Below are 110665 nucleotides of genomic sequence, written 5' to 3' on the forward strand. Positions count from 1 at the left end.
GCCCGCCAGCTCCTCGGCGTACGCGGTCAGCAGGCGGGACCGCACTTCGGGTGCCAGGTCCGTCCGCCCGAGCAGACGGCTGAGGCGTTCGACGATGGGCCGGTCCACGGTGCCGTACGCGCGGGCCTGCCAGGGCGTGGGCTCGGTCCAGGCGGTGAACGCGGCGATCATCAGGTCGTCGCGTCCGAGGGACTCGGCGAGTTCCACGGCCCGCCGCCGCGTGTCCCGTGCCGCCGCCACCGCCCCGGCCCTGATCTGCGCGCGCAGCAGCCTGCCGAACAGGTTGATGCGTTCCTCCGGTTCGGTGGAGTTCGCGACCGCGTCGGCGAGGAGGGCGGCGGCCACGTCGTGCGCGTAGCGCGCCTCGGCCAGCTCGGCGGCCCGCACGCAATAGCCGACGGCCTTCGGTGACCCCGCTCGTGCGTGGTGATGGGCCAGCGCGGCGATGTCGCCGGTGCCCTCCAGCGCCTCGGCGATCCGGGCGTGCATCCTGGTGGCGCGCAATCGGCTGGCGTCGGCGACCAGCGTGTCTCTCACCAGCGCGTGAACGAACCGGACGCGCCCCGGCCCCGGCTCGTCGAGCAGCCCGGTGATGACGCCCGCGTCCAGCGCGTCCAAGACGCCGTCCTCATCCGTGTCGGCGGCTCGCACGAGGACTTCCACCGAGCTCTCCCGCCCGGCGACCGCGGCCAGCCGCAGGACGGGCACCGCACCGTCGGGAAGCCGTGCGAGCCGCCGCCGCAGCACGTCCCGTACGCCCTCGGGGACCTCGGAGAGCGCGACCAGCGCGCCCTCGCCGTTCAGCAGCCGCGCGCTCTCCCGCACATAGAACGGGTTGCCGCCGGTGCGTTCGGCGATCCCCGCCACCGTCGCGTCGTCGGCCTCGCTTTCGGCCCGTACGAGCTCGGCCACCGCCGCGCCGTCGAGCCCGGGCAGCGCGATCCGGAGCGGTGTGGTGCGGGCGAGCGCGCCCAGCGTCTCGGTGAGGTGCTCGCTCTCGTCCTGGCGGTACGCCGCGACGACCAGGATCGGGGACCGCACACCGACGCCGCCGCCGAACAGCCCCAGCGTGGCCGTGTCCGCCCAGTGCAGGTCGTCCAGCACGACGGCGACCGGCCGTTGCGTGGCGGCCGCCGCGAGCCAGCCCCACACGGCCCGGCGCAGCCGGAACAGCCCGGCGGCGGCGTCGCCGTCCACCGGCATGGAGTCGGAGAGCAGCGGCGTCAGGTCTTCCGCGAACTCCCCCGGAGGAACGGTCGCGGCGACGGCCCGCAGCGCCTCGACCCACGCCCACGCGGGCGGCGCGCCCTCGACCTCCGGACAGCGCCCGGCGGCGACGAGCCAGCCGTCGCGTTCCAACCGCGCGCCGAGGTGCTCCAGGAGCGTCGACTTGCCCAACCCCGCTTCCCCGGTGACAAGAGCGACGCGCACCCCGTCGGCGGCAGCCTCACCGGCGGCCGACACCAGTGCGGCGAGCTCGCCTTCCCGTCCCACGAACGAGGCCGCGCGGTGCGGGGACACGTCGTGCCGGGACGCGGCATGCAGGGTCGCGTCGTGCGAGGGCGAGGGCGAGGGCGAGGGCGGGGGCGCGGTGGCCGGGGGTGGGGGGACGGCCGTGCGCAGGATGTCGATGCGCTGGGCGAGGATCGCCTCTTCCAGGGCGACCAGGTCGGGGCCGGGGTCGAGCCCGAGTTCGTCGGCGAAGGTGGCGCGGGCGCGGCGGAGCGTCGCCAGGGCGTCGGCCTGGCGGGCGCTGCTCCACAGCGCCAGGGCGTGCAGGCGCCAGCCCTCTTCGCGCAGGGGTTCGTCACGGGTGAGGCGCTCGGCCTCGGGGGCCACCGAGGCGGGGTCGCCCGTCCGCAGGCCCGCCGCGACGTGGAGCTCGCGAGCGACCAGGCGCAGCTCGTTCAGGCGGGCGGTCTCGGCGGCGGCCCACGGCTCGTCGGCGACCTCGGCGAACGCGGGTCCCCGCCACAGGCCCAGCGCCTCGGCCAGCCGGGCGCGGGCGGCCGGAGGCTCGGTGAGCATGCGGGCCTCGTCCAGCAGGTCCTCGAAACGCCACGCGTCCACCGACTCCGGCGGCAGCCGCAGCGCGTAGCCGGGGGAGGCGCTCACCAGGAGGCGGGCCGGGGTCCGGGGCGGGCGGCCGGGCTCCAGCAGCCGGCGCAGGTTGGACACGTACGCCTGCAGGGAGGCCAGCGCGCGGGAGGGCGGCTCGCCGCGCCAGAGATCCTCGATCATCCGGTCGACCGACACGACCTGTCCGCGCGCCGCGACCAGGAGGGCCAGGACGCCGCGCTGCCGCGGCCCGCCCAGCGGAACGGACTCGCCGTTGACCTCGGCGCCGAGGGAACCCAAAACCCGGATCAAGACCATGACGGGGGACATCGTACGCACGCGGATCTTCCAAGTCGCCTCCAAGTCCCTTCCAAACACCCGGGAGCAGCCTTGACACGTCGAACCGATGAAGGGCAGGAACGGGATGAGCGTCAACACCCAGGACATGAAGATCGTCCACCGCGTCTTCCGCCGGGAGTCGCGACTGCTGGTGGAGCTCGTCGCGGCGGTGCCCCCGGGGGACACCGCTCGCGCCAAAGTGATCGCCGACCACTTCCGCGACTACCGGCTGGGCCTCCACAACCATCACGAGGGCGAGGACGAGCTGCTCTGGCCGCCGCTGCTGTCCCGGGTGGACCTGGAAGCCGACATCGTGCTGCGCATGGAGGCCCAGCACGAACGCGTCGCGGCCACGCTGGCCAGGCTGGACGCGGCGATCCCCGCATGGGAGGCCACCGCCGGGGCGGACGAGCGCGACACGCTCGTGGCGGCCCTGGCCGACCACCGGGCCGTACTCCTCGAACACCTCGACGACGAGGAGGCCACCCTCCTTCCGCTCGCGGCCGAGCACATCACCGAAAAGGAATGGGCCTCACTGGGCGACCACCTGGTGGCCAACACGCCCAAGCTCACCCTGCTCACCCTCTTCGGCCTCGTCCTGGAGGACGCGAACCCGGCCGAGCGCGCCACGCTCCTTTCCGTCCTTCCCGTTCCGGTACGCGGCGTCTGGCACATCATCGGCCGCCCCCGCTACGCCCGCCACATCCGCCGCGTCCGCGGCTGAAACCTGCTCGGTCCGAACCTCGAAGGAGAACGACCATGTCGTTGAAGAACATCAACACCGTCCTGGCCACCGCCGTCGTCCTGTTCAGCTTCTACCTCGGGATGTCCTTCCTCCTGGCCCCCGAGACGTCCGCCCCGGGCTTCGGCCTGCCGACCTGGCCCTCCGGCGACGGCGGCGGCTTCCTCAACGTGAAGGGCAACCGCGAGAACGCGATGGGCCTGGCCATGGGCGTCCTGCTGGTGACGGGCCAACGCCGCGCCCTGGGCTGGGTCCTGCTGATGGTGGCCGTCGCCCCGTTCGGCGACATGATCACCGTCCTGACCCACCACGGTTCCATGGCCGCCGCGTTCGGCATCCACGGCCTGACCTCGGCACTGATCGCGGTCACGGGCCTGCTGATCCTCCGCGAGACCGGCAGGGCGCGCGAGGTCCCCGCTCCTGCGCCCGCCCCCCAGCCCGCCTGACATCCGCACACCCCGAAGGGGATGGCCCGGCCACATGGCCGGGCCATCCCCTTGTCTGTCAGCTCCCGCCGGGGAAGGCCCTGCGCGAGCGGCTGCGCTGCAGGAGGTCTGAACGGTCGGCGCCAACCGCCGGCGCAAGCCGCTGGACCCGGCCGCGTTCATCGACCGATCGCGCGGCGAGATGGCGACCGTGCTCGACGGATTCGATACGTGCCGGACCTGGACACCGCGAACCGGCGGGCGAAGGCGACCCGAAAGAGCGGTGCCCGCGATGTGATCGTGTGGAAGACCGGCACCGCGCCCGGCCCCGGTGTTCCTCACCGACCGCAAGGCGCGCCCCTCGGTGGCGCTGGTCGACGCCGCCCCCTCCCGCACCAGCCGCGCCCGGCTGCCGTACCGGCGGGCAGCGGAGGCGTTCGAACAGCACACCACCGACCTACCGGGCGGGCCGGTCTGACCGCCGAGGACGGAGCCTCCACGCCGACGCTGATGGCGTTGTCCGGGCACACCTCGGTGCGATCACTGGCCGAGTACGCCCGGGCGTCGGTCAGGGCGCTCGGCCGGGCGCAGAGCTGGGGGTCGGCGATGACCGAGCCGGACCACGCGGTGGTTCAGTAGCGGCCCTACGCAAGGTGCTGGGCCCCACTGGTCCTTCAGAGTAGTCGTTGAAAGATCAACGATTAGCCGTGTCGGCGCTGGCAGAGGTAGGTACGTGCGGGCCGCTGGTCGCCGAGCGAGATGCCCGGCGCTGTAACTGTGTGACCAGGCGTTTGCGAAGGTGAAATCGAGACCCGGTCGGCGGCGCTCGGACCCGCCGAGCACGCCGTGCTGCGTTCGGAACGCGAGGACTGCCTGCGGACGCAGATCGCGCACCGATGAGGTTCCCGCGCCGCACCCGTCTGTACGTGTGAGATCGACTCACGGGAGGTCGGCACGATGCGGAAACTGATCTTCGGCATGAACGTGACCCTGGACGGCTACACCGCCGCGACCGGCGACGACATCGGCTGGAGTGGGGGCGAGGGACCGGACTCGTCGCCGAGCGCCGAGCTGTTCCAGTGGTGGTACGACCAGATGCGGGCGAGCGAGCTGTCGCTGTACGGGCGCAAGCTGTGGGAAGCGATGAGCTCTTACTGGCCGACCGGCGACCAGCGGCCCGGCGCCACCCCGGCGGAGATCGAGTTCGCGCGCCTCTGGCGGGACATGCCGAAGGTGGTGTTCTCGTCGACGATCGACAAGGTCGACTGGAACACCCGCCTGGTCACCGGCGACGCGGTCGCCGAGATCACCCGGCTCAAGGCCGAGGACGGCGGCCCGATGGACATCGGCGGCGCGACGCTCGCCGGGGCGGCCATGCGGGCCGGGCTGATCGACGAGTACGCGCTGGTCACCGTGCCGGTCCTGGTGGGCGGCGGCACGCCGTTCTTCACCGCGCTGGACAGCTGGGTGAACCTGAACCTGGTCGAGACGCGGTCATTTCCCGGCGGCGTGGTGATGGCCCGATACGAGACGAGGCGATGAGGGAACTGTTGACCGACTCGCTGAAGACGAGGACGACGGCCTCGTTGATCGTGACGGTGTTCTTCGGGCATCAAGACGCCCCGCCGGCAACGCCGGCGGGGCGGTGACGCCGGCCCGTGCGCTGGACTCGTCGACGACGGGGACCGTCTGATCACAGTGCTGCGGGCAGGCCCAGCCATGGTTTGTCGGTTACGTCGAATCCGGTGAGCTCGGTGATCTTCCCGTCGACGATCCGCAGGACCGCGATGGCGAACAAACGGTGTTCCGGGTCGTCGGGGGTGCGGAGGTACAGCGCGGCGGCAGGCATGCGGTTGACCGTCGTGGCGATGCAGCGCCAGTCTTCCTTGCCGCGCTGGAAGAGCCCACTGGAGACCCAGCCGTCCACCGCGTCCTTGGCGGTGACGATCAAAGTGCCCGGATCGGGCAGCATCGCGAAGCGCAGGTCGTCGCGCAGCAGGGCCATCAGCCCGTCGAGGTCGTTGCGCTCATGGGCGTCCATATACGACTTCACCACGCCGCGCTCGTCATCCGACAGCTCGTGCGTGGCGGGGCTCCGCCAGTCGAGGCGGCGGTCGGGCAGCTGCTCGCGCATCGTCACGCGCGCCCGCTGCAGTGCGCTGGTCACCGATGCGACGGTCAGTTCAAGGGCGTCGGCGGCCTTCGACGCCGGCCAGCCGTCATTTGGCGGGGTGGCGGAGCCAGATGCGGATCGAGGCGACGTCGATGGTGCCCTGGTAGATGCGTTCTCTCTTGTCCTAGCGGGTGGCGACGGCGCGGTGCTGGCGGAGCTTGTTGACGCAGCGTTCGACGGTGTTGCGTTCTTTGTAGGCGTCACGGTCGAAGACCGGCGGCCGTCCGCCCTTGGAGCCGCGGCCGGCGCGATGGGCGGCCTGGTCTTTCTTGACCGGGATAACGGCCTTGATACCGCGTCGCCGCAGGTAGCGACGGTTGGCGCGGGAGGAATACGCCTTGTCAGCCAAGGCGCGTGCCGGCTTCTTGCAAGGACGGCCAACGCCGCGGCGCGGGATGCGGATGGACTCCATCAGCGCGATGAACTTCGGGCAGTCGGCGTGCTGGCCGGGCGAGGTGAGCCGGGCGATCGGACGGCACCGCCGATCGGCGACCAGATGAATCTTCGTGGTCAGACCACCCCGGGACCGGCCAAGCGCTTCGCGACCGCCGTTCGTCATCCGTTCGTGATCTTTACCGGCCCCTTTTGGGTGATGTCGACGGCCGGGGCGTGCCGCGCCCCGGCCGCGTGCTGGTGCGCCCGCACGATCGTGGAGTCGGCGCTGACCGTCCAGTCCTCGCCCTCGGCTTCGTCGCACCCGGCGCGCAGCCCGTCCAGGATCTGTTCCCACGTCCCGTCCAGGGACCACCGGCGATGCCGGTTGTAGACCGTCTTCCACCTGCCGTAACACGGCGGCAGGTCCCGCCAGGCGCAGCTCGCCCGGGTCCGGAAGAACACCCCGTTGATCACCATCCGATGATCGCTCCACCTAGCCCCGTGCACGTTCTGCATAGGGAGCAGCGGCGCCAGCCGCGCCCACTCCTCGTCCGTCAGGTCATGACGCTTCAGACGCTCCTCATCCACACGGATCATCTACAACAAACCGCCATCAAAGATCACGGGACACGCCCTAGTTGAGTTCGACCTTGCATTTGTCGCAGCGCTCCTTGAATTCGCTCCACTCTTCGGCGGTGACCTGGCTGTGCTCGGCTTCTGGCGCTACGACGGGTGCTTTTGACGGACGTGTCATCAGCCGCAGACGAGACGCCTTTCGCGTGATCTGCCGCGTCTGGGCCGGGGCCGGACAGTCGCCCGGCCCCGGACTGGTCAGCTGCGGCCGAGCATCTCGGCGGTGAGGACGTTGCCGCCGACCCCCCAGCCGCCGTCGGGAACCTCGTCGACGATGACCAGGGTCGTCGCCCTGGCGCGCTCGCCGTACACGTCGGCAAAGGCGTCGGTGACGGCGTCGACGAGCTTCTTCTTGGACTCGGGGGTCAGGGTGTCGGCTGGGACCTTCAGGTTGGCGAACGGCATGATGACGACCTTTCTCGTGGTGGTGGGTCACAGTGAGGCGGTCGAGGACAGCAGGTCCTCGATGCCTACGCGTTGGTAGAACTCGGCGCGGATCCGGTCGGCGACGACGGAGACCACCTCGCTGCCGTCCTTGCTGGGGTCAACGTGGCTGCGGAACGGCCGCCGGTTCGCTGGGGACCGACGATGCGGACGATCTCGTCGGCGACGGACTCCGCTCTGGCTTCCGGTGGGATCAGGCGGTTCAGCCGGTCGGCCAGGTCGGCGCGGAGCTCGCCGTAGGGCTTCTCGTACGCCTTGTCGCGGGCCGCGTCCGATGGCCCGCCGGCATTGGTGAAGTGGTTGGTGCCCGAGGTGAAGGTGCCGGGGACGACGATGGAGGTCCCGATGCCGAACCGGATGAGCTCGGCGGCGTAACTTTCCGCGAGGGCGTCCATGGCGGCCTTGGCCGCGAAGTACGGGGCGAGGAACGGCGGGTGACCGCCGCGGGTGAAGGAGCTTCCCACCCACACCAGCAGTCCGGAGCCCTGGCCGCGCAGGTGCGGCAATGCGGCGCGGTTGACCCGCTGGGTGCCGAGGACGTTGACGTCGTAGACGGCGGCGAGGTCCTCGGCCGTGAACGCCTCGGCCGGGCCCAGGACCAGGTGCCCCGCGTTGTGGACGACCACGTCGAGGCGGCCGTGCCGGTCCAGGACGGTGCTGATGGCCAGGTCGGCGGACTCCTGTGACCGCACGTCCAGCTCGACCGCCGACAGTGCGAGGCCCTCTTCGGCGGCGAGACGGTGCAGGGCGGCGACGGCGGGCGCGTTGCGGTCCGCGGTCCGCCTCATGCCGGCGGCGACGGTGTGCCCGTTCCGTGCCAGGGCCACGGCCGTCAGCCGGCCGAATCCGCTGGAGGCCCCGGTGACGACGATGACCTGAGGGGCGGCGGCCATCAGACGATGCCGCCGTTGGCGCGCACGACCTGCCCGTTGATCCAGTGCCCGGCCGGACTCGTCAGGAAGGAGACGACCTCGGCGATGTCCTCGGGGGTGCCGAGTCGCTCCAGTGGCGGCTGCTTGGCGAGCCGCTGGATCGTCTCCTCGTCCTTGCCGTCCAGGAACAGCTCGGTGGCGGTCGGGCCGGGCGCAACGGCGTTGACCGTGATGTCGCGCCCGCGCAGCTCGCGGGCGAGCACCAGCGTCATCGCCTCGACGGCGCCCTTGCTGGCGGCGTACGCCCCGTAGCCGGGGAACTGGAGACCGACCACAGAGGTGGACAGGTTGACCAGCGCGCCCCCGGCGCGCACGCGGCGGGCGGCCTCGCGGGCCATCACGAAGGTGCCGCGGATGTTGGTGCGGTGCAGGGCGTCCAGCTCGTCCAGGTCCAGGTCGGCGATCGGCGACAGCGCCAGCCGCCCGGCCGAGTTGACGACCACGTCGACCCCGCCGAAGGACTTCTCCGCCGCGTCGAACATCTCCGCGACGGCGGCCTCGTCGGCCACGTCGGCCTGGACCGGGATCGCCCGGCCACCGGACGCCATGATCTCCTCGACCACCCGTACCGCGGCGGAGGTCGCTCCCTGGAAACCCACCGCGACCGCGCAGCCGCGCGCCGCCAGCGCCACCGCGATCGCCCTGCCTATCCCGCGGGAGCCGCCGCTGACGACGGCCACACGCTGATCACTCATGGATGCCCCCTTTGGCCGTATCGTCGATACGAATTGTCCGTATCGACGTTATGGCCACGACCATACAGACCCGTATCGGCGTTAGCAACCGGCGCTATCATTGATCTCATGACGGAGACCGACCCGCTTCGCGCGGCGATGATCGAGGCCGCGGAGCGGCAGCTGGCGTCATCCTCCGACCACGAGATCGCCACGCGCGCGGTCTGCGAGGCGGTCGGGGTGAGCCAGCCCGTGCTCTACCGGCTGTTCGGCGACAAGCGCGGGCTGCTCGACGCCGTCGCCGACCACGGGTACGAGCGGTACACCGCGCTCAAGGCCGCCCAGGAGCAGACCGGCGACCCGGTCGCCGACCTGCACGCGGGCTGGGACGGCCACATGGCGTTCGCCAGGGCGAACCCGGCCCTCTACCAGCTGATGTTCACTCCGCGGCCGTGGTCGCACTCGACGGCGCGAGAACGCGTGATGGACCTGCTGATATCGGCGCTCACCCGGTGCGCGGCGGCGGGCGCGTTGAAACTCGAACCGCGGACGGCCGCTCAGCTGATCCTGTCGGCCAACATCGGGACCGCCCTGGACCACATCGCCCGGCCCGCCCTGTTCGACGACCCCGCACTGTCCCACCGCATGCGTGACGCCGTGTTCTCCCACGTCCTCACCACCACGCCCGCCCGGCGCGACACCGACCCGCTGCAGGCCGCCGCGCTGCGCCTGCAGGCGCAACTCCAACTCGGCGGCACCGAGGCCCTCGAACCGGTCGAAACCGCTCTCCTCCAACGGTGGCTCGAACGCATCACCCACCCCTGACCGGCGAAGCGTCGTGCGGATCCTGAACCTCGGAGGAAGTGATCGGCCCGCGCGGAGGACGAGTAAAGAAACGTGAGCGGCGTGGTGCCACGCCGAGCGTCACTCCCCGTTACGGGTGTGCTGGTCGACCATGACCACCAGGGTGGAGAGGAGGTCCTCGGCGGACAGGTGCCCGTTGGCCTCCATATCCGCGAACCTGTGGCGCGCCGTGCGCCGACCAGGTCCCCGACGGTGGCGAGGAACTCGTTCATGGCGCGGTCGGCGGCCTGGGTCGCCGCGCGGATGGCGGCCGGATCGCCGACCGGGGCCGCGAACATCAACCGGTACAGGTGTGGCTGACGGCGGCCGATCGTCATCAGCGCCGACAGGGCGGGGGGCAGCGTGTCGCCTGGTGGCAGCCCCGGAACGGCGCCGGCGGCCTCCACCTGGTCCGCCAACCGGTCCAGGGCTTCGGCCGCGACGGTGTCCAGCAGGGCTCACCCCCTGTCGGGACGGCCAAGGGACTGTTGTACTTCACCGACGGATCCCTCGCTTATGCCGGGCACTACCTTCACGAGCGCGGCCACCCCGTGCACACCCACAGCTTCGTCGAGAGCGCCGTCGTCATCGGCGGAGAAGGGATGCACCGCTCCCTGGACGGTCGCAGGAAACCCCAGGTCGGAGAGGTGATCTTGCTGCGTCCGGGAGTCTGGCGCGGGTGAGCGTGGACCGGCATCGGGGAGACATCATCGGGCGGCTCACGCTGTTCCTCAGCCACCTCGCCCGAGCCGTCGCCGAGCAACGCGACGCCGAGGCAGGTCCGACCCACCCTGCGGTGGTGGAGGCCATGCGGCTGCTGGAGGCCCGTCCCGCACACCGCTGGTCCCTCGCCGAACCCGAGTGGATCGACGTCCTGGGCGACGCCGACCGCCGCGGCCTGACCCCGCTCTTCCACACCAACATGACGCCCTACGGCGACATCCAGCTCAACCTCGACCGTCGCCTCACCCTCACCGCTGCCCCCGCCCCGGCCGAGAGCCAGACCGAAGCACAGACCGACAGCGCCGCCACCTAAGCCGCCAGTCACCCACCGTCACAATCGTTCTTCCCCAAAGAGTCCGAACCGGCCAGATTCCAGATTGTGTCCGGCTCCACCGAAGGCATTTCCGCAGCTCCCAGACCTGGAGTGCGATCATGAGGGATTTAGGCCGTGTTTCAAAGCCCTGGCCCACGGCGCTCGCCTGGCGGCTCGCACCTCACCAGGGCTCGGCGAGCGCGACATCGCTTCGCGATCTGACCTGCGGGCCCTCGCCTCCGGCGTCGGGCCCGCAGGTCAGGTAACGCGCTCGCGTGCGCGGCTGAGGCCCACTTTGAAACAGGCCCTAGTCCACGATTCGACACCGCGTCCATGCGCTGAAACCAGGGTCACCAGCAGTCACCCGAACCACCGCGACTACCGGTTGTAGCCACCCGGCAGAAGGCGCTCTGGCCTTGTGCGCGAGAACCGGCACCGTTTGTCGACGGCTTCGGACACCAGTTGGTGATCGACGAGGCGAGGGTGTCGATGAGATTCAGCACCACATCGGCCCCAGGCGGAGCCCGGGCTGGAGGGTCACTGCGGGGCGGCGAGGAACCAGGCGATGACCTCAGTCGTCTCAGGCTCCACCGTGACCAGTGTGCGACCGTCGTGGGTGAAGGCCGCGACAAGGAAGCGCGCGTCTTCCATATGCCGGGTCCACAGGATGCGGCCCTCGGCGTCCACCACGGTGGCGTGCTCATCGTCGGTGGCCAGCACGCACAGCCCGTTCCAGGACCAGTTCACGGCCTGGCACGTCCCACTGATCGGGATGCTGTGTGAGGGGCCGGTTCGGGTTCGGATCACCTCCACCACGCCGTCGCCACCGACGGCGACCGCATCGCCGTCGGGTGCGTAGGCGAGTACACGGGCGCCGGGCGCCCCGCTACGGTGCCGGGCCACGACCTTGCCCGAAGGCACATCGTGGATGAGAACCTGGTCGTCGGCGCCGATGTAGGCGAGGCTCTGCCCGGAGTGATCCAGGTTGGCACCGCCCCGGATCGGGACGGTCGCCGCGAAGATGATCTCGCCCGTCTCGGCCTCGGCCACGACGACGCGTTCGCAGGTGGCTTGTTCGGGTTCGGGCTCCCATGGGTGCGCACTCACCGCGACGACCCGGCGTCCGTCGCCGCTGAAGCCGATGTGGGTGAACAGCTTGCCGTCGCCCCAGGCGGCGTCTGTTCCGGCGGACCAGGCCATGGTCATCTCGCTCGTCTGCCAGACGATCGCCTTCAGGTCGGTCGAGGCCGCGACCGCGACCAGCGAGCCATCGGGGGAGAAGGCGATCTCATGGCCGTCGCCGATGGAGCGGCGGTCCTTCTCCAGATCACGCCAGTGCCACTTCCCGGTCGCGGCGTCGAACAGGCACAGCCGGCCGCTTTCGGTGTTTCCCTGGGACAGGGTGGTCAGCGCGAATTGCGCCAGATCCGAGGCTGCCGAGATGGCTTCGATGCCCGAGCTGAAGTCTGGCTGGTTCTCGGTGTCGAGGTCTGGGCCTTCGTAGGCGGTCGGATCGCCCAGCCAGTCGGGGTCCACGTACAGAGTTCGATAACGGAGGGCATCGCCGTCGGTCATGATCGCAATTGTTCCACCGTGAGAGAAGGCTCAGCTTGCGTCCTTACGAGGCTCGGGCCACGCCGACCTCAGCGCCTTGGTCACAGTCCACCGTCCGACGCCGTACTTGTGCAGCGCCCGGCCCGACATCCCCGCAGCAGAGTCACGGCGGATCGCCGTGTACAACGCGACCTTGTCTGCCGACGGCGCCATGGCGTCCTCCTCGCAGGGGAGCAGCACCTGAATCCTTGCACCGCAACCACCACCGTGGAGTCAAAACTCATCGACACCGCGAACCTGCTCACTCGGCCGCAGTCACAGCTGACCGACAAACGCGGTCACTTCTCGGGGGCAAAGCCAGCGCTCGGCACTCAGATGACGTCTGGTGGCAGCTTCCTTACCGGTAGGCCGCAGAGGTCGAGGCGCGGCCCAAGCGGGAGCGGAACAGGCCCGCGAGGAGGATCGGAACGGTCAGTAGCGGTAGGAGGCGTTCCGGCTGCTCAGCAAAGCGGTGTCACTCGATCACACCGGACAGAGGTGGTCACTCTGTCTGGTTTGGCGTCGACGGGCGCCCACCGGTTCCGTGAGAACCTGGACGCGCTGCTGATCGTGGACGGCTGGAGCGACCGGGCGCCGTAGGAGCCCGACCCCACCGCGGTATCGGTCCCGTCGGCCTGGCCCAGGCTTCCGACTGGTTCGCCGCCTGTCCTACCTGCACTGAACTGTTTGCCGAACTACAGGCCGAACTGGATGCCGCACGGCGGTCTGGGGTCAGCGACAGGCCCGGGAGCAGGCCCGGCGCGCGCGGTTGCAGCAGCTGGAGGCGCTGGCGGCCGACCCGCGGGGCCCACCTTCGCCACCCTGGCCCTCTCCCCGGGTCGAAGGCCCCGAGGCTCATTTCGTCCCATACGTAATGGGCGGTGGCACCGACGCCAAGCCGTTCCATCGCATCGGCATCCAGGGCTTCCCATTCGCGCCGCTGCTTCTCACGCCCGACCTGGACTACTTCGGCATGTTTCACCGGGTGGGCGAACGGGCCCCGGTCGAGGGCCTGGGCTTCGGCACCCGGGTCCTCGACCGGTTCCTCGACGTCCGCTGGCCTACCACACCTCCACGTCGGCGCCGGTGACGGCCAGCCGAAGGGCGCTCAGTGCGACCCAGGGCCGGTCGAGCGAGGAGATGCCGCCGTCGTCAGGCTGGGGCAGGAGCGGAAGCAGGTCCAGGGCCGCCGAGAGGTGACCGGCTCTGGCGGCTTGGCGGATCAGCGTGGCCGTATCTGCCTGCCGTTTGGCGCGCGGAAGCTTCAGCAGTTTGGCATGGGCTTCGGTGAGGGCGGTGAGGTCGCTTTCCGAGGGTTTGGTGGGGCGGCCTCCGGCGTTCCGCCGGGCCTCGGGTAGGCGCTCCTTGACGTACCAGTTGTGCCGCTCACCCCACTCGGCCAACAGCTCCGGCTCGCCACAGCCGACGAACACTTCGGATGCCTCCGGCTCGTTGAACCAACCGGCGCCGAGCAGGTCGCGCGCGAAGCCGGTGTGGCCGCCCCGCAGCAGGAAGGACAGCCAGGGAGCGCTCATTCGGCTGTGCTTGGGCGGCCCATCCGCGGCCGCCAGCAACGTACGGGCCTCCCCCTCGCGGCCGGCCGCGGTGAGCGCCCGCGCGACGTGCAGGCGTTCCTCGGCCGAGTCTGCGACCGTGTCCAGCGCGCGTCCGAACCACCGGTCCGCGTCCGTGTCGTCGCCCACGGCCGCGCAGAAGCCGCCCATCGCCGCGTTGAGCGCCGGCGACGTGCGCCACGAGGTGGGGTCGTGCGCCGCGACGAGGGCCCGCGCGTCGTCGGCCTGTCCGGCGACCGCGAGGATCATCGCGGCGTAGGCGGCGGCGCGGGGCGCTTGCGTGTCGGGAAGCGATCGGATCAGCGCTTGCGCCGCCGCGCTCTCGCCTCGTCGCGCTCTCATGACCGCCGCCTCCTGGAGCGCATCCGGCAGCCAGGTCGTCCATCGCTTCGGCGAGAGCTTGGCGACCGCCGCGCTGAACGCCTCGAACAGGTCGTCCATGGATGCGGTGTTGGGTGGCGGCCACGCCGCCGGCGGTTCTGGCGCGGTCAGGGTACGTCCGTGGAAGGCCCAGAGCCTGCCCGAGGTATGCGCCTCCAGGTGCTCCAGCGCGGCGGGGACGTCCGGCACGATGCGGGGCATGCCCCAGCGCAACGGCCAGGCGAAGCGCCGGTCGACCGTCCACGCGAGCATCGCGTCCAGCTCGTTCTCCCGGCCGGAGGGTGCGATCACCGTGCCCTCCTCGAAGGCCACCGCCCAGGTCTCGCCGTCGAGCGCGAAGGTGGGGTCGGGCGCCGGGCGCATGCGTCTCCACAGATCCCTGCCGTCGAGTTCGAGCGGCCGGGCCGCGGGTGGTTCTCGGAGCGTGGACAGGTCGCCGATCGTCTCGCCCGTCGCGGCGCGCACGAATCGCAGGGTCGTCTCACCTGCCATGACGACCACGTCGTCCGCTCCCCACAGCACGCCACGCGTGCCCGCCGGGACATCGAGGGTGCGCATCCGCTCGGGGCCCTCGCCCAGCGACCAGATCTCGATCCGGCCATCGGCGGTCAGGCAGGCGGCACGCGTCCCGTCCGGTGCCCACGCCCAGGGCCTCAGGTCCGCGGTGTCCTCCCACCGGCTGGGCGGCAAAGTGACGTCGAGGTCGTAGCGGTGCTCCCCGGAGGCGTCGATGATGCCGACGACGGGCCTGGCACGGCCGTCTTCGTCCTCGGGGACCACGACCGCCAGCCGGTCGGTTCCCCAGGAAAGAAAGGCCGCCCCCGGGTACGCGGGGCGCTCGGCCAGCGGCTGGCCGGTCAGTGCATCGGCGATGACCAGGCCGCTCGCCGAGTGCACGGCGACGAGCCGCTCGTTGGTGCTCCACTCCGGCGGTGCCGCGAAGCGGTCGTCCGTCGGCAGGAGCCAGGACACGCCCCCGGCGGCGACATCGATCGACAACGCCCAGTGGTCCCGCAGATGGCCGTAGATGCGTTCACCGTCGCGTGACCAGAAGACCCGTTCGAAGAAGAGCTCCTCGGCGTCGAGCCGCGCCCGGTCCGCCGCCGAGAGCCGCTTGGTCAGGCCCATCCCCCGCTGGTTGAGTCCATGCCGCCGCGAGCCGCTCAGCAGTCCCATGACGAGCCCGTGGATGTCGTGGTCGGTGCGCCGGACGTGGAACGCGCGGGTGCCGTCGGGATGGAGGGCGAAGCCCGACGGCCTGCTGTTGCCGTGGGCGGGCATGACGGCGAGCGGCTCATGTCTGCCGTCGAAAGGGTTCCAGGCGCCCACCATGTCGGTGTTGTGGCAGACCGCGATCCGGGACGCGTCGGCCGACCACTGGATCGTCCGGCCGTACGCGGGCCACCCGACTCCGCCCTTGACGCGGTCGATCACGTTGACGCATCGGCCGGTGGTCAACTCCCAGATCTGCAGGGCGCCCCCGTCTTCGTAGTCGTCGCCGCACCAGCTGCCGATCGCGAGATAACGTCCGTCCGGGCTGAGCGCGTGCGCGGTCATTTCGACCCGGTGCACGTCGGGATGGCGCAACAGCGCGCCGCCGGCCCTGAGTCGTTCTGTCGCGAAGCGGTGCGCCTCGGTCACGCCGTGCGTTCGCTCCAGCTCGGCCAATGCCGCGCGAAGTGGCGGCAGATCGCGAGCGGGGGCGAAGGCCGCCCAGTCCGCCGCCCGCAGCGCCGCGAGGAAGGACTCGGGATCCCCATCTGCCGCAGGCGCCGCGAACGGGGCGGCTCCCTCAGCGGGCTCGGCGGGCGCCTCGACGGCGAGCTCCCCGCCAGCCAGCACCGCCGCCAGATCCTCCTCGTCATACACGGGAACGCCCCGCGCCGCCGCGGCCGCGACCTTGGTGCCCGCATCACTGCCGGCGAAGACCAGGTCGGTCTTGGCGGACACCGAGCCGGTGACCCGCGCGCCCATGGCCTCCAGTTCGCGCTTGGCCGCCGAACGCGAGAGCCCGCCGAACTTCCCGGTCAGCACGATCGTCTTGCCGATGATCTCCATGAGCCATGCAGACTAGGGAAGATCACCGACACTTCGCCGGGATTGCCGCAGTCCTGCTCCCCCTGCCCATCACCTGGCATCGCCCCGCTCCTTCAGCGATGGCCCGCCCTCCCCGCCAACAATCAGAGCGAAAAGGTGTTCGTGCGCGGCCCGAAGCCAGGCGAGCAACGGGCCACGGAACTCGGCGAAGAGGCGATCGGTGCGTTCCAGGGATGGCCGGTGCAGGACCGTCCGGCCCGCGCGTCAGGCGCGCGGGTGGCTCTGACCCCGCCAGATGCATATATCGGTGTCGGTGACCGGGCGTGCGGTGACGAGGTTCCCCGGTACAGGATCGTCGGCGGCGAGGTTGCCCGCGTGTTGATCTTCGACACCAGGCCGATGAACAGATCGACCAGCGCGTCGATGATCTCCGTCGTCCGTGACCACGCCAGCGCGGCCACCAGAGACAAGCGGACCGGCGGCCGGTTCGCTGCCAAGTCCGAGGGATGCGAGGCCATCGCCCGCCACGAGGCCACCAGCCGATCGGAGTACCCGCCGAACAGCGGCCGGAGTGGAGCTGATCTCGTCCCCACCTGCCCCCGCGTCCGGGAGCAGGTCACGTACTCCTGAACAGCCGGTCCAGATGCACGTCGATCGCGGCGAGCGCGTCCTGGGGCTCGATCACGTGGAGTTCGATCAGGGGGGTGAAGCCGGTGAGGGCGAGGAGCAGGTTGGTCTCGGTCGCCGGATCGCGGCCGGAGTCGATGTGCCCGTCGGCGATCGCCTGGCGGACCAGCTGCTCGACGAGGGCCCGCCCCTGGACGAGGCCGCGGCGCGCCTGCTCGTGCACGGCCTCGTCGTGCAGCGCCTCCAGGACGTAGGCGGCGCTCATCCGGCTGGTCGCGCGGGCGTCGGCGTGCAGGGGGAGCATTTCCGCGAGCGTCAGTCGCAGCACGTCACGGGGATGCGGACGGTCACCGAGCTTTTCGAGCCCCTGCTGTACGCGCACCGAGGTCTGCTCGGACGCGAAGTCCATGGCGAAGGAGAGCATGGCGGTCCGGGAGGCGAAGTAGTGCTGCAACTGCCCGAGTGACATGCCCGCCTCCTGCGCCACCACGCGCATCGTCAGCTGTGTGACGCCGCGCTGCTCCACCACCCGCCACAGTGCGCGGGCGATCACTTCGCGGCGTTCGCGGTGGTCCACCTGTTTCGGCATCTCCGGCCCCTCCCTCGTCTCCCGGGACTGTTTCAATACAGTTGACATAATACACCTGACCCATAATCCTGGGGTCCACTCGAAGGAAGGAAATCGTCATGTCCGAACAGCCGAAGGTACGGACCACGGAAGGCCTGGTGCAGGGGCGCTGGCGGCAGGGGCACGCGGTGTTCCGCGGCATCCCCTACGCCCGGCCCCCGGTCGGAGCGCTCCGGTTCGCCGCGCCCGCGCCGCCGCACCGCTGGGAGGGGACGAGGCAGGCGGTCGAGTTCGGCCCCATGGTGCCGCTGTCCCTGCCGATCGACGTGTCCCCGCAGGGCCCCGATTGGCTGACGCTCAACGTGGGCACTCCGGACCCCGGCGCGGCGGGACTGCCGGTGCTGGTGTGGATCCCGGTGGGCGGCTACCTCTCGGCGGCGTCGAGCGACCCGATGTTCGACCCGGCAGCGCTGGCCGAGGCGGGAGTCGTCGTGGTGACCATCAACTGCCGCGTGGGCGCGGAAGGGTTCGCGTTCCTCGACGACGTGCCGCCCAACCGCGGATTCCTCGACCAGATCGCGGCGCTGGAGTGGGTGCAGCGCAACATCGTCGCCTTCGGAGGCGACCCCGGCCGGGTCACCGTGGGCGGGGTGTCCGCAGGGGCGGGCTCGGTCGCCGCCCTGCTGACGATGAAGTCCGCGCGCGGCCTGTTCCGGCGGGCCATGGCCCATTCGGTGCCGGGGCTGTACAGCACCCCCGCGCTGGCACGGCAGGTCACCGCCGCGTTCGCGGACCGGCTCGGCGCGGCGGCCCCCACCGCCGAGGCCCTGCGTGACATCGACCCGTGGCACCTGGCCGCCGAGCTCACCTCCTTCAACGCCGGCCTCCACGCGCACCGGGAGAGCTGGGGACGCCTCACGGAGACCGGCACCGCGCTGTGCCCCGTCGTCGACGGCGAGGTCCTCCCGGAAACGCCCTGGCCCGCGCTGACCGGCGCACGCGCGAGCGGGACCGAACTGCTCGTCGGCCACGCCCGGGACGAATTCCGGTACTTCAGCGTCATGAGCGGACGGTACGGCACCTTCACCGAGGAGGACGCCCACGCAGCCCTGGAACTGCTCGCCCCGCAGCCGGACGGCGCGCGGGCCTACCGTGCCGCGTTCCCGCAGGCAGGCCCGGAGGAGCTGGTGGAGACGGTGTACTCCGACGCCCTCTTCCGCATGCCGTCACAGAAGCTGGCCGAGGCGAACGCCGCAGCCGGCGGCACCTCGTACCTGTTCGAACTGTGCTGGGTTGCCCCGGTCCTCGGCGGCGTCCTGGGTGCCTGCCACAGCCTCGACATGCCCCTGGCGTTCGGCACGCTGGACAGCCCCGTCGGCACCCAGCTCATCGGCGAGGAGCCCACTCCCGAGGCCGTCGCGCTCTCCCGCGAGCTCCAGGAGGTATGGGTCCGCTTCGTCACCACCGGCGACGCGGGCTGGTCCGCCCACCGGCCCGGCGGGCACCTCACCCGCGTCCTGGACAACGGGTCGAAGACCCTGCCCTACCCCGAACAGGCATCCCGCCAGATCTGGGAAGGCCACTTCCCAGCCCCCTTCGATCTCCCGTAATCGTCCGGGTCGGCTCCTCCGACTGCGACGCCGCGACTCACCTGCCCATCGGGGGCGGCGCGAATCGGCGTACAGCCGGGCAACACCCGTCCCGCTTGGCATCATCGAGAGCCGGGGGAGGGCCCAGGTCACGGATGATCCCGGCCAGGGCCCGGATGGGTTCGCTCTCCGCCTCCCTCCGCCACACCAGCGGCTCCAGATCGGTGACCGGCAGGTAGGCGATGTCCGGCCGTGCCCAGTAGCGGGTGACGTGGGCGGGGAAGAGCGCCACGAGCCCGTCCACGCCGACGAGGGTCATGGCCTCTTCCGCGTCTCGCACCACGGGGTCGTGCTCGATCTGACGGCCCCGTCGGGTGAAGCGTGGGGCGTGGACGTCGTACCAGTAGCCGGGCCCGGTGTCGGCGTGCGGATGCTGGAATTCGGAGATCATCTCCAGTGAGACCGCCACTCGCGGGGCGTGCCGGTGGTGCCCTGGCCGGCGAGCCGGACGCGTTCCATGCTCTCCTTCACCTCGGTGTAGAGCGGTCGAAGCTCTCCGCACTCCAGGCAGTGCCGCCGCCGCTCTCCTCGGGCCGGCGCGGCGGGGGTCTGCCCGGACGGAGGGCGGACCGCCAGCAGTTCCTCGTTGTGGGGTGCGGCTCGATGCGGTGGTCGGGCTCGGTCAGCGCCTGGGCGGCGCGGACGGGGAACACCGCGCAGCCGACGGCGCACAGCACGGCGCGGACCTGCTCGGCCTCCCAGTCCCGCGCCGATCACAGCGGCCGCGCGTCCACCACGTACCGAACTCCGGTCCTTCTTCCTGGCACTGGCGACGTGGACCCAGGCGCTGCCCGTCGCCGGCTCGATGGTGTTCGGCGGCGCTCCCGATTCGCAGGATCTGCGCGAACGGATCGCGAACGCCGTCGAGGCGCTCGTCGGATCTCGCCGATGAATCCGCGGAGGACCCGTCCCGGAGCCCGGCGCGGTGGGCCTCCGCCGGTGACCAGAGCGCGCCGGGCGGTCGCCCGGCCCCGCCGTGGCGCGGTGCGGCGCCGGCCCGGCGGGGCGTCGGGCCAGGGGTCAGCCCTTGCCGAAGAGCGCGGCGGGGAAGGCGCCCGCCGCCCGGAGGGAAGCGGTGAAGGCGCCGGCCAACTCGGTGAGGCGGGCGGTGGCGGCCGGGCCGAGGTGGTCGTAGGGGGCGGCGTCGAGACGGTCGGTGAGCGCCTCGACCTCACCGCGCAGGGCCGCGCCCGCCTCGGTGAGGTCTCCCGCCTCGTCCAGGAGGCCGCGCTCGCGCAACCGGCCGCCAGCGGCGGACCACTGCTCCGCGGACCAGCCGCGCGTCTGCATGAACACCGCCGAGGTCGGCGCCCTGCCGGTGGCGTTGTGCAGGACCAGCGCCTCGAGTCCGGACAGGTCGGCGACCGTCAGGGCGGCGAGGTGGCCGTCGCCGCGGTGCTCGCGCAGCAGCGTCGCTGCGTGCCACAGGGCCAGGTGCGGTTCCCCGGGCACGGGCAGGTCGGCGTTCGCCGAGTACAGCGCCCGCGCCTCCCGGCGGCCGGCCTTGGCGGCGCGCAGCGCCAGCTCGGCCGCCTCGACCATCTCCTTCGAGGCCAGAGCCTCGGCCCCGAGCAACCGCCGCAGCGTCCGATCCGCACCGCGCAGCCGGGCCGCCAGCACCGCCTCCGGCGTGGCGATGCGCCACGCGGCCGGGATGTACCGCCGCACATGCTCGTGGTCGAAGTTGTAGAACGTGGCCGTGACGGTTCCCGCGTCGACCGTTCCGAGGGGGGCCGCGCGGCCCGCGTAGTAGACCATGGGGCCGCGCTCCAGCCCGAGCGCCGCAAGTTCGCCCTGCCGCTCCGGAGCGAAGTAGACGCAAGAGTGCAGGGGGGCGACGGCGTCATGGCAGCGGCGTCCTGCGGTCGCCTCGAGCGAATGCGCGCGGCCGGACCCTCCAGTGCCCGTGGACATGGGGCCTGGACGGGCCGGATCGGTGAAGAGCATCAGGCTTCCTTCTCCGAGCAGCCGGTCAGCCCGGCCGCGGTAAGGGTGAGGTGCCGGGTCAGGACCTCGGCGGCGGTGTCGGCGTCGCGGGCCAGCGCCGCCTCCTCCAGGCGGCGGTGCTCGGCGACGGCGTCACGGTCGGGGACGCGGAGCGCCGACAGGCGGCGGGCCAGCTCGCTCCCGGTCCACATCCGGTCGAACGTCTCCAGCAGGACGGGGTTGCCGCACCCCTCCAGCAGGGTGCGGTGGAAGACCCGGTGGGCCTCGGCCCAAGCGTCGCTGTAGTACTCGCCCTCCTCCGGGACGTGCGTCGGGGTGCGGGCGAGACGGTGGTGCGCGGCTCGTACGCGGGCCTCCCAGTCGACGTCCCCGCGCTCGATGGCCATGCGCAGCATGGCAGGTTCGATGGTCCGGCGGGCCTCCGCGATCTCCTGCCAGCGGCGGTCGGAGACCGCCGGGACGGCGAAGCCCCGGTTGGGCAGCCGCTCGGCGAGGCCCTCGCCGACCAGCCGCACGAGCGCCTCGCGCACGACGGCCAGGCTCACACCCTGCTGCTTGGCCAAATCCTGCGGTTTGAGGGCGGTGCCGGAGGCGTGCTCCCCGTGCATGATCGCGTCCCGCAGCCGAGCGTGGACCTGCTCGGAGAGCATCTGCTTCCCCGACGAGGCCGAGGAGTGGATCGTCTGACTCATGGCACCATCATAGACGATCCAGTAGATAATCGATTATTTTGATGGCGGGCGGAAGACGCGGCCGCCCCACGGCACGACCTGAAAGGGAACGACAGATATGAGCGCCAACGACCCGTTCGCCCGCCTTCCCGAGGCGGCGTCCTTCACCGTGACCAGCACCACCGTCGCCGACGGTGCCGCCTGGTCGCCCGAGCAGCTCTCCTCGGGCGTCCCCGGCGGGAAGGACGTCTCCCCGCAGCTGTCCTGGAGTGGCGCACCGGAAGGCACCAAGAGCTACGCCGTCACCATCTACGACCCCGACGCACCCACCGGGTCGGGGTTCTGGCACTGGGCGGTCGCCGACATCCCCGCCACCGTCACCGAGCTCCCCGAGGGCGCCGGTGACGACACCGGCTCGGGCCTGCCCGAAGGCGCCTTCCAACTGCCCAACGACGCCCGCGCGGCCCGCTACATGGGCGCCGCCCCGCCGGCGGGGCACGGCCCGCACCGCTACTTCGTCGTGGTGCACGCCCTCGACGTCGCCTCCATCGGCGTCCCGGCCGACGCCACCCCGGCCCTCCTCGGCTTCACCATGGCCGGCCACATCCTTGGCCGCGCGTACCTGACCGCCACCGCCGAGACTCCCGCCTGACAGCCGGGACGGGCCCCGGCCAGGGTCGGGGCCCGTCCTAGATCGTTGATGGGAAATTGCTGAACCGGGTGCGGGCATGAGGAAGGACGCCCATGGTCGGTGTGTGAAAACAGACTTGGACGCCCTTGTGACCGCACTCTACGTCCACCTGGACGACCACGTCCTGCCCTTGCGGCAACCACTGCCCCGGCGGGGCCGGCCTTCGGTGTTGACTGATGCCGAGTTGGTCTGTGTCGCGGTCGCCCAGGTGCTGCTGGGCTGCGATACCGAACGCCGCTGGCTGCGCCTGGCCCCGGCCCGGATCGGGCACCTGTTCCCCCGGCTGCCCTGCCAGGCCCAGTACAACCGGCACCTGCGCGATCGGGGGCCGGTGTGGGCGGCGGTCGCGATGTGGCTGGCCCGCCTCACCCCCACCTGGCACGAGCGGCTGCGGCTGATGGATGGCACCCCGGTACGCTGCGGCGCCTCCCGCGTCACGGTCCACCGCTCAGCCCTGGGCGAGATCGCCGGCTATGGCCATGACACCTCCCATCACGCCTTCTCCTGGGGTGCCAAGCTGATGCTGGTCACCACCGCCGACGGTGCGGTGACGGCGTTCAGCCTGGCCCACCCCAAGGAACTGGACGAGCGCAAGCAAGCACTGCACCTGCTGCAGGTGCGCCCGCCCGCCGAGAGGCCGTGCCCGATCGTGTGCGACATCGGCTTTGCCGGGACCGGCATCGAAGCGATCGCGGCGCGGCTGGGATACCGGTTGATCCGTCCCCGCCACCACGATGAGCCGCACCCCAGTCCTGGCCGTGCCTTTCCCGCCTGGCTACGCCAGCGCATCGAGGCGGTCATCTGGACGTTGAAGAACCAACTGGGCCTGGAACGCCACCAGGCCCGCACCACCGAAGGTTTGTGGGCACGCATCAGCCAACCCATCGTGGCGCTCAACGCCGCCATCTGGCACAACTGGCTCACCGACCAGCCCACCAAACACTCACTGACCGCCTACGACCACTGACCAGCACCAACATTTCCCATCAACGATCTAGGTCCTGCTGGCCGAGCTGCACAGCGCGGGCAGGCTGGACTGGTCGCGGACGGTGATCGACAGCTCGCACGTACGCGCGCTCAAGGGCCGCCTAAAACCGGCCGGAGCCCGGTCGACCGCGGCCGAAAGGGCTCCAAACACCACGTCCTGACCGACGCCTGCGGCACACCGCTGGCCATCTCACTGACCGGCGGCAACCGCAACGACGTCACCCAGCTGCTGCCGCTGCTGAACAAGATCCCGCCCGTGCTGGGGCGGGTGGGACAACCTCGTCACAGACCAGGGCGACTGCTGGCCGATCGGGGCTACGACCACGACAAATACCGGCGCCTGGTGTGGAGGAAGGACATCCGTCCCCTCATCGGCCGCCGCAGCACTCCGCACGGGTCCGGGCTGGGCGCCCAGCGCTGGCGGCTGTTCACCCTTCCTCACGCCCAAGATCCAAGCGGCAAAGCACCCGCCAGCGGACAACAGTGATCCTTGGCAACCTCGACATCGGCCCGAGACGGTCGCGTCCGCTGATTTCGGCCTCATGATGGGGCAGTGCGCAGAATGGTGCGCGGTTGCCTCAGCAGCGGGGCGAAGGCTTTTTCGGCTGCGCCGATGAGAGTGGCATGCCGAAGGTCGCCTGTGACGATGTCGATCTGGCCGGCGCGAGCGACGGTGGAGGAGGCCATCAGCCCATCGCGCACGAAGTCCTTGGCGGCGCGGTACAGGTCGGCTAGAAAGCCCATGAGTACCACGCGTTCCGGGGCGAGTGTGTTGACGAGGCTGGTCAGCCCCGTCACCAGGTGGCTGGCGGTGAGGTGAATCGCCTCCTGTGCGGCACGGTCACCGGCCGCGGCGTCATCGAAGATCTCAGTGACGGGGTCTTCACGGCCGGGGTGGCGACGCGGGCCAGCGGCACGGAGCAGTGCACGCGAGTCGGCGTACATTTCCAGGCAACCGCGCGCACCGCACGGGCATGGCAGTCCCCCTGGCTCGACGATGATGTGGCCGGCTTCCAAGGCGTGGCCGCCCCCAGTGAGCGGTATGCCCGCGTCGATGAACCCGCCGCCGACGCCGACGCGCTCGCTGCTCAGAGCCAGCATGCTCGCGACACCGCGACCAGCCCCGTAACGGAACTCGGCCAGGGCGGCCAGAGTTGCGGCCCGCCCCACGGCAACGGGGACGCCGATCGGCGCCATGCCGCCCAGTTGCTGTGCGAGCGGCACTTCGTTCCAGCCCAGATGCAAGGCGGACCGGACGAAGCCGTCAGGTTCCCTGACGAAGCCAGGCGTCGCAACGCATACCCCAACGCATCGACGCTCGGTCCACAATGCCGCCTTGGAGACCGCGTCCGCCAGCGCCGGTATGAGGGTGGCGGGGTCGGCCTCAGAACCGTCCAGAACGTGCTTGCGGACGCGACTGATCCTGCGGTCCAGACCGACGAGGCCGACCGTTATCCGGTCCACACTCAACTGGACGGCGACGGCCACGGGCCCGTCGGGATTCACCTCGACGACAGGAGACGGCCTGCCGCGTCCGGGTGGGGCGCCGGGGGAGCCGCGTGGCGGTTCGCCGATGCGGACCAGATCCAGCGCCGTCAGGTCGCCCAAGGCGGTGCCCACCGCGCTCGCGGCCAGGCCGAGTTCGGCCGTGACCGCGGCGCGGGTCAGCGGGCCACGCCGATGCAGCAGCGTCAGGACGCGTCCGGCCGCCGGCCCGCCGTCGTCACCGGTATCCGGCACACCGGTCGCAACCAAGAGTCCTCGCCTCCACGCCTGTATTTTTTCTCTAAGGGAAGATAATATACGTTGATCAACTTTGATGATGTACACGCCTAGCAAGGGGAGCCTGATGGTCATGATCCTCGCCAACGCCCGCGTGGTGACACCCGACCGGCTGCTGGATCCCGGTTGGGTCACCCTGGACGGTCACCGGATCTCGGCCGTGGGAGACGGGGAGCCGCCTCGGTCGGCCGACACCGAGGTTCATGATCTCGGATCGGACTACGTGCTGCCCGGGTTCGTGGATCTGCATATGCACGGCGGCGACGGCGCTCAGGTCACCACGGAGGATCCACAGGAGATCCTACGCGCGATCACGTTTCACCGCCGTCACGGAACCACGCGGACACTGGTCAGCCTCGTCACCTCACCGGTCGAGGAGATGGCGGCCGCGGCCCGCACGGTGGCCACCCTCATGCGGTCACCCGACCCGCTGCACCGGTCGATCGCCGGAATCCACCTCGAAGGGCCCTTCCTCAACCCCAACCACCGGGGCGCCCATCACAATGACTACGTCCTCGCACCGGACGTCAACGCGTTGCGGCACCTGCTCGCCAGCGGCGACGGCGCCGTCCGCACCGTCACCCTCGCCCCCGAACTGGACGGCGGGATGGACCTCGTCCGCGAAGTCGTCGCCTCCGGCGCGGTCGTGGCGATAGGGCACACCGACGCCAGCTACGACGAAGCACACCAGGCATTCGAGGCCGGCGCCAGCATGGCCACCCACCTGTTCAACGCCATGCGACCGTTCCACCATCGAGACCCAGGTCCGGCCGGCGCCGCACTCACCCACGACAACGTCACCTGCGAGCTCATCAACGACGGCGTCCACTTGCACAGCGCGACCACACGTCTCGCGTTCGCTGCCGCCGGCGCTGAACGCATCGCCCTGGTCACCGATGCCACCCCGGCGGCCGGAGTGAACGACGGACGGTTCAACCTGGGACCGTTGCCCGTCCTTGCCCGCGACGGAAAAGTCACCCTGCTCGACGGGATCACCAACGCCGGCAGCACCCTCACCATGGACCGCGCGCTACGGCATGCCGTGCAGTGCGTCGGGATTCCCATCACCCAAGCCGCCGTCGCCGCCGCCACCACGCCGGCGCGCATGCTCGGGCTGGGAGAACGCGCCGGGAGTATCGAGCCCGGCAAGGACGCCGACCTCGTCGTCCTAACGGACGACCTGCGGGTCCGCACGGTCATTGCCGACGGCGCGGTCGTCCACGGAACACTGGCAACGAGCGCCGACGTCGCCCCGGGCGGAGCGGCGTAGCGCCCGGCGGGCGGATCCGTCCGACCCAACGGATCCCACGAAAGCCCAACACCAGGGAGCGGCCGGAGCACCGCAGCAGGACACCGCGGCGTGCGACTGGTGCAGGCGTCCAGGCGTTCGTCTTCGTCTGATGACAGGCGCCGCCCGCGGCCAATGACCTGGGCGTGACCAGGGCGCCGGGACGGCGGCGATCCATCGGTATCGCAGCCCAGCAGGACCTGGGCGACCGCGACGCAGACCAGCTCGGCATCGCTCAGCGTCCGGGGCCGCCAACCAGGAGATTCAACTACTCAAAAGACCCGTCCGCTGCGGCCCGCGCCCGCAGAGTCTATGCGTCACGCCACGGCCTCGACGAGCTCTGTCAGGGGGCGCACAGGGCGTGGTCGATGAGGGTGGCAGAGGTCTTGAACTGCTGGATCGGGGACTGGTCGGGTCCTAGGCGGCTGGTGTAGAAGACGGTGGCGGCGCGGTGGCCGTCGGGAGACACGGCGTTGTCGATGATGTAGTTCCAGTTGCCCCCGCCGTGAAACCAGGCCCATTTGCCGCAGGGCAGGCGGCGCTTCATGAGGCCCAGGCCGTAGGCCGCCTCGCGCCAGACTTCCCGGAATGGCTTGGCCGGGACGGTGCGCTGCATCTGCCTCAGTTGAGCCGGGCGCAGCAAGCGGCCGCCCAGGAGAGCTTGCAAGAACCGGTTGACGTCGCCGGTCGTGCTGACAAACGACCAGTCCGGGTGGCCCGAGGCGATGGTGGACACGTCGGTCTCCGGGCCGCCGGGAACGAGCCGGCGGTAAGCGGTCATGCCAGGCTGGGGCAGGTGGGCGGAGGTGCCGGGGATCAGGGTGTGCCGCAGGCCGAGGGGCTCGATGATCCGCTCGTGGACCTCCTGCTGCCAGGGGCGGCCGGTGGCCTTCTCGATGGCCATCCCGGCCAGGATGTAGTTGGTGTTGGAGTAGGCCCAGCCGCGGCCCGGCTCGAACGCGCGACGGTGCTGCAGCGCCATCGCCACCAGCCGTTCCGGTGGGTAGGTCCGGAAGCGTTCGCGCTGAAACTCGTCCGGAGTACGGGCCTTTTGCACCGGGACGTCGTCGAGGTAGTCGGGAATGCCGCTGGTGTGGTTGAGCAGCTGCCGCACAGTGATCTTGGTGCCGTCGTTGCCGTTGCCTCGCACCAGTCCGGGCAGCCAGCGGTCGATGGTGTCGGTCAGCGCGAGCCTGTCCTCGCCGACGAGCTGCAGGGCGACAGTCGCGACGAACGTCTTGGTGGTGCTGGCGATCCGGAAGTAGGAGTCGGCCTGGACGGGTGCGCCGGTCTTCAGGTCGGCGACGCCGCTGCGGGCGACGACCCGGTCACCGGGGGTCCGCACCTCCGCGAGCACTCCGGCGGCGCCGGTCTCTCTCAGCGTGTCGGCGTCGCGCTGCAGTTGAGTTTCATCGATGTTGAGGGCGAACGCCGTCGTTCCCGACAGCACTGCGGACATTCCGGCAAGCGCCGGCACCAGCAGACGTTTCTTCGATGTCGTGAGCATGCCTCGGACGTTAGGTCCAGCGGCCGGACGGGCACGATACCGCCCGCTGCCGGAGAGCAGGTACAGCCTGCTGTAGTGCGCCCGTTCGCCGTCCGGCGGGCCGCGAGCATTCAAGACTGCTCTGTGCAAGGGCTTCGCCACTGCTGACAGCTCATTCGATGGCTTCAATCTGCGGTCCAGTCAGACAACCAGTACCTGACCGGCTCGCCGCCCCGGCGGGCCACTGGACGATCAGCCACTGCTCGGCGATGACGCCATCGGCGTCCGAGCGCGGCCGTCGGCCCGCGACCCGGACCCGCAACAGCACAAACCGGGCCCGCAACGGCCCGCGTACCCTGTGGCGCCAGGTCAGCGTGCGGGCCCGGCCCCGCCCGGCGGCCAGCACATGCTCACGCAGGCTGACCGACCGGTAGCGGTAACGCGGCAGCGGACGTCGCCCGCGACCACCGTAGGGCGGGGGCTGCGGCCGGACCGCCGCGCCATAGGTGGTCAGCTCGCCGGTGACCTGCACCGCATAGATCGTTGATGGGAAATTGCTGAACCGGGTGCGGGCATAGCGAAGGGCGCCCATGGTCGGTGTGTGAAGACAAACCTGGACGCCCTTGTGACCGCACTCTACGTTCATCTGGACGATCACGTCCCGCCCTCACGGCAATCGCGGCGGCGAGGCCGTCCCCGGACGCTGACCGACGCCGAACTGGTCTGCGTCGCGGTCGCCCAGGTACTGCTGCGCTGTGACGACGAGCGTCGCTGGCTGCAGGTCGCACCCAGGCGGATCGGGCACCTGTTTCCCCGCCTGCCGTGCCAGTCGCAGTACAACCGGCATCTGCGGGAGCTGGGCCCGTCCCTGACCGCGGCGGCGCTGTGGCTGGCTCGGGCCACCCCGTCATGGTGGGACCGCTTGCGTTTGATGGACGGTACCCCGGTGCGCTGCGGCGCCTGTCGGGGCACGGTGAACCGTTCAGACCTGGGCGAGGTCGCTGGCTATGGCCATGATACCTGCCACCATGCCTTCTCCTGGGGCGCCAAGCTGATGCTGATCACCACCGCCGACGGGGCGGTGGCGGCGTTCAGCCTGGCCCACCCCCAGGGAACCGGATGAGCGCAAGCAAGCTTTGCATCTGCTGCACGTGCGCCCGCCCGCCGAGGGGCCGTGCCCGATCGTGTGTGACAAGGGCTTTGCCGGTGCCGGCATCGAGGCGGCCGCGGCTCGGCTGGGACATCCGCTGATTCGACCGCGCCGCCACGACGAATCCCACCCTGGCCCTGGTCACCCTTTTCCCGCCTGGCTGCGCCAGCGCATCGAGGCGGTCATCTGGGCCTTGAAGAACCAGCTCGGCCTGGAACGCCACCATGCCCGCACCACCGACGGTTTGTGGGCACGCATCAGCCAGCGCATCCTGGCGCTCAACGCCGCCATCTGGCACAACTGGCTGATCGGCGCACCCGTCAAACGATCGCTGACCGCCTACGACCACTGACCAGCCACAACATTTCCCATCAACGATCTAGGGGGCGAAATGGGGAGGCGGAAATCTGGATCGGACCTGATTGGATCGGCGGCCCATTCCAGCAGGTCGAGCACAAGATTCTGATTCGATCGACCCCGGGGGCGCAATCAACCGACTCCGCCCCCGATCGCTGCATCAGCGATGCCCGCCACCAGACGCATCCGAACGAAAAGTCACGCCACCGTCAGCCGCGACGACCCACTAGCGCGAAATTTCGTTCCGATGCTGGTCGGCCCCCGGACCTGACCTCGCCGCGAGCGTGATGTGACAGGGAATGACCCATTCCCTGTCACGACCGCATCCGGCCGCGCCTGGCATCTCCGTTCCCACCTGGCCTGCCGGTAGCGGCCCGTACCGTCGAAGGCAGCACATTCCCTGTCACACCCGCCAGCCAGGAGCCGACGTGCGCGTTCCCGCCACGCCCGAGCACAGCGCCACCGCCGCAGACCCTCCAGGAGGCGACCTACCGACAGTCCGCCGATCCGCGCGACGCCGACCGCCGGCCGTGGGGATCTGGAGCCATGCGGAGCAGATGCCGTGAGCGGCCCCGAGGAGCACAGCCCCGGCGACGACCATCCCCCCGCCGAACCATCCGACCCCATCGGTCCGGGTGGGACTGATCCGGACGAGCCGGCGCGACACGATGGCGGGCAGGGCGGCACCGCACGCCCCCCGGCCATCGCCAGGCGGCGCCGATCGCTGCCGAGGCGGTCCCGAGTGCGGATCACAATGCCGACCCAGGCCGACCTCGACCGGCTCCCCGCCCAGGTGCGGATGGAGCTGCGCAACCAGCAGCGGGCCGAACGGCATCAGTGGCTCAACTCGCTGGGAATCTTGTTCGGTGTGCTGTTCACCGCGGGCACCCTGGTCTTCACCGGTCTAGCCTGGCGCACCGCCCAAAAAGACCTGCGCACCTCCCAGGACAACGTGCGAATCGCCAGGGAAAGCCAGCTCACCGACCGCTACGCCAAGGCTCTCGAACCCCTCGCCGACGACAACATCACCATCCGCCTTGGCGCCATCCACGCTCTCAACCGGCTCCTGGCCGACTCCCAACGCGACCGCGCCGCCATCACCGCCGTACTGGCCGGTTTCATCCGCGACCGAGCGCCCGCCCCCACCACCAAGGGCAAAGGCCTTCCCTTGGATCCCTCGGTCGACATCGCCGCCGCACTCACCACCCTGGCCAACAACCCCCACCCCGTCCCGCCCCTCGACCTACACCGCATCCGGAGCCCCAACATCGATCTCGGCAACGCCCGCTTCAACCAAGCCGACCTCGGCGGCGCGGACCTGCGCGGCTCGTACCTGGGCAACGCGTACCTGATCGAGGCGTATTTGGGCTACGCGGACCTGCGCGACACGGACCTGCGCAGCGCGCACCTGACCGGCGCGTACCTAGTCAACGCGGACCTGACCGGTGCGTACCTGCGCGGCGCGCGCCTGAGTGGCGCGAACCTGAGCCAAGCGCGCCTGGGCTTGGACCGGGGCAGCGGCGTGTCCCACTTCGTGAGGAGATCTGGGGGTGATACGGACCGGAGCCTTGGCACAGACCTGCGCAGCGCGGACCTGCGCGGCGCGGACCTGAACAACGCGGACCTGCGCGGCACGGACCTGCGCTACGCGAACCTGCGCAACGCGAACCCGAGCGGCGCGGACCTGCGCGGCGCGGACCTGCGCGGCGCGGACCTAACCAACGCGCCCCTGAACAACGCGGACCTGCGCGGCGCGGACCTGCGCGGCGCTCGCTTTTCCGTGGGCGTTGACGAGATCCGCCAGGTGGCGGTGACCGACAAGACGACCCGGTGGTGATGCCGGGCCGTCTCGACCACGACGATCTGGACAGCTCTGCTGGGCAGTGGGAAGGCGGTCGGCAATCAAGACCATCGACGAGCACCCCGGTACGTTCGGTTCCCAGAGTGCTGCTGCCGTGGCCGAATCAGGAGATGGCCGGGTGCGCACCAACCCTGCGGGCCCGGCGGTCCTGATCGCCGCGAACAGGGTGGCAGAAGTGATGATCAACTCCAGGGACGACCAGAATCGTACCCGCGGCCTGGCCGGCCATCTGGGCCACAGCCCAAGAACGGTACCCCGCAACGACGGTGAGCTACACACCCGCCTTCGGCCGCGGGGTTCCCGGATCTGATGACCGCTCGCGCCGTTCCTGTCGCCAGTGTCACCCTGGCCGAGGCGGCCGACGCGTTCTTGGCCCGCCGCGACCTGGACGCCGACACGCTGCGCTCCTACGGCCAGACGATGCGGCGGCTACGCCGCGAGTTCGGAGACCCCGCCCCCCTGGCCCAGGTGACCGCCGAACAGACCGCCACACTGTTCGATCACGCGTGGGGCGACGCGGCCGCCCGCACCTGGAACCGGCACCGCTCGGCGCTGCGTTCCTTCTGCGCCTGGGCGGCCGCACCCGGCCGCGGCTGGATCACCACCGACCTGGCCGCACTCATCGAACGACGCCCCGAGATCCGGGACCGCACCCGCGCCATCGACCGGCACATCATCACCGCGCTGCTGGATCGCCGCGACGTGCCACTACGCGAAAAGACACTCTGGCGGCTGGCCTACGAATCGGCCGCCCGCGCCGATGAGGTCCTGGCACTCAACATCGAGCACTTGGACCTGGACAACAAACGCGGCCGCATCCTCGGCAAGGGCGGCACCACCCGCTGGATCCACTGGCAGTCCGGCACCACCCGCCTGCTCCCGCGCCTGATCAACGGCCGCACCAGCGGCCCGCTGTTCCTGGCCGACCGGCGTCCCGCACCCGCACGAATGCCTGCAGACGCTGATCTGTGCCCCCACACCGGCCGCGGCCGGCTCTCCTACGAACGCGCCGAGTACCTGTTTAAACAGAGCACCAAGAAGCACGACCGGCGCAAACGCGGCTTCACCCTCCACCAGCTCCGCCACTCTCGCCTCACCCACCTGGCCGAGGACGGCTGGTCCGCCCCGATGCTGATGGGCCTCAGTGGCCACGCCAACATCCGTTCCCTGGCGATCTACACCAACGTCACCGCCGAAGCCGTCGGCGCCGCCCTCGCCAAACAAGACCCCACCCGCCGACACCGCTGACCGCACTTGCCACATCAGTACAGGTCAGGGATATTCGTTGGATTTTCGGCGCGTACTACCGGGAGTCGGGACGTACTGCACCTGTCCCGGCGGGTGTGGCTCGTTCCCAGTGGACCATCCGCGCAGCTCAGCAAGGCGTCTTCGGTGCCCGAGGGCGCACAACAATGCGAGCTCATCTGCCTACTCGCCCCACGGGTCTTCGACCTTCCCTTGGGCGTCCAATCCGAACCGACGCAGGCGTCCAGCCCCTTCCTGGTCACCCGCCCGGCGATACATCAGCACCAGCTCCCCCCAACGCACTGGCGTCCCCGGCGTCAGCGGCTTGCCAGGGCAATTGTTCGACCCTTTCCTGGTCACCGGCCCAGTAGTGCAGCAGCGCCAGCTCCGCCAACGCTCTGGCGGGGGCGGCTGTGCGTCTACTCCCAGCTGAAGTCCTGCTCCTCCTCCGAGGCCGCCGCGATGATCGAAGGGCTGCTGCGGCACGGCACCGACGCCGAGATCGACGCCAGCTACACCGACACCCACGGCGCCACCGTCGGCGGCTTTGTCGGCTTCGCCTTCACCGAGCTGCTGGGATTCAAACTGCTGCCCCGGCTGAAGAACCTCGGCGGCATCCAGCTGTATGCCCCACCGCCGACCAGGCTCGCTGACCGCAGCTGGCCAACGTCCTCAAGCAGCGGCAGCCGCGCCAGGCGCTTGCGGCCGTTCGACATCACCCTGCCCAACACGACCATGACCCGCACCGCCTACACTGCCCTGCTGGTCCAGATCAACGCCGCCCTGCGCGACAGCCGATGACGTCCAACCAGCCGCTGGGCGTCGCTGGTGGCTGGTTCTTCAGCGGCGGGAGAACTCGGTTCTGATCTTGCTCGACCAGATGAACGGCTGGGCGCCGAGCCAGATCAGGCCCAGCAGCATGAGGGGGGCGATGAGGGGGGCGTTGTGGTCTGAGTCCAGATCCAGCCCCGACCCTGCCATCTCGTAGATGGGCACGACCCAGAGCAGCGCCACCAGGCCTTCGACGAGCACGACCGCAGTGAGCAGGGCAGAGCGGGCGGACGGGTTCGTCACCTGTCCGGCGAGCGAGGGGTTCACCGCGGTGAAGGCGATCATGAACGCGATCGTGCTCAGCACCCAGGAGATCTCGAATCCGACATGGGGCTCGACGACCGGGACGTCTCTGGCCCACCCCCGTCCGTACACGACGAGGGCCTCCAGGTGAAGGCAGCCGAGGATCGCGAACACCAGGGCGAGGACGAGCGCTGGCCGGTGCGGCAGGAACCACAGCCCACACATGACGATGAACGCCACGCCCACGGGCAGCAACAGCATGATCGTCTCGTCCGCGTACAGCTCGATGGGGTTCTTTCCACTGGTCCCCCTCCACGGCCCCAGCATGAAGGTCAGGGCGGCGAGCGCAGCGCACAGCAGGGCGGCTCTGACGAGCCTTGTTCGATGACGCCGGAGCGGGACGTCGCTGGTAGGCGGCTGGAGAACGGTGGTTCGTGGTAGCCGGTGACGGATGGGCGGCCCGACGTCGGCCGTGGTGGCGGGCGCGGGGTTCAGCACGGTGTTGAGCAGATCGCGGACCTGGGTGGGGGAGAGCCGTTCGTTCGGATCTTTGCGCAGCAGACCGTTCAGTACCTGCGCCAGCGGGCCTCCGCACCGAGGTGCGGGCGGCTGCTGGGTGGCGATCGCGACGAAGACCGCTCCATGGCTGGGCCCGTCGAACGGGCGGTGGCCCTCGACAGCCACGTACAGGGTGGCGGCCAACGACCACAGGTCCGAGGCCGGGGTGACCGCCTTGCCCTCCACCTGTTCGGGGGACATGTAGGCGGGAGTGCCCAGCACCATGCCCGAACGGGTGATGGTGACGTCGCCCTCCAGTGCGGCGATGCCAAAGTCGGTGAGCAGGACCCGGTCGCCTTCCAGGAGCACGTTGGCGGGTTTGACATCGCGGTGGACCACGCCTTGGGCGTGGGCGGCCAAGAGGGCGTCCAGCATCGCCAGCCCGATCGCGGCGACCTGGCCTGGAGGAAGCGCCTTGCGCTCGGCCAGCAACTGTTCGAGGGAACGGCCGCGGACGAGTTCCATGACGATCCAGGGACGGCCGTCGTCGCCCATCACCCGGTCATGGACGGTGACGATGCCGGTGTGCCTCAGCCGAGCGGCGGCGCGGGCCTCGCGTTCCATCCGGGCGTACCAGACACGGCGCTCCTGGTCGGTGACCTGTTCGGGCACCCTGAGTTCCTTGATGGCGACCTCGCGGTCGAGGTCGATGTCATGGGCGCGCCACACCGAACCCATCCCGCCTTGGCCGATCCGGCCGAGATTCCGGTACCGACCCGCCAGCACCCCGTCACCGTCCCAACCCATGATCGGAATCTATCGCCCTAGAACGGCCCGAAGAAAGCGATCCGACCAACTAGCAAACATCTATGTCTGTATGGCGACCCGGCGAGGCCGCCCGACGGGGACAAGCGTTTGGCCGAACTTACAGGAGCCCGCGTCCTGGCCGAGATCGGCGACGACCGCACCAGCTTCGCCGACGCTCGCGTGTTGAAGGCCTATGCCGGGTCGGCCCCGGTCACCTGCGCCTCGGGCCGCAGCATCACCCACCAGGTCATCAAGAACGACCGTCTGGCCGTAGCCGGGTCCGTCTGGGCATTCGCCGCCTCCACCAACCACCCGCCGGCCCGCGCCCACTACCAGCAGCGCCGCGACCGCAGCAGCCGACACCCGGCCACCCTGCGCCAACCTGTTCAACCGGATGCTCGGCCAGCTCTTCCACTGCCTCCAGACCAGGCAGCTCTACGACCCGGTCAAGGCTTCATCGCATCCGCCACAAGCACTGTCTGCCCCCAGAACGACATCGAGATCCTCTCCTCAGCGCCGTCGAGGGTCCTCAACGTGGATGACCCGTAGCTGGATGCTGTCTTGGTTATGCGCCTGTTGTGCATGCGCGAGAACCACAGCGTCGCTCTTGTCGACAGCCCCATCAGGACTGACGTAGCTGTAGAGGCCAGGATAAAGCCCGGTGACCGTCCAGCCCGAGCCGTACTCAGGGGGAAGTCGATGATCCCGAAGGATCGTGCAGGCCTCCCGTCAGGAACAGTGCCATGCTCGCGGAGCACTTCGATCGAGTGAGTTTCCAGATCATCCACCGGATTCGGCACGAACAGGCAGGTTCCGTAAGCGAACAAGCCCCACGGCTTGGACTTGATGACGATCTGTCGCCAGCGTTCGATCAGTTCCATAGGCGCCATAAGGTGGGTCTTCCGGGGACTTGATCAGGTCGCTAACCGTTTAGTGCACTTGACGCCTTAGGTTCTGTCGTCAAAGTGGATGCGGTCGGCTGGATTGCTGGCGATCCTTGAAAGCATGGTTCGTCGCCCGTGAGCTGAGCGATGCCGAGTGGGAAGTGCTGGAGCCGTTGCTGCCGCGGCAGCGGATGGGCCGTCCCCGGGCCGATGACCGGCGGATGTTGAACGGGATCGTGTGGAAGTTCCGCACCGGGGCGCCCTGGCGGGATGTGCCTGAACGCTATGGCTCCTGGGCCAGTCTGCACACCCGGTTTCGCCGGTGGGCCGCCGATGGCACCTTCACGGCCATGCTGCAGGCCGCCCAAGCCCGCGCCGATGCTGAGGGGGACATCGACTGGTTGGTGGCGGTGGACTCCACCATCGCCCGGGCTCACCAGAGCGCCGCCGGGGCCCGAAAAGGGGGCGCCGCCACCGGGCGCTTGGACGATCACGTGGCGGACTGACCAGCAAAATTCACCTGGCCTGCGACGGACGGGGCCGCCCGTTGGCGCTGGTGGTGACCGGCGGCAACGTCAATGACTGCACCATGTTCACCGCGGTGCTGGAGCAGATCCGGGTGCCGCGTCCGGGACCGGGGCGGCCCCGCACCCGTCCAGACCACATCGTGGCCGACAAGGGCTACAGCAGCCGGGCCATCCGTTCCCACCTGCGGCGGCGCGGAATCGGCGCGACGATCCCCGAACGCGCCGACCAGGTCGCGAGCCGGGTCCGCCGCGGCGCACGCGGCGGACGACCCCCAAGCTTCGACCCCGAGGTCTACAAACGCCGCAACGTGGTGGAACGCTGCTTCAACCAGCTCAAACACTGGCGCGGCATCGCCACCCGCTACGACAAGACCGCCGAGTCCTACCAGGCCGCCATCACCCTGGCCGCCGTGCTGATGTGGCTATGAACTTTGACGACACAACCTAGCGCCATCGAAGGTCTTGCTCCCGCCGCGCCAAACGTCGCCTGGAGTGACCGAGCAGGGTCGATCCGGCGAGTGCGCAGGCGGAGATAGGTCAGTGGACGTCGTGCTTCCCCGGCGCCACTCACTCCTGGCGGCCAGGGGGCACGACGTCCCATGCGTCATGACGAAGGCGATGGACGCGCAGCCACCAGGCGATCCCGCCACCGCCCCGCCGACGGATCCAGACGCGATCCTGGACGAGGGCTTGGACGAGGGCCTGGACGAGGGCCTGGATGAGGCGGATGTGGTGGCGGCGCGGTTGCAGGCCGAGGTCGCCGCCGCGGTGGCCGAGCTGCGTGGGCAGGCCGCCCAGTTGCGCGCCCGTCTCGCACCGGGTGATCACCAGGCGGAGGCCGACAGGACCCGGTGGTGCACGGTGCCCACGTCGGAGTGGCCGTCGGCGCGGACCGGGGTGATGGCGGCGCGGAAGGCGGTGGCCTGGTCGTGGTCGCCGTCGCGGTTCAGGTTGTCGGCCGAGTAGCGCAGGTAGTCGCCCAGCCAGCGGCGCGCGATCATCTGGTCGCGGAAGCGGGGGCTGAGCGGATGCGGCGCCGGGCGCGGGTCTGCGGTTTCCACGCACACCGCCTGGTCCAGCACCAGCCGATCAGGTGGCGGGTTCGGTGTCCGGGTTCGGTGACCGGTTCGAGGGCGGGGCAGATGGGGGCTCGGCTGTGGGGTCAGGTGGCGGATGACTGGTCATGGCGGTGGCGCGGTTCTTTCGGCGGCGGAGGGCCGCAGCAGCAGTGGCCCCGTACCGTAATGCTGCCACTATCGGATGTGGGCGTGTATGTCGTGCGACATAGACCAGCAGCGCGACCTGGCCGCCCGGCCCGGTCCATGCCTAGACCGACCGACGACATTCTTGGGGTTTCTGTTTCTTGCCCCCCCGGGAAGCTCAGGCCCGAAATGTTCTGCGGTACCACCACACAGTCACCGGGGCCAACGCCGCGCCGACGATCTCCTCACGGGATTTGGCCTGGAGTTCGGGGGCGGTGCGTCCGGCGGCGGCCAGGTCGCTCAGGGTGCTGTGGCGCAGTTGGTGCAGCGTCCACCCCTGCCCGTGCGGGTCGCAGACCCGGGATGCCTGTTTGAACAGGTACTCGGCGCGCGAGTAGGGGTGTCGGTAAGACTCGTGCAACCAGGTACACCCGTTTGAGTTCGCCCAGGTCAGCGGTCGTGTGTCTGCTAGGGTTGTGCGGAGATGAGGTCTGCGGTCCGAAGCATCCTGGCTACGTAGACGGCTTCGTCGCCAGAAAGATCGCCGAGGAGGCTCGCGAGCTCGGCGGCGCAGTCGATCAGAACTTGGCGACGTTCGGCGTCGAGTGTCCCGTGGTTGGTGATGAAGGTCTGGATGCAGCCGGCGAGGTAGGCGTCGAGCGCCGGAGCCGACTCGCCGCTGGGCGCGTCTACCCAGCGCAGGCCGTCAGGGAACGGCGTGGCCAGGTGGTCCGCCCTGGTCGCGGACACCTCCGCGACCAGGGCATGGTGTGCGTCCGGTGCTCGGTCAGTCATGGAGATCGTTCCTTGGCCTATTGGTCGGTGGGGAGGCGTCCGACGGCGTCTTCGAGATCGGTGTGGGTGGGCAGGGTGTATCGGCGGGTGGTGTCGAGTCGGGCGTGGCCGAGAAGTTCGGCGGCGACGACGATGTCGACGCCGGCGCGCAGCAGGTTGGTGGCGAGGGTGTGCCGCAGGGTGTGGGCGGACAGGGCGAGGGCGCCCGCGTCGTCGACGATCTCGGCGTCGGTGGCGAGTTCGTCGATGAGCTGGTCGACGGCCCGGGTCGACAGGCGCCCGCCGCGCTGGTTGAGGAGCAGGACGGGGTTGTCGGCCGCGCCGGGCCAGGACGCACACTCGGTGCGCCACTCGGTGACTGAGACGCGGGCGGTGCCGTCCAGGAGCGGGATCTCGCGGGAGGTCTCGCCCTTGCCTGACCGGACGATGACCTTGCCCTTCCGTGCGGACAGGGGACGTCGTTGTCGTCCAGGGCGACGAGTTCGGCGATCCGGACGCCGGAGTAGAACAACAGCCGACCGATGGCGCGGTCGCGGGCGAGGGGGCGGCGTTCGACGGCGCGCAAGTACCGCTTCTGCTGGCGGGCGTCCAGGGCGCGGGGCGCGAGCTTGGGTGCGTCGTCGCGGCGCACCACGGCAGGGCCGAGGCCGAGCTGGGTGAAGAAGTGGTCCAGGGCGGTGAGGTGGGCGTTGACAGTGTTCGAGGCGCGGTGAAGGACGGTCTTCATGTGGGTCTTGTAGTCGCGGACGGCGAAGTCGCGGTCGTGGGCGTCGGTGAGCGGGGCGCCATCCAGGCCGCTGCTGTCGAGCCAGGTGAGGAAGGCCCGCACGCGGAAGTCGTAGGCGCGCCGGGTGTCGCCATCCAGCGGAGCCCGCTCCAGCGCCGCGGCGTAGGCGGCGTGGATCGTGGTGAACGCCTCGGGTACCGCTTGGTGCTGCCGTCCCACACGGCCCTCGCAATATCAGAAGTGGTTTCGCCAGGCTAAGCGTAGCCCAGTACCGCGATATCAGAAGTAGGGCCTGTGGCGAGCTTCTGATATTGAGTAATGTCAGAAATCTTCGGGTGACTCGACGCGAGTTAAGAGCCGTGATCAGGCTTTGAGTCCGATCTGGGTAGCGGTTTCGGCGTCAAATGCCGCGAGGACGTCGTCGGTGCACAAATGGAACCGGCCGTTTGGCGGATAGTCTGCTGAGCGTCCGGCGACGATCCAGGCCTGACCTGTAGCGGTCCGTAGGTGGACGGCTTCGGGGATTGGTATCCCAGGCCCGAGTTCTTGATCGCTCCATAGGATATGGCAAGATTCGATCGGTGAGGCGAGGATGCTGGCCCATGAGGGATGGTCGGTGACCGTGACTCGAGCGGAGCCGCCCGGATTGCCGATGTTGATGACGAAGTCGCTTATCGGGGCCCGGTAGAGCTCAAGGCCGTAGTGGCCAAACGTGTGGTTCCAGGTCGCTGAGTAGGTGAAGCCTGGATCCATGGTCAGCTCGATGCCCATGGTGGGTTCGTGCCAGGCGCCGTAGTCCCATTCGTCGGGCGTGGTGCCCTCGTCGCCGGCCATGAGGACGAAGTAGTCGACGGTGAGAACCGTCTGCCCACGTAGGTCGGCGGCCAGCCGTTCGTAGCTTTCTACTGTCGGCTTCGGCCCGGAGTTCATGGGCGAATCATGCCGGGAAGGGCCTGACCTGGCTCAGATGTTTGAGCCTGTCGGAGGGTTGCGTAGAGCTCACGTGCTGGTTGGTGCGAGCCCTGTCAGGTCCAGGCGTCTATCGGTGCGCAGCTGGATCTCGCCGTAGGGAGTCATGTTGGTGTGGAACAGCGGGGTGAGGCCGCGCCGGTCGGCGTCGGTGAGGACGTCCTCCCACTTCGGTAGGGCGAGGGTGTCCTGGATCATCAGGGTGTTGATGAGGCCGAGGGCGGACTGGAGGATGTGCAGGCACAGCATCCCCAGCTCCTGTTCCTCGCGCCGGTTGGAGGCGAGTTCGCCGCGCTTGCCGAACTTGATGTAGTCGTTGACCCCGTTGTAGTTCTCCACCACGTTCAGCCCGGACTCGGTCTCCCGTTGGAGATCGCGGTCGCGGAGCCAGCGGGCCAGGAAGATCGTGCGCTGGGCGCGGCCGACCTCCAGCATCGCGGCATAGGCCGGGTGGGTGGTCTCGCTGGTGAAGCGGCGCAGCAGGGCCTCGGTCGTGGCGGTCCTCAACCGGATCGCAGTGGCGTACTTCATCATCACGTCGTAGTTGTTAGCGATGATGTCCCAGCGGATCGGCCTGGTCAGCGCGGGTACGAGCAGTGGGTAGGAGAATTCGTCGCCCTTGCCCGGGACGTACAGCTTCATCTTGTTGATCTGCTTGAATCTGGCGACCAGGTCGAAGTCCAGGAGCCGGGTGATCCCGAACCCGACGTAGCTGGCGCCATGGGAGTCGACGTAGTTGGTCTCGATCTCCATGTCGGTGCCATGCCGCCTCGCGCCCTCGACCATTGCGTGAACCTCGGAGGCCGAACAGGGGGGACAGACCAAGTACGCCGGAAAAGTGCAATGGCTCGCCGCGAACGGCAATGATGGGGCAGACAAGATAAGGCCGGAAGCGCATGAGGGGTTGAGCTGAATAGGGAATTCGCCTACGCCGGGAAAGGGCCCACGGCGAAGGGGCGGGCCGGGGAGCACCGGCCTGCGGGAATCCGGCGGTCGGTGGGGCCGGCCGGCTCAGCGGGTCAGCGGTCGGGGCCGGCGGCCAGGGCGGAGCGGCCGTCCGACAGCTCCGGCACGTGCTTGTACACCGTCGACCGGGACACCCCGAGCAGGCGGGCGATGGAGGCCACCGAGTTCTCAGCGCGGCTCAGCAGGTCGCGGGCGCGGCGGACCTGCTCCGGTGTCAGGGCCGGGGGCCGGCCCAGGCGCGTGCCCGCGGCGCGGGCGGCCTGAAGCCCCTCCTTGGTGCCCTCGACGATGAGTTTGCGGATGAACTCCGCCAGCGCGGCGAAGACGTGGAAGACGAGCCGCCCGCCGGGGGTGGTGGTGTCCAGGGCCTCGTGCAGGGAACGGAACCCCACCCCGGTGCGGCGCAGGTCGCCGACCAGCGAGATGAGGTCGGCCAGGGATCGGGCCAGTCGGTCCAGGGACGGCACGACCAGGGTGCCGCCGGGGCGCAGGTAGTCCAGGCAGGCGATGAGGTCGGGGCGCTCGGCGTCGCGGCCGCTGGCCTCGTCGGCGACGACGCGGGAGCACCCGGCGGCCGTCAGCGCGGCGAACTGGCGGTCGAGCTTCTGTCCCTGGGTGGAGACCCGGGCATAACCGATGAGCGCCCCGCCGCCGCCGGCGGCGGCGGGTGCGGGGGCGAGGGGGTCCTCGGGCGGGGTGAGTCCGGCGCCCATCCGGCGAGCGTAGGAGAAACGGCGTGATCCGGGTTGTCGGACACCCGGGGTTTCCACCACGTTTTCCCGACACGTTGCCGAGTGGTTCGGCGCCCCCGCGAGGTGTCCGTCTCCGAAGCCGTCTGCACGAGTGTCCGAAGTCTTATGCACGGAGGTTCAATCCGAGCCTGCGACCGAAGCATTACCGCTGTCCGACCTGCTGTGGACCGACCGGGCTAGGCGGGTTTTGATGTCGCGATAGCAGTACGCCGCGACGGTCAGGACACTCCCCACGTAGATGGGCAGCGGCCCGCCCCAGGTGTAGTAGGAGCCGCTGGCAGCGATGGTTGACCTTGGCTCCTGCATCCAGAACACGACATCCACCACGAGGCCCACGACGAAGACAGCCACGACTGCGTACCCCGTCCCGCGCATCAGTCCTCTGAAGCGCGGGGTGAGTGCTGCCGTGAACACCCAGATGACCGCCACGATGATGAGGAAAACGAGGAAGTTCACCCGGCCCATATCCAAGCCGCCCACCGGGCCCCGGCTCACATCCAAGGCGAACCAGTAATCGACCAACGAGTTGAAGAACAAGCACAAGAACACCGGGGGGCCGAACCGTTCCAGTGTTGCGCGGACCGTGTTCATCGGCGGGCCGTGAAGGTGTGCCGGGGTACTCGTCGATGCCGTCTGCGGCTGCGGAGGGGCGCTGCTCGCCCCGGAGGTGGAGACTGCGGCCGGGAGCGGAGTCGTGACCGGCATGGTGGGAGGTGGGGTGGACACGTCTGTTGACAGTGCGGGCTGAGGTGCGCGGTCAAGTTGGCGCAGGGCCTGGGCGAGGCCGGCGGCGTTCGGGTACCGCTGGGCGGGCTCCTTGCGCAGCAGGGTCAGCACGAGGTCGTCCCAGACGGAGGGGATGCCCTTCCTCACCGAACTCGGCAAGGGAGGTTGCTGAGTGAGGTGAGCCGAGAGGTAGCCCATGGCATCGGAGGCCTGGAACGGCGGCCGGCCCGTGATCAGCTCGAAGAGAAGGCACCCCAGGGCGTAGAGGTCGCTGCGCGGTTCGGGAAAGCCGCGTGCCTGTTCAGGGGCCATGTACGGAAGCGTGCCCACGATGAAGCCGGTCTGGGTCAAGCGGTCCGCGGCCGCATAGGGGTCGGCTGCTCTCGCAACTCCGAAGTCGAGGACTTTCACCATGCCGGACGGTGTGATGAGGATGTTCGACGGCTTGATGTCCCGGTGTATGACCCCTGCTTCGTGCGCGTCGTCGAGCGCCTCGCAAATCTGCGTGCCCCACCGGGCCGCATCCAACAGAGCGACGGCGCCTCGGCTCAGTACCTTGTCCAGGCCTTCACCGCGGACCCTTTCCATCACCAGGAACGGGACTCTGCGGTCTTTCGTGCCGGTCTCGCCGAGGTCGTGGATGGTCACGATGTTGGGGTGCTGGAGCTGAGCGGTGATCCGTGCTTCGCGCAGGAACCTGGCGCGTGCCTCGTCGCTGTGGCTTCCGTCACCAGCGAGCCGGGAGATCAGCTTGACGGCGACGGGACGCCCCAGTGTCTCGTCCTGTGCCTCCCATACCTGCCCCATGCCGCCTTCGCCGAGCTCTCGCACCAGCCGGTATCGGCCCTCGAGAAGTTGGTCTCTCACTGCTATGCATCCCCCATCGGCATGTTGGCGGGGGCCGGCTCTGCGAGGTAGCGGTGAAGGGAGGTCTTGGGGATCCCGGTCTTGGCCGCGATCTGCCCGAGGCTGGCGCCCTGGCCCTTGAGGAGCCGCGCGTACTCGATCGTGTCGTCGGCGTGGGCCACGGGACGGCCGATACGGCGGCCTGCCGCCTCCGCCACGGCGCGGGCGTGGGCGGCCCGTTCAGCGGTGAAGGTGCGCTCCATCTCGGCGAACAGCGCCAGCAGCAGGAAGGCGATGCGGCCCATCCCCTCGGCAGCGGTGTCGATCGGCAGCGGGTCGGCCAGCGAGCGCACCCCGATGCCCTTCTCACCCAGATCGTGGACCAGGTTGAGGACTTCGCGCATGTTCCGGCCGAGCCGGTCCAGGGTCTGCACGACGACGGTGTCACCGGGGCGGGCGTAGGCGAGCAGGGCGGCCAGGCCGGGCCGGTCGACCGTGGCACCGCTCTTCTTGTCCACGTAGATCCGGTCATCGCCGATGCCCGCTTGGGCCAGGGCGGCGAGCTGGCGCTCCAGGTGCTGTTTGGTGGTGGAGACCCGGGCGTACCCGAGGTCGACCCCGGTGGCGGGGTGGTCGTGGGTTCCCATGGCCGAACCGTACCGCAAGTCGATTCCGTACGGGCCTTTCGGAACACTTATTGTGGAACGACTTGTAGAACGGCCGGCGGGAGGATCTGCCCAGGATGCGTCCGCCGGGGCTCGTTTCACCTGAGCCGTTCCACTTCCAGGATGTGGAACGCTTCTCACGTCAGGTCCTCGCGGCCGAGTTCCCGGGCGCCGGGCAGGAACTCGGCGGGGAACTCCGGCGCCGAACAGGAAGGCGCGCTCTTCCTCGAACCGGTCGAGGGTGCGGCAGTTGAGGGTGAGCAAGTGGGGGGCGAGGAGGATTGGTACAGGATTTAGCGGTAATACTCTCCGTGACGAAGATGACGGAGCGTGCAGTCGCCGGATCCTGAGCCGGGGTTCCTCGCCCGAGCGCTCCCTGTCCGAGAATCGATGGCGGGCTCAAGGGATCAATGCACCACCAATAATGATCTTGGTCATTGTGGAGGTGTGGTGCGGGACTACGGGTTCTCTCCTGAGCGGCAGGACGAGCTGTGGCGGCGCTGGAGGGATGGTGACTCACTCGGAGTGATCGCTCGGGGTATGGGGGCCGAGCTGCAGCATGTGCGCCGGTTCCTAAGGCAGACGGGCGGGCTACGGGTGCCGGTGCGGCGCCGGTCCTGTCGGCATCTGAACGCGGTCGAGCGCGAAGAGATCTCGCGCGGGATTGCGGCTGGCCTGTCGGCTCGGGCGATCGGCCGACTGCTGGAGCGGCCGGCATCGACCATCTCGCGGGAGATCCACCGCAACGGCGGCCGGGCGGCCTATCGAGCATGTGAAGCCGATACCGCGGCTCAGCTTCGAGCCCGGCGCCCCAAACAAGCCAAACTGGCCTCCCGGCCCAAGCTGCGCGCACTGGTCGAGCAATGCCTGGACCAGCGTTGGTCGCCCGAGCAGATCAGCGGCTGGTTGCGGCGAACGTTCCCCGACCCGGCGATGCAGGTCTCGCACGAGACCATCTACCTGTCGCTCTACGATCCGCGCCGACGTGCTCTCGACCGCAAACTGAGCAACCGGCTGCGCCGTGGCAGGCCGTTCCGACGGCCTCGCAAAGCCCGCAAGGTCACAGGACAAGGGCGGATTCAGGACATGGTGTCCATCAGCCAACGCCCCGTCGAAGTCGAGGATCGACTTGTCGCAGGGCATTGGGAGGGCGACCTGGTGATGGGCTCACGCCCCTCAGCGATCGCCACCCTGGTCGAACGCACGAGCCGCTACGTGAAGCTGATCGCGCTTCCTGAGGGCATCAAATCCCACCAGGTCCGCCCCCATCTCACGCGCTCGGCCATGGAGATCCCCACGCCACTACGCCTGTCGGTCACCTGGGACCGAGGCCGCGAGATGGCCGAACACAAGAACTTCACCGCCGACACCGGCATGCCCGTCTACTTCTGCCGACGCCGCAGCCCATGGCAGCGAGGCGCCAACGAGAACACCAATGGCCTCTTGCGCCAATACCTGCCCAAGAGCAGCGACCTGCGCGCCCTCGCCCCGGCCGACCTGGATGCGATAGCCGCAGAGCTCAACCACCGTCCCCGAAAGATGCATGGCTTCAGATCAGCAGACGAGGTCTACGCTGATCTTTGCGGACAGGTTGATGCATTGATCCCTTGAGTCCGCCATCGTTTCCCGGACAGGCGCAACGGGCGCACACCGCGCGACGGCGTCACCGCGAGGAACCCGCTCGCCTCCTTCTGCGACGCAGAAGGACGACCGCCGTGGTGATGAGGACCGCGGCGACCACGAGGGCACCCCACACCCTGCCCCAGCCGATCACGCTGGCGACCACCAGCGGGTGGTAGGGGTTGGTGCCCTCGTACTGCAGCGGCGTCAGCCGGTCCAGGCCGGGATCGGTGCCGTCGAAAGCCAGATCGCCCCAAGCCCGGCGCGCGGCGGGGTAGGGGTCCTGCTCCACGCGCAGGTCGTGGTCCAGCATCATCGTCGATCGCGTCTGGGTGTCGTACAGCGGCCACTCGGTCCCCGAAGCAGCGGGGCGGCCGTCCCGGGCGAACCCCACCCACAGGTCCTGCACCTGCTCGGAGAGCACCCGGTTGTCGGCGGTGTCGCCCACGAAGGTGTCGGCGGCCTCCAGGGTGCCGAACAGGAACGGCAGCTCGACCGCGTGCGGCGACCCCATCCGGCCGTCCAGGTCGGTCGCGGGAACCGTGGCCAGGTACATCCGCACCTCGACACCGCGCTCGGCGAGGGCCTCGGCCATCCGGATGGCCGGCATGCGGAAGGAGACGTCCCCGGCCAGGGCCATGCCCAGTTGGGAGTCGGTCAGGTCGGGCCGCTCCCGCAGGTAGGCGTCGGCGACCTCCTGGGAGCGCCCGCCCACCAGAGACTCCAGCCAGGGTTCGAAGTACACGCGGGGGAGGCGGTCGATCTCGGGCAGCAGGTACATCCAGTACCGGGCCTCGTCCAGGGTGGTGCCGATGACCACCGGGGCGGTGGGGTCTACGCCGCCATCGACGCGATACTGGCCTCGGCCCGCTACCAGGACGGCCTGCGCGAGGAGGCCCTCGGCGTCTACCTGCGCCTGGAGGAGGCCATCGCCCGCGCCCTGCATCGGGACCCGGTGGTCTATGACATCGTGCCCGGCCACGCGGACCGGATCGAACGGCTGACCCTGCTCTACACCGCCGAGCTGCGCACCGGCCCCGCCCGCGGCGGCGCCCTCGACATCGCCCGCTTGGACGACGGCGCGATCGCGGGGGTGGCCGCATGGGAGGGGCCCCGGCGGCCCCGGCCGGGCGACCGCTGGCAGCGGCTGCGGGTCCTGCCGCTGCACATGCGGGCGATCGGAGTGCGCCACCTGGGTGCGACGCTGTCGCGCTTCGCGGCCGCCAGGCCGACGTCGCCCCACTGGTACCTGGCCGATATCGCCGTGGACGACCGGGCGCGGGGGCTGGGGGTCGGGTCCGCGCTGCTCGCCCACCGGCTGGCCGCCATCGACCGGCAGTGCCTGCCCGCCCATCTGGAGGCCACCACACCCCACAGCCGCCGCCTCTACACGCGGTTCGGATTCCAGGAGACCGCGCGGGTCGACATCCCCAGCAGCCCGGCGGCCATGACCCGCCCGGCCGCGGCGCCGCCGCCGCAGGGCGCACCGGCGGCGTAGCCGGCGAGCGGCCCGGCGGCGCAGTGCCAGTCGCCGCCCACGCGGTTCGGGGGCCCGGTCAGGCGGCGAGGTCGACGTCGAAGTCGACCTCGGCCAGCACGGGGTTGAACGCCTCGGGGGTGACGGCGAGCTCGTCGGTGGCATAGGCGCCGAAGCGGGTGATGTGGGCGCGCAGGTACGGGGAGAGCGCGCCGAGGTCGGCGGGGGTGATGGTCCAGCCCTCGGCGACCAGGCCGCGCACGACGTCGGCGATGTCCAGGGCGTTGTGGAAGACGACCAGGTTGGCCAGCAGGGTGTTGAGCTTGATGAGCTTCTCCTGCTCGGCGGGGTCGTTGTCGGCGAGCACCCCGTTGTTGCCGAACCCCAGCCACTGGGCGAAGCCGTTGTAGGACTCGACCTTGTTGGTGGCCGCGGTGACGCGGATGCGCAGGGCGGGGTCGGCCAGGTAGCGCAGCAGCGCCACCGTGCGCACCGACCGGCCGACCTTGCGGAACACCTTGTAGACGCGGTTCTTGCGGGAGTTGGAGCGCAGCCGCCGCATCAGGGCGGCCGAGGACAGCCGGCCCTGGCTGATGGACAGGGCGACCTGCATGAGGTCGCGCCAGTGCCGCTCGATCAGCCGCCAGTCGATGGTGTTGCCGCCCACCCGCCGTAGCGGATCGAGGTCTCGGCCAGCAGGTTGTCGATGTAGGTCTCGACCTGGGTGCCGTCGGCGGCCACCGCCGTGCCGTCGCCCCACGCCTTGACCACGTCCAGCTCGGCGAAGGCGTTGACCACCACCGCGATCGCCGCATTCAGCTTGGCGGTGTCGATGTGGCGGTTGCGCACCATCGACAGCTCCCAGGCGGTGATGCCGGCGATGTGCTTGGCCGCCTCGTAGGGGCCCATGTTGATGCCGCCGGTGAACACCGCCAGGCTGTAGCGGCCCAGCGGGTCCTTGAGCTTGGGGTCGGCACCCGAAGCCGGGCCGAACTCGTGGTGCCAGCCCAGCCAGTGCGCGGTGCGCGCCACGATCCCCATCAGCGAGCGCTCGGGCATGCGCCGCGCGATCGCCTCGGCCAGCTTCTCGGCGGCCTGCGGCGCACCCGCGGCGCGGCGCTTCTTCAGCGCCGGCACCCCGGCCTCATCGATGACCAGGTCGGCGTTGTCGTCGTATCCGGCCTCCAGCGCCGCGCAGGCGTCGAGGTGGGTGTGCTTGAGGTGGTCGACGAACCCGGCCGCGCTCGCGGGCAGCCCGACCTCGGCGCAGAACCCGGCCAGCAGCTCTTCGCACTCGGCCCAGGGCAGCAGGTGCGCCGACCAGTCGGCGTACTCGCCCGAGCCCAGCACGGCGATGTCGCCGGTACGCAGCTCCTCGGCCAGGTAGCAGAACACCATGGCCTCGAAGTGGCGCCGGGCCACCATCCCCGGGCGGGCCCGGTCGGTGACGGCCCGGCGCCAGTTGCCCGAGGAAAAGGCGATTCCCGAGGCCGTATCCGCGTCGCCCTCCAGGGACGGGGGCAGGGGGATGAAGTCGCGGCGCATCCCGGCGTGGGCGCGGGCGTGGGCGAGTGCGGCCAGCACCGAGGCATCCGAGGAGGTGGCCTTCAGCTCCAGGCGGCCCACCAGGTCGAACATCACCGCCCGGTCCTTGCGGAAGTACCGGTGCACCAGCACCTCGTAGTTGTCGCCGTGGTAGGCGGTCACCGCCTCGATGTCGGCGAACTGGGCGGCGAACCCGCCCGCGTCCTCGACCGCCTCCACCGCGCGGCGCGCGGCCAGCTCCGCGTCGGCGCCTTCCGCCGCGTGGGGGTCCAGGTGCTCCAGGACCCCGCGGTAGGTGCCGATGAGCCGCTCGGAGACCTCGCGCTGGCGGACGCGGATGTCCTCCAGCTCGGCCTTGGCGCGCTTGAGGTTGGCCGCGACCCGCTTGCACAGCATCTCGGCGAGGTCGTCGCGGGCGCGCATCCGCGCGGTGTGCAGTAGGCACGCCACCAGCGCCAGCCGCTTGGTCTCGCCGTAGCGCGAGAGCGTGTCGACGTCCTGGGCGGCGGCCTCCCCGTCGAAGTCGGCGATCTTGGTCGGCGCCACCCCTTCCAGCCACGCCCAGGTGTCGCCGATCCGGTCGATCTCGGCCATGTAGTCGGCTTGGGCCTTGAACCGCGACCAGGTGGCGCGCTGCGCGGGCTTCTTCAGCCGGTGGAACATGGACTTGCCGTCGGTGCCGGCCACCGCCAGCAGCGCCTGGAGGCGGGCGCGGCCCTCTTCTCCGAGCCGTGCGCTGACGGCGGTGAAGATCTGGGCGTTGACCTCGGCGCGGATGCGCGCGGCCATCTCGTCCAGCGTGGTGAACCCCGGCAGCTCCAGCGAGTGCTCGACCAGGCGCTCCAGCGCGATGTTGATCAGGCCGGGCGGGTTGTTCTTGACCCGCGCGGCCTCCTCGATCGCCGCGGCGGCCACTGCGCGCGCCCGGCGCTGGTCATAGACCGCGCCCTGGCGGACGCGGACTTGCCTGCGGTGCCAGGCTGCGGTGCGGCCGGCCCCGTGGTCGGGCTCCACACCCGGCCCCAGTTCCAGGCAGCGCCGCACGTGGTCGACCACGACCTCGGGGACCTCGCCGGGGCCGGGGAAGTGCGTCATCTTCTGGTAGCACTTCAGCGCCAGCACCAGCGCGAACAGGGATGCCGGGCCGCTGGTGCGTTCGGCGGCCCACGCCTTCTCCTCGGCGGTGGGGGTGGAGAACACGTGCAGGGTCCGGGCGGAGGTGAGCCGTTTGAGCTGCGGGTAGGCCGTGCGTTCGATCGAGGTCACCAGCGGGCCCACTCTGACCAGGGATACCGAACGTGGCACACGCTAGCGAGGACGAACAGGACACCAGTGGCGGTTCACCGAATCGCAACCAAACGTACTCAGCTCATCACAGATTGGCGCCGAGGGCTGCCTGATCAGCCCGTTGCACTATTCCGGCGTACTTGGTCTGCCCCCTAACAGCTGATGAGCCGGGAGTGGACGGCCATGGACCCGCCGGTCTCGACCGTCCAGTAGATCAGCACGCCGCGCTTGGCCCTGCGGTAGCGGGAGTGCCACTCGGTGAAGATGTTCTGGTCGAAGGCGGAGAAGTGGGTGGAGTCCGAGGCGACCGTAGTCGTGCCCTCACCCCACAGGGCGGCCTGCCGCAGAGCCGTCCCGATGATCCGGCGGATCCGGTCCCGTGCCGGCGGCTCGATCTTCTCCTCCCGCAGGTGCGCCAGCAGCTCGGTGCGGATCCGGTCGACCTGCCGTTCCTTCGGGCAGACCTCGATCGCCAGCCAGTCGGCGGCCTTCTCGGAATCGGCCAACGAGCACTCCCGGAACCCGAAGTACTTCCGGATGTCCTTGCGGTGATCCTTGATCGTCCGGCCGTCCCACTCATACAGCCCCAGCTCCGAGGCGGGCACGTCGATCAGCCGGGCGACGTAGGCGACGGCCTGGTCGGGGAGCTCGGCGCGGCCTGTCGGGAACCGGCCGTTCAGCGCATAGAACCGCAGCAGCAGCGCGAACCCGAGCTTCGTCGCCCCTCGCCGGCCGGAAAGCTGCTCCAGCTCGTCCCCGACCAGCGTCCAGTTCCCAACAAGCTCGTCCTCGTCCAGCACACGCGCCACGCGGCATCCGGCTCTCTCGCGAAGCGGCGCCCACGCCGCCGCAAACCTCACGAATCCGGATCAATACTGGCCGTGCGCGATCATCCATGTCCGACGATCAAAGAAAGATCCCCCAACGGTCCGGCAGCATCACCACTGACCTGGGTGAACTCAAACGGGTGTACCTGGTTGCACGAGTCTTACCGACACCCGGTCTCGCTGCGAACTCCGGGCGCCCGCGCCCATTACGACCACCGCCGCACCATCGGCGACCGACACTCCAGCGCTCTGCGCAACACCTTCAACCGCATGCTCGGCTGCCTGTTCCACTGCCTCCAGACCGGCCATCTCTACGACGAAACGATCGCCTTCGGAGCACGGCTGGAGGCCGCCGCTTGACGGCTTAGACAGATCGGATGTCTGCACTCAGCCTCCTCGCAGGCCGTACGGCCTCCGTGTTCCGGGCCCGGGGGTGGTCACCGGGATAAGCGTCATTATCACGGTGTTTCTCTGATTTGAAGTTTTCGCCTTTTTCGATGCGCGAAAGTGGTTTCGCGCATGTAGACGCGAAACTTTCGCTAGTCTCGGTGAGGTGAGCAGCGATGTGACCGTCCCGACCGACGCCCAGGACGGCTTGAGTGAGGCACGACCCGTCACTGACGCCGGCGGCCCAGCTTCGGAACGCCGGGTGTGTGCGTTGGATGGCTGTGAGTTGGAGGTGCCGTCGTCACGGCGGGGGCGTCCGGCCAAGTACTGCAGTAAGGCCCATGCCGACCAGGCCAGCCGTGACCGGCGGGCGGCCGACGCCGCGGCCGTTGACGAGCCTCTCGCTCGCGCCGAGGCTCTGGCGCGGGACCTGCCTGCCGCGATCACCGCGTTGCAGGAGCGACTCGGTCAGGCGTTGGAGTTTCTCGGTCAGGCTCAGCAGGGCGCGCTGAGCAGGGTGGAGCGGGCCGAGGCCGAGACCGTCGCCGCCCGCCAGGCCGCCGCCGACGCCGAGGCGCGCGCCGAAGACACCGAACGCGCGCGGCATCAGGCCGAGCAGGCCGCCCGGGCAGCAGCCGCCGCGCAGCAGCGGGCACAGGCCATGGCCGAGCAAGCCGTGGCGGACGCCGAACAGACCCGCGCCGACTGCGCCGCTCTGGTGGAGGCCCATCAGCAGGTTCGCGACGCGGCCCGCCAGGCCCAGGCACACGCCGAGGCCGCCCGAGACGCCAAGACCGCCGAACTGCGCGCGGCCCGCGACGCCCACGAGGAGGAGCTCTCCCGGCTCCAGAGCGTGATCGATCGGCAGGCCGCGCAACTGGAGCAGGGCCGCACCGAGCTGGACCGAACGGTCGCCACGCTGGCGGCCACCCGTGAGGCGCTGGTCACCGCGCAGGGGGAGACCCGCGCCGAACGCGCCCGCGCCGAGTCCACCGAACGGGAACTGGAGCAACTCCGCCACGAGCACCAGGCCGCCGGCGTTCGGGTCGAGGAGTTGGCGGCGGAGATGTCGGCGCTACGGGCGGCGGCCGACCGTGATCGGTCCGAGCACGCGGCGGTCCTGGCCGCACAGCAAGCCCTGCGCACGCGGCTGGAGGAGGAACTGACCGCCGTCCGCGCCGAGGCCGCTGCCCAGCGAGAACGAGCCGCGGCCGCCGAGGCCTCGCTCAGCGCGCAGTCCACCGCTCCTGCCACCACCGAGGCTGGGGAGCCCAGGGACGGCTGAGATCGACCTCGTGCGGGATCGCCACCGATGGACTCGTGCCGATGTCCGCCGCGTTCAGCGTTTCAGGAGGTGGGCATTCTGCCCTGGGGCTGGCCGCCTGAGCGGGCGACCAGGCGGCGACGCCCGTCATCAATCCGGGCTTCCTGTTGATGGCCGCTCGTCTTGCGGTTGGGAGGACTGCGGCGCTGGAAGCGGGAGGGCAAGGCCGGTCTTGATGGTGTCGAAGACGAGCAGGGTCTCGTAACGCCTGATGTTGTCGTCCGCCTTGAACAGGCGGTCGCCGAGGCGGCTGCAGTCGCGCATGCTCCGTGCGGCCAGGACGACCACGTAGTCCCACGGCCCCGCGACCTGGTAGCACTGCTGGACCTGCGGGTCCGAACGCATCCGTTCGGCGAAGGCGCGGTGGTGCTCGAACGATTCCTCCTTCAGGGTCACCAGGACCGTGGCCAGAACGGTGGGGCCGAGGCGGTGCGGGTCGAGAACGGCGACCTGTCTGGTGATGAGGCCGTCCTTGCGGTAGCGGGCGATCCGCCGCTGGACGGCGCTCGGGGAGAGTCCCACCAGTTCGCCGAGGTCGTGCAGGGTGCGTCCGGCGTCGTGCTGGAGCAGGTCCAGGAGCTGGGCGTCGATCTCGTCCAGGCGGGGTGACGGTGGTTCGGGCACGCAAGATTATTGCGTTGCGGCGCGAATATTCTCAATCGCTTCGATCGGGTGTTCGATTAGCGTCGGTCCGGTCCGGAAGCCCCCGACGAGAGGCGAGACGCATGGACCTGGACGTGGCACGGATCGAGAAGGCCGTGCAGGTGATCGACCCGGTGTTCCTCAACACCCCGCAGTACCGCGACGAGCAGCTGTGCAAGGCGCTGGGCGGCCGTGCGGTGACGGTGAAGCTGGAGACGGCCAACCCGGTGCGCAGCTTCAAGGGCCGGGGCGCCGATCTGATGCTGAGCACGCTCGCCCCCGGCACTCCGGTGGTGTGCGCCAGCTCGGGCAACTTCGGGCAGGCCGTCGCCTACGCGGGACGGTCCCGTGGGATGCCGGTCGAGGTGTTCGTGCCCGAGACGGTCAATCCCGGCAAGCGCGAGCGGATGGAGACCTTCGGCGCCCGCGTCATCACGGCGGGCGCGGACGGCTCGTCGGCGCGGAGCGCCGCCGCCGCTCACGCCGAACGTCACCCGGACCGCGTCTACCTACAGGACGGTCACCAGGCGGCGATCGCCGAAGGCGCCGGAACGATCGGAGTCGAGCTGACCCGCGGCGCGGGCGGTCGGGACTTCGAGGCCGTGGTGCTCCCGGTCGGCGACGGCGCGCTGATCAACGGCGTCGCGCGCTGGGTGAGGGAGCACGCTCCCGGCACCCGGATCGTGGGGGTCAACGCCGAAGGCGCCCCCTCGATGCGGAACAGCCTGCGCGCCGGCCGCGCGGTCAGCATCGAACGCGCCCACACCTTCGCCGACGGCATCGCGGTGCGCACCCCGTTGGAGGCCTCGGTGCGACGGGCCCGCGCCCTGGTGGACGAGATCGTCCTGGTGAGCGACGAGGCCATCGCCGCCGCCATGGAGCTGGCGGCCCGCACGCTCGGGATCCTCCTGGAACCGGCGGGGGCGGCGGGCCTGGCGGCGATCGCCGGGGGCACGGTGCCCGGCGACCGATTGGCAACGGTGCTGACCGGCGCCAACCCGCGTCCCGAGCAGGTCCAGGAACTGGCGGCCCGGCTGGCACGGCCCGCCCGGAACGCATCGGTCCTGCGGGGAGACGACCGATCACCGAAGAGGTGACCGGAGTGGGCACCGCTTCCTCGTCCAGTCGCTGATCCGACCGCGGCTCGGCACCGAACCGCTACGCACCATGGAGGTAGACGCAGTGAACCGCATCGGCATCATCGGAGTGGGCGAGATCGGCCGCGCCATCGTGACGGGCCTCTGCGACGGGCGCGACGAGCCGCCGGAGGTGTTCCTCTCCCCTCGGGGAGCGGCTACGGCGGCGGAGCTGGCGCAGCGATTCGGGAGTGTGCGGGTGTGCGCCGACAACCAGGAGGTGGTGGACCGCTCCGAGTTGGTGATCATCGCCGTCCGCGGCCGGGACCGGCACGAAGCACTCGCCGGTGTGAGGGTGGACGGCGGCAGGCCGGTGGTCAACGTGATGGCCGGCGTCAGCGTCGACGACCTGCGCCGGACGCTGGCCACCGACGCCCCGCTGGTCCGGGCCATCCCCCTGCCCGCCGTCCGCGAACGCCGCTCCGTCACGGTGACGCATCCCTCGCACCCGACGGTGGACTCCCTCTTCGAGAGCTTGGGTGGTGTGCTTCCGGTCGCGGACGAGTCGGTCTTCAACGTCTTCTCCGCTCTGACGGGGACGTTGACCACCCACCTCGCCTACCTCGCCACGCTCACGTCGTGGGCTGCCGGCCACGGCATCGCCGCCGACGACGCAGACCGCTACGTTCGCGGTCTCTTCCAGGGGGTCGGCCGCGCGCTGAGCGACCGGACCCGCTCCCTGCACCAGCTCGCGGCCGATCACGAAACCCCGAACGGAAGCAACGAACGCATCCGCACCACGTGGTTCACCCCGGCCAACTCCGACGCCCTCGGCAGGGCCCTCGATGACCTCCTCATCCACCTTGAGGGACAACGGGACGAAGGTCAGCGATAGCTTCGGTCCCGTCGAACGGGCGGTCCTGCCCGAGTCGATGTTGCAGGTCATGGGTTGGTAGCCGGGCATGGCGGGGTGTCCGCTTTTTCGGGTCGGGGGGTCGCGTTGTCGCGAGGCAGCCGCCTGTCGATCGCCCAGACGGTCAGCGCGCAGGCCGCGAACCCGGCACCGAGGAGGCTGGAGCCCGTCCAGCCGTGGACGGTGAAGACGGCGGTGGTCGCGGCCGCGCCGAGAGCGGAGCCGAGCGAGTAGAACAGCATGTAGCCGCCGATGACGCTGCTGGTGCGATCCGGGTGCGCGGCGGTGAGCGACTGCTGGTTGCTCACATGCACGACCTGGACCGCGAAGTCGAGGAGCACGATCCCGGCGGCGAGGAGCCACAGCGACCATGGCAGCCGCGCGATCGCCGCCCAGGAGAGGATGAGCAGGGCGAGCGCGAGGCCGGTGACCGGGGCCGCCCGTCCCGCGTCCGCCCACCGTCCCGCGCGCGCCGCGCCGAGCGCGCCGGCGAGTCCGGCGATGCCGAACAGTCCGATCTGGCTCTCGTTCAGCCGCCACGGCGCGTCCGCCAGCGGCAGGGACAGGCCGCTCCACAGGGTCCCGAACGAGGCGAACAGGAAGAACGCGATGAGGCCGCGCGTCAGGAAGACGCGTTGCCCGAACAGTCCGCCGAGCGCGACGACGACCCGCCCGTACCCCGCAGGCCGGTGGGGGCGCTCCTCCGGCGGCAGCGCGACGAGGACGAGGGCCGCGAGCCCGAGTGACAGCACCGCGAGCACGGCGTAGACGCTCCGCCAGCCCCACACCTCGGCGAGCGTGCCGGTGACGATCCGCGCGCCCAGGATGCCGACCACGACGCCCGAGGTCACGACGCCGATGTTCCGTCCGCGTTCGGCAGGCGGCGAGACGGACGCGGCGTAGGCCACCGTGGTCTGCACCACGACCGCGAACACCCCGGCCGCCGCGAGACCCGCGAACGCCATCCACGCGGCCGACGCCGAGGCCGTCAGGGTCATGCCCGCCGCGGTGAGCGCCAGGTGCGCGGCGATGAGGCGGCGCCTGTCGACCACGTCGCCGAGGGGGACCAGCAGCACCAGCCCTGCCAGATAGCCGAACTGGCCGGTCGCGACGATCCATCCGGTGAGCTCCGCCGACACACCGAGATCGCGTCCCATCGGCTCCAGCACCGGCTGCGCGGCATAGATGCTCGCCACAGCGACACCGCACACCACGGCGAGCAGCAACCGCCGCCACACGTCCATAGCGCCTCCATCCAGATCAGTAGCAAATTGCAACCAATTTGACCGTAGGGCATGATGGTTTCAATCCGCAACTGATCGGGAGGTGTCATGCCGCGCACCGCCATGCGCGCCCCGGACCCCGGCTGGACCGACGCCGACTGCCCCGTCGCCCGCACGCTCGACCTCGTCGGCGACAGGTGGAGCCTTCTCGTCATCCGTGACGCGATGGACGGGGCGCGCTCGTTCACCGAGTTCCAGCGGCGCACCGGCATCGCCCGCAACATCCTCACCGACCGCCTCCGCAAGCTCACCGCTCACGGACTCCTCACCCAGCGCACCGCGCCATCGGGCCGGCGCCAGGAGTACGTGCTCACCGACGCGGGCCGGAACCTCTTCCCCGTCATCCTCACCCTGCGGCAGTGGGGGGAACGCCACGCCTTCGCCCCCGGCGAGGCGCACTCCACCCTCGTCGACCAGCACGGCGCCCCTGTGCCGGAAATCGTGCCGACCAGCACCGACGGCGCCCTCCTCGACGCCGACACCACCCACGTGCAGAAGGTCCGGTAGAAAACGGGCGCTCTACGAAGCGGCGATCAGGACCGCAGCCCGAAGAACCGCGAAGTCCCGGTCCGCCTAAGGAACGGTGCGGCCGAGCGGACGGCGGGCGGGCACGCCTTGACCGCCTTCTGGGCGGCTGGTCCCGACGGCTGTTCAGCGCAGGGTGAGCGAGGTCTCGGCTGTGATGTGGGTCAGCTTCTCCGGGTTGCGGACGTAGTAGAGCCCGGCGATGCGGGCGCCCTCGAAACGGATCGCCAGGACGCCGTCGAGCTCGCCGTTGAGGTGAACGAGGAGCGCCGGGTTGCCGTTGACCACGGTCAGCTCACCGGTGAGCGCGCCTTCGGCCTTCCGTAGACCGCCGGAGAACGCGCGGACCACCTTCTCGGCGCCGGCGATCGGACGCAGTGCGGCCTGCTTGACCCCGCCGCCGTCGCTCACCAGGACGACGTCGGGGGCGAGGACGTCGAGCATGACCTGCAGATCCCCGGTTTCGAACGCGCGCCGGAACGACTCCAGGGCCGCCTGGGTCTGGGCGGAGGAGACCGTCTCGCGGGGGCGGCGGGCCTCGACGTGCTGGCGGGCGCGGTGGGCGATCTGCCGGACGGCCGCGGGGTTCTTGCCGACGGCGGCCGCGATCTCGTCGTAGCCGAAGTCGAAGACCTCGCGCAGCACGAACACGGCGCGTTCGGTCGGCGAGAGCGTTTCCAGGACGAGCATCAGCGCCATCGACACGCTCTCGGCGAGCTCGACGTCCTCGGCCACGTCCGGCGTGGTGAGCAGCGGCTCGGGCAGCCAGGGGCCGACGTAGGACTCCTTGCGGCGCTTCAGGACGCGCAGCCGGTTGAGCGCCTGCCGGGTGGTGATCCGGACCAGGTAGGCGCGCTGGTCGCGCACCTGCTCCAGGTCGGCCTTGACCCACCGCAGCCACGTCTCCTGGAGGACGTCCTCGGCGTCGGCCGCCGATCCGAGCATCTCGTAGGCGATGGTGAACAGCAGGTTGCGGTGGGCGAGAAAGATCTCGGTCGCCACGTTGGTCGCGTGATCACTCATCGCCCGCCGCTTTCCTCTCGATGGTCGTCGAAGGCATTCGATCGTGTTCCCACAGCAAGATCCTTTTTCGTGGGCGACCGTTCGGTCCGGCCGCCTGTCCGGTGCGCTCCGGCGGCCCCCGCGTGGAGCCTGATCGCGGTGTCGTTCCCGCGCGAGGACTGGAAGACGCCAGCGTGACGCCCCAGGCCGATGCACTGGCCGCGACGATGCGGACGTCGTCCACGCTGGTCAAGGTCTCGTCGGTGAGCAGACGGCCCAAGGCGTCGGTGCTCAGTCCGCTGCACGCGACCAGGTCCGACCACGGTCACCGCGCCTCCTCCAGCGCGGCGATCAGGTGGTCGTAGCCGACCGTGTCGCCGGACCCGCCCACCAGCCGGTGCGGGCGGATCCGCTCGGCGAAGGTCGGGCACGGGTTGATCACGACCACGTCGGTGTTCGCAGCCATGGCCTCTCCTCCGCTGTCCGGGAATCGCTCACTAGACACCGCGCACCCGGCCTTTGTGACACACGTGAGGCAGATCACCGCTCACGTACGAGAGTGCCGCGCCGACCAGTGCCGCTGCCGTCCCAGCGGGAGGCGGGTGGCGCTGCAGATCGCCACCGAGCGATTCCCCGCTTCCCGTCGCGCAGAAGCTCGACATGGCGGAACGCGGCAGAGTCTTCCGCTCCGGGCGGAGTTGGGCGAGAGTAGGTGCCTCGGCCCGGTTGATCAGGACCCGACGCTGCCCGCTCTCGCGCCGGAGGCGGTGAACCGCCTCTGACCTGGGTCTACATACTTAATTCATTCAATATCTTGACCCGTTCCAGAAAGTGGAGCAGTCTGTGGCGCGTGGCCACGCCCTTGGACTTCCCACGGATGTTGCGCGGGGCCGGACTGCGTGTGACCCGTCCGCGGGTCGCGGTGCTGGGCGCCGTGCACGCGCATCCGCACGCCGACACAGACTCGATCATCGGTGCCGTGCGCCGGGATCTCCCGAAGGTGTCCCACCAGGCCGTGTACGACTCGCTGCACACGCTGACGGCGGCGGGTCTGGTGCGGCGCATCCAGCCGTCCGGCTCCGTGGCGCGCTACGAGTCGCGGGTCGGGGACAACCACCACCACATCGTGTGCCGGTCGTGCGGGACCATCGCCGACGCCGACTGCGCCGCCGGTGAGGCCCCCTGCCTGACCGCCTCCGACGACCGCGGCTTCTCCATCGACGAGGCCGAGGTCATCTACTGGGGCCTGTGCCCCGACTGTTCCACCACCCAGAGTTCCTGATTCACCGCTGCCCAGCCCGGAAGGATCCTCCCTCATGTCGGAAACCCAAGAGCCGGTCGTCTACGACACGAACACCGAGAGCGCGGGCCGCTGTCCGGTCGCACACGAGCGCGCCCCGCACCCCACCCAGGGCGGCGGCAACCGCGGCTGGTGGCCGAACCGGCTCAACCTGCGGATCCTCGCCAAGAACCCCGCCGTGGCCAACCCCCTCGGTGAGGAGTTCGACTACGCCGAGGCGTTCCAGGGCCTCGACCTGCCCGCCGTGAAGCGGGACATCGCGGAGGCGCTCACCACCTCCCAGGACTGGTGGCCGGCCGACTTCGGGCACTACGGCCCGTTCATCATCCGGATGGCGTGGCACAGCGCGGGCACCTACCGCATCAGCGACGGCCGCGGCGGCGCCGGAGCCGGCCAGCAGCGTTTCGCGCCCCTCAACAGCTGGCCGGACAACGCCAACCTCGACAAGGCCCGCCGGCTGCTGTGGCCGGTCAAGAAGAAGTACGGCCAGCAGATCTCGTGGGCCGACCTGATGATCCTCGCCGGCAACGTCGCCCTGGAGTCGATGGGCTTCAAGACGTTCGGCTTCGCCGGTGGCCGCGAGGACGTGTGGGAGCCCGACGAGGACGTCTACTGGGGCCCCGAGAGCACCTGGCTCGGCGACGAGCGCTACAGCGGCGACCGGGAGCTCGAGAACCCTCTGGCCGCCGTCCAGATGGGCCTCATCTACGTCAACCCGGAGGGCCCCAACGGCAACCCGGACCCGATCGCCGCGGCCCGGGACATCCGTGAGACGTTCCGCCGCATGGCGATGAACGACGAGGAGACGGTCGCCCTCATCGCCGGCGGGCACACCTTCGGCAAGACGCACGGCGCGGGTCCGGCGGACCACGTCGGCCCCGAGCCCGAGGGCGCCTCGATCGAGGAGCAGGGCCTCGGCTGGACGAGCACCTACGGCACCGGCAAGGGCGGGGACGCGATCACCAGCGGGCTGGAGGGCATCTGGACCCCCACCCCGATCGCGTGGGACAACAGCTTCTTCGAGACCCTGTTCGCCTACGAGTGGGAGCTCACCAAGAGCCCCGCCGGCGCCCACCAGTGGAAGCCCAAGGACGGCGCCGGCAACGGGCTCGTCCCCGACCCGCACGACCCGTCCAAGCGGCACGCCCCGACGATGCTGACCACCGACCTGTCGCTCCGGTTCGACCCGATCTACGAGCAGATCTCGCGGCGTTTCCTGGAGAACCCCGACGAGTTCGCCGACGCGTTCGCCCGCGCGTGGTTCAAGCTGACCCACCGCGACATGGGGCCCATCGCGCGCTACCTGGGACCGGAGGTCCCGGCCGAGACGCTGCTGTGGCAGGACCCGCTCCCGCCGCTCACCCACGAGCTGGTCGGGCCCGAGGACGTCGCCGCCCTGAAGGAGCAGGTCCTGTCCTCGGGGCTGACGGTCTCCCAGCTGGTCTTCGCCGCGTGGGCGTCGGCCTCGTCGTTCCGCGGCAGCGACAAGCGCGGCGGCGCCAACGGCGCGCGCATCCGCCTGGAGCCGCAGAGCGGGTGGGAGGCCAACGACCCCGACGAGCTGGCGATGGTGCTGCGCGCCCTGGAGGGGATCCAGGAGTCGTTCAACGCCGCCCAGGCCGGTGACAAGCGGATCTCGCTCGCCGACCTGATCGTGCTCGCCGGGTGCGCCGCCGTCGAGAAGGCCGCCAGGGACGCCGGGTACGACGTCGAGGTGCCCTTCACGCCGGGACGCGTGGACGCCTCGCAGGAGCAGACCGACGTGGAGTCCTTCGCCGCGATGGAGCTGTCCGCCGACGGGTTCCGCAACTACCTCGGCAAGGGCAACCGGCTGCCGGCCGAGTTCCTGCTCATCGACCGGGCGAACCTGCTCACGCTGAGCGCGCCCGAGATGACGGTCCTGGTCGGCGGGCTGCGGGTGCTGGGCGCCAACCACCAGCGGTCGCCGCTGGGCGTCCTCACCGAGAACCCCGGGGTCCTGACCAACGACTTCTTCGTCAACCTGCTCGACATGGGCACGACGTGGCGGCCGACGTCGGAGGACGCCGAGGCGTTCGAGGGCCGCGACGCCGTCACGGGCGAGGTCAGGTGGACCGGCAGCCGCGTCGACCTGCTGTTCGGCTCGAACTCGGAGCTGCGCGCGCTCGCCGAGGTCTACGCCAGCGACGACGCCAAGGAGAAGTTCGTGCGCGACTTCGTCGCGGCGTGGGACAAGGTCATGAACCTCGACCGGTTCGACCTCGCCTGATCCGGGCGCTCGGGCCGGTCCGCGCGGGCCGGCCCGAACGGCTGCGATCCGACCCGGCGTTCCTTCCGGCGTCGTCCGCCTCCGGCGCGGCGGCGCCGGGAGGGGCGCGGATCAGCCGGACTCGGAGCGGCACCGGGGGCACAGCCCCCAGAACGTGACGTCGGCCTCGTCGACCAGGTAGCCGGCGTCGTCCACCGGGGTCAGGCAGGGCGGGTGCCCCACGACGCAGTCGACGTCCTTGACCGCCCCGCAGTTGCGGCACACCAGGTGGTGGTGGTTGTCGCCGACGCGTCCCTCGAACCGGGCCGGGCTGCCGGCGGGTTCGATGCGGCGCACCAGTCCCACCGCGGTGAGCGCGTGAAGGGCCTCGTACACGGCCTGGAGGGAGATGTGACCCACGCGGTCACGCACCCCCGAGGCGATGGTCTCGACGTCGAGGTGGTCACCGTTCCGGACGGTCTCGAGCAGCGCGACGCGGGCGGCCGTCACCCGCAGGCCGGCACCGCGCAGCTCCTCTGCGGTGGTCGGGGGCTGGGATGCGGTCATGGCGCCCAACCTACGTTCCTAAACGCGAATCATTCAACTTGACGTGAGGTGTCGCACGTCCAGGACCGGGACGAAGCCCGCGTTCCGGCCCAACGGCGCGGCGTGCCCGCGCCGAACCGTTGATGATCATTACGGGAGGGGCCGCCGGTGGGGGAGTGGCGGAAGGCGCAGAGGTTCGTCGGTCCGCCTTGGCGACTCGGTGGCTGCCGCAGGCTGTCTGGGCAGGTACGGCAGAGGGCCCCGGCATGATCGCCGGGGCCCTTTCATGTGCCGGTCAGCGCTGCCGTCCACGAGCGACTCGGCGTTCCAGCCGCACTCCGTTGCGTTGGAGGCGTTGTCGCTGGTGGCGGCGGCATTGGGTGCGGGCTCGATGTCAGTCGTCGATGGCCTGGTAGAGGGTGGTCCAGAAGTCCTGGATCAGGCGCATCGAGTCGGGGGTGGAGGCGCCGACCTGGGTGAGCAGGATGCCCACCAGCCGGTTGACCGGATCGGCGTAGGTGGCGGTGCCCGCCCCGCCGTCCCAGCCGAACTGCCCCACCGGCGCATAGTCGCCGCGGTAGGTGCGCACCGCCATGCCAAATCCCCAGCCGCCCTGCTGGCCCTGGCCGTGGGAGAGGTGCACGTTGTCCACCGCCAGGGTGTGCCGGGCGGCCTGCTGGGCGGCGGTGAGCTGGTTGGTGGTCATCAGCTCAACGGCCGGTCGCGACAGGATCCGCCGGCCGCGGTGGGTCCCGCCGTTCAGCAGCATCTGGAAGTAGGCGTGGTAGTCCTGGGCGGTGGACACCAGCCCGCCCCCGCTGCTGGGGAAGGCCGGGGGCTGGCTCCAGCGGCCGCCCTGGGGGGCGTCCCACACCACCATCTGCCCGGTCTGGGGGTCGGGGGCATACAGGGTGGGCAGCCGGTCGATCTTGCCGGGGGGCACGTGGAAGGCGGTGTCGACCATGCCCAGCGGCTCGAAGATCCGCTCGTGCAGGAAGGTCTCCAGGGGCTGGCCGGTGACCCGGGCCACCAGCACCCCCAGCACATCGTGGCTGATGTGGTACTGCCAGCGCTCACCCGGCTGGTACATCAACGGCAATTCCCCCAGGCGGCGCAGCCATTCGTCGGGGGCGGGCATGGGTTCGGGCAGGTTGGGGGTCAGGCCCTGGGCGAAGATCGCGTCCATGATCGGGGTGCCCAGCGAGGTCATGTCCATGCCCAGCCCGAAGGTGGAGGACAACAGGTCCCGCACGGTGATGGGGCGCCGCGCCGGCACGGTGTCCTCCAGCGGCCCATCGACGCGCGTGAGCACTTGGCGGTCGGCCAGCTCAGGCAGCCAGGACTGGATCGGGTCATCCAGGCGCAGCCGGCACTCATCCACCAGCACCATCGCCGCCGCGATCGCCACCGGCTTGGAGGTGGAGGCCATCCGGAAAATGGTGTCGGGGCGCATCGGCGCGCCCCCGCCGTGGTGCAGGGTGCCCAGGGCCTCGATGTGGGTGTGCTCGCCGTGGCCGACCAACGCCACCAGCCCGGGGATCTTGCCCGATTCCACATGCCGCTCCAGCACACCGCGCACCCTGCGCAGTCCCGCCGAAGACAAACCGTTGTCGCCGTTCTTCATCATCAATCTCCTTCTTGCAAGCGTTCGATCTACGGGATGCGCCCCGAGGTGCTGCTCATGGCCTCGGTGAACTGGGCCTGGTGAGCCGGGGAGCGCAGGGGCACGACCTCAGCGGCCGCGGGTCAGAGGCTGCGGGCGGTGATGTCGCCGTAGTCGGTGGTGGCGCGGATGTTCAGCTCGGCGGCGCCGTCGTTCTTGAGGCTGTTGTGGATGCGCCCGTAGGAGGTGTGAGCGTCCAGAGCGGCCGAGACGCCGGAGGCGGCGCCGACCGAGATCGCACCGGCCTGGGTGCGCAGCGCGACCGCGCCGCGCACGGCCTCGGCGATGTCGATGTCGCCCTTGCCGGTGCTGATGTCCGCGGGGCCGTCCAGGCGGCCGACCTTGACGTCACCGGCGTCGGTGGTGAGGTGGAGGCCGGCGACCTCTTCGATGTCGACCGGGCCGTGGGAACCCTTGAAGGTGACCTCGCCGAGCCGCCCCACGGCCTGGACCTCGGCGCTGGCCGCCTTCGCCTCGACCCCGGAACCGGCGGGCAGCTGGACGGTCACCTCGATGGACCCGGAAGGACCGAGCAGCTGGTTCTTGGCCGAGGCCGTGATCCGCAGGACACCGTCGCGGTAGTCGACCGTGGTCTGCTCGGCCATCTTGACGTCGCGGCCGTGGGAGGGGTCGGCGGGGCGGACCTGGACGGTCGTGTCGGTCCGGTCGGCGGCGATGAACTGCACGCGCCCGGCGGGGATGTCCAGGGCGACGGTGATCGGGGCGGGGGTGGAGAACGTCTGCATCGTGGGCTCCTGCGCTTGTCGTTTCTGACATTGGAAAAGCTACGTTGCTTTGACGGAATCTGCAAGAAGATCGTTGCGGATAAATAATGTTTGTGCAGGTAGATGCAGAGTAATCGTTGCAACGATCTTGCAAGATAACGCAACGACGACCTTCGGAGCGTTGCATTGGGTTGAAAGTGAACGCTATGTCGGGGTCTCGGGGGCGCAGGCCCCCGGGGGGCTCGAACGGATCGGCGCCACCGGCTTGACCTTGACGTTGCGTCAACTTCTAGCATCGCGGCCATGTCGATCACTGTTCTTGACACCTACTCCGCCATGCGGCGGATCCTGCTGGCCCCGGTCGCGGACCGCGTCGGCCTGCTGCGTTCGATGCTGGAGCCCACCAGGGGCATGTACCGCTACCACCCCGGCGAGATCGACCTGGTGGCCATGCACCTCGAAGCGTCCGGGTTCCCCATCGACCGCGACGAGCAGCGTTGCCTCGACGCCCTCGAAACCCTGGCGGCGGCCGGGGCCTGGGAGCGGATGCAACGCGCCCTCGACGACGCCCTCGCCGTCCTGCTGGAGGCGACGCCGGGGCTGGAGGTCCCGGACATCACCGTGCTGTTCGTGCTCGGTGACCCGGGGGACGAGCACTTCATGGGGCCCTGCCGGGGAGTGACCGGGTTCGGCGGCATCTCGGGCCACATCGTGATCACGCTCTGGCCGTTCCCCGAGAACGTGGAGCGGCTGGAGGCCACCGCCGTGCACGAACTCCACCACAACCTGCGGTTCGGACCCGGCGGGGTCGTGTGGAACCCGATGACCGTCACGGTCGGCGATCACATCGTCTCCGAGGGCCTGGCGGACGCCTTCGCCCGGCAGCTCTACGGCGACGAGCTCGGCCCCACCCGCATCGGCGTGCCGCACCTGCACGACGACGAGGTCTTCAGCAAGGTGCTCACCGGACTCGACGTGACGGGCATGCAGAACTTCACCGCCTGGGTGCACGGCGACCCCAGCGCCGAACGCTTCGGCCTGCCCCCGGTGGGACTGCCGATGGGCGCCGGGTACGCCGCGGGCAACCGGCTGGTCGACGCCTACCTGGCGGCGACCGGGCGGACGGCGGCGCAGGCCCTGCACGCCGACAGCTCGGAGATCATCGCGGCCACGGTCCATCGCGGGTAACACTGGAACGATGGAGTGGACGATCCAGGAACTCGCGGTAAGGGCCGGCATCACCAGCCGCACCCTGCGTCACTACGACAGCTTCGGGCTCTTGGCTCCGTCCCGGGTCGGCGCGAACGGGTACCGCTACTACGACTCCACCGCGGTCGCCCGCCTCCAGCGGATCCTGCTCATGCGCCGGCTCGGCATGGGTTTGCCGGCCATCGCCGAGGTCCTGGCCGACGAGGTGGACACGTGCGACGGTCTCCGCGCCCACATCGCCGCGCTGGAAGAGGAACGGGACCGCATCGAACGGCAGATCCGGTCTGTGCGTCACACGCTCGAAGCCCTGGAGGCGGGGGCGGAACCGCAGATGGACGTCATGTTGGCGGGGTTCAACGACCACTACAAGGACGAGGTGATCTCACGCTGGGGCGAGCACGCGTTCCAGGTGAGCAACGACTGGTGGCACGGTAAGACCCTCGCCCAGCAGCAGGCCTGGAAGCAGGACGCCGAAGACCTCGTCGCCGCATGGGTCGCCGCGGCGAAGGCCGGGGTCGCGCCGACATCTGAGCACGCTCAGTCGCTGGCCGCCCGGCACGTCCGGTGGCTGAGCCAGATCCCGGGCACCCCTACGGCCGAGGGCGACCGGGAACGCTCGGTCGAGATGGTGAAAGGCATGGGGGACATGTACGTCGACGACCCCCGCTTCGCGGGCATGTACGACGACGCCGCGGGGGCGAGGTTCGTCCGCGACGCGCTGCATGCGTACGCGCGGACCCGGATGTAGCTCGCATGGTTCGCAGGAAAGAGGGGCTCTGACACACCCGTGCCGACCTGGGCGGCGACTTCGGTGTCGAAGGTTCGGGGCCGTCAGATCCGTAGGTCTGACGGCCCCGTTCGGCCGGTTCCCGACGGTGGATCCGGTCAGCGGCTGGGATCGCGGCCGAACAGCTTCACCGACCAGAGGAAGCCGACCAGGGTGATGCCCACGGACCAGGCGACGGTCTGGTAGCCGCTGGTGCCGATGGCGTCGCCCATCAGCAGGCCGCGCAGGGTCTCGATGGCGGGCGTGAACGGCTGGTACTCGGCGAACCAGCGCAGGGCGGTCGGCATCGAGTCGGTGGGCACGAAGCCGCTGCCGAAGAACGGCAGGAGCATCAGCAGCAGGGGCGCGTTGCTGGCGCTCTCGGGGTTCTTGGCCACCAGGCCGAGCGCGACGGCCAGCCAGGTGAGCGAGAAGACGAACAGCGTCAGCAGCCCCGCGGCGGCGACCCACTCGGCGGGGTTGGCGTTGGGCCGGAAGCCGATCGCCAGCGCGACGACGGTGACGACCACGATGCTGATCGCGATGGAGACCAGGGTGCCGACGACGTGCCCGGTGAGGATCGACGACCGGGCGATGGCCATGGTCCGGAACCGGGCGACGATCCCCTCGGCCATGTCCATGGACACCGAGATGGCGGTGCTGGTGGCGGCGCCGACCGTGGTCATCAGGATGATGCCGGGGGTCACGTAGTCGATGTACGCTTCGCGGCCTCCCCCGCCGGCGAGCCCGTTGCCGAGCGTGCCGCCGAAGACGTAGACGAACAGCAGCAGGAAGACGACCGGCATGCCGATGATCTGCACCGTCATCGCCGGATAGCGGAGCATGTGCTTCAGGCGCCGGCGGATCATCGTCGCCGAGTCGGCCAGGGGACGGGTGCGAACGGCGGTGCTCATCGAACTGCGTCCTTGGGGTTGCCGGTGAGGGTGAGGAAGACGTCGTCGAGGTCGGGGGTGTGGACCGACAGTTCCTCGACGTCGATGGAGTGGTCGTCCAGGCGGGCGAGCATCTGGCGCAGGGAGCCGACGCTGCCGTCGCTGGGGATCTGCAGGGTGAGGGCGTCGCCGTCGAGGAGGCCGGTGCCCAGGGCGCGCAGGGCGGAGTCGACGTGGTGCTGGTCGGCGAAGCGCAGGCTGACGTGCCCGCCGGGGATGAGCCGTTTGAGCTCTTCGGGGGTGCCCTGGGCGATCAGCGTGCCGTGGTCGAGCATCGCGACGCGGTCGGCGAGCTGGTCGGCCTCCTCCAGGTACTGCGTGGTGAGGAAGATGGTGACGCCGCTCTCCACCAGCTCTCGGATGATCTGCCACATGGTGCGGCGGCTGCGCGGGTCCAGGCCGGTGGTGGGCTCGTCCAGGAAGATGACGCGCGGGTTTCCGACCAGGGTCATGGCCAGGTCCAGGCGGCGCTGCATGCCGCCGGAGTAGGTGGAGGCGGGCTTGCGGGCGGCCTCGACCAGGTCGAACCGCTCCAGCAACCGCGCGGTGAGCTGCCGGCCCGCGCGGCGCGGCAGATGGTGCAGGTCGGCCATGAGATTGAGGTTCTCCTCGCCGGTCAGCAGCTTGTCCACGGCCGAGTACTGGCCGGTGACACCGATGGACGCGCGCACCGCCTGGGGGTCCTTGGCCAGGTCGTGACCCGCCACCCGGATGTCGCCGCCGTCGGCCGGGATCAGGGTGGACAGGATCTGGACGGTGGTGGTCTTGCCGGCGCCGTTGGGGCCGAGCAGGGAGAAGACCGTTCCTTCGGGGACGGCCAGGTCGATGCCGTCGAGCACGACCTTGTCGCCGTTCTTGCCGCGGTAGGACTTGCGCAGTCCGCTGGCCGCGATGGCCAGGTTCGCCATGACGATGCTCCTCACGGAGGACAGGGGGACAGGGGATCAAGGGCCGCGGGCGGTGATGCCGTCCGGGGATGTGGCCGGTGGCGGCGCCGGCCGAGATGTCGGCGGGATCGCAGGCCGGACCGGCGGGGGGCAGATGTCAGCCCAGATGGTTGTGCGCAGTGACGATCGTGCCGGGGATCACGGCGTCGGCCGGCCGAGCGGCACGAGCGGCCATGACGATGGCCTGGGGAAGGGACCGGCGCGACTCGGCGCGCACGGCGACGAGCAGGCTGTCGCTGGTCAGGGAACCGAGGTTGTCCGTCGGTTCCGGTTGAAGGGTGTTACTTCTCGACCGTGCCGGATCCTCCGCGCTGGGAGTCCTGGAAGAGGTCCGCGTAGGTGGGGGAGTCCTTGATCAGGTCGTCGCAGAACGCGGCGACGTCGGTGCCGGTGAGTTCCAGGACCCCCTTGCCCGCGGCGGCGCCCTCCTCGAAGAAGTCGACGATCCCCGGGAGCAGGGGCCCGTCGGGCAGGTCGACCGGCCCGACCTTGAACAGGTACCGCTGCATCTCCTTGTAGACGATCTGGTAGTCCTCCGGGAGCGCCTTGACGCGCGCCATGTGCGCCCGCCACTGCTTCTTGCCCTCGATGATGTCCTGGATACCCACGTCAGCCTCCCAACCGGCTCAGTTTCCTCGCGACGTTCCTGTTCAGCTGCTCACGCCACCGGTCGCGGTAGGTTCGGGCCCCCTGTCCGCCGGCCAGCGCCGCGCAGAAGCCCGCGACGTCCTCGCCGAGCACCTCGCGGACGCTCTGCCCGTCCGCCGCGGTCTCCTCCAGCAGCCCCAGGGCGGCATCGAGGATCGGCATCAGGTTGCGGCCGGTGAAGTCCGAGTGGGGGAGCAGGTGGCCCTTGATCTGCGCCCACGCCACCCGGTAGTCCTCCGGCAGGGCCTGGGCCCGGGCGTCGAACGCCTTCCATTCCCGGGTGAGGTCGCTGCCCGTGATGGTCTCCCAGAAGCTCATCTCCCGCCCTCCTTGAGCTTGTCGATGCGTGATGAGACGTACTGCCATTTCGCCCAGAACTTCGCGAGGTGCTCACGTCCGGCGTCGTTGAGCGCGTAGAACTTGCGCGGCGGGCCCAGTTCGGACGGCCGCTTCGTCACCTGGACGAGCCCGTTCCTCTCCAGCCGCACCAGGATGGTGTACACGGTCCCCTCGACGACGTCGGCGAAGCCGAGTTCGTTCAGCCGACGCGTGATGGCGTACCCGTAGGTCTCCTCGCCGCTGATGATTTGGAGCACGCAGCCCTCCAGCGTGCCCTTGAGCATCTCCGTCAGGTCGTCCATCGCGGGCCCTCTTCGTTCTGTAGGTACTTTGTAGTACCGAGTACTACTATAGAGTATCACTGAGTAGTGAGGCAACGCCCGCCGGAGGCGGACGTGACGGGACGGGACGGGACGAGGGCTACCCCTGGCCCCCGTCGGGAGACGGCCGGTGGGTATCGGCGCGTACGTGCGAACGCACCCCTTGCAGGCCGAACAGGATGAGGACCTCGACCGCGCCGCCGTCGGCGCTGCCCAGCCAGTGCGGCAGCGACGTGTCGAACTCGGCCGCCTCACCGGGCGGCAACGTCAGGTCGCGCTCGCCGACCACCAGCCGCAGGCGCCCGCTGAGCACGTACAGCCATTCGAAGCCCTCGTGGGTCTGCGGGGTCGGTTCGAGCGGGGCCGGCCGGGCGGGGATGATCATCTTGAACGCGTGCACGCCGCCCGGCCGCCGGGACAGCGGCACGAAGACCATTCCGAACCGGCGGATCGGCTTGAGGTGGATCCGGGGGTCGCCCGTGCGCGGGGCGCCGACGAGGTCGTCCAGCGGAACGTCGTAGATGCGGGCCAGCGGTAGCAGCAACTCCAGGGTCGCCCGGCGCTGCCCGCTCTCCAACCGGGACAGGGTGCTCTCCGACACCCCGGTCGTCGCCGCGAGGTCGGCGAGGGTGATGCCGCGGTCGCGGCGCAGCCCCCGCAGCCGAGGTCCCACCGCGTCGAGAACGTCTTCCGTTGTGCGGTCCACGAGGCCATCTTGCCGGAACCGCAAGATTCCGTGCCAGATCGTGGAGCACCTGGCAAAACTGGGCGCGTACCGACAGAAGGAGCCTTGATGAGCACCACCGATGCGGTCACGTTCTGGGACGGCGTTCACGCGGCCCGGACGGCGGCCGTCGACCCGCGGCCGAACCCCCTCCTCACCGAGACGGCCACGGGCCTGCCGCCCGGCGACGCGCTGGACCTGGGGTGCGGCGACGGCGGCGACGCGCTGTGGCTCGCCCGCCAGGGGTGGCACGTCACCGCCGTCGACGTCTCGGCCGTGGCGGTCGAGCGGCTCGCCGCCCTCGCCCGATCACACGGCCTGGGCGGCCGCGTCACCGCCGAGCGGCACGACCTGCACGAGTCCTTCCCGCAGGGTGGATTCGACCTGGTCTGCGCCCACTACCTGCACACGCCCCTGGACCTGGACAGAGCCACCGTCCTGCGTTCGGCCGCGTGCGCGCTGCGCCCGGGCGGGCGGCTGCTGGTCGTCGACCACGGTTCGACGGCGCCGTGGTCGTGGAACCAGGATCCCGACGTCACGTACCCGAGCCCGCGTGAGGTCGCCGCGGGCATCGGCCTGGACGCGGCGGCGTGGACGGTCGAACGGGCCGACGCGCCCCGCCGGACCGCGACCGGACCGGGCGGGCGCACCGCCGAGGTCACCGACCATGTCCTCCTCATCCGCCGCACCGCCTGACACGGCGACCGGCACCGTTCCCGACAGAACAAGGAGACCACCGTGCCCGCCACCACGCGCCGCGGCGACACCCCGCCGCCCCGGACCGGAAGCGGCGAGACCGAGGTCCTGCGCGGATTCCTCGACTACCTCCGGGCCTCGATCGTCGCGAAGGTCGACGGTGCCCCCGAACCGCGGGTGCGAACAGCCGCGGTGCCGTCGGGCACGAACCTGCTCGGCCTGCTCAACCACCTGACCTTCGTCGAACGCTCGACCTTCCTCGGAGACGAGGTCACCGACTGGCAGGCGACGTTCCAGGCCCCACCGGCCGACAGCGTGGCCGATGTCGTGGCCCGCTACCGGGAGACGGTCGAGCGCGCGAACGACGTCCTCGACCGGTGCGCCGATCCCGGCGCGCCGGTTCCCCGAGCGCGGCCGGGCCGTCCCGTTCCCAGCATCCGCTGGGCGCTCGCCCACATGATCCAGGAGACCGGCCGCCACGCGGGCCACGCGGACATCCTCCGCGAACTCATCGACGGTACGACCGGGCGCTGACTCCGCCACCCTCCCCAGGACAGGAACACATGATCACCTCAACACGGTCGCTGACGCGCCGTTTCCTCCCATCCGCGCGTACCGCGGCGGCCCTCGCGCTCGCCCTCCCGCTCACGGTCGGCACCGCGGCCTGCTCCACGCCGCCGTCCGGGAACGTCGCCCCCTACGCCGTCGCCGCCCAGCGCGACCCGGCGTTCCAGAGCGCCTTCCGGCACGGGTTCGCCGACGTCGACGGCGTCCGCATGCACTACGTGACCGGCGGCAGCGGCACGCCGGTCGTGCTGATCCACGGTTGGCCACAGACCTGGTACGGCTGGTGGCCGATCATGCCCGCGCTCGCCGAGAAGCACACCGTCTACGCCATCGACCTTCCCGGCCTGGGGGACAGCACCGGCTCACCCACCGGCTACGACAAAGCCACTCTGGCGCGGTACGTGCACAGGCTGGTCGCCGATCGTCTCGGGGTACGCGACGCCCGCGTCGTCGGGCACGATTTCGGCGCCGCGGTGGCGTTCCAGTACGCGAGCCAGTTCCCCGGCGACACCGCTACCTCGACCTGCCGCTCCCCGGACCCGCGATCAACGCGTCCCTGTACCGCTCGCTGAGCTGGCACATCGCCTTCCACTCCCAGCGACGGGTCCCCGAGGCGGTCGTCGGCGACGACGTCCGCGAGTACCTGGCGCTGTTCTATCCCCAGGTCTCGTTCGGCGGCACGGCGTTCGGCGGCACCTCGCAGCGGTCCCCGTTCACCGACGCCGAGATCGACGAGTACGCACGGACCTACCGCCGGCCCGAGGTCCTGTCGGGAGGCTTCGAGCTCTACCGCGCCCTCGACAAGGACGTCCGCGACACCGTGGCAGCGACACCCATCCGTGTCCCGGCCCTGCTCATGACCGCCCAAGGCCAGCTCAACGCGATCCGGGCCACGGTGGCTCCACGCATGACCAACATCGTGCGCGCTGTGGACGTGCCGAAGGCGGGACACTGGCTCGTCGAGGAGAACCCCCGGTTCGTCACCGCGGAGCTCCTGCGTTTCCTCGCGGGATGACCGCCCCTTCGAGCCGGCACGGCGCGGGTCGTCCGGCCCATGGGTTCGGCTCAGGACGCAGGGTGGCTGTTCTGCGTGGTGGAGCGGGCGGCCAGGGCTGCCTTGGTGGTGAGGTGGCTGGGGATCAGCCGGTCGACACCGGTGAGCGACAGCAGCCGGGCCAGGCGGTCGGGGACCTGCGCCAGGGCCAGTGAGCCACCTGCGGCATGCAGCCGCCGGTACAGCAGGACCAGGGCGTTCAGCCCGCTGGAGTCGCAGAACGGCACGCCGACCAGGTCCAGGATCACGTCGGGGTGACCGGTGTCGACACTGCCCTGGGCCACGTCGAGGAACCGGGAGCTGGTGCGCATGTCGAGCTCGCCGGTGACCGCCAGGACCACCACGGTGTCGCGCCGTTCGACCACGGCGACCTGCAGGTTGCTGCTCACGATGTCGCTTCCTTCGATGAACACCCGGCCTTCGGGGAAGCGGCCCCTCAGGGTGGAGAACTTCGGTCACAACGCTGGTGCCGGCTTCGGCAGCCCGGTTCGGCAGGTCAGCGGCCCCACTCAATCAGCTCGTCTTGTCCAGCGAGTGTGTCACGAACGCGGGCTCCTCGGGCAGGCGGAGCACATGGCCCTGGCCGCCACCGAGCCATGCGAGGGCCCGCATCGCCCTGAGCCGACGTTGTCTTCGCCCCTCGAACCCGGTCCAGGACCGGAAGCCCATGTCATTGCCGCTCGGGTGTCGTGGGGACGAAACCTTCTTCGCCGTGCCGTCCATCGCGCTCGTTACGGCCTGCCGGCACCGTTCGCGGTGGGAGTCAGGGTCCTCTGCCGGTGCTGGAGGCGTCGATCAGCGGTTGCGCAAGCCGACACCATGGGCCACGCCGTTCGTCTCTAGTGTGAACCGCATGGTGGATTTCGAGCTGGATGGGCGGCAGGTGTGCCTCAGCCCCAGAAGGCCGGGGGCGGACTGGTACCGGGTGCTGGTGGACGGCGTTCCGGTGCCCATGGAGGTGACCAGGACCAGGACGCACACGGGCAACCTGGGGACGACCACCCGGGAGATCCAGGCCGCCCGCCCCGCCGAGTGGATCCGGATCGAGGGCGAGCCGTGCGAGCCGTCGATCCGGCGCCCCCGGACGGCCTCCATCCACTTCTCCTTGCCGACCGCCCACGTCTACAACACCGCGGTCTGGCACTCCCAGTCCGTGCGCCTGACGTTCGCCGAGGACTTCTCTCACGTCACCGTCATCTGGAACGACTCGGTCGACGACGCGACCTGACCCCGCCCGCCCCCTCACGCACACGGCCTGTCGTGCCGGGGTGAGACCTCGTTAGTGCTTGTTCTTGTTGGCGTACTTGTACACCGCCAGGGGAGCGGAGACGGCGATGAGGGCGCCGGAGGTGGCGAGGGTCAGGACGATGTCGCCGGCGTCGGCGTCGCCGTGCATCAGCCCGCGGGAGGCCGTGGTGGCGTGGCTGATCGGGTTGACCTTCACGAACGCCTCCATCCACCCGGGCAGGCTGTCCGTGGGCACGAAGATGTTGCTGGCGAAGACCAGCGGGAACATCACCATCATGCTGGTGGTCGAGACCGTCTCCGGCCGCGACGCCACCACGCCCATGGCGGTGAAGATCCAGCTCACCGCGAAGGCGAAGAACATCATCAGCAGGAACGCCACCAGCACCCCGAGCACGCCGTGGGGCCGGAAGCCCAGCGCCAGGCCCAGCAGCAGGGTGATGGTCAGGGCGATCGTGTAGCGCACCGCGTCACCCAGCAGGTTGCCCACCAGGGTGGCGGGCTGCCGGAACGGCAGGGTGCGGAACCGGTCGTGGATGCCCTTGGTGATGTCGCTGTTCAGCGACGTGCCGGTGTAGACCGACATCATCACCACCGTCTGCACCAGGATGCCCGGCACGAAGTTCTGGAGGTAGTCGCCGGTGGACCCGCTGATGGCGCCGCCGAACAGGTAGGTGAACACCACCAGGAAGACGAACGGGAACACCACGATGTCGATGAGCTGCGCCGGGAAGTGCCGGAAGGTCCGCATCGCCCGCCAGAAGTGCGTGAGCGAGGCCGCCAGCGGGCCGGGACGTTTCGGCCGGGTGCGTACCGACAGCACCCGGTGCAGGGTCACAGGCGGGTGCTGCGAAGTGGTCGGTGCGGTCACGTCGATGTTTCCTTTCTGGAGGGCTCACGGGAACGGGTCAGGGGACATCGGCGTCGGCGCCGTTCCCGGCGGCCTCGGTCCCGGCGTCCTGCCGGTGGCCGGTCAGCGCCAGGAGTGGCCCAGCAACCGGGCGACGAGCACGAGGTTCTCCACGCCGGTGAGCTGCTCGTCGGTGGAGACGAACTGCCCGGTCAGGCTGATCCTGCCGCGCACCGCGTCCGCCTCGTTCACCACGTCGTGGCCGAACACCGTGGCCGTGCCGCCGTCCGGGCGCAGCAGCGTGGAGAGCATGCGGATCGTGGTGGTCTTGCCCGCGCCGTTGGGGCCGAGGAACCCGTGCACGACTCCGGCGGGGACCGTCAGGTCCAGGCCGTCGACCGCGCGGTCGCCGCCGAAGATCTTGATCAGGCCCGACGCCTGGATCGCGATGGATGATCGCACGCCCATTGCTTCTCCCACACAGTTTCCGGGCAGCCGAAAGAAGACGCCGAACGCGAGTCGCCAGGAGCAGTAGGCGTGCGGTCGCGTGCCGTCCGGGTGTCGATGTCACATCTGCCGGGGCTGGAACTTCCGCGCTTCGACTTGGCCCCGGAGCACGCAAAGCACGATACCTCTATTATGGCTTCAATACACCCCTCAATTAATTTTATAAAGGGGGTGGCATGCCATAAATGACCTATGAGCAATAAGGCCATTGAATCCTTTTGCTCGCGGGACGCGGGGCGCGCGAGCACGGCTGCGACGCTCCGCTCCTGACACAGCGAACCCCCTGGTGAACCGCTGGTTTGAGTGCGGCAGCACCATCGGATTCCACCGGCGAGAGCCCGCTGTGGCGATGGCAAGGGTCCAGGCTCTGCGTGAAGGCCGTCCGTCCTGCTTGTGCGGGGCGTGCCGGGGCTTGAGCTTCAATTGAATGGCAACGGTGTCGGCGCATCCGGTCAGCCGGGGATATCGCCGTTCCGACGCAGACGAACGCACCGCCGGTGCCCGGAGTGGGGCGGCAACGGGTGAACGCGTTCTCGCCTTGTCCGTGCGGCCGTCCGGGCGGGAGAGCGCGCCACTCGCCCCGCCGTCCGGCGAAAATGTCAGTGGCAGGCGGGATGATGGGATCATGAGCGACACCGCCCCGGTCACGTTGATCGAAGATGAGGCCGCCTACGCCGCGGCCGTGCAGACCGCCGTCCAGGCGTCGGCCGCCTACTACGCCGACGGCTCCTCCCCACTGGACGACGACGAGTTCGATCGGCTGGTGCGGGGGATCGCCGCCTACGAGCAGGCGCACCCCGAGCAGGTGCGGCCCGACTCGCCGACCGGGAAGGTCGCCGGAGGCGCGGTGGTGGGGGACGTTCCGCACACCGTGCCGATGTTGTCGCTGGACAACGTGTTCGGGGCCGAGGAGCTGGCGGCCTGGGCGGCGGGGCTGGAGCGCCGGATCGGGCGGCCGGTCGAGCGGTGGAGCGTGGAGCCCAAGCTGGACGGCCTGGCGATCTCGGCCCGGTACGTCGACGGCGGCCTGGCGCAGCTGGTGACGCGGGGCGACGGCGCGGCCGGGGAGGACGTCTCGCACGGCATCGACAGCGTGCTGGGGTTGCCGCGACGGCTGTCGGCGCCGGTCACGGTGGAGATCCGCGGTGAGATCCTGATGACGACCGCGCAGTTCGAGGCCGCCACCGAGGCGCGGGTGGCCTCCGGCGGGACGGCGTTCGCCAATCCGCGCAGCGCCGCGGCCGGGTCGTTGCGGGCCCAGGACCGGCCCTACAAGGTCGAGATGACGTTCTTCGGCTATGGCGCGCTGCCGCTGCCCGACGACGCCGGGTTCGGGGCGGGGACCGGCGAGGAGCTGGCCGAGCGGCTGCGTTCCCTGCCGCACAGCCAGATCATGGGGCTGGTGGAGGAGTGGGGGATCCAGACGACCTCGGTCACCCCGGTGGCCGGGAGCACCGCCGAGACGGTCGAGCAGGTGCAGCAGCGGGTGGAGGAGATCGCCGGGGCGCGGGCCGAGCTGGAGTTCGGGATCGACGGCATCGTGGTCAAGGCCGATCTGGCCGCCGACCAGGCCGACGCCGGGTTCTCCTCGCGCGCGCCGCGCTGGGCGATCGCCTACAAGCTGCCCGCGGTGGAGAAGATCACCAAGCTGCTGGCGGTGGAGTGGAACGTCGGCCGCACCGGCATCATCGCGCCGCGGGCGGTGCTGGAGCCGGTCGCGATCGACGGGGTGGTCATCACCTACGCCACGCTGCACAACCCGGCCGACATCGCCCGCCGGGACCTGATGATCGGTGACAGCGTCACCGTCTACCGCGCCGGGGACGTCATCCCGCGGGTGGAGGCCCCGGTGGTGTCGCTGCGCACCGGCGACCAGACCCCGATCGCGATCCCCGGGACCTGTCCCCACTGCGGCGGCGAGATCGACCGGAGCCAGGAGCGCTGGCGCTGCGTCCAGGGCCGCGCCTGCATAGCGGTGACCTCGATCCGGTACGCGGTGGGCCGCGACCAGCTCGACATCGAGGGCCTCGGCGAGAAGATCATCGACCAGCTGGTGGCCGCCGGGCACGTCACCGACTTCGCCGACCTGTTCACCCTGACCCGCGAACAGGTCCTGGGGCTGGAGCGGATGGGCGAGACCAGCACCGACAACCTGCTGGGCGCGATCGAGGCCGCCAAGTCCAAGCCGCTGAACAAGGTGTTCTGCGCGCTGGGCGTGCGCGGCACCGGACGGTCGATGTCGCGGCGCATCGCCCGGCACTTCGCCACGATGGACCACATCCGCGCCGCCGACGCCGAGGCGTTCCAGCAGGTCGACGGGGTCGGCCCGGAACGCGCCACGATCCTGGTCGCCGAGCTGGCCGACCTGGCCCCGCTGATCGACAAGCTGGTGGCGGCCGGGGTGAACATGACCGAGCCCGGCGCCACCCCGCCCTCGCCCGGCGGCGGACCGGACGCCGAGCAGGCCCAGCAGGCCGCCGGGCAGGCCGCGGCCGAACTGCCGCTGGCGGGGATGTCGGTGGTGGTGACCGGCTCGATGACCGGTCCGCTGGCCGAGCTGTCCCGCAACCAGATGAACGAACTGATCGAAAACGCCGGAGGCAAGGCCTCCTCCTCGGTGTCGTCCAGGACCTCGCTGGTGGTGGCGGGGGAGAAGGCCGGGTCCAAGCGGGCCAAGGCCGAGAAGCTGGAGGTCAGGATCATCACGCCGGAGGAGTTCGCGACCATGGTCGCCGACCTGCTGTGAGCGCGTGATCTGGGGGACCACGTCCTGGTGGGCGTGGCCCCCGGGCCGCCCCGGAGACCTGCTCGGGTGAACGGGACGGGTGCGTGAGCCGTGGTTGTGCTGCCGCCCGACGTGGAACGATCAAGTCGTGACCGATTTCGCGACGCCGCAACACCTCGCCCGCCGCACCTGTGCCGCGATCGACGCGGCGGCCGGGGCAGGACGTGATCTGGGCCTGGGCGTCACTGACGCCACGGTGCTGCACGACCTGTTCTCCGTCGTCGTTCACCTCGCACCCGCACCGGTCGTGGCCCGGGTCCCCACCGTTCTGCCGCACTCCACGGACCTCGATTCCCTGGCGCGCCGCCAGCAGGCCGAACTGGACGTGACGTGGTGGCTGGCGGACCAGGGGACCCCCGTGATCCCTCCCAGCCCCCTGGTGCCGCGGGAACCCGTCCAGCGGGACGGGTTCTCGATGACGTTCTGGCAGTTCGTCGAGGAGGACCCCGCCAGAGAACCCGACTACGCGGCGAACTGCGAAATGGTCGCCGACCTGCACGCCGCGATGCGCGCGTACCCGGGTCGCCTGCCGTATCTGTCCTCGGCCGAACCGCGGTTCGTCACGGAGAGCCTCGCCCTGCTCCAGAACCACCCCGACCTGATCGGTCCGGCCGAGCTGGACCGCGCACGCCGCGAATGGCAGATCCTGGAACCTCTCGTGCGCTCACGCGCGGCGTTCGAAGAGAGGTTCCCGGGCATCGACCTTCAGCCCATCCACGGCGACTCCCCACCCGCCAACATCTTCGCCGGGGTGGACAGGGACCTCTACTCCGACTTCGAGCTGGTCACGCTGGGACCCGTCGAGTGGGACCTGGCCGCCTTGGGACCGGCGCTCGAATCCGCCTACGACCGGGGTGCGCGGCGCAACGGCATGAGGCCGCTGGACAAGGACGTGCTGGGGTTCGTGAACGCCGTGGGGATGCTGCGGGCCATCGCCTGCCTCACCCTGGCGCCGCAGCTGCCCCCGCTGGTGGAGTACGTGAAGCCGGCCATCGACCAATGGCGGACGATGCCGTTCGCCGGCGGCATGGCCGACTAGTACGCGGCGTCCACCAACCGACCGGTGGCGAAGGCCCGGGTCGGGCTCCTCACCCTCGTTGGTGGTGGGCGAGGAGCTGCGCGAGCAGGCGGGTCAAGGTCTGCCGGTCCTTGGCCGCGAGCGGTTCGAGCAGGTCGTCCTGCACCTTGTCGAGTGCCTGGTCCATGTGCTGTAGCTGTCGTCGGCCCGCCTTGGTGAGGGTCACGATGTTGCGCCTTCGGTCGTCGGGGTCCGGCGTCCGCTCGACGAAGTCCTGCTCGGCCAGTTCGTTGAGCGCCGCCACCACGTCGCTGCGGTCCATGTTGCACCGGCGGCCGAGGTCGGCCTGGCTGGCCGCCCCGAACTCGTCCAGCGCGGCCAGGATCCGGTAGTGGTACCCGCGCGCCCCCACCTCGCCGAAACCATCGGACGCCAGCCGGTGGGCGTGCACCGCTACCTGGCCGAGCAGCCAACTCGGCTTCGCGGTCAGGCGCGAGGGGGTCTTTTCCACGACGAGCACCCTATCTTGTTGGTGCGGCCAATGAATCTTCCGGCCGGACCATCGGCACGCACATGATCCACCGGACGGGTTCTAGGCTGGGCCGATGACCGAACCGATCATCATCGCCCGTGACGTGGGTGTGGAGCTGGGCGGCGTTCCGGTACTGCGCGGAGTCGACCTCACGGTCGTGCCCGGGGAGGTGGTCGCGGTGCTCGGCGCCAACGGTGCCGGAAAGACGACCCTGCTGCGCTGCCTCGCGGGGTTGCAGCAGGCCTCGGGCAGCGTGGACGTGCTGGGGCGCCCGCCCGTCGACGAGCCGGATTTCTGGCGCGAGGTCGCCCTGGCCGGTGACGAGCCCACCTGGTATCCGGGGCTGACCGTAAGGGAGCACCTGGAGCTGATGCGAGCGGTGCATGGTTCCGGGCGTCTGGAAGTGGGGGCGGCCTTGGAGCTGTTCGAGCTGGTCGGCTGCGCCGACCGGGCCCCGTCGTCGTTGTCGACCGGGCAGCGCCAGCGGCTGTCCCTGGCCATGGCGCTCCTGCGGCCGAGCCGGTTGTTGCTGCTGGACGAGCCGGAGCGCGGACTTGATACGGCCTTCCGGGAACGGCTCGCGGGTCTGCTCGCCGAGTATGCCGCGGACGGCGGCACGGTGGTGATGGTGACGCACGACCCGCGGTTCGCCGAGGACGCCCGGCACGTCGCCCTGGAGCCCGCGGCGTGAGCGGGCCGGTGGAGATCCGGTCGTTCGTGCGGGTCCGGGGGCGCAGGCGTCGCACATGGTCCGACCGGTACGTCACCCTGCTGAGCCTGGGCCTGCTGGTGGTGCTGGTGGCCCCGCTGATCGGCCGCGCCGTGTCGGCTCTGCCCGGCGACGTCGATCCGGCGCGGGCGGGTGCGGGCCTGGCGCTGATCGCGTTGCTGCTGGCGGGCTCGCTGGCCCTCGCGCGTGTGGTCGGGCCGGTGGGGGTGTCGGCGGCGGACGCCGCGTGGCTGGTCCTTTCGCCGTTGCCGCGCCGTGGTGTGCTGGCCCGTACGCTGCTGGTCCTCGTCGTGGCGTGCGCTGTCGGCGGTGCGGCCCTCGGCCTGGCGCTGCTGAGCGCGCTCGGCGGCCCCGACGCGTTGGCGCTCCGGCTGCTCGCGTCCGTGGTGCTGGGCATGTCGTGGACGCTGGGCGGGATGGCGACGGCCGTGCTGGCGCAGGCGTCGCAGCCCTGGGACGGTCGGCTGACCGCGGTGCTCGCCTCCCTCGTGGTGGTGGCGGTGGCCGTGGCGGTCATGGGTACGGGGCCGGGGCAGGGAGTGCTCTCCGGCATCGCGTCGGCTCCTCTGGCGGCGTGGACGGCGGTGGCGTCCGTATCGGCCGCGGTGGCCGCCGGTCTCGCGGGACGGGCCTGGGCGGCCGTCGCCCGCATCCCGGCCCGCGCCATCCTGGACGCGTCGACCCGGGCGGGGCTCGTGGCGGACGCGTTCGTCGTCATGGATCCCGGTTCGCTGACCTGGATCGCCGAGGACGCGCACTGGCGGTCGCGCGTCCTGCGATCGCGCGCCTGGCCGGCGCGGCTGCGCGGGGCGGCGGCGGTCGCCTGGCTGGACTGGCGGCGGCTGGCGCGGCGGCCGGGGCTCCTCGCGCTGGCGGCGGCGACGACCGTTCTGCCTGCCCTGGCCGCGCGGGCGGGTGGCGGGACGGCGGGCGCGCTGATCGTGCTTGCGGCGGGCGCGTTGACGGTCGCCGCGACGGGCGCCGCGGGGGCGCGCCGGGACGCCGGGGACGCGGCGCTGGCGCGCCTGTTCGGCGCCGGTCCGCGCGCGCTCCTCGCGTCGAGGGCGGTGCTGCCCGCCCTGCTCGGCGGCTCCTGGTCGACCCTCGCGCTGGCAGGACTGGACATCGTGGCCCCCGGCGGACCCTTCTGGCTGCTCGGGGGGCTGTGTGCGCCGGCGCTGGCGGCGGGTGCGCTGCGGATGGCGCGGCGCCGTCCCGTTGAGCACGCGATGCCCGTCATGGACACGCCCTTCGGCTCGGTGCCGCTCGGCCCGGTGCTGTGGGCACTGGCCGGCGCCGACCTCGCCGTGCTCGGGTGCCTGCCCGCGCTCATGGCGTTCGCCGGCGGGGTGACCGGTCCGCTGCTCGCAGCACAGGCGGTGTGGGGCGCGGCGGTGCTGGCGGCCTACTGCGCCGTCCCAAGGCGCGCGTAGGACGGAGGCCGGGGCGTGCAGATCCCGCTCTGAGGTCGTTGTCACGCTGATGATCGACGAGGTTCGGGGACGGCGGTGGTTCGGTGGCGTGGTCGCCGGTGGCGGTGCACCGGTCTCCATGTTCTGCGGATCAGGACGGAGCCGCGCGCCACGTCGGGTCGCACGGTCCCTCTCCGCCCCGGAGGGCCACCGGCGGGGCGCTCTGCGCGGCCGGTGGTGGCTGGGTGAATCGCAGCGTGTTGCCGGAGGGGTCGAGGAAGGCGCAGTCGCGGGTGCCGCCGGGCCGGTCGACCGGTTCCTGCATCACTTCCGCGCCGGTGGCCTCGATGTGCTCGAAGGCGGCGTCGCAGTCGTCGGTCACGAAGACCAGGTGGCCCAGCAGGCCGTTGGAGAGGAGGTCCTGGATCGTCTGCCGGTCGGTCGGCGAGACGCCCGGGCCGGCGCCGGGCGGCTGGAGCAGGATCCCCACGTCGGGCTGCGACGGCGGGCCGACGCTCACCCGCCGTACCCCCGCGGATTCGCCGTCACCGCGCACCTCGAAGCCGAGCACGTCGCGGTAGAAGCCGAGCGCCTCGTCAACGTCGTGGACGGTCAGAGCGCAGGCCGAGAGCTTGAGGTCCGGGCCGGTCAACGCCGCTCCCTGCCGCCGGCGGGGAGGAAGACGACGTCGAGGTCGCCGAGCCGGTCCGGGTCGGTGTCGATGGTGATGCGGGTGATCTTCCGGTCGTCGACGGTGAACGTGAAGACCGCCTTCGGCCGGCCGCGGTGCGTCCAGACGGCTCCCGGAACGCCGTCGACCAGGGCGAGCCGGGCGGCCTGGGCCCGTCCGGCGAAGAACGCCGCCACCGCCTGGCCGCCGCGGACCTCGCCGACCGCGGCGTCCGGATCGAGCAGTTCCAGCAGGGCGGCGAAATCCCCGTTCCGGGAGGCGGCGAGGAAGGCGGCGACGATCTCCCGCTTCGCCGACCGCGCGGCGTCGGACGCGTCGGCCGCTCCCTGCACCCGGCGCCGGGCCCGGCTGGCCAGTTGCCGGGCCGCCGCCGGGGAACGGTCGATGACGGCGCCGATCTCGCCGAACGGCACGGCGAAGACGTCGTGCAGGACGAACGCGAGCCGCTCGGCGGGAGTCAGCGTCTCCAGGACCACCATCAGCGCGACGCCGACCGAATCGGACAGCAGTGCCTCGTCCTCGGGCCCGGCCCGGCCGGTGGGATGGACGTCCACGTCCGGCTCGGGCGGCAGCGCCCCGGCCGACTCCTCGCGCTGGGCCCGGCGGGCCTGGAGCATGTTCAGGCAGACCCGGGCGACGACCGTGGTCAGCCAGCCCGCCGGGTTCTCCACCTGGTCGGTGTCGGCGCGGCTGACCCGCAGCCATGCCTCCTGCACCGCGTCCTCGGCCTCGCCGGGGGAGCCGAGCATCCGGTAGGCCATCGCCCGCAAGCGGCCCTGGTGCTCGGCGAACCGCTCGCTCAGCCAGTCCTGCTCAGCCATCAGTCACATTCCTCCGTTCGGGCCTGTCGTACTGACTGACCGGCGAAACCACGCCGATGTGACATCCGGGCCCGACCCGGAGGCCCGGGCCGTCCGTCCGGGCGGCATCTCAAGCACAGGGAGACAAGGCATGAAGGCGCACGTCAGCTCGATCCTTCTCGGAGTCCGGGACCTGGACCGATCCAAGCAGTTCTACACCGAGGGGCTCGGCTGGAAGATCAAGAACGACTGGGGCATCTCGGTGTTCTTCGAGTCGGACGGGGCCTCGCCGGTCGGCTTCTACGGCCGTGAGGGCCTGGCCGGCCAGGTGGGCACGAGCCCGGAGGGCAGCGGCTTCAGCGGGCTCGTCCTCACCTACGTCGTCCGCAGTGAGGCGCGGGTCGACGAGGTCATGGCGGAAGTCGAGAAGGCCGGCGCCACGATCCTCAAGCCCGCCGGCGCCCTGCCGTGGGGCGGGTACGGCGGCACCTTCGCCGACCCGGACGGCTACATCTGGAGCCTCGGCTACAGCGACCAGGGAACGGACCAGCCCTACGCCGAGTAACCGCCGGTGCCGGTCCCGGGGCCGTCGTGGTGGTGGACCATCCGCCCCTCGGATGGTCCACCGCAGGCGCGGCCGGGGATCAGCTCGGGCGCTGGAGCGGAGCCATGGGGGCGAGCCCGAGATCGGCGAGCGCGGCGGCGCCGCGGGCGGCGTGCTCGCCGCCCGCGAGCACCAGGGTCCGCGCCGACTGGTACCGGCAACCGACGGCGTCGAAGGCGTGCGCCGTGGCGAGCAGCCGCTCCTGGTCGTCGTCGAGCAGCGCTTCGGCGCGCTCCACGATGGCGCCGGCGACCGGGTTCCCGGCGGTGGCGGCCCGCGCGTCGGCCAGGCGGTCGCGGGCGTCGGGGCGCCCGGCGAGCACGGCGGCCTCCGCGCGCAGCGCCACGTACCAGTGGAGCCAGATCCAGGTGACCCACTTCCAGACGTCGCCGGGTTCGGGGGCCGTCCGCTCCAGCGCCTCGGACGCCTGTCCTCGGTGGAGCAGGAGCATCGCGTCGAAGACCGCCCCGTAGCCGTAGGCCTGCTCCGGCGGGGTGCCGAACCGGGCCAGGACCGCCTCCCACTCGCCCTGGGCGTCGTGGTCGTCGCGGAGGCCGTGGATCATCACCATCGCGGCCACCGCCGGGCCGAGGGCCGAACTGGTGGGGCTGCCGGCCCGCCGCCACGCGTCGAGGAACCGGACGCCGCCGGTGAGCATCCGGTCGGCGTCGCCCGCCAGCGCGTCGGCGACCAGCGGCCAGCTCATGGCACGATGGCCGACCTCGGCCAGCAGCGGGTGGTCCGCGAGCCGCCGTGCCCACCGGCGGGCCCCCGGCAGGTCGCCGGTGCCGAGGCTGGACTCGACGGCCTCGCCGAGCGCCTCGACCAGCTCGTGGGTGGCGGCGGGCGTGTTCGGCGCGGACGACAGCAGCGTGACCCGGAACCGGGCCGTGGCGGCGGCGGCGAACGTGTCACCGGCCCAGCTCTGGGTGCCGGCCAGCACGTCGAACGCGGCGGACTCGGCGAGCGGATCACCCGTGCGGTGGGCCAGCTCGACGGCCCGCTGGGCGCGCGCGATCATCTCCGGCGCGGAGCCGCCGGGTCGGCCCCGGACGGAGCCGACCGCGTCGTTGAGCGCCTGCGCGGCCTCGGCCAGCGCCACCGTGGCCCGGGCCGCCGGATCCTCGCCGGCCAGCTCCCGCGCCTGGGCGATGAGCGCGGCCGTCTCCTCCGGAGGCAGCTTCCGCACGAACTTGCTCGCGAACCGGCACGCGTTGGTGGCGATGGTCGCCAGGTCGCAGGCGGCGCCGGCGGCGTCCCCGGCCCGGCGGGCGGCTTCCGCGGCCGCGCGCTGGAGGTGGTGCATGTCGTCACCGCGCATCCGGCAGCCGGCGACGGCCGCGGCGTCCCGGAGCGCCGACGCGGCCGAGCCCGGGTCCTCGGCGAACGCGGCCGCCTGCTCGTACCGCTGCTGGGACTCGCCGACCAGGTTGCGGGTGAAGGTCAGCTCCGCCAGGTGCCGGGCGAGGCGGTACGCGTCCGCGCGCTGCTCCGGCTCCTGCGCCGCCCACGCCAGGGCGGCGCGGAGGTCGTCGGCGACCGCGTCGAACCCGGCCCGCCAGTCCGCGCCCACCACCGCCAGGCCGGCGGCCCGCTCCAGGCACCAGCGGCGGTGCCGGGAGCGGACCTCGGCCAGCTCACCGGCCTCGGCGAGCCGCTCGGCCCCGTACTGGCGGATGGTCTCCAGCGCCCGGTACCGGGTCCCGCCCGGGGACACCGTCACCACCAGCAGGCTCTGCTCGGCGAGCCGGGCCAGCCCGTCGGCGACGAGGATCTCCTCGACCCCGGCGACCTCCGCCGCCGCCCGGGCCGTGAACGGCGCCACGAACACCGACACCCGGCGCAGCAGCGCCCGGTCGGCCGGCTCCAGCAGGTCGTGGCTCCAGTCCAGCACCGCCCGCACCGAGCGGTGCCGGTCGTCGGCGCGGGAACCGCCGGTGAGCATCCGGAGCGGATGGGACAGGGCGGCGGTGAGGCCGTCCAGCCCGAACGTGGGGTACCGGGCGGCGGCCAGCTCGATCGCCAGCGCCATCCCGTCCAGCCGTTCGCAGATCGACGCGACGTGGTCGAACAGCGGGGGATCCAGCGGCCAGCCCACCGCCGCGGCCCGTTCCATGAACAGCATGACCGCGTCCGACTCGCCGCCGCTGGCCAGCGAGAGCGGCGGGACCGCGTACACCCGCTCGAACGGCACCACCAGCCGCGCCCGACTGGTCGCCAGCACCGTCAGCCGGGGGCAGCCCGCGAGCAGCCGTTCGAGGAACAGCGCCACCCCGTCCCGCACCTGCTCGCAGTTGTCCAGCACCAGCAGCGTGTGGCGGTCGGTCAGCGCCGCGACCACCGACTCGTCCATGCCGCGGCCGGGCAGCTCGCCGAGGCCGAGCGCGTCGGCGACCGCGGTGGCGATCATGTCCGGGGCGGTGACCGAGGTCAGGTCGACGAACCACACCCCGTCGGCGAAGTCGCCGGCCGCGTCCGCGGCCACCGCCAGCGCGAGCCGGGTCTTGCCCACTCCGCCGGGGCCGACCGCGGTCACCTGCCGGTGCGACTTGATCATCTCGGTCAGCTCGGCCCGCTCCCGCACCCGGCCGACGAACGAGGTCAGCGGAGCCGGCAGGGCCGGTGCCGGGTGGGGCCGGTCGGCCCGGGCGAGGCCGGACGCGCGCTGGGCGAGCGCCCGCCGGTCCGGCATCTCCAGCTTGCGCAGCAGTGAAGAGACGTGGCTCTCCACGGTACGCACCGAGATGAACAGCCGGGCCGCGATCTCAGCGTTGCTGAGATGCTCCCCGACCAGCTCCAGTACCTCGGCCTCGCGGGCCGAGACGTCCGTTGTCGTCGCCACGGTCGCATTCTGCCGCATCCCTCCTCGCGCCCCCGGTCCGTGGTGCGGTCCGTGGTCACCACGGATGTGGGCCGGCCGTGCCGGAGGGAGGCTGTGAAGCCGTGCGGATCGGGCCGGTGAAGGCCCACGACCCAAGGAGTGATCATGGCCGGCTCTCCCGCTCAGGGGATCAGGACGGTGCTGCATCCGGTGTCGGACCTGGCGGCGGCCAAGGCGGTGTACGCGGCGCTGCTCGGCGTCCCGCCGGAGAATGACTCGCCCTACTACGTCGGATTCGTGGTCGGGGGCCAGCGCATCGGGCTGGTGCCGGGCGGCGGACCGCAGGGCATGACCTCGCCGGTGGCCTACTGGCACGTGCCGGACATCGAGGCGAGGCTCGCCGAGGTGACCGCCGCGGGCGCCACCGTCAAGGAGCCCGTGCGCGACGTCGGCGGCGGCCGTCGCGTGGCCACCGTCACCGACCCCGACGGCAACGTTCTCGGGTTGATCCAGGACCGGTGAACGCCGCCGCCCCCCTTTCGAACGCGGCTCCCGCCCCGGCGGATCCGAGCCGCGTTTCGCATGTGCGGGGCAGGGGCCTCGGCCGTGAGCAGATTTCGCTTGACCCTCCATCCAATTGAATATAGATATACTCCATGGAAAGTGGGAGCAGGCGTCCGTACCGCATGGGCGCCCGTGCCGCGGCCGTGGAGGTCACGCGTACGCGCGTGCTGGAAGCGGCGGCCGCGCTGTGGATGCGGCGGTGGTACGACGACGTCACGCTGCAACACGTCGCCGACGAGGCGGACGTGTCGGTGCAGACGATCGTCAACCACTTCGGGGGCAAGGACGGGCTGGCCGACGCCGTCGCCGACCGGATGGCGTCGCGAACGGCGGTCGCCCGCCAGGCGCCGACCGGTGACGTGGCGGCGATCGTGGCCGTGCTCTTCGCGGACTACGAGCGGCAGGGCGACGCCAACGTGCTCTGGACCGCGCAGATCGACCGTGTCCCGGCGTTCGCCCGGGCGGCCGCTCACGCGCGCGGCCAGCATCGGGCATGGCTGGAACAGGTCTTCGCCGACCGCCTGCCCGCCCCGGGCCCCGCCCGCGAGCACGCGTTGAACCTGCACTACGCCGCCACGGACATCTACCTGTGGAAGCTGTGGCGGCGCGACCTCGGCCTGTCGCGCGAGGACGCCGAACGCGCCATGCGCGACCTGCTGACCTCGATCGACCCCCGGAGGAAACGCGATGCCTGAGAACTTCCTGTTCGCCACCTGGGCCGGCGGCGGGGCCGTGCCGCCCGTCCTGTCGGTCGCCCGCGCGCTGCGCGAGCGCGGCCACGGCGTCCGGGTGCTGGCCGACAGGTCACTGCGCGAGGAGGTCCTCGCCGGCGGCGCGGAGCCGATCGCCTGGACCACGGCGCCCCAGGGCGACACCGCCGACCCGGCCAAGGACGTCATCAAGGACTTCGAGGCCCGCACGCCGCTCGGTGAGTTCGCGCGGCTGAGAGATCGCATCGTGTGCGGTCCCGCGGCCGACTACGCCCGGGACACGCTCGCCGAGCTGCGCGCCCGCCCGGCCGACGTGCTGGTCACCGAGCACATGCTGCTCGGCGTGCTCACCGGCGGCGAGGCCGCCGGGATCCCCGTGGCCTCGCTGGTGACGACCCTCTATCCGCTGCCCACTCCGGGGGCGCCGCCGCCCGGTCCGGGCCTCGCCCCCGCCACGGGCGCGCTGGGGCGCCTGCGTGACCGGGTGCTGACCCGGATGATGCTCAGGCCGTGGGAGAAGGGACTGCCCGCGCTCAACGCCGCCCGCGTCGAGAACGGCCTGTCGCCGTTGGACTCGGTGGTCGACGCGTTCGACCGCGTCGACCGGCTGCTCGTGCTGTCCCCGCGCGCGCTCGACTACCCCGGCAGGCGCTTCCCCGCCTACCTGCGGCACGTCGGCCCACGGCTCGACGACCCGGCCTGGGCCGGGGAGCTGGAACTGCCCGAGGGCGACGCGCCGCTGGTCCTGGTCGGCCTGAGCTCGTCGTTCATGAACCAGCGCGGGCAACTGGAGCGCATCGCCGAGGCCCTCGGCACGCTGCCGGTGCGCGGGCTGCTGACCACCGGCCCGGCCGTGGACCCGGCGACGGTCCGCGCGCCCGGCAACGTCCTGGTCACCGCGGCGGCGCCGCACAGCGTCGCGCTGCGCCACGCCGCGGTCACCATCACGCACGCCGGCCACGGGACGGCCGTCAAGTCCCTGGCCGCCGGGGTCCCCCTGGTCTGCATGCCGCTCGGACGCGACCAGCGCGAGGTGGCGCGGCACGTCGCACTCGCCGGCGCCGGGATCACCGTGGGCAGGAACGCCTCATCCCGCACCATCGCCCACGCGGTCGGCCGGATCCTGCACGACCCGTCCTACCGACGCGAGGCGCGGCGGCTGGCGAGCGAGATCGCCGCCGAGACGGCCACCGACCAGGCGGTCGCCGAACTGGAGGCCCTCGCCGGACGGGCGACCGTCGGAAGGGATCGAGCGCGGCCCCTCAGGCGGACGCGGCTTCCCATTCGAACCCGTCGGGGTCGGTGAAGGGCCCGGCGTCACCGCCGATCACGATCCGGTGCGATCCGGTGCCCTCCTGGGGGACGCCGGTGTCCTTGGCGAGGGCGCGGCGCGGGTAGAGCGCCAGCGTGACGGCCGACGACGGGGTGGCGAACTCGACGTACTTGCCGCCGAAGCTCTTGCCCACGGCCAGGCCGCGGTCGACGTAGAACCGCTTGCTCGCCTTGACGTCCGCCACCCCCAGCAGGAGCGCGACCTGGTCGATGTGCCGGGTGGCGGGACCGGTGTCCTTCTTCTTCGAGGTCGCGAGCTTGCAGATCGTCCCGTCCGGGGCGCGCACGACGCCGCCGTAGCCCCAGAACCCCTTCGTGGCCGGCTTCAGCGTCGTGGCCCCGGCGTCGAGGGCGGCGCCGATGAGGGCGTCGACGTTGCCCGGCTGGGACACCACGAGGGACAGCGCGAACCCGCGAAAGCCGGTCGTCGGCGCGTCCGAGGCGCGCACGTTCACGTACGGGCCCAGACCGAAGGCCTGGTAGAAGGCGTCCGCGGCCGTGGGGTCGGGAACTTCCAGGGTGACGGATTCCAGGGAGGTCATGGCAGGTCCTTCGGGCGAGAGGGGGTTCGTCGTCTTTTCGGCGGCCGCCGGGCGGCGGACGTGGCGGGGGCGGGTCGGCGTTCAGCGGTCCTGGACCAGGCCGAGCACGTTGCCGTCGAGGTCGGTGAAGGTGGCCACCAGCCGGCCGCCGCCGACGTCGTGCGCGGGCTCCTTGACGGTGGCGCCCGCGGCGGTCACCTCGGCGAGCTTCGCCTCGATGTCGGGGACGTGCCAGTAGGAGACCGGCGAGCCCTCGCCGCCGGGGACCAGCCCGACGTGCTGGCCCTCGGCCTCGAAGCCGACGTAGAAGGGCGCGTCGGTCTGCGGCGGGACGCCGAGCAGCGCCGCGTACACCGCCTTGGCCTTCGCCAGGTCGGACACCGGGTGCAGCACGGTCCTGATTCCCTGGGTGGAAGCTCCGGTCATGGTCGCTCCTGCGGTCGTGGGTCACATCGACCCGCTGTGTGGATGGCCATAGCTTTTCTTCCGGCCCGGCCCGTGGGCATCCGTGGCGACCACGGAACCGGCCACGGACCGGCGGCACGGATCGCGCACGGTGGCCGCCGCGGAGGGGAAACGGCGGCTCGTTCGAGGCCGGTCCTCTACCCGGAGTGGGCGCGGGCAGGGGGAACGCGAGCCCTGCCGCTAACGTCAGATCCGCGCAAAAGCCGATGGAAGAGATGAGGCGGACGTCTGTGGTGAAGAGGGTGGCATGGGGTGCGGCGGTGGTGACGCTGCTCGGCGGGCTCGTCGGATGCTCCTCCGGCGACGCCGACGGCGCCGGCGAGAAGCCCCGGGAGGCCACCTGGCTGGTCGGGCCTGACCGGCCCAAGACGATGAAGGGCAAGGCCGCCTGGATCAACGGCAACGCGGTGGTGCGCGTCCGCAGCGACGGCGCGGCGGCCTACGACCTGACCAACGGCCGGCCGCTGTGGACCCACACCGTGCCCGCCCCGCAGATCGTGTGCACCGTGGCCGAGCACGCCGACCAGGGCGTCGGGCTGATCGGCCAGGGCCTGGAGGACGAGCCCTGCGACCGCGTCACGGCGATCGACCTGGCCACCGGCAGGGCGCTGTGGACGCGCCGCCTGGCGCGCACCGCGATCCCCGGCACCAACTACTACGGCGTGATCGAGGCCGGTGCCGGGTCGGCGCTGGTGCCCGTCGCGGGCCGGGTGCGGGCGCTGGACCTGCGCACCGCCAAGGCCCGCTGGACCTGGACGCCGCCGCGCGGCTGCGCCTTCACCGCCGAGGACAGCGCCATGGCCGCCGGACCGGACGCCGTGGTCGCGACCTTCCGCTGCGGCAGGAAGGCCGCCAAGGTCGCGGTCGCCGACCCGGCGCGCGGCCGGACCCGCTGGGTCGCCGACCTGGGCGTGGGCGCCAAGTTCGACGCCGCCGAGGTGCTGTCGGTCTCACCCCTGGTCGTGCGGGTCAAGGAGGACGGCGAGCGCAGCCGCGACGAGCTGCTGACCTTCGACGCCAAGGGCACGCGGCTGGGCGCGATCCCCGTCTCCGGCCCCGAGGGCGACCTCGACCTGGACCTGGGCGACTTCACCCGCAGGATCGCGGTGGGCGGCGACCGCATCCACGTCGCGGCCAAGCCCCCCGGCGCCAGGCTCCTGGAACAGGACCTGCTCACCTTCGACCTGACCGGCCGGCGGCTGTGGCGCTCCACGTTCGAGGACGGCGTGACGTCGCTGGCCCTGGCCGCCGGTGGGCTGACCGTCCTGGCCCAGGACCCCGGCGACCCCGCCCTGCTGATCGCCCTCGACCCCGCCACCGGCAAGCCGGTCCGCAAGTCCTGGCTGCGCTACGACGTCAACGTCTCCTGCCGCATGTTCGTCGCCGGAGGCCGTCACCTCATGGTCAACGCGGGCGCTTCCACACAGTCCGTTCCCGCGATCATGGCGTTCTGAGACCGCAGGCAAGGCCCGCCGTTTCCAGACGATGGCCGCTGGGGCCTCGCGGCACCTACTGACGGCTCCGGTCGAGTGCCTCAGGCGCGGGCGGGGACGGGACGGTGGCTTGGCGCGTGAACCTGCGGCGCAGCGGATCGATGAGGGACGGGCCGCCGCCCAGGCACCAGAGGGCGATGACCGGGTCGCAGATGGCGCAGCCGAGGGATGAGGAGTGGTCGAAGGGCAGGATCGGGTTGCCCTTGAGGTGGTGGACCAGGTCCCAGACCGTATGGACGAACCAGGCCAGGCCTATGAACCGCCACGATTCCAGTCCGCGGTAGGCGAGGTAGGCGGTGAGGGCGGTGACGGGGAGCTCCCAGAGGCCGAATCCGCCGCCGCTGAGATAGGCGGCGCCCGCGCCCGCGACCATGACGGCGTTGAAGCGGCGCCGGTGCGGTTCGCGGATCAGCGACATCAGCACGGCGTACACGACGCCGATCAGGGGAGCGGTGACGTAGATCATGACGGGGTCGCTTTCTCAGAAGGGGACGGGCGCAGTCGTGTGTGGCCCATCGAGGGCGAGGTCGGTTTCGGGTGGCGGGCGGCGGGGTCGCACAGCAGAAGCCAGGGGAGCGCAGTTCGGCGCGGGCTGTGACGTGCGAAGTCACGGAACGCGGTCACGTTCCCGTTGCCGAAAGCGATGAGGCTTCTCGCGGCAGCGGGGTATCGCGACGCCGACAGCCAGGACGTACAGGCAGAGAAAGAGCTTGGTCGCCGCCGGCGCTCTACGGCCGTGCGGTCGGTGCCATCCCTTCGTCGCGCCAGACGGTGCCGCGGCGTTCATGGGCGAACAGGTCCTCGACGGCATGGGCGATCCGCGGTCCCAGCTCCCGTTCCAGCAGGTAGAGCCCGAGGTCGAGTCCCGAGGTGACGCCGGCGGCGGTGACCAGGCCGCCGTCGTCGACGACGCGGGCGCGCACCGCGTGGACGCCCGCCGCACCGAGTGCGTCCATCGCCAGGTGGTGGGAGGTGGCGCGGCGCCCCTCCAGCAACCCGGCCATGGCGAGGAGGAGCGAGCCGCCGCACACCGTGCCGACCGTCACCTCGGGGCAGTCCAGCGCCGCCTTCAGCAGTACCGGCAGATCCGTGGTCAGGGCGCGGGCCAGCCGGACGGAGACGAACTCCTCCGGCCGCGGTCGCCCGTCCGCCGGATCATGGTCGGGGACGTCATCGGGGGCTTCGACCCGGCCGGAGGCGCCGGGAACCAGGATCAGTCCGGGGCGTTCGGGAGCGAGCGCGGCGGTGGCGCGCAGCGCCAGCCCTCCCGTTCCGCTGACCACCTCGCGCGGCCCCTCGGCGGAGACCAGTTCCACGCTCACCGCGCCGTCAGAGAAAGCGCCGCCCGCGTGCAGGACCTCGAAGGGGGCGATGGCGTCGAGCGGGTCGAAGCCGTCGAACAGAACGATCTGAGCATGTATGGAGGAGCCCTTCGGATCTGGTGTGAAGCCCGGTCCCGCCGGGGTCAGGCCAGACGTTAACCAGCCGTCGATCCGTCTCCCAGTGGCGTTAACGCCAGCTTTCAACGGGATAATGACAGGACGCCGAATCCGCGATCTGAAGGGGGCAGAAGAGGATTTTCGGTGGCTCCCAGACGGCGACAGGAAGCTGGCGGGAAGGTACGTTCTCGCCATGCACACCGTCGCCGTGCTCGCGCTGGACCGGGTGATCCCGTTCGATCTGTCCACCCCGATCGAGGTGTTCACCCGCACCCGTCTCCCGGACGGCCGTCCCGGTTACCAGATCCGCGTGTGCGCCCAGCGGGAGGAGATCGACGCGGGCGTCTTCACCCTGCGCGCGCCCTGGGGGCTGGACGGGCTCGAAGGGGCCGACACCATCATCGTGCCCGGCACCAGCGCTCCCGCGGCCCCGCTCGACCCCGCCGTCCGCGACGCGCTGCGGGCCGCCGCCGAACGCGGCACCCGCATCGCCTCCATCTGCTCGGGCACCTTCCCCCTGGCCGCCACGGGACTCCTCGACGGCCTGCGCGCCACCACCCACTGGGTCGCCGCCGGCCGTCTGGCCACCGCCTATCCGGGCATCGAGGTCGACGCGGACGTCCTCTACGTCGACAACGGGCAGATCCTCACCTCGGCCGGTGCCGCCGCGGGACTGGACCTGTGCCTGCACCTGATCCGCCGCGACTACGGCTCGGCCGTCGCCGCCGACGCCGCCCGCCTGTCGGTCATGCCCCTCGAACGCGAGGGCGGGCAGGCGCAGTTCATCGTCCACGGCCACGCCCCGACGCCTCAAGGGTCGGCCCTCGAACCCCTGCTCACCTGGCTCCAGGACAACCTGGGCCGCGATCTCACCCTGGCCGACATCGCCGCCCGCGCCGGGACCAGCACCCGCACGCTGATCCGCCGCTTCCGCGAGCAGACCGGCACCACGCCGCTCCAGTGGCTGCACCTCGCCCGCGTCCGCCAGGCCCAGCACCTGCTGGAGACCACCGACCACTCCGTGGAACGCATCGCCTCCCAGGTCGGCTTCGGTTCGCCGACGGCCTTCCGCGACCGCTTCAAACGGATCACCGGTGTCAGCCCGCAGTCCTACCGCCGCGCCTTCAGCTGATCCGGCGCGGCGACAGGACTGGCGACCTCGCGCATTCGTCCGTGACGGCCCCGTGGCACCGGGTCCTGTCCGGTGGACCTCGGCGTTCGGCCGAGGTGGATCCGCGGGGTGGGTCATGACGGTGGCATGGTGCGTCGTCATGAGCTCACCGATGCCGCGTGGGCGCGGATCGGGTCGTTGTTGCCTGGTCGGCCGCGTCAGGGCGGCCGATGGCACCTTCGACCGGCTGCTGACCCACGTCCAAGTCCACGATGACGCCAGGTGCAGCTCGTTCTGGGGGACGCTCTGAGCTGGGCCGATTGCGGGTGGTCGGCGACGGTGTCGGGCTGGTGTTCGAACCTTGGGCCCACTGGTCCGACGACCACGAGGTGGGCGATGTGCAGCGGGGTGCCGGCGAGGGCCTGGGACAGCGGCGCGGCGTAGGTCCGCTGTGCGGCTCCGACGATCGCGCTGGCCGCGCGGTCGGGGTTCGGATGTTCCACGGCGCCGCCCGTGAGGAACAGCAGCGTGCCGCGGCCAGCTGTGCGCATGGCGGGCGGGACGGCCTGTGCAGCGGCGGCGCCGACCACGTCGAGGCGGCCGAAGGTATCGGCGGCCTGCGGTGGGCGCCCAGCTCAGGGCGTCCCTCGGAACGAGCTGCGCCTCGGGGCCGGGGGCGGTCGTTGTGCTTCACGCGGACCGGTGGTGTGGCGACGCGTGTCAGCCCGTTGTCCAGTGGCGGAGTTTCTCGGGGTTGCGCACCACCCAGATGCGCGTGATCCGGTCGCCGACGACCTCGAACGCGAACACCGTCACGACGACGCCGTCCTGCTGTGCCACCACACCGGGCCGGCCGTTGACCGTACGTTCCAGGAAGGTCATGCCGCCGGGTCTGCGGCGGGCGATTTCGACCCAGGCGTGCGCGATCTGCTCGCCGCCCTCGATGGGGTGCGGGAAGGTGGTGGCGAGGCCGCCGCCGTCGGCGATCGCCGTGGCGTCGGGGTCGAGCAGGCCGATGAGGGCGTCGATGTTCTTGGCCTCCCATGCCCGCTTGAAGTCCCGGACGACGTCGGCGCGCTGGACCGCCCGGGTCGCGGAAGGCTGCGAGGCCCGGACGCGGCGGCGGGCCGAGGAGGCCAGCTGGACGAACGCGACGCGCTCGGCCGGGTCATCGATTTGAGCACCACCAGGAAGGCCAGGTCGACCGACTCGTCCAGGGTGACCCGGTCGGCCGGGTCGGCGGTCGCGTCTCCCAGCCGGCCGCTGCTCCGCTCCGTCCGTTCGGGCAGCGGCTCGGGGATCCATTCGCCCACGTAGGTCTCTCGCCGGGACCGTGCCGAGCCCAGCAGATTGAGGCAGATGCGGCTGGCGACCGTCGTCAGCCAGGCGCCGGGGGACTCGATGGCGTCCTGCTGCCGCGGGGACATCGCGTACCAGCGGGTGCAGGTCTCCTGGACGGCGTCCTCGGCCTCGGCCAGGGAGCCCAGCGGCCGGTACGCGAGATTGATCAGCCGACGCCGCTCGCTCATGATCGCGTCCACCCCGGATCGGGTCGGCCTCCGCCCGGCTCAACAGCGTCTGGCCTGGATCGGGTGGTCATGGTGCCGGTGTCTCCCTTGGTCGCATCCGCCCTCACCGGTTCGACAGGACAGCCCCCGGAATGTCAGACCGATGCGCCGCCTGACATTCCGGGGGGCTGCGTTGTCGGACTGCTGAGAGCAACCGATCGTCCACCGGACAGGAAGCGCAGGGACACCATGAGCACCCCGATGCCGGACACCACGTTCGCCGACCCGGCGCCCGCGCAGCGCCTGGAGCGGGCGGCCGCCGCGCTGACCGCACACGGCTTCACCGTGGAGGTCCTCGACGACGCGGCCGCCGCGCGCACCCGCGTCAACGATCTGATCCCCGAGGGCGCCAGCGTCCTCACCGGGGCCAGCGAGACCCTCCGCCTGTCCGGCATCGACGCCGACATCAACGGCGGCGGGCGGTACCGGGCCGTCAGGCCACGCCTCCTGGCCATGGACCGTGCCACCCAGATGGACGAGATCCGGCGGCTGGGCGCCACCCCCGACGTGATCGTGGGCAGCGTGCACGCGGTCACCGAGACCGGCTCCCTGGTGATCGCCTCGGGCAGCGGAAGCCAGCTGCCCGGCTACGCCGGTGGCGCCGCCCGCGCGATCTGGGTCGTCGGGGCGCAGAAGGTGGTGCCCGACCTTCCCACCGCGCTGCGCCGCGTCGAAGACCACTGCCTCCCGCTGGAAAGCGCCCGCACCCAGGCGGTCCACGGGTGGCCCAGCGCCATCAACCGCCTCCTCATCCTCAACGCGGAACACGCGCCTGGACGCGGCACCGTCCTGCTGCTCCGCGAAGCCATCGGGTTCTGAACGACCGGCCTGCCTGGGCCGTTCCGACGGTCCAGGCAGGCGCGCGTGATGCAGGTCGCCGTGCGCTGCGGGGGGCGCCGGGACCCGCATGAACCTCTGGTTCGGCCACCACCACAACCGCCGCTGGAAGAACCTCAAGCGGGAGCTGCGCTGGCGAAGGATCGAAGGCAGCCTCTCAGCGGCTCATGGCGGTCTCCTGCCCCACGCGCGGCAGTCTTCTCGGGATCGTGCACCACCAGCACGCCGTCGATCTGCCCCTCGGCCCGGACCAGCAGCCCCGGGCCACCGTTGACCTGTACCGGCTCGACCGACCTTTGCCACCGCGCCCGTACCAGCCAGATGTCGTCTGGATCATCAGCGCTCTTTGTCGTAGGTGTGTGGCCGCGTGGAGTGGCTGATGCGCACGATGAGGGGGTGAGCGGCGCATCGGCATCTTCGGGGCGGACGCGGCATGCGCAGGCGATGGCGCGTTTTGCGGTGCCGGCTCCGCATCTGCATGAGTGCGTCGTAGTCAGCCCCCGAGCGGCCGAATCCATGGCAGAGTGGCGGGATGTCTGGCGCGCGGTACGGGATGGATGCGCCCTACGGGTTCGGCTTCATAGGCCTGGTCGTGCTGGGGTTCTGGGTGACCGGGCTGGTGATGGCGGTCACCGCCGATCTGGCCGCCGCGCTGCCCGCGCTGGTCTCCGGCACCCTGCTGGCGGGATGCCTGGCCTTGAGCCTGCACGCCACGCTGCGCGGTAAGTTCCTGGTCTGGCGGGACGTGCTGAATGAGCTGGACCTGCGTGGCGACGAACGGCTGCTCGACCTCGGCTGCGGACGCGGCGCCGTCCTGTTGGCCGCCGCCCGGCACCTCCCGCAGGGCCAGGCGGTCGGCGTCGACCTGTGGCGCGGACGGGACCAGTCCGGCAACACCCCGGCGGCGACCCTGCGCAACGCCCGCGCCGAAGGCGTCGCCGACCGCGTCCATGTGCAAGGGGGTGACCTGCGCAGGCTCCCGTACGTGGAGGCAAGCTTCGACCTGGTCGTGTCCAGCCTGACGGTGCACACCATCTTCGGCGCGGACGCCCGCGCCCAAGCGATCACCGAGGCGTACCGGGTGCTGCGGCCGGGCGGCCGCCTGCTGATCGCCGACCTGGCGCGGACCCCCCGCGAGTACGCTGCGGTGCTGGCCCGGCTGAACGCCGAGGACATCCACGTGCGCGGCCTCGGCTGGCGCGTTTGGTGGGGCAGTCCGTGGGTCCCGACCCGCCTGCTCACCGCCCGCAAGCCAGCCACCCCCTGAACGCATCTACCGACACGATCCAGGCCCCACGGTCACCACGTTGCCGGCCGGCTGCTCCCACCCGCTGCGCGAGCGCGTGCCGGCAGATGCTGCGCGACAACGCCGCCCACGCCAACGAGATCCCGTCCTTGGACATCGAGGACCTGGATATCCCTCTGCGCCGCGCCCGGCCTCGGGGAGCAACGGAACAGTGGTTGGCGTTGAGCGTTGACCGACGTCATGCACGCCGTTGACGGCGGATGCTGCCGCCGGTTACCCATGCTGGTCCGCCGTCGTCATCACCGCGAAGTCCGCCGGGCGCAAGGTCTTCGGCCTCGCCACCGCAGGCGTCAGTCCGGCAGCCAGTGCAGCTCGTGCGCCAGGGTTTTGGCGACGGCACGGATGCGGCGGTGTAGCGGCGACTGCTCGCGTGGCAGGACCAGGTGGAACGTCAGGCTGGGCGCGCCCCGCAGCGGTCGCCAGGTGAGACCGGCCGGTTGTACCGTGGCCGCGGCTTCTCCGGCCGGGGCGAGGGTGACCCCGTCGCGCAGGTCGCGCTGGGACATGTCGTAAGAGACTGCGGGCGTGTGGAATCGGGGGTGTGGTCGGGTGTCTCGGAACAGCGCGGACAGCTGATCGTGGATCACGGGGTTGGCCGCACGGTCCGGGAGCCGCAGCGGATACGCGGCCGCGTCGGCGATCTCGATCTCCGGGTGTTCGGCCAGCGGATGGTGCTGCGCCAGCTGGACCCCGACGCGCGCACGCCGCAGCAGGAACCGGCGCACGCCACGGCCGGGCTGTTCACCGCGGGTGATCCCGGCATCGATGCGGCCGTCGGCGACCGCGGGGGAGATCTCCGGTGTCGCCATCGGGACCGCGCTGACCTCGAGTCCGCTGTTGTCGCGGATCAGCCTGTCCACCAGGGCCGGTGTCGTCTCGGCCCCGGCGCTGAGGCTGTATCCGATGCGCAGCGTGCCCAGTTCACCGGCCGCCGCGCTCCGGGCGGTGTCCCATGCCCGGTCCAGCGCCGCCAACGCGGGCGGCGCGGACTCCGCCAAAGCCGCACCGGCCGTGGTCAATACGACGCTACGCGTGTTGCGGACCAGCAGGGCCGTGCCGAGTTCCGCCTCCAGTCGGCGAATCCGGGCGCTGAGTGCGGGCTGTGCGATACCGATCCGTGCGGCCGCGCGGGTGAAGTTCAACTCCTGCGCCAGCACCAGGAAGTACCGCAGGCTCACCGTATCCGGCGCCACGTGCCCCCCTGCCGATTGATAACGATCCGTTCTGAGTCTATCCCGTACCGGTCTTTCCCTCGACCGCACATCAAGCCCTAACCTGCGCATATGGCGATTCAACCGACCGCAGTACCGGTCGCCGGGATCGGTCGATCTGAGTGTCATTTCGAAGTCGGACGTGTCCGGCCGAACACAGGAGGTTTCCATGGCTAAGGGCTACTGGGTCAGTGTCTACCCCGCCATTTCCGACCCTGAGGGGCTGACCGCCTATGACAAGCTGGCCGGTCCGGCTGTCCAGGCTGGGGGCGGGCGCGTTCTGTCCCTCCTCCCGTCCCGTGGCGGTCGAGTCGTCGCCCACGAGGCCGGAACCACGCAACGCGTCGTTCTGATCGAGTTCGACAGCTTCGAACAGGCCGTCGCGGCATATGAGAGCGAGGCATACCAGAAGGCGCTGGTGGCCCTCCCCGACGGCTTCGAGCGCGACTTCCGCATCATCGAAGGCATCGACTGACCGGCGGGCCCAGCCATTGCTGAGCGTCCGTCACCTGATACGCACACGGTGCTGAACGACGACCCACGAAACGAATTCGAAGTCATGCCCCGCGTCCCTGTTCGTCGTCGAAACCCACCCTCGCCGGGACTCCTCAGAGTACTGATATGCAGTTTGAATAACCGCAGGTCAAAACCTCTTTCGAGGGGTTTCGACCTGCGGTTCTCCTGTTGTTGGAGTAGGCCCGGACTCGGGTACGTGCGACCAGCCGAAAAGTAGCGGTGAGCGACGGCGGTAACGGTGTGCGCTTGCAGATCTCCGGTGTCCTGCGAAGCAGTTCTCACACCCTGCCAGGTGGATCTGGCGCCCGATCAGCGGGAGAACGCAACGCCTGCCCCAAGCGCGGGGCCCGGCGGGCAGCACCCGCCGCACCCGCGGCGGCAAGAACGCCGGGCGGCCTCCCTCTGTCGCTTCGCTGTACCGCGCCTTCGCCGACGCCGGACCGGACCGGACCGGACAAGCACGGGTAACCGGCGGGAACGCCCGCCGTCAACGGCGTCCATGACGTCGGTCAACGCTTAACGCCAACCGCTGTTCCGTTGCTCCCCGAGGCCGGTACCCACCTGATCCAACGGCTCGGTCTCGTCCGTCGTTGGTCCCCACCGCTTTGTCACGCCCACGACCGGTGGCCTAGGTCACATGGCCGTGGCCGTTACAGAGCTCATGGCGTCGGCGTCTGGTGTTCGTCAGGGCGCCGCGCCAACGCTGCGGCGGCCCGCGACACCACCTGTTGAGAGCGAGAAGGGAAGACCCGTCATGTCCACTCCCACGACGGCCGAGCAGGAGAACCCGCGTTCGCGGATGCCCAACCCCCTCCGGTTCCTGCCCGAGCTGGCAGGAGTCGCTCAGAGCCTGCACCAGGCCATCCAGAACGGTCCGATCCCGCCGATCACCGTCAGCCTGATGCAGCTGCGCGCCGGGCAGATCCTGGGCAGCACCTACTTCACCATCCGCGAGACCGCCACCCTGCGCGGGCTCGGGGAGTCGGAGGAGCGCATCACCGCCGTGGCGACCTGGCAGGACGCCACCTGCTTCACCGACGCCGAACGGGTCGCCCTGGAGCTGATCGAGGCGGTCCTGACCCCCACCCCCTCCGGAGAGCGCGTCCCGGACGAGCTGTATGCCAGGGCGAGCGCGCACTATGACCACCAAGCGCTGTGGTCGCTGGTGATGGTGATCGGCCACACCGGGTTCTTCACCCCCGCCGCGCTGATCGCCAAGCCGATCCCCGGCCGCGCTCCCGGCCAGAACTACACCGACTGACCCCCTGTCCCGCGCCCGAAAGGAGCACAGGCATGACCAAGTTCGCAGTGGCCGGAGCCACCGGACGGCTGGGACGCCACGTCGTCGACGTCCTGACCGAACAGGGGCACCAGGTCGTTTCGATGTCCCGGGCCACCGGCGTGGACATCGTCACCGGTGAGCGTCTGGCCGGGGCGCTGGCCGGAGTCGAGATCATCATCGATGTCGCCTCCTGGCACGCCTCCGAACAGGAGGCGGCGACCGAGTTCTTCCGCGCCTCGGCCCGCAACCTGCACCAGGCCGGTCAGAAGGCGGGGGTCTCCCGGATCGCCGTGGCCTCCATCACCGGTGTCGACGGGGCCACCTCCGGGTTCGGCGCCGCCAAGAAGCTGCACGAGGAGCTCCACCTGTACGAGGTCCTCCCCGTCCGCATCCTGCGGGCCGCGCAGTTCCACGAGTTCGTCGGCCAGATGCTGGACTGGCAGCAGGGCGACGTCGCCTACATCCCGACCTGGCCGAGCCAGCTGGTGGCCGCCCGCACCGTCGCCGAGGAGCTGGTCGATCTGGCCATCGCCCCCGACGCGCCCTCTCCCGGAGCGCCGATCCCCGAGATCGCCGGACCCCGCCAGGAGACCCTGGCCGGGGCGGCCCGGCTCCTGGGAGCCCGCCGGGGCATCAAGGTCGTCGATGCCGACCACCCCGATTTCCCCGATGCCCAGTACGCCGCGGGCGGCGGGCTCCTGCCCAGCGCTCACGCCAAGCTCGCCGGCCCCACCTTCCAGGAATGGCTCGACGCCCAGCCCTGACACGGGCAGACCGTCCGGCCGTGAAGGACCAGCGTCACCCGGGCGCATGTCCCGTTCTCGAAAGCTCACCGTTCGGGGGTTTCCGAGAACGGGACAGCCCGTCGCCCCGCTTCCGCAGGACGCCGGGCGCTCCACTCGGCTAGTCGGCGAGCTTCTGCCGGACGAACGCGGCGCGCTCCCCGGCGTCCTGCGGCCACGCCCCGGCCACCTCCCGCACCAGTTCCCGGTGCTCATCGATCAGGTCCGGGAACGTGAGGCCGACCGCGGCCTCCACCTGGACGGGCAGGTCGGCGGAGCGCGCCGCGCGCCTCAGCACGGCGGTGACCTGTTCGACCGGCCCCAGGCCGACCAGGGCGTTGACCGCCTGGACGCGAAGCTCCGCGTCACCCGAACCGTCGAAGATCAGCCCTTCCAGCGCGGTGACGACCCCCTCGTCCGGGGTGTCCCACCGTTCCAGGCACTCCCACGCCGCGTCCACGGCGGACTCGCGGACCACGGCCGGAGCCTCGCGCCGCCGCAGCGCGGCGGCGATCGTCTCCGCGTCCTCGGGCTCACCGAGTTCGGAGAGGATGCCGAACGCGCTCGCGTGCTCGGCACCGGCGGCCGGCGACGGGCGCCCGAGGACGTCCCGCGCGATGGCGAGCACCTCGGCGGCGTACTCGCCGCCGTCGATGCCGAACCGCGTGAGCCCGTCCGCCAGGCGGTAGTGGTCGAGCGCGATGCCCACCGCCTCCGGCCTCCGGCTGCGCAGCAGCGCACAGAACGCGCTGCGATGGGCCTCCTCGCCGGACGGCGAACGCATCTCTGCGTGCGCCCGGCGCAACTCGGCCTCCAGCTCGACCCCTTCCCAGTGGAGGCTGTGCGGACCTTCGCTGAGAGCGCTGCGCACCTCGTCGGCCGCACCGGAGCGCTCGTCGTCCGACCAGGTCCCGGCCAGACGTTCCAGCAGCGGCCGGTGAGCGTAGAAGCGGCGACCCGACGACAACGCGGCGGCCGCCTCCTGCCGCACCCGCCATTCGTCGTCCTTGGTGGCGAGGACCAACTGCTCGGTCGCCGCAGCCTCCTGCGAGTCACGCAGCGCGCGGACCGCCTGCACGCGTTCGTAGCACTCCTCCACGCGAGCCACCAGCGCGCTCAGACGCTCATCGGGGGCCTCGGAGTCCCCGAGCAGGACGCGGGCCGCGTCCATTGCGCGTTCCCTGAGCTCCATGTCGGGCATCCGTTCCAGAACGGCGGCGATGGCGTCGGCGTCCCCGTCCTCCAACCCGAAACGCCAGAGGGCCGCCAGCGCGCTCGCGTGGTTCGCCCCTTCGATCCTCGTCCGCTCGTCCACCGGCCGGGGAGGCTGCCGGAGCAGCTCCCGGGCGACCTGGCAGACCTCCTCGCCGTGATCCTCGAACGGATTCCCGCCGACGAACCGGCTCGTCATCTCGGCGCGGTCGTAGAAGTCGAGCGCGATCCCCCAGGCGACGGTGTCGTCGCTACGCAGCAGCGTCAGGAACCCCTGCCCGAACGCCTGCGAGGTCGTCGGCTCGTTCATCGCGTCGAAGGCGCCCTGCAACTCCGGATCGTCAAAACACCCTGTCCAGTACCACGACTGGAACTCCAGCAGAAACACCGTCATGAACACGGCAGGATTAGATCACCACCGTCAGCGGGAGGCGATCGATTTCCCCGGCGGCCGAGCGGGGACGCGTGAACGAGCGCGCGGGTTCGGGCTGGTCGCACTATGACCGCAGGCGGACAGGTGTGGTCCGTCCGGGGTCCTGAGGCGTCCTTACTCAAGATCAGATACCGTTCGGGGCGGCCCCGCAGTGCCCCGCGAGGAGAGGACCGATCATGACTCGGTTCGCACGACGGGCCCGCGTCACCGGTGCGGTGGCGCTGATGGCCTCCGGTGTGGCGGTCTGGCCCGCTTCGGCTGCGGAAACACCGCGTTGGCGGGTCTTCCAGACGCACCGCTACGACGACACCAGCTCGTACTACGGGGTGGCGGCGAGCGGGAAGGACAACGCCTGGGTGTTCGGGGAGACCCACCCGAACGACGGACGCACGCGTCCCATCGCCCGGCACTGGACGGGCCGCACCTGGCGCGATGTGCCCATGCCCGCGGAACTCAAGCTGCCCGCCCACGCCGGCAGCACCACGTCACCGACCAACGCGTGGACGCTGGTCGGAGGGTACGGGGACGGCCCCACCTACGCGCTGCGCTGGAACGGCCGCGAGTGGAGCGTCTCCAACAAGTGGGACGAGGGCCTGGCCAGCGACATGGTGACGTTCGGGCCGCGCGACGTGTGGGTGCTCGGCTACACCCGCGCAGGCGCGGGCATCGGCACCTGGCACTTCGACGGCAGCACCTGGAAGCGGGCCAACGTCGGCAAGCTGCTGCCGCACCGTCTCAGCGCCGTTTCCGCCAAGGACATCTGGGCAGTCGGGGCCAAGCAGAACACCGGCTGCGGCGACCGCACGATCGCGCACTTCAACGGCACGGCCTGGAAGGAGGTCCGCGTAGGGAAGGTGCTGCCTCCCGACATTCCGCAGCCCGAGACCGGCGGCCCCTACCAGTGCGTCTTCCTGCGTGACGTCGCGGCACTCTCCAAGAAGGACGTGTGGGTGACGGGCGAGGTGCTTCGTTCGGACGGGGAGAAGTACACCTACGAATCCCTCCTGCTCCGCTGGGACGGCCGCAAGTGGCGGCGCGTGAACATGCCGAACGGCCGGACCCCGCAACGGATGGTGTCCGACGGGCGCGGTGGCCTGTGGTTCATCGGCGACGAGTCCGCGAACGACCCCGAAGGGTCCGGCACCCCTCTGCTGCACCGCACGGCGAGCGGCGCGTGGAGCACGACCCGGCTCGACGCCCAGGGATGGAAAGCCCGGGTCAGTGACCTCATCCTGATCCCGAGAACGCGATCGCTCTGGGGCGCCGGTCGCGTCGACACGTCCGACACCTACGACGCCACCGTCTACCGCCTGGGCTGAGGGAGGGGCGGTGCGGCGTTCGACCGCCGGGTAATCAGCGACCGAGCATGTCGGGACATGCACCCGGAGGCGTCCCCACCTCCGGCGGGAACTCGAACCGCTCGGTGATCCCAGATGGCAGGGGCTTTGGCCCGTTGCGGTTCGTGGACGCGAACCGCAACGGGCACAGCCGAATGTCTTGGCCGAACGGACCGGTGGCGTCCCACCGGCTGCTCGGCGAGTGCTTCGTCGCATTGGGCGATTTCGGCGCGAGGCGGGCGGGGCGCTGGACGTCGGCGCCACCGCGCAGGTGCTCGACCCGCTCGCCGGACTGGGCGACCGGGGCACCGGGGATGATCCTGATCAGCCGCGACCTTTCGGTGGTGGCGCGGCCGGCCGACCGCATCGCGGTGATGAAGGACGGCCTGCTGGTCGAGCAGGGGCCCGCCGGGCAGGTGCTCGCCGCACGCCCCCTACATCCGGATGCTGCTCGACGCCGTGCCCAGCGGACACGCCGAGCCGGTCGAGGTCGGGGAACCGGTCCTGGAGGCGCGGTCGGTGTCCAAGCACTACGACGGCCGCGCGCCGGCGCTCCGCCCGGCCGTCCTGGTGTGCGGCGAGCCCACCTCGGCGCTGGACGTGTCGGTGCAGGCGGCATCCTGACGCTCCTGTTCATCTCGCACGACCTGTCCGTCGTCCGCGAGGTCACCCAGCGGATGGTCGAGTTAGCCGATGGCGCGGCGGCCGGGAAGCGATTCCCGCACCACACAGAATGTGATTCGGTATGGTGCGGGGATGGAGCGAGAACGGGAAGCGGACGTCTTCGACGACCTGGCCGCCGAATACCGTCAGCTCGATGCCGTGCTCGCGGGCCTGAGCCCGGAGAAGTGGGCGACGGAGTCGGCGGCCGATGGGTGGACGGTCTGCGACGTGGTACTCCACCTGGCGCAGACCGAAGAACTCGTCCTGGCCTCCGCCGCCGGGGAACGCGAGGCGTTCAGGCGGGAGGAGGGCGTTCCCCTCGACGAGCTGATGGACCGGCTGGTCGTCGCCGAGCGCGGCGCCCCGCCCGGACACGTGCTGGAACGCTGGCGCAAGGCCGCCGGCGCGACGCCCCGCGCGCTCGGCTCCCGCGCCCCGGGCGACCGCCTGGCCTGGGCCGCGGTCCCGCTGTCGGCCCGCACCCTGGCCGCGACCCGCATCGCCGAGCACTGGGCGCACGCGCTCGACATCACCGCTCCGCTGGGCATCGACTATCCCGACACCCAGCGGCTGCGGCACATCGCCCGGCTGGCCCAGCGCACGCTGCCCTACGCGTTCGCGGTGGCGGGCGAACGGGGCGGGCCGGTCCGCTGCGAGCTGACCGGCCCAGGCGGCGGGACCTGGCGGTTCGGCGACCCGGACGCCCCCTCGGTGATCACCGGGCCCGCGGGCGAGTTCTGCCGGGTCGGCGCGCGCCGCCTCGCCCCCGCGGAGACGAGCCTGAAGACCTCGGGGCCGCACGCGGACGCGGCGCTGCGGGTCCTGCGCAACTACGCGGCCTGACGCGCGACCCGCCCGGTGAGGCGGGGCCGGAGGCGGACCTCACCGGGCGGATCGTGCGGTCGCGCTGGCGGCCGCGGTGATGAGGTCGCGGGCCTGGGTGACGATCGCCCGGCGGTTGCGTTCGAACTGCGGGTCGGTGACGGTTCCGGTGCCCGGGTCGGTGTTGCCGTCGCCGAAGCGCAGCACCGGGGTGTGCAGGTGGCCGCCGGGCAGGCGGGTCAGGCCGAGGCGGTCGCGCAGCAGGGTGGCGCGGTAGGCGATCTCGTTGGACAGGTAGTTGCCGCCCGCCCCGGCGCGGGCCGCGGAGCCGGGGGTGGGGCCGTCGGGACGGACGACCTCGGTGGTGCCCCCGGCGGGGATCTCGGTGACCTGCGTGTTGTCGATGACCTGGAACGGGCCGGTGCCCGCCCCCACCATCGCCCGGTGCGGCAGGGTGGTGACCGTCCACTGCGGCTGGGCGCCGCGGACGGGGATGAGTCCGGTGCTGGAGGCCCGCTCGTTGTCGGGGAAGCCGCCGCGCCAGGCGCCGTTGAAACGCTCGACGTCGAACCGGTCGGGGCGGCCCTGGCTGACGGTGGTGAACAGGTCCACGCGCGGCAGGTGGGGGCGCAGCGCGCGTTCGACCATGCCGTCGGTGAAGTCGCGCCAGCGGACCGGGAAGGTCATCGTCTCGATCCGGGCCGGGCCCCGGGAGGTGCGGACCACCGTTCCGTCCAGGGCGAGCGCGGTCGCGCCCGACGGGTTGCCGATGCGGATGTCGCGGTCGAGGGTGAACGGGTCGAACCCGGTGACCAGGATCCTGCGCACGCGGTGCGGGTAGGCGACGTCCTCCTGGCCGCGCGAGGCGCGCTCCAGCCGCACCAGCAGCCGCGCGCGGGCCTTGTCCGACAGGACGAACGAGGGGTTCCACCGACGGATCGCGCGGGTCATGCCGAGCCTCGCCCAGTACAGCGGCCGGTCGTCGGCGCGGTCCAGGTCCCCGGCGGGCACGCGGCCCTGGGCGCGGTCCACGGCCCGCCGCCACAGCCGCTCGCCGTGCCGGGCGACGACGTTCTCGGCGGCCCGGTGGGACCCGGCGCGTTCCAGGGCGCGGGTGAAGGAGGGCGCGACGCCGGCGAAGCCGCTGCGCCGCAGGATCTCCTGGGGAACGGCCTGGTCGAGGCGCTGTTCCTCGACGGTCGGCGGCGCGGCGGAGGCGGCAGGGGCGGCGTGGGCGGGCGCCGCGAGCGCGGCCAGTGCCGCCGTCGCCCCGAGCATCGCTGTCATCCGTGCCGCCGTCATGCTCTCTCCCTCGGTCGTGTTCGCAAGATCGCGGCCATTATCGGCGGGTTCGGGAGGCGGCGGAAGAGGCGGCCCCCAACGCGATGATCCCCGCCGGGATCACCAGCGCGAACTTCGCGGCCGCCGCCAGGGCCGCGCCCCGGAACGTCAGGTCGCCGGCGGTGTCCCGGTGGAGCGCGGTGAGGCCGTCCAGCAGCAGGAGGTTCTCCACGACGTCGAGCAGCGCGGCGAGGACACCGGCCGCGGCCCCGAGCCACCGGACCCCACGCCCGCGCTCGCGCCGCGCCGCGAGCAGGCACAGCGCCGCGATCGTCACCGCGTATCCGGCCAGGAACGCGAAGTCGGCGTGCAGCGCGGTCCGGTAGTCGTCCTCCCGGCCGGTGGTCAGGTGCCGGGCCGTCTCGGCGTTCCAGGCGAACTCGAAACGCAGGATCGGCAGGGTCCAGTCGGCGGTGAGCACGTACCACGCGCCGCCCGCCAGCAAGGGGACGAAGCACGCCAGGACACTCCACGTTCGCCGCATGGGCGGGTCCTTCCGTATCTCAGGAGTCGAAGGTCAGCTCGACCCGGTCCGCGCCGCGCAGGGCGGCGACCCGTTCGGCCTCCTCCCGGACGCCCGCGCGCCGGGAGGAGGCCAGGGCCGTGAACGGCGTGACCGCGACCGCCAGGCGGCGGCCCGTCATGCGGTGCCGCCACAGGCCCGCGATCTCCCCGTCGGCGAGGAGCACCCCGGGATTGGCCACCGCGCGCCAGATCAGCCGCTGGTGGGCGCGGTCGGGCACCACCAGGGCGCGGTCGCCCAGCAGGTAGGGATCGGAGGGCGGGAGCAGCCGCACGCCCCCGGCCCCGGCCCCGGCCGCGCCGCGCAGCGCGTCGAGGTCGGAGGCCAGCGCCCAGCGGCGCCTGCCCTCCACCTGGACGGGCAGGAGCTCGCCGGCGACCAGATCCCACAGCCGCCTGGCCTCCCCGGGCCGGTACCCCAGCCAGGCCGCCAGCTCGTCCGGGCGTGTCACACCCAGCAGGTGAACGAAGCGGCGCACCAGCTCGGCCCTGGCCTCGGCGCCCTCGTGCCCGGCGCCCGCGGCACCGGTGACGGGGCGGAACACCACCGGGGAGCTCTCGTTCGGGTCCAGCTCCAGACCGGCGTGGAGCGTCGCCCTGCGGAACAGCTCCTCGCGCACGTGGACCGCGCCGCAGCGTTCGCACCAGCTCCGCGACGTGTCCGGCACCCTGTCGTTCAGCGCCCCGCTCAGCTCGGGCCGGGACACCGGCCGGCCGCCCGCCACCGCGCGCATCGCGGCGGCCACCGTCGCCACCTCCTCGGCCTCGCTCTCCTGGAGCGGGACCAGCGCGGCGGTGAGGAGCCCGAGCCCGGCGCGGGCCAGTACGTGCGGCGCGCCCCGCACCGTGATCGCCAGCACCAGCGGGCCGCCGTCGAGCAGCCGGCCCACCTCGGCGGCGGGCTGCGCCGTCCGCGCCCGCACGCCCGCGAGCCCCGACCCGCGCGGCGTGTCCTGGAGCCCGATGCCCAGCCCCCGGACGTCGGTCGCGCGCCGGGCCGGCGAGATCAGGTCCTGGACCTCCGCGCGCCGGGCCAGCACGGACCGGCGGTCCAGCTCCGGTGCGGTCGGGCGCGTCACCTCGGGCTCCCCTCCGGCCGGGACGAGTCGGTGTCGAGGAGAGCGTGCATCATCTCGCGCGCGTCGTCACGGACATCGGGGCCGGCAAGGGGAGATGGCGACCGAGAAGATACCCGGCACCGGGTTCGGCGAGGAGACGCCCTTCCCGAACGATCTGTGGCGCTGGTCACAAAACCGCCGATCCGGCTCTCCCGGCGCGCCTCGCGCGTCTGACAGGACAGGACGCACCGAACAGAAGGAGAACCTGTTGACCGTCACCGCGCCCAGCCGCCCCGTCGACGCGACCGGGGACGACCCCGCCCCGTCGCCGGGCGTCCGGTCGCTGTCACCGCTGCGCCTGGCTCGCAAGGTCGCGGTCACCGTCGCCGGGATCGCGCTGATCATCGCGGGCATCGTGATGATGGTGCTGCCCGGCCCCGGAGTGGTGGCCATCCTGGCGGGGCTCGGCCTGCTCGGCACCGAGTACCCCGCCGCGCGCCGCGCCAGCGACAAGCTGACCGGCTACCTCCGCGCCGCGTGGCGCAAGGTCAAGCGTTCCAAGAACGACGCCTGAGGCGTCGTGGCGGCGGCCCGGTCGGTTCCCCGGCCGGGCCGCCGCCGTTTCGGGTCAGGGGCCGGGGGCGGGGTCGACGGCGTCGACGAAGTCGCGGACGGCGACGCGGTGGTCGCCCTCGCGCCAGGCCAGCGCCAGCTCGCAGGGGGCGATCCCGGTGACGGGGACGGCGCCGATGCCGGGACGGCGGTAGATCGCGGCGTTCCCGGACGCCAGCAGCACGATGCCGCTGCCCTCCTCCACCGCCGAGAACGTCTCCTCGGGGTTGGCGACGACCGCGCCGATCCGCGCCGGGCGGCCGCCGCGTTCGGGCAGCGCCAGCCAGAAGTCGCGCAGCGGCCCGGCGCCCTCGGGCAGCGCGAGGAACGGCTCGTCCAGCAGTTCGGCGAAGCCGACCCGGTCGCGTCCGGCGAGCCAGTGGTCCTCGGGGAAGGCCACCCAGCGCTGCTCGCGCGCCACCACCTTCAGGCGGAACGCCTCCTGGCCGGTGAACGGCAGCCACACGAACGCCACGTCCACCTCCCCGCCGGCCAGCCCCGCCGAGGCGTCCTCCCAGCCGATGTGCCGCATCCGCGTGCGCCAGTGGGGGCGGCGTTGCAGGAAGCCCGTGCGGGCCGCCGCCAGCAGCCCCCGGCCGACGCTGGTGGACAGCCCGACCGTCAGCACGGCGGCCTCGGCCGCCGCCGCGTCGCTGACCTCGCGCTGCGTCTCGTCCCAGCGGGCCAGCAGCTCCCGCGCGGACGCCAGCAGGACCCGGCCGGGCTCGGTGAGCGAGACCGTGCGGTGGTCGCGCTCCAGCAGCCTGACCCGCAGCCCCTCCTCGAGCTGCCGGATCTGCTTGCTGAGGGCGGGCTGCGACAGGTACAGCCGTTCGGCGGCGCGCGTGAAGCTGAGCTCCTCGGCGACCGCCACGAAGTAGCGCAGATCGCGCAGATGTGCATCCATAGCCGCC

107 protein-coding genes and 11 pseudogenes (1 of these 118 running past the window's edge) are annotated in these 110665 nt (G+C 71.0%); 56 read left to right on the forward strand and 62 right to left on the reverse strand.

Annotated elements, in window-relative coordinates:
• Positions 1-2376, reverse strand: partial view of an ATP-binding protein gene (locus HNR61_RS23460; RefSeq protein WP_182845351.1) — the 5' portion only. Its footprint begins 903 nt before the window's first position; the window shows 2376 of its 3279 coding nt (coding positions 1-2376); it begins with the start codon at positions 2374-2376; its stop codon lies off the left edge, out of view.
• 106 nt (positions 2377-2482) lie between these two features.
• Between HNR61_RS23460 and HNR61_RS23465 the strand changes: the two genes are divergently transcribed.
• The 5 genes from HNR61_RS23465 (at position 2483) to HNR61_RS23480 (ending at position 5106) form a co-directional block, all read left to right on the forward strand.
• Positions 2483-3121 (forward strand): hemerythrin domain-containing protein, encoded by a 639-nt coding sequence (locus tag HNR61_RS23465; protein ID WP_182845352.1) that lies wholly within the window; start codon positions 2483-2485, stop codon positions 3119-3121.
• Between the two features lie 35 nt (positions 3122-3156).
• Positions 3157-3585 (forward strand): DUF4267 domain-containing protein, encoded by a 429-nt coding sequence (locus HNR61_RS23470; protein WP_182845353.1) that lies wholly within the window; start codon positions 3157-3159, stop codon positions 3583-3585.
• 310 nt (positions 3586-3895) lie between these two features.
• Complete coding sequence (locus HNR61_RS23475) at positions 3896-4042, forward strand: hypothetical protein (protein ID WP_182845354.1); 147 nt, start codon at positions 3896-3898, stop codon at positions 4040-4042.
• A 32-nt stretch (positions 4043-4074) separates the two neighbouring features.
• Complete coding sequence (locus HNR61_RS49370; protein ID WP_281400557.1) at positions 4075-4203, forward strand: hypothetical protein; 129 nt, start codon at positions 4075-4077, stop codon at positions 4201-4203.
• A 318-nt stretch (positions 4204-4521) separates the two neighbouring features.
• Positions 4522-5106: a dihydrofolate reductase family protein gene (locus HNR61_RS23480; RefSeq protein WP_182845355.1), complete on the forward strand. Its 585-nt coding sequence runs from the start codon at positions 4522-4524 to the stop codon at positions 5104-5106.
• A 151-nt stretch (positions 5107-5257) separates the two neighbouring features.
• On the opposite strand, the gene HNR61_RS23485 is transcribed toward HNR61_RS23480, so the two are convergent.
• The 5 genes and pseudogenes from HNR61_RS23485 to HNR61_RS23505 form a co-directional block, all read right to left on the reverse strand.
• Positions 5258-5731, reverse strand: a complete 474-nt coding sequence (locus HNR61_RS23485; RefSeq protein ID WP_220509706.1) for a nuclear transport factor 2 family protein — start codon at positions 5729-5731, stop codon at positions 5258-5260.
• 52 nt (positions 5732-5783) lie between these two features.
• A pseudogene (locus HNR61_RS23490) lies at positions 5784-6685 on the reverse strand (IS5 family transposase).
• A 258-nt stretch (positions 6686-6943) separates the two neighbouring features.
• The gene (locus tag HNR61_RS23495; RefSeq protein ID WP_182845356.1) at positions 6944-7150 is read right to left on the reverse strand and encodes a tautomerase family protein; all 207 of its coding nucleotides are present in this window, start codon (positions 7148-7150) and stop codon (positions 6944-6946) included.
• 65 nt (positions 7151-7215) lie between these two features.
• A complete protein-coding gene (locus HNR61_RS23500) occupies positions 7216-8082 on the reverse strand; it encodes an SDR family NAD(P)-dependent oxidoreductase (protein WP_220509707.1) in 867 nt (288 codons plus the stop codon).
• Positions 8082-8816 carry an SDR family oxidoreductase gene (locus HNR61_RS23505; RefSeq protein WP_182845357.1) on the reverse strand — a complete coding sequence of 245 codons (735 nt, stop codon included), beginning with the start codon at positions 8814-8816 and terminating at the stop codon, positions 8082-8084. The genes HNR61_RS23500 and HNR61_RS23505 overlap by 1 nt, the downstream gene beginning before the upstream one ends.
• Before the next feature lie 108 nt (positions 8817-8924).
• Between HNR61_RS23505 and HNR61_RS23510 the strand changes: the two genes are divergently transcribed.
• Both HNR61_RS23510 and HNR61_RS50695 read left to right on the forward strand, forming a co-directional pair.
• Positions 8925-9620 carry a TetR/AcrR family transcriptional regulator gene (locus HNR61_RS23510; protein WP_182845358.1) on the forward strand — a complete coding sequence of 232 codons (696 nt, stop codon included), beginning with the start codon at positions 8925-8927 and terminating at the stop codon, positions 9618-9620.
• Positions 9621-10485: 865 nt separating this feature from the next.
• Positions 10486-10674, forward strand: a pseudogene (locus HNR61_RS50695) (hypothetical protein); the annotation flags it as partial.
• A 537-nt stretch (positions 10675-11211) separates the two neighbouring features.
• On the opposite strand, the gene HNR61_RS23525 reads toward HNR61_RS50695, so the two are convergent.
• The gene (locus HNR61_RS23525) at positions 11212-12249 is read right to left on the reverse strand and encodes a WD40 repeat domain-containing protein (protein ID WP_182845360.1); all 1038 of its coding nucleotides are present in this window, start codon (positions 12247-12249) and stop codon (positions 11212-11214) included.
• Between the two features lie 892 nt (positions 12250-13141).
• Between HNR61_RS23525 and HNR61_RS23530 the strand changes: the two genes are divergently transcribed.
• The gene (locus HNR61_RS23530; RefSeq protein WP_376770269.1) at positions 13142-13357 is read left to right on the forward strand and encodes a hypothetical protein; all 216 of its coding nucleotides are present in this window, start codon (positions 13142-13144) and stop codon (positions 13355-13357) included.
• Here the strand turns inward: HNR61_RS23530 and HNR61_RS23535 are convergent.
• A complete protein-coding gene (locus HNR61_RS23535; protein WP_182845361.1) occupies positions 13329-16280 on the reverse strand; it encodes a BRCT domain-containing protein in 2952 nt (983 codons plus the stop codon). The two genes, HNR61_RS23530 and HNR61_RS23535, sit on opposite strands and share 29 nt — an antisense overlap.
• Before the next feature lie 255 nt (positions 16281-16535).
• Here HNR61_RS23535 and HNR61_RS23540 point away from each other — a divergent pair, with 255 nt between their 5' ends.
• Complete coding sequence (locus HNR61_RS23540) at positions 16536-16889, forward strand: hypothetical protein (RefSeq protein ID WP_182845362.1); 354 nt, start codon at positions 16536-16538, stop codon at positions 16887-16889.
• Here the strand turns inward: HNR61_RS23540 and HNR61_RS23545 are convergent.
• Positions 16876-17475 carry a TetR/AcrR family transcriptional regulator gene (locus HNR61_RS23545; RefSeq protein WP_182845363.1) on the reverse strand — a complete coding sequence of 200 codons (600 nt, stop codon included), beginning with the start codon at positions 17473-17475 and terminating at the stop codon, positions 16876-16878. The two genes, HNR61_RS23540 and HNR61_RS23545, sit on opposite strands and share 14 nt — an antisense overlap.
• Positions 17476-17573: 98 nt before the next feature.
• Between HNR61_RS23545 and HNR61_RS23550 the strand changes: the two genes are divergently transcribed.
• Positions 17574-19064 (forward strand): carboxylesterase/lipase family protein, encoded by a 1491-nt coding sequence (locus tag HNR61_RS23550; protein WP_182845364.1) that lies wholly within the window; start codon positions 17574-17576, stop codon positions 19062-19064.
• 37 nt (positions 19065-19101) lie between these two features.
• Here HNR61_RS23550 and HNR61_RS23555 read toward each other — a convergent pair whose 3' ends face one another.
• The 3 genes from HNR61_RS23555 to HNR61_RS23565 form a co-directional block, all read right to left on the reverse strand.
• Positions 19102-19512, reverse strand: coding sequence for a type 2 periplasmic-binding domain-containing protein (locus HNR61_RS23555; RefSeq protein WP_182845365.1), 411 nt, complete (start codon positions 19510-19512; stop codon positions 19102-19104).
• A 611-nt stretch (positions 19513-20123) separates the two neighbouring features.
• Positions 20124-21017 carry an SCO6745 family protein gene (locus tag HNR61_RS23560; RefSeq protein WP_182845627.1) on the reverse strand — a complete coding sequence of 298 codons (894 nt, stop codon included), beginning with the start codon at positions 21015-21017 and terminating at the stop codon, positions 20124-20126.
• Positions 21018-21049: 32 nt separating this feature from the next.
• Positions 21050-21742, reverse strand: a complete 693-nt coding sequence (locus tag HNR61_RS23565; protein ID WP_182845366.1) for a GntR family transcriptional regulator — start codon at positions 21740-21742, stop codon at positions 21050-21052.
• Positions 21743-21839: 97 nt separating this feature from the next.
• Between HNR61_RS23565 and HNR61_RS23570 the strand changes: the two genes are divergently transcribed.
• The 3 genes and pseudogenes from HNR61_RS23570 to HNR61_RS50500 form a co-directional block, all read left to right on the forward strand.
• The gene (locus HNR61_RS23570) at positions 21840-22373 is read left to right on the forward strand and encodes a YbhB/YbcL family Raf kinase inhibitor-like protein (RefSeq protein WP_182845367.1); all 534 of its coding nucleotides are present in this window, start codon (positions 21840-21842) and stop codon (positions 22371-22373) included.
• A 103-nt stretch (positions 22374-22476) separates the two neighbouring features.
• Positions 22477-23379, forward strand: coding sequence for a transposase (locus tag HNR61_RS23575; RefSeq protein ID WP_182845628.1), 903 nt, complete (start codon positions 22477-22479; stop codon positions 23377-23379).
• 31 nt (positions 23380-23410) lie between these two features.
• Positions 23411-23844 (forward strand): annotated as a pseudogene (locus tag HNR61_RS50500) (transposase); the annotation flags it as partial.
• Between the two features lie 95 nt (positions 23845-23939).
• Here HNR61_RS50500 and HNR61_RS23585 read toward each other — a convergent pair.
• Positions 23940-25256 (reverse strand): ROK family transcriptional regulator, encoded by a 1317-nt coding sequence (locus tag HNR61_RS23585; RefSeq protein WP_182845368.1) that lies wholly within the window; start codon positions 25254-25256, stop codon positions 23940-23942.
• Between HNR61_RS23585 and nagA the strand changes: the two genes are divergently transcribed.
• Positions 25249-26451 (forward strand): N-acetylglucosamine-6-phosphate deacetylase, encoded by a 1203-nt coding sequence (gene nagA, locus HNR61_RS23590; RefSeq protein WP_182845369.1) that lies wholly within the window; start codon positions 25249-25251, stop codon positions 26449-26451. The genes HNR61_RS23585 and nagA overlap by 8 nt on opposite strands.
• Positions 26452-26812: 361 nt before the next feature.
• Here nagA and HNR61_RS23595 read toward each other — a convergent pair whose 3' ends face one another.
• Together HNR61_RS23595 and HNR61_RS23600 are read right to left on the reverse strand one after the other, a co-directional pair.
• A complete protein-coding gene (locus HNR61_RS23595) occupies positions 26813-27976 on the reverse strand; it encodes a serine hydrolase domain-containing protein (protein WP_182845370.1) in 1164 nt (387 codons plus the stop codon).
• A gap of 151 nt (positions 27977-28127) precedes the next feature.
• The gene (locus HNR61_RS23600; RefSeq protein ID WP_182845371.1) at positions 28128-28547 is read right to left on the reverse strand and encodes a transposase; all 420 of its coding nucleotides are present in this window, start codon (positions 28545-28547) and stop codon (positions 28128-28130) included.
• A gap of 9 nt (positions 28548-28556) precedes the next feature.
• Here HNR61_RS23600 and HNR61_RS50700 point away from each other — a divergent pair.
• From HNR61_RS50700 to HNR61_RS23620, 4 genes and pseudogenes are all read left to right on the forward strand, one after another.
• Positions 28557-29457: pseudogene (locus HNR61_RS50700) on the forward strand (transposase family protein).
• Positions 29458-30216: 759 nt separating this feature from the next.
• Entirely contained in the window at positions 30217-31299 is a 1083-nt protein-coding gene (locus HNR61_RS23610) for a pentapeptide repeat-containing protein (RefSeq protein WP_182845372.1), read from the forward strand.
• Positions 31300-31632: 333 nt separating this feature from the next.
• The gene (locus tag HNR61_RS23615) at positions 31633-32571 is read left to right on the forward strand and encodes a tyrosine-type recombinase/integrase (RefSeq protein WP_182845373.1); all 939 of its coding nucleotides are present in this window, start codon (positions 31633-31635) and stop codon (positions 32569-32571) included.
• 411 nt (positions 32572-32982) lie between these two features.
• Positions 32983-33195 (forward strand): annotated as a pseudogene (locus HNR61_RS23620) (Tn3 family transposase); the annotation flags it as partial.
• A gap of 213 nt (positions 33196-33408) precedes the next feature.
• Here the strand turns inward: HNR61_RS23620 and HNR61_RS23625 are convergent.
• Positions 33409-34926, reverse strand: coding sequence for a serine/threonine-protein kinase (locus HNR61_RS23625; protein WP_220509710.1), 1518 nt, complete (start codon positions 34924-34926; stop codon positions 33409-33411).
• Between the two features lie 129 nt (positions 34927-35055).
• Between HNR61_RS23625 and HNR61_RS23630 the strand changes: the two genes are divergently transcribed.
• Positions 35056-35496, forward strand: coding sequence for a transposase (locus HNR61_RS23630; RefSeq protein WP_220509711.1), 441 nt, complete (start codon positions 35056-35058; stop codon positions 35494-35496).
• Here the strand turns inward: HNR61_RS23630 and HNR61_RS23635 are convergent.
• On the reverse strand, positions 35394-35828 hold the full coding sequence (locus tag HNR61_RS23635; protein WP_182845673.1) for a hypothetical protein: 435 nt from the start codon (positions 35826-35828) through the stop codon (positions 35394-35396). The two genes, HNR61_RS23630 and HNR61_RS23635, sit on opposite strands and share 103 nt — an antisense overlap.
• 116 nt (positions 35829-35944) lie before the next feature.
• On the opposite strand from HNR61_RS23635, the pseudogene HNR61_RS23640 reads away from it, so the two are divergent.
• Positions 35945-36786: pseudogene (locus HNR61_RS23640) on the forward strand (IS5 family transposase).
• Between the two features lie 139 nt (positions 36787-36925).
• On the opposite strand, the gene HNR61_RS23645 reads toward HNR61_RS23640, so the two are convergent.
• From HNR61_RS23645 to HNR61_RS50065, 5 genes are all read right to left on the reverse strand, one after another.
• Positions 36926-37186: a hypothetical protein gene (locus tag HNR61_RS23645; protein ID WP_182845375.1), complete on the reverse strand. Its 261-nt coding sequence runs from the start codon at positions 37184-37186 to the stop codon at positions 36926-36928.
• Positions 37183-37419, reverse strand: a complete 237-nt coding sequence (locus tag HNR61_RS23650; RefSeq protein WP_182845376.1) for a hypothetical protein — start codon at positions 37417-37419, stop codon at positions 37183-37185. The genes HNR61_RS23645 and HNR61_RS23650 overlap by 4 nt, the downstream gene beginning before the upstream one ends.
• A 319-nt stretch (positions 37420-37738) precedes the next feature.
• A complete protein-coding gene (locus tag HNR61_RS46905; protein ID WP_220509712.1) occupies positions 37739-37981 on the reverse strand; it encodes a hypothetical protein in 243 nt (80 codons plus the stop codon).
• Positions 37982-38028: 47 nt separating this feature from the next.
• On the reverse strand, positions 38029-38355 hold the full coding sequence (locus tag HNR61_RS23660; RefSeq protein WP_182845377.1) for a hypothetical protein: 327 nt from the start codon (positions 38353-38355) through the stop codon (positions 38029-38031).
• 17 nt (positions 38356-38372) lie between these two features.
• Entirely contained in the window at positions 38373-38807 is a 435-nt protein-coding gene (locus HNR61_RS50065) for a tyrosine-type recombinase/integrase (protein ID WP_312898087.1), read from the reverse strand.
• On the opposite strand from HNR61_RS50065, the gene HNR61_RS50070 reads away from it, so the two are divergent.
• The gene (locus tag HNR61_RS50070; protein ID WP_312898089.1) at positions 38798-39340 is read left to right on the forward strand and encodes a hypothetical protein; all 543 of its coding nucleotides are present in this window, start codon (positions 38798-38800) and stop codon (positions 39338-39340) included. The genes HNR61_RS50065 and HNR61_RS50070 overlap by 10 nt on opposite strands.
• A gap of 105 nt (positions 39341-39445) precedes the next feature.
• On the opposite strand, the gene HNR61_RS23670 is transcribed toward HNR61_RS50070, so the two are convergent.
• The 5 genes and pseudogenes from HNR61_RS23670 to HNR61_RS23690 all read right to left on the reverse strand — a co-directional run bounded on the left by HNR61_RS23670 (position 39446) and on the right by HNR61_RS23690 (position 43988).
• Complete coding sequence (locus HNR61_RS23670) at positions 39446-40012, reverse strand: hypothetical protein (RefSeq protein WP_182845378.1); 567 nt, start codon at positions 40010-40012, stop codon at positions 39446-39448.
• 69 nt (positions 40013-40081) lie between these two features.
• A pseudogene (locus HNR61_RS23675) lies at positions 40082-40861 on the reverse strand (Tn3 family transposase); the annotation flags it as partial.
• 209 nt (positions 40862-41070) lie between these two features.
• A complete protein-coding gene (locus tag HNR61_RS23680; RefSeq protein WP_182845379.1) occupies positions 41071-41730 on the reverse strand; it encodes a recombinase family protein in 660 nt (219 codons plus the stop codon).
• 156 nt (positions 41731-41886) lie between these two features.
• Positions 41887-43326, reverse strand: a complete 1440-nt coding sequence (locus HNR61_RS23685) for a serine/threonine-protein kinase (protein WP_220509713.1) — start codon at positions 43324-43326, stop codon at positions 41887-41889.
• A 38-nt stretch (positions 43327-43364) separates the two neighbouring features.
• Positions 43365-43988, reverse strand: a complete 624-nt coding sequence (locus tag HNR61_RS23690) for a recombinase family protein (RefSeq protein WP_182845380.1) — start codon at positions 43986-43988, stop codon at positions 43365-43367.
• A 468-nt stretch (positions 43989-44456) separates the two neighbouring features.
• Here HNR61_RS23690 and HNR61_RS23695 point away from each other — a divergent pair, with 468 nt between their 5' ends.
• Entirely contained in the window at positions 44457-45617 is a 1161-nt protein-coding gene (locus HNR61_RS23695; RefSeq protein ID WP_182845631.1) for an IS30 family transposase, read from the forward strand.
• A 52-nt stretch (positions 45618-45669) separates the two neighbouring features.
• On the opposite strand, the gene HNR61_RS23700 is transcribed toward HNR61_RS23695, so the two are convergent.
• Positions 45670-46446, reverse strand: coding sequence for a carboxylesterase family protein (locus tag HNR61_RS23700; RefSeq protein WP_182845381.1), 777 nt, complete (start codon positions 46444-46446; stop codon positions 45670-45672).
• A gap of 135 nt (positions 46447-46581) precedes the next feature.
• On the opposite strand from HNR61_RS23700, the gene HNR61_RS50075 reads away from it, so the two are divergent.
• Complete coding sequence (locus tag HNR61_RS50075) at positions 46582-47124, forward strand: GNAT family N-acetyltransferase (protein WP_220509714.1); 543 nt, start codon at positions 46582-46584, stop codon at positions 47122-47124.
• 58 nt (positions 47125-47182) lie between these two features.
• Here HNR61_RS50075 and HNR61_RS23710 read toward each other — a convergent pair.
• Together HNR61_RS23710 and HNR61_RS23715 are read right to left on the reverse strand one after the other, a co-directional pair.
• Positions 47183-49914, reverse strand: a pseudogene (locus HNR61_RS23710) (Tn3 family transposase).
• 176 nt (positions 49915-50090) lie between these two features.
• A pseudogene (locus HNR61_RS23715) lies at positions 50091-50744 on the reverse strand (DUF4158 domain-containing protein); the annotation flags it as partial.
• 168 nt (positions 50745-50912) lie between these two features.
• Here HNR61_RS23715 and HNR61_RS23720 point away from each other — a divergent pair.
• Positions 50913-51122: a hypothetical protein gene (locus HNR61_RS23720; RefSeq protein WP_220509716.1), complete on the forward strand. Its 210-nt coding sequence runs from the start codon at positions 50913-50915 to the stop codon at positions 51120-51122.
• A 193-nt stretch (positions 51123-51315) separates the two neighbouring features.
• Complete coding sequence (locus HNR61_RS23725) at positions 51316-52434, forward strand: coiled-coil domain-containing protein (protein WP_182845382.1); 1119 nt, start codon at positions 51316-51318, stop codon at positions 52432-52434.
• A gap of 129 nt (positions 52435-52563) precedes the next feature.
• On the opposite strand, the gene HNR61_RS23730 is transcribed toward HNR61_RS23725, so the two are convergent.
• Positions 52564-53097, reverse strand: coding sequence for an Lrp/AsnC family transcriptional regulator (locus tag HNR61_RS23730; protein ID WP_182845383.1), 534 nt, complete (start codon positions 53095-53097; stop codon positions 52564-52566).
• A 101-nt stretch (positions 53098-53198) separates the two neighbouring features.
• On the opposite strand from HNR61_RS23730, the gene HNR61_RS23735 reads away from it, so the two are divergent.
• Both HNR61_RS23735 and HNR61_RS23740 read left to right on the forward strand, forming a co-directional pair.
• Positions 53199-54212, forward strand: a complete 1014-nt coding sequence (locus tag HNR61_RS23735; RefSeq protein WP_182845384.1) for a threonine ammonia-lyase — start codon at positions 53199-53201, stop codon at positions 54210-54212.
• Between the two features lie 85 nt (positions 54213-54297).
• Entirely contained in the window at positions 54298-55086 is a 789-nt protein-coding gene (locus HNR61_RS23740; RefSeq protein WP_312898058.1) for an NAD(P)-binding domain-containing protein, read from the forward strand.
• A 47-nt stretch (positions 55087-55133) separates the two neighbouring features.
• On the opposite strand, the gene HNR61_RS23745 is transcribed toward HNR61_RS23740, so the two are convergent.
• Positions 55134-56348, reverse strand: a complete 1215-nt coding sequence (locus tag HNR61_RS23745) for an MFS transporter (RefSeq protein ID WP_182845386.1) — start codon at positions 56346-56348, stop codon at positions 55134-55136.
• 87 nt (positions 56349-56435) lie between these two features.
• Here HNR61_RS23745 and HNR61_RS23750 point away from each other — a divergent pair, with 87 nt between their 5' ends.
• Positions 56436-56894: a winged helix-turn-helix transcriptional regulator gene (locus HNR61_RS23750; RefSeq protein ID WP_182845387.1), complete on the forward strand. Its 459-nt coding sequence runs from the start codon at positions 56436-56438 to the stop codon at positions 56892-56894.
• Between the two features lie 144 nt (positions 56895-57038).
• On the opposite strand, the gene HNR61_RS23755 is transcribed toward HNR61_RS23750, so the two are convergent.
• Entirely contained in the window at positions 57039-57935 is an 897-nt protein-coding gene (locus HNR61_RS23755) for an RNA polymerase sigma-70 factor (RefSeq protein ID WP_182845388.1), read from the reverse strand.
• A 304-nt stretch (positions 57936-58239) separates the two neighbouring features.
• Entirely contained in the window at positions 58240-58380 is a 141-nt protein-coding gene (locus tag HNR61_RS23760) for a hypothetical protein (RefSeq protein ID WP_182845389.1), read from the reverse strand.
• Between the two features lie 411 nt (positions 58381-58791).
• Between HNR61_RS23760 and HNR61_RS23765 the strand changes: the two genes are divergently transcribed.
• Positions 58792-59196: a Fur family transcriptional regulator gene (locus HNR61_RS23765; protein ID WP_182845633.1), complete on the forward strand. Its 405-nt coding sequence runs from the start codon at positions 58792-58794 to the stop codon at positions 59194-59196.
• A 34-nt stretch (positions 59197-59230) separates the two neighbouring features.
• Positions 59231-61462 (forward strand): catalase/peroxidase HPI, encoded by a 2232-nt coding sequence (katG, locus tag HNR61_RS23770; protein ID WP_182845390.1) that lies wholly within the window; start codon positions 59231-59233, stop codon positions 61460-61462.
• 111 nt (positions 61463-61573) lie between these two features.
• Here the strand turns inward: katG and HNR61_RS23775 are convergent, their stop codons facing one another.
• From HNR61_RS23775 to HNR61_RS23785, 3 genes are all read right to left on the reverse strand, one after another.
• A complete protein-coding gene (locus HNR61_RS23775) occupies positions 61574-62008 on the reverse strand; it encodes a Fur family transcriptional regulator (protein WP_182845391.1) in 435 nt (144 codons plus the stop codon).
• A gap of 373 nt (positions 62009-62381) precedes the next feature.
• On the reverse strand, positions 62382-63611 hold the full coding sequence (locus HNR61_RS23780; RefSeq protein ID WP_182845392.1) for a serine hydrolase domain-containing protein: 1230 nt from the start codon (positions 63609-63611) through the stop codon (positions 62382-62384).
• 122 nt (positions 63612-63733) lie between these two features.
• A complete protein-coding gene (locus tag HNR61_RS23785) occupies positions 63734-64396 on the reverse strand; it encodes a DUF4097 family beta strand repeat-containing protein (RefSeq protein ID WP_182845393.1) in 663 nt (220 codons plus the stop codon).
• Positions 64397-64678: 282 nt separating this feature from the next.
• Between HNR61_RS23785 and HNR61_RS23790 the strand changes: the two genes are divergently transcribed.
• Together HNR61_RS23790 and HNR61_RS23795 are read left to right on the forward strand one after the other, a co-directional pair.
• The gene (locus tag HNR61_RS23790; protein WP_182845394.1) at positions 64679-65563 is read left to right on the forward strand and encodes a DUF2268 domain-containing putative Zn-dependent protease; all 885 of its coding nucleotides are present in this window, start codon (positions 64679-64681) and stop codon (positions 65561-65563) included.
• 10 nt (positions 65564-65573) lie between these two features.
• Complete coding sequence (locus tag HNR61_RS23795) at positions 65574-66332, forward strand: MerR family transcriptional regulator (RefSeq protein ID WP_182845395.1); 759 nt, start codon at positions 65574-65576, stop codon at positions 66330-66332.
• Between the two features lie 137 nt (positions 66333-66469).
• Here HNR61_RS23795 and HNR61_RS23800 read toward each other — a convergent pair whose 3' ends face one another.
• The 6 genes from HNR61_RS23800 to HNR61_RS23825 form a co-directional block, all read right to left on the reverse strand.
• Positions 66470-67264, reverse strand: a complete 795-nt coding sequence (locus HNR61_RS23800) for an ABC transporter permease (RefSeq protein WP_182845396.1) — start codon at positions 67262-67264, stop codon at positions 66470-66472.
• Complete coding sequence (locus HNR61_RS23805) at positions 67261-68211, reverse strand: ATP-binding cassette domain-containing protein (RefSeq protein WP_182845397.1); 951 nt, start codon at positions 68209-68211, stop codon at positions 67261-67263. The genes HNR61_RS23800 and HNR61_RS23805 overlap by 4 nt, the downstream gene beginning before the upstream one ends.
• Before the next feature lie 320 nt (positions 68212-68531).
• Positions 68532-68858, reverse strand: coding sequence for a DUF1048 domain-containing protein (locus HNR61_RS23810; RefSeq protein ID WP_182845398.1), 327 nt, complete (start codon positions 68856-68858; stop codon positions 68532-68534).
• A gap of 1 nt (position 68859) precedes the next feature.
• Positions 68860-69216: a DUF1048 domain-containing protein gene (locus tag HNR61_RS23815; RefSeq protein ID WP_182845399.1), complete on the reverse strand. Its 357-nt coding sequence runs from the start codon at positions 69214-69216 to the stop codon at positions 68860-68862.
• Positions 69213-69539, reverse strand: coding sequence for a PadR family transcriptional regulator (locus HNR61_RS23820; protein ID WP_182845400.1), 327 nt, complete (start codon positions 69537-69539; stop codon positions 69213-69215). Before HNR61_RS23820 ends, HNR61_RS23815 begins: the two co-directional genes overlap by 4 nt.
• Before the next feature lie 118 nt (positions 69540-69657).
• Positions 69658-70263, reverse strand: a complete 606-nt coding sequence (locus HNR61_RS23825) for a helix-turn-helix domain-containing protein (protein WP_182845401.1) — start codon at positions 70261-70263, stop codon at positions 69658-69660.
• 87 nt (positions 70264-70350) lie between these two features.
• On the opposite strand from HNR61_RS23825, the gene HNR61_RS23830 reads away from it, so the two are divergent.
• The 4 genes from HNR61_RS23830 (at position 70351) to HNR61_RS46920 (ending at position 72559) form a co-directional block, all read left to right on the forward strand.
• Entirely contained in the window at positions 70351-70977 is a 627-nt protein-coding gene (locus HNR61_RS23830; protein ID WP_182845402.1) for an SAM-dependent methyltransferase, read from the forward strand.
• 42 nt (positions 70978-71019) lie between these two features.
• Positions 71020-71511 (forward strand): DinB family protein, encoded by a 492-nt coding sequence (locus HNR61_RS23835; protein ID WP_182845403.1) that lies wholly within the window; start codon positions 71020-71022, stop codon positions 71509-71511.
• A gap of 29 nt (positions 71512-71540) precedes the next feature.
• Positions 71541-72116: an alpha/beta fold hydrolase gene (locus HNR61_RS46915; RefSeq protein WP_220509718.1), complete on the forward strand. Its 576-nt coding sequence runs from the start codon at positions 71541-71543 to the stop codon at positions 72114-72116.
• Positions 72117-72364: 248 nt separating this feature from the next.
• A complete protein-coding gene (locus HNR61_RS46920) occupies positions 72365-72559 on the forward strand; it encodes an alpha/beta fold hydrolase family protein (protein WP_220509719.1) in 195 nt (64 codons plus the stop codon).
• A gap of 50 nt (positions 72560-72609) precedes the next feature.
• On the opposite strand, the gene HNR61_RS23845 is transcribed toward HNR61_RS46920, so the two are convergent.
• Positions 72610-72987, reverse strand: coding sequence for an STAS domain-containing protein (locus HNR61_RS23845; RefSeq protein ID WP_182845404.1), 378 nt, complete (start codon positions 72985-72987; stop codon positions 72610-72612).
• Positions 72988-73451: 464 nt separating this feature from the next.
• On the opposite strand from HNR61_RS23845, the gene HNR61_RS23850 reads away from it, so the two are divergent.
• Complete coding sequence (locus tag HNR61_RS23850) at positions 73452-73826, forward strand: hypothetical protein (protein ID WP_182845405.1); 375 nt, start codon at positions 73452-73454, stop codon at positions 73824-73826.
• Between the two features lie 51 nt (positions 73827-73877).
• On the opposite strand, the gene HNR61_RS23855 is transcribed toward HNR61_RS23850, so the two are convergent.
• Both HNR61_RS23855 and HNR61_RS23860 read right to left on the reverse strand, forming a co-directional pair.
• Positions 73878-74714 carry an ABC transporter permease gene (locus HNR61_RS23855; protein WP_312898059.1) on the reverse strand — a complete coding sequence of 279 codons (837 nt, stop codon included), beginning with the start codon at positions 74712-74714 and terminating at the stop codon, positions 73878-73880.
• Between the two features lie 117 nt (positions 74715-74831).
• Positions 74832-75161: pseudogene (locus HNR61_RS23860) on the reverse strand (ATP-binding cassette domain-containing protein); the annotation flags it as partial.
• A 664-nt stretch (positions 75162-75825) separates the two neighbouring features.
• On the opposite strand from HNR61_RS23860, the gene ligA reads away from it, so the two are divergent.
• Positions 75826-77946: an NAD-dependent DNA ligase LigA gene (gene ligA / locus HNR61_RS23865; RefSeq protein ID WP_182845407.1), complete on the forward strand. Its 2121-nt coding sequence runs from the start codon at positions 75826-75828 to the stop codon at positions 77944-77946.
• A gap of 127 nt (positions 77947-78073) precedes the next feature.
• Positions 78074-79024 carry a phosphotransferase gene (locus tag HNR61_RS23870; RefSeq protein WP_182845408.1) on the forward strand — a complete coding sequence of 317 codons (951 nt, stop codon included), beginning with the start codon at positions 78074-78076 and terminating at the stop codon, positions 79022-79024.
• A 49-nt stretch (positions 79025-79073) separates the two neighbouring features.
• Here the strand turns inward: HNR61_RS23870 and HNR61_RS23875 are convergent, their stop codons facing one another.
• Entirely contained in the window at positions 79074-79514 is a 441-nt protein-coding gene (locus HNR61_RS23875) for a MarR family winged helix-turn-helix transcriptional regulator (protein WP_182845409.1), read from the reverse strand.
• Between the two features lie 94 nt (positions 79515-79608).
• Between HNR61_RS23875 and ccmA the strand changes: the two genes are divergently transcribed.
• Positions 79609-80226, forward strand: a complete 618-nt coding sequence (gene ccmA / locus HNR61_RS23880) for a heme ABC exporter ATP-binding protein CcmA (protein WP_182845410.1) — start codon at positions 79609-79611, stop codon at positions 80224-80226.
• Positions 80223-81698: a DUF6297 family protein gene (locus HNR61_RS23885; protein ID WP_312898060.1), complete on the forward strand. Its 1476-nt coding sequence runs from the start codon at positions 80223-80225 to the stop codon at positions 81696-81698. Before ccmA ends, HNR61_RS23885 begins: the two co-directional genes overlap by 4 nt.
• A 130-nt stretch (positions 81699-81828) precedes the next feature.
• Here the strand turns inward: HNR61_RS23885 and HNR61_RS23890 are convergent, their stop codons facing one another.
• Both HNR61_RS23890 and HNR61_RS23895 read right to left on the reverse strand, forming a co-directional pair.
• On the reverse strand, positions 81829-82329 hold the full coding sequence (locus HNR61_RS23890; RefSeq protein WP_182845411.1) for a VOC family protein: 501 nt from the start codon (positions 82327-82329) through the stop codon (positions 81829-81831).
• Positions 82326-83189, reverse strand: coding sequence for a sigma-70 family RNA polymerase sigma factor (locus HNR61_RS23895; protein ID WP_182845412.1), 864 nt, complete (start codon positions 83187-83189; stop codon positions 82326-82328). The genes HNR61_RS23890 and HNR61_RS23895 overlap by 4 nt, the downstream gene beginning before the upstream one ends.
• Before the next feature lie 130 nt (positions 83190-83319).
• Between HNR61_RS23895 and HNR61_RS23900 the strand changes: the two genes are divergently transcribed.
• Positions 83320-83733, forward strand: a complete 414-nt coding sequence (locus HNR61_RS23900; RefSeq protein ID WP_182845413.1) for a VOC family protein — start codon at positions 83320-83322, stop codon at positions 83731-83733.
• A gap of 79 nt (positions 83734-83812) precedes the next feature.
• Here HNR61_RS23900 and HNR61_RS23905 read toward each other — a convergent pair whose 3' ends face one another.
• Positions 83813-86614: an ATP-binding protein gene (locus HNR61_RS23905; protein ID WP_312898061.1), complete on the reverse strand. Its 2802-nt coding sequence runs from the start codon at positions 86612-86614 to the stop codon at positions 83813-83815.
• Positions 86615-86758: 144 nt separating this feature from the next.
• Between HNR61_RS23905 and HNR61_RS23910 the strand changes: the two genes are divergently transcribed.
• The 3 genes from HNR61_RS23910 to HNR61_RS23920 all read left to right on the forward strand — a co-directional run bounded on the left by HNR61_RS23910 (position 86759) and on the right by HNR61_RS23920 (position 89173).
• Positions 86759-87115 (forward strand): VOC family protein, encoded by a 357-nt coding sequence (locus tag HNR61_RS23910; RefSeq protein WP_182845415.1) that lies wholly within the window; start codon positions 86759-86761, stop codon positions 87113-87115.
• 164 nt (positions 87116-87279) lie between these two features.
• Positions 87280-87852 carry a TetR/AcrR family transcriptional regulator gene (locus tag HNR61_RS23915; RefSeq protein ID WP_169813969.1) on the forward strand — a complete coding sequence of 191 codons (573 nt, stop codon included), beginning with the start codon at positions 87280-87282 and terminating at the stop codon, positions 87850-87852.
• The gene (locus HNR61_RS23920) at positions 87845-89173 is read left to right on the forward strand and encodes a glycosyltransferase (RefSeq protein WP_182845416.1); all 1329 of its coding nucleotides are present in this window, start codon (positions 87845-87847) and stop codon (positions 89171-89173) included. Before HNR61_RS23915 ends, HNR61_RS23920 begins: the two co-directional genes overlap by 8 nt.
• Here HNR61_RS23920 and HNR61_RS23925 read toward each other — a convergent pair.
• Positions 89130-89741 carry a VOC family protein gene (locus HNR61_RS23925; RefSeq protein ID WP_182845417.1) on the reverse strand — a complete coding sequence of 204 codons (612 nt, stop codon included), beginning with the start codon at positions 89739-89741 and terminating at the stop codon, positions 89130-89132. The two genes, HNR61_RS23920 and HNR61_RS23925, sit on opposite strands and share 44 nt — an antisense overlap.
• A gap of 81 nt (positions 89742-89822) precedes the next feature.
• On the reverse strand, positions 89823-90167 hold the full coding sequence (locus tag HNR61_RS23930; RefSeq protein ID WP_182845418.1) for a VOC family protein: 345 nt from the start codon (positions 90165-90167) through the stop codon (positions 89823-89825).
• Positions 90168-90448: 281 nt separating this feature from the next.
• Here HNR61_RS23930 and HNR61_RS23935 point away from each other — a divergent pair, with 281 nt between their 5' ends.
• Positions 90449-91660, forward strand: a complete 1212-nt coding sequence (locus HNR61_RS23935; protein ID WP_182845419.1) for an outer membrane protein assembly factor BamB family protein — start codon at positions 90449-90451, stop codon at positions 91658-91660.
• A 55-nt stretch (positions 91661-91715) separates the two neighbouring features.
• Here the strand turns inward: HNR61_RS23935 and HNR61_RS23940 are convergent, their stop codons facing one another.
• A complete protein-coding gene (locus tag HNR61_RS23940; RefSeq protein WP_220509720.1) occupies positions 91716-92165 on the reverse strand; it encodes a DUF6010 family protein in 450 nt (149 codons plus the stop codon).
• A gap of 262 nt (positions 92166-92427) precedes the next feature.
• Positions 92428-93021, reverse strand: a complete 594-nt coding sequence (locus HNR61_RS23945) for a DJ-1/PfpI family protein (RefSeq protein WP_312898062.1) — start codon at positions 93019-93021, stop codon at positions 92428-92430.
• 310 nt (positions 93022-93331) lie between these two features.
• Between HNR61_RS23945 and HNR61_RS23950 the strand changes: the two genes are divergently transcribed.
• On the forward strand, positions 93332-94270 hold the full coding sequence (locus HNR61_RS23950) for a GlxA family transcriptional regulator (RefSeq protein ID WP_182845420.1): 939 nt from the start codon (positions 93332-93334) through the stop codon (positions 94268-94270).
• Positions 94271-94969: 699 nt separating this feature from the next.
• Here HNR61_RS23950 and HNR61_RS23955 read toward each other — a convergent pair.
• On the reverse strand, positions 94970-95554 hold the full coding sequence (locus tag HNR61_RS23955) for a sigma-70 family RNA polymerase sigma factor family protein (protein WP_246443775.1): 585 nt from the start codon (positions 95552-95554) through the stop codon (positions 94970-94972).
• An 86-nt stretch (positions 95555-95640) separates the two neighbouring features.
• Positions 95641-95778, reverse strand: a pseudogene (locus tag HNR61_RS48150) (sigma factor); the annotation flags it as partial.
• A 228-nt stretch (positions 95779-96006) separates the two neighbouring features.
• Here HNR61_RS48150 and HNR61_RS23960 point away from each other — a divergent pair.
• Positions 96007-96636, forward strand: a complete 630-nt coding sequence (locus HNR61_RS23960; RefSeq protein ID WP_182845421.1) for an LUD domain-containing protein — start codon at positions 96007-96009, stop codon at positions 96634-96636.
• Between the two features lie 550 nt (positions 96637-97186).
• The gene (locus HNR61_RS23965; protein WP_220509722.1) at positions 97187-97921 is read left to right on the forward strand and encodes a class I SAM-dependent methyltransferase; all 735 of its coding nucleotides are present in this window, start codon (positions 97187-97189) and stop codon (positions 97919-97921) included.
• Positions 97922-98250: 329 nt separating this feature from the next.
• On the opposite strand, the gene HNR61_RS23970 is transcribed toward HNR61_RS23965, so the two are convergent.
• Positions 98251-99153 (reverse strand): LysR family transcriptional regulator, encoded by a 903-nt coding sequence (locus HNR61_RS23970; RefSeq protein ID WP_182845422.1) that lies wholly within the window; start codon positions 99151-99153, stop codon positions 98251-98253.
• Positions 99154-99340: 187 nt separating this feature from the next.
• On the opposite strand from HNR61_RS23970, the gene HNR61_RS23975 reads away from it, so the two are divergent.
• The 3 genes from HNR61_RS23975 (at position 99341) to HNR61_RS23985 (ending at position 101733) form a co-directional block, all read left to right on the forward strand.
• Positions 99341-99646 (forward strand): DUF1330 domain-containing protein, encoded by a 306-nt coding sequence (locus HNR61_RS23975; RefSeq protein WP_182845423.1) that lies wholly within the window; start codon positions 99341-99343, stop codon positions 99644-99646.
• A 795-nt stretch (positions 99647-100441) separates the two neighbouring features.
• Positions 100442-100948 carry a carboxymuconolactone decarboxylase family protein gene (locus HNR61_RS23980; RefSeq protein ID WP_182845424.1) on the forward strand — a complete coding sequence of 169 codons (507 nt, stop codon included), beginning with the start codon at positions 100442-100444 and terminating at the stop codon, positions 100946-100948.
• Between the two features lie 32 nt (positions 100949-100980).
• A complete protein-coding gene (locus HNR61_RS23985; RefSeq protein WP_182845425.1) occupies positions 100981-101733 on the forward strand; it encodes an SDR family oxidoreductase in 753 nt (250 codons plus the stop codon).
• Positions 101734-101872: 139 nt separating this feature from the next.
• Here HNR61_RS23985 and HNR61_RS23990 read toward each other — a convergent pair whose 3' ends face one another.
• Positions 101873-103357, reverse strand: a complete 1485-nt coding sequence (locus HNR61_RS23990; protein WP_182845426.1) for a hypothetical protein — start codon at positions 103355-103357, stop codon at positions 101873-101875.
• A gap of 215 nt (positions 103358-103572) precedes the next feature.
• On the opposite strand from HNR61_RS23990, the gene HNR61_RS23995 reads away from it, so the two are divergent.
• The 3 genes from HNR61_RS23995 (at position 103573) to HNR61_RS24005 (ending at position 106239) form a co-directional block, all read left to right on the forward strand.
• Positions 103573-104715, forward strand: a complete 1143-nt coding sequence (locus HNR61_RS23995) for a hypothetical protein (RefSeq protein ID WP_182845427.1) — start codon at positions 103573-103575, stop codon at positions 104713-104715.
• Between the two features lie 462 nt (positions 104716-105177).
• A complete protein-coding gene (locus HNR61_RS24000; protein WP_182845674.1) occupies positions 105178-105357 on the forward strand; it encodes a hypothetical protein in 180 nt (59 codons plus the stop codon).
• A gap of 132 nt (positions 105358-105489) precedes the next feature.
• The gene (locus HNR61_RS24005) at positions 105490-106239 is read left to right on the forward strand and encodes a maleylpyruvate isomerase family mycothiol-dependent enzyme (protein WP_182845428.1); all 750 of its coding nucleotides are present in this window, start codon (positions 105490-105492) and stop codon (positions 106237-106239) included.
• 39 nt (positions 106240-106278) lie between these two features.
• On the opposite strand, the gene HNR61_RS24010 is transcribed toward HNR61_RS24005, so the two are convergent.
• Genes HNR61_RS24010 through HNR61_RS24020 form a run of 3 tightly spaced genes read right to left on the reverse strand, consistent with a single transcriptional unit; the run spans position 106279 to position 109160 of the window.
• Positions 106279-107520 (reverse strand): PA0049 family protein, encoded by a 1242-nt coding sequence (locus tag HNR61_RS24010; protein WP_220509723.1) that lies wholly within the window; start codon positions 107518-107520, stop codon positions 106279-106281.
• Between the two features lie 37 nt (positions 107521-107557).
• Complete coding sequence (locus HNR61_RS24015) at positions 107558-108043, reverse strand: hypothetical protein (RefSeq protein ID WP_182845429.1); 486 nt, start codon at positions 108041-108043, stop codon at positions 107558-107560.
• A 19-nt stretch (positions 108044-108062) separates the two neighbouring features.
• The gene (locus HNR61_RS24020) at positions 108063-109160 is read right to left on the reverse strand and encodes a DNA glycosylase AlkZ-like family protein (protein ID WP_182845430.1); all 1098 of its coding nucleotides are present in this window, start codon (positions 109158-109160) and stop codon (positions 108063-108065) included.
• 247 nt (positions 109161-109407) lie between these two features.
• Between HNR61_RS24020 and HNR61_RS24025 the strand changes: the two genes are divergently transcribed.
• Positions 109408-109713, forward strand: a complete 306-nt coding sequence (locus HNR61_RS24025) for a PGPGW domain-containing protein (RefSeq protein WP_182845431.1) — start codon at positions 109408-109410, stop codon at positions 109711-109713.
• A 54-nt stretch (positions 109714-109767) separates the two neighbouring features.
• On the opposite strand, the gene HNR61_RS24030 is transcribed toward HNR61_RS24025, so the two are convergent.
• A complete protein-coding gene (locus HNR61_RS24030; RefSeq protein WP_182845432.1) occupies positions 109768-110658 on the reverse strand; it encodes a LysR family transcriptional regulator in 891 nt (296 codons plus the stop codon).
• Between the last annotated feature and the right edge of the window lie 7 nt (positions 110659-110665).

The sequence above is a fragment of the Actinomadura kijaniata genome, assembly GCF_014138665.1.
Classification (GTDB): domain Bacteria; phylum Actinomycetota; class Actinomycetes; order Streptosporangiales; family Streptosporangiaceae; genus Spirillospora; species Spirillospora kijaniata.

Excerpts from the sequence above, each read along its gene's own strand:
- ligA (WP_182845407.1), top strand. The coding sequence starts at position 75,826 with ATGAGCGACACCGCCCCGGTCACGTTGATCGAAGATGAGGCCGCCTAC.
- HNR61_RS23550 (WP_182845364.1), top strand. The coding sequence starts at position 17,574 with ATGTCCGAACAGCCGAAGGTACGGACCACGGAAGGCCTGGTGCAGGGG.
- HNR61_RS23915 (WP_169813969.1), top strand. The coding sequence starts at position 87,280 with ATGGGCGCCCGTGCCGCGGCCGTGGAGGTCACGCGTACGCGCGTGCTG.
- HNR61_RS23820 (WP_182845400.1), bottom strand. The coding sequence starts at position 69,539 with ATGGACGACCTGACGGAGATGCTCAAGGGCACGCTGGAGGGCTGCGTG.
- HNR61_RS23965 (WP_220509722.1), top strand. The coding sequence starts at position 97,187 with ATGTCTGGCGCGCGGTACGGGATGGATGCGCCCTACGGGTTCGGCTTC.
- HNR61_RS23910 (WP_182845415.1), top strand. The coding sequence starts at position 86,759 with ATGGCCGGCTCTCCCGCTCAGGGGATCAGGACGGTGCTGCATCCGGTG.
- HNR61_RS23465 (WP_182845352.1), top strand. The coding sequence starts at position 2,483 with ATGAGCGTCAACACCCAGGACATGAAGATCGTCCACCGCGTCTTCCGC.
- HNR61_RS23765 (WP_182845633.1), top strand. The coding sequence starts at position 58,792 with ATGTTGCGCGGGGCCGGACTGCGTGTGACCCGTCCGCGGGTCGCGGTG.
- HNR61_RS23980 (WP_182845424.1), top strand. The coding sequence starts at position 100,442 with ATGTCCACTCCCACGACGGCCGAGCAGGAGAACCCGCGTTCGCGGATG.
- HNR61_RS49370 (WP_281400557.1), top strand. The coding sequence starts at position 4,075 with ATGGCGTTGTCCGGGCACACCTCGGTGCGATCACTGGCCGAGTACGCC.
- HNR61_RS24005 (WP_182845428.1), top strand. The coding sequence starts at position 105,490 with ATGGAGCGAGAACGGGAAGCGGACGTCTTCGACGACCTGGCCGCCGAA.
- HNR61_RS23600 (WP_182845371.1), bottom strand. The coding sequence starts at position 28,547 with ATGGGCGCCCTTCGCTATGCCCGCACCCGGTTCAGCAATTTCCCATCA.
- HNR61_RS23990 (WP_182845426.1), bottom strand. The coding sequence starts at position 103,357 with ATGACGGTGTTTCTGCTGGAGTTCCAGTCGTGGTACTGGACAGGGTGT.
- HNR61_RS23615 (WP_182845373.1), top strand. The coding sequence starts at position 31,633 with ATGACCGCTCGCGCCGTTCCTGTCGCCAGTGTCACCCTGGCCGAGGCG.
- HNR61_RS23805 (WP_182845397.1), bottom strand. The coding sequence starts at position 68,211 with ATGGCGAACCTGGCCATCGCGGCCAGCGGACTGCGCAAGTCCTACCGC.
- HNR61_RS23760 (WP_182845389.1), bottom strand. The coding sequence starts at position 58,380 with ATGGCTGCGAACACCGACGTGGTCGTGATCAACCCGTGCCCGACCTTC.
- HNR61_RS23480 (WP_182845355.1), top strand. The coding sequence starts at position 4,522 with ATGCGGAAACTGATCTTCGGCATGAACGTGACCCTGGACGGCTACACC.
- HNR61_RS23500 (WP_220509707.1), bottom strand. The coding sequence starts at position 8,082 with ATGGCCGCCGCCCCTCAGGTCATCGTCGTCACCGGGGCCTCCAGCGGA.
- katG (WP_182845390.1), top strand. The coding sequence starts at position 59,231 with ATGTCGGAAACCCAAGAGCCGGTCGTCTACGACACGAACACCGAGAGC.
- HNR61_RS23795 (WP_182845395.1), top strand. The coding sequence starts at position 65,574 with ATGGAGTGGACGATCCAGGAACTCGCGGTAAGGGCCGGCATCACCAGC.
- HNR61_RS23745 (WP_182845386.1), bottom strand. The coding sequence starts at position 56,348 with ATGGACGTGTGGCGGCGGTTGCTGCTCGCCGTGGTGTGCGGTGTCGCT.
- HNR61_RS23530 (WP_376770269.1), top strand. The coding sequence starts at position 13,142 with ATGGGCGGTGGCACCGACGCCAAGCCGTTCCATCGCATCGGCATCCAG.
- HNR61_RS23950 (WP_182845420.1), top strand. The coding sequence starts at position 93,332 with ATGCACACCGTCGCCGTGCTCGCGCTGGACCGGGTGATCCCGTTCGAT.
- HNR61_RS23995 (WP_182845427.1), top strand. The coding sequence starts at position 103,573 with ATGACTCGGTTCGCACGACGGGCCCGCGTCACCGGTGCGGTGGCGCTG.
- HNR61_RS23750 (WP_182845387.1), top strand. The coding sequence starts at position 56,436 with ATGCCGCGCACCGCCATGCGCGCCCCGGACCCCGGCTGGACCGACGCC.
- HNR61_RS23900 (WP_182845413.1), top strand. The coding sequence starts at position 83,320 with ATGAAGGCGCACGTCAGCTCGATCCTTCTCGGAGTCCGGGACCTGGAC.
- HNR61_RS23800 (WP_182845396.1), bottom strand. The coding sequence starts at position 67,264 with ATGAGCACCGCCGTTCGCACCCGTCCCCTGGCCGACTCGGCGACGATG.
- HNR61_RS23955 (WP_246443775.1), bottom strand. The coding sequence starts at position 95,554 with ATGGATCCCCGAGCCGCTGCCCGAACGGACGGAGCGGAGCAGCGGCCG.
- HNR61_RS23680 (WP_182845379.1), bottom strand. The coding sequence starts at position 41,730 with ATGGGCGCCGGACTCACCCCGCCCGAGGACCCCCTCGCCCCCGCACCC.
- HNR61_RS23790 (WP_182845394.1), top strand. The coding sequence starts at position 64,679 with ATGTCGATCACTGTTCTTGACACCTACTCCGCCATGCGGCGGATCCTG.
- HNR61_RS23895 (WP_182845412.1), bottom strand. The coding sequence starts at position 83,189 with ATGGCTGAGCAGGACTGGCTGAGCGAGCGGTTCGCCGAGCACCAGGGC.
- HNR61_RS23775 (WP_182845391.1), bottom strand. The coding sequence starts at position 62,008 with ATGACCGCATCCCAGCCCCCGACCACCGCAGAGGAGCTGCGCGGTGCC.
- HNR61_RS23670 (WP_182845378.1), bottom strand. The coding sequence starts at position 40,012 with ATGAACTCCGGGCCGAAGCCGACAGTAGAAAGCTACGAACGGCTGGCC.
- HNR61_RS24010 (WP_220509723.1), bottom strand. The coding sequence starts at position 107,520 with ATGACGGCGGCACGGATGACAGCGATGCTCGGGGCGACGGCGGCACTG.
- HNR61_RS23850 (WP_182845405.1), top strand. The coding sequence starts at position 73,452 with ATGGTGGATTTCGAGCTGGATGGGCGGCAGGTGTGCCTCAGCCCCAGA.
- nagA (WP_182845369.1), top strand. The coding sequence starts at position 25,249 with ATGGTCATGATCCTCGCCAACGCCCGCGTGGTGACACCCGACCGGCTG.
- HNR61_RS23785 (WP_182845393.1), bottom strand. The coding sequence starts at position 64,396 with ATGCAGACGTTCTCCACCCCCGCCCCGATCACCGTCGCCCTGGACATC.
- HNR61_RS23635 (WP_182845673.1), bottom strand. The coding sequence starts at position 35,828 with ATGGAACTGATCGAACGCTGGCGACAGATCGTCATCAAGTCCAAGCCG.
- HNR61_RS23815 (WP_182845399.1), bottom strand. The coding sequence starts at position 69,216 with ATGAGCTTCTGGGAGACCATCACGGGCAGCGACCTCACCCGGGAATGG.
- HNR61_RS23505 (WP_182845357.1), bottom strand. The coding sequence starts at position 8,816 with ATGAGTGATCAGCGTGTGGCCGTCGTCAGCGGCGGCTCCCGCGGGATA.
- HNR61_RS24015 (WP_182845429.1), bottom strand. The coding sequence starts at position 108,043 with ATGCGGCGAACGTGGAGTGTCCTGGCGTGCTTCGTCCCCTTGCTGGCG.
- HNR61_RS23570 (WP_182845367.1), top strand. The coding sequence starts at position 21,840 with ATGAGCGCCAACGACCCGTTCGCCCGCCTTCCCGAGGCGGCGTCCTTC.
- HNR61_RS46915 (WP_220509718.1), top strand. The coding sequence starts at position 71,541 with ATGATCACCTCAACACGGTCGCTGACGCGCCGTTTCCTCCCATCCGCG.
- HNR61_RS23610 (WP_182845372.1), top strand. The coding sequence starts at position 30,217 with ATGCCGACCCAGGCCGACCTCGACCGGCTCCCCGCCCAGGTGCGGATG.
- HNR61_RS24000 (WP_182845674.1), top strand. The coding sequence starts at position 105,178 with ATGCTGCTCGACGCCGTGCCCAGCGGACACGCCGAGCCGGTCGAGGTC.
- HNR61_RS23930 (WP_182845418.1), bottom strand. The coding sequence starts at position 90,167 with ATGACCGGAGCTTCCACCCAGGGAATCAGGACCGTGCTGCACCCGGTG.
- HNR61_RS23830 (WP_182845402.1), top strand. The coding sequence starts at position 70,351 with ATGAGCACCACCGATGCGGTCACGTTCTGGGACGGCGTTCACGCGGCC.
- HNR61_RS23985 (WP_182845425.1), top strand. The coding sequence starts at position 100,981 with ATGACCAAGTTCGCAGTGGCCGGAGCCACCGGACGGCTGGGACGCCAC.
- HNR61_RS23780 (WP_182845392.1), bottom strand. The coding sequence starts at position 63,611 with ATGAAGAACGGCGACAACGGTTTGTCTTCGGCGGGACTGCGCAGGGTG.
- HNR61_RS23545 (WP_182845363.1), bottom strand. The coding sequence starts at position 17,475 with ATGCCGAAACAGGTGGACCACCGCGAACGCCGCGAAGTGATCGCCCGC.
- HNR61_RS23735 (WP_182845384.1), top strand. The coding sequence starts at position 53,199 with ATGGACCTGGACGTGGCACGGATCGAGAAGGCCGTGCAGGTGATCGAC.
- HNR61_RS23690 (WP_182845380.1), bottom strand. The coding sequence starts at position 43,988 with ATGGGAACCCACGACCACCCCGCCACCGGGGTCGACCTCGGGTACGCC.
- ccmA (WP_182845410.1), top strand. The coding sequence starts at position 79,609 with ATGACCGAACCGATCATCATCGCCCGTGACGTGGGTGTGGAGCTGGGC.
- HNR61_RS23960 (WP_182845421.1), top strand. The coding sequence starts at position 96,007 with ATGAGCACCCCGATGCCGGACACCACGTTCGCCGACCCGGCGCCCGCG.
- HNR61_RS23470 (WP_182845353.1), top strand. The coding sequence starts at position 3,157 with ATGTCGTTGAAGAACATCAACACCGTCCTGGCCACCGCCGTCGTCCTG.
- HNR61_RS23940 (WP_220509720.1), bottom strand. The coding sequence starts at position 92,165 with ATGATCTACGTCACCGCTCCCCTGATCGGCGTCGTGTACGCCGTGCTG.
- HNR61_RS23755 (WP_182845388.1), bottom strand. The coding sequence starts at position 57,935 with ATGAGTGATCACGCGACCAACGTGGCGACCGAGATCTTTCTCGCCCAC.
- HNR61_RS23525 (WP_182845360.1), bottom strand. The coding sequence starts at position 12,249 with ATGACCGACGGCGATGCCCTCCGTTATCGAACTCTGTACGTGGACCCC.
- HNR61_RS23585 (WP_182845368.1), bottom strand. The coding sequence starts at position 25,256 with ATGACCATCAGGCTCCCCTTGCTAGGCGTGTACATCATCAAAGTTGAT.
- HNR61_RS23495 (WP_182845356.1), bottom strand. The coding sequence starts at position 7,150 with ATGCCGTTCGCCAACCTGAAGGTCCCAGCCGACACCCTGACCCCCGAG.
- HNR61_RS24030 (WP_182845432.1), bottom strand. The coding sequence starts at position 110,658 with ATGGATGCACATCTGCGCGATCTGCGCTACTTCGTGGCGGTCGCCGAG.
- HNR61_RS23660 (WP_182845377.1), bottom strand. The coding sequence starts at position 38,355 with ATGACTGACCGAGCACCGGACGCACACCATGCCCTGGTCGCGGAGGTG.
- HNR61_RS23565 (WP_182845366.1), bottom strand. The coding sequence starts at position 21,742 with ATGAGTCAGACGATCCACTCCTCGGCCTCGTCGGGGAAGCAGATGCTC.
- HNR61_RS23535 (WP_182845361.1), bottom strand. The coding sequence starts at position 16,280 with ATGGAGATCATCGGCAAGACGATCGTGCTGACCGGGAAGTTCGGCGGG.
- HNR61_RS23975 (WP_182845423.1), top strand. The coding sequence starts at position 99,341 with ATGGCTAAGGGCTACTGGGTCAGTGTCTACCCCGCCATTTCCGACCCT.
- HNR61_RS23925 (WP_182845417.1), bottom strand. The coding sequence starts at position 89,741 with ATGACCTCCCTGGAATCCGTCACCCTGGAAGTTCCCGACCCCACGGCC.
- HNR61_RS23920 (WP_182845416.1), top strand. The coding sequence starts at position 87,845 with ATGCCTGAGAACTTCCTGTTCGCCACCTGGGCCGGCGGCGGGGCCGTG.
- HNR61_RS23595 (WP_182845370.1), bottom strand. The coding sequence starts at position 27,976 with ATGCTCACGACATCGAAGAAACGTCTGCTGGTGCCGGCGCTTGCCGGA.
- HNR61_RS23560 (WP_182845627.1), bottom strand. The coding sequence starts at position 21,017 with ATGTCCACGGGCACTGGAGGGTCCGGCCGCGCGCATTCGCTCGAGGCG.
- HNR61_RS23510 (WP_182845358.1), top strand. The coding sequence starts at position 8,925 with ATGACGGAGACCGACCCGCTTCGCGCGGCGATGATCGAGGCCGCGGAG.